Consider the following 115,343-nt stretch of genomic DNA (forward strand, 5'->3'; position numbering starts at 1 on the left):
GGTAACGAGGAAATGCGCCTGACCAGCGAAATCGGACTGGACGAAAAAAAGGCAGAGATCTATAAAAGAATCAGCAATCAGAAACTGAACAAAAAGTTCTACAAATATATCAACAGTGACAGTCTCGTAGGTTTCATGAGTTATGCTTTCAATACAGAAGCTTATATGAATGAGCTTCCTGGCCTCTTTACCGGGATGTATGGCAAGTATGACGAAGAAATGAGCATTGCCGGCGAACTGCTGTCCATCGCCCTGGATGAAAAGGCGATAGCAAAGGTTGTAAAGGGAGATGGTTTATTCCTGTTATCCGGCGTGAGTAAGAAGCAGGTGACCTACAGCTCATATGTCTACGACAGCGAGACGTTTGAGTACAAGGATACGGTGAAAACGAAAACAGAAACACTGCCTGATTTCCTGTGCATGTTCTCTTCCGATGATCCCCGTATCATCGAAAAAATGTTGCAGTATGGTGTAAAAAAGGAGAAGATGACGTTTAAGGATGGTATCTACAGTGTAGAGGAGACCAGGAAAATGCCGCTTAACCTGCACATCCTCTTTAAAGACGGTATCGTATTCCTGGGCACTTCCTACAAGGAAATCCGCAGTATACAGGCCGGAACATTCAAAGGTAATCTGAGTAAAGAACAGAAGGCATTGCTTACCAAAAGCAACTATGCTATGTTCTTCAATCCAAAGAATCTGCGTGGCGTACTGCCATCCGGAGAACCAGGCGACACCGCCGATAAATTGCGTAAACTGCTGGATGGTACAGGTAACGTGTATGTTACCTCTACCAGTATCAAGAACGGGTATGTGGGCTTTGATATGATAGCCGATGTACCAAAAGACAAACCAAATGCACTGGTCTATTTCCTTGACCTGATAGAGGAAATGACCCAATTAAACTAGTTGTGTCTTTTAATGGTTTTATACGATACCCCCGCTGCCAGTCCTGGCGCGGGGGTTGTTCATTTATGGAACGAACATCACTGTGGATGATGCTATACGGCGGTCAGCCAAGCAACACCAGCTGGCAACAATGAGACATTGCCAAAGGCGAATGCCTTCCCGGCAAGGGATACAGGCTGATAAATTAGCGTACATCGAACTGTGAACGAAGGTCTGTTAGATACTGTGCATCAGCCGACGCATGCATGCCGGAAGTCCTTTAACTACCCTGTGTATTCCGTTGAATAATCAGCAATGGCGGCAGCCAGATGACTATCAGGATTGTCTTAAATTTATGATTCATCAACAGCAATACAATGGCAATACAAACATCCGTTATCACATTCAGCGGCCGGTTAGGAGATCTGATCGGTTACTACCGCAATCGAAAGGCCTGTCTGCGGACGCGGCCTGCTAGTATCAGACAGACACAGGCGACTAAACAGTCTGCCTATCGTTTCGGCATAGCCAGTAAAAATGCGGCGCTTATCCGCTACAGCTGCTACCCGGAACTGGATGTGCGCAGTGACAGTACCCATATCAACCGGTTAAACAAAGCGCTGATAGCCGCAGGCAGATACAACCTGGCGGCCATTACCGGCTTCAGGTTTAATCAGCAGTGCAGTACCACACAGTTTTTCACAGTGCAACCTGTAGTTTCAGAGGAGGGTGTAGTAGAGATACCGGCACAATTATTCCCCCGGCTGAAGCACGTACAGGCAATAGAAGTAAAGGTGATTGCCACCCGGATCAGCTTTGGCCTCCAACGTACTATACATACAACAGCAGACGCCATCCTGATCGATACCAGTCTTCCTTTCAGCGGTGCCACGCTTAACGCAACAGCACCCGGGGCCGGAACGCTGGTAGTCATATTGCAGGTCAGGGCCATTAACAACGGCATACCCTCTATGCAAGCCAGTAACAATGCTGCAGACATTATCGCTGTGGTGCCTCCTGCCATCAGCACCGTTGCAAGTACGACTGTTGATAAACAGCCGAACTATTATAAGCGCTTACCCCCTATTCAACCGACAGCTACTACGACAGCCGTTCACCCGCGCATACAGCAACGGGAATAGCCCTGTTATTGCCTGAAAGCTGCCTGATGACACTGAGTCTATCCTGATGAAAATAATGCGCTAAAATACCCTGAAAAACGCCCTTTCTGGATTGTTAACCGTCAACGTAAGATGAGGGCAGGCTTCCTGCTACCTGTATGTTAACCGCCGATCATTTCTCAGCCCCTGCACCGATTATATACCAGTTCTCCTGACAACTACCACATTCCCACATCAAGTCCACGTTGACAACTAACCTGCTATACCCTTAGCAGGCATCTTCTGCGGGTACGCCGTACCTGTAAGCCTTTATTACAAGTTGTTTCCTGACACGAATAAACCGATATAAATACACCGCGCCTCAGCGCTACCGCTTCAGTGCCTGGGCCAATTCAGCTTCGAGACTTTCCCGCCTACGGAAGGTATTAAGAATGAATTTAACCCTTCTTTAATAGCAACAGGCTCCGAACAACTATTTTTAATTTAATTATCAATCAGACTAAATAAAAGCGAAACAAACGGTCACTTATAAGTATAAGCTGTAACATCGCGGCGGAATACAATCAGGAGAACTGCTATACACTTTGTATTTCCGCAAATCATAAAGGTGGTCATGTGAATGAAAAAGGCGGATCTGAAAAGATCCGCCTTTTAGTCTAACCAAACTTGCTGTCAAGGTAGTCTCTGTTATGAGTACTTTCTTGCGTAACTGTCCATTGTTCTATATTCATCTATCGTGATGATGCCATACTGTTGATGATATCTTATAATGCCTCCGGATGTAGCACATCGAGGATAGGATGGTCCAGTCCTTTCAGTGTTTCCGTGGCGGGCTTTATCAGTTCCATAATTGCAATCTCATTCTTTCCAGTCTTCAGCCATTCGGCAGGAACATAAATCGTTTGCTGTGGACCCACCTGCCAGTATCTTCCGAGATGATGCCCGTTAATCCACACAGCGCCTTTGCCCCAGTTGCTCAGATCCAGCCAGGTGTCGCCGGTTTGGGCAAGGGTGAATTGACCTGTTTTGAATACCGGTACATTCGCGGCTGCGTTCAGCGGAGTCGCCTTCACAGCAGGCAGCTTATTGAACGGAAGTCCGTATTGCTGCCACCCTTTTACCTCTTTGTTATCAAACAATACTTTTTCTGTAATACCCTTCCTATTTGACAACAGGTAAGGACCAAAGTTGATACGGCCGAGGTTTTCCACGAGCAGGTCCAGCTTCACTTTCCCCGCAGGTAATTGCAGTTGTATACTATCACGTTTGGATCTTCTGTCGAGCACACCTACCCTTTTTCCGTTGACCATTACGATACAATAGTCCCGCAGTTCTTTCAGCTGTAGCAGGCCCTTTCGGTTACCTTCCAGGGTGGTGCTGTACATTACCCAGCCATATGCCTGACCAAGGTCTTCAAAGGTACGCGGCGTGGCACTACTGACAGCCTTTGGCAGCAAACCATATACGCTGGTAGCGGTGGTGAAGCGGATATCAGGAATGGTAATCACCGGTCTCTTTGCAGGCACTTCCGGCAATACGGTACCGGCAGGCAGGTATTTGGCAATGACATTGCGGAACTGCATAAACTTCTCTGTTGCGTTTCCGGCTTCATCCAGTGGCGCATCATAGTCATAACTGCTGATCTGCGGCTCATATGGATCTTTATCATTGGCGTTGGCCCCATTCATGAAGCCTCGCGTAGTACCTCCGTGAAACATATACATGTTGATGGAGATGCCCGCGGCCAATACGCTGTCCAGTTTGCCCAGGTACTGCTGATAAGGTACGGTGTGATGTTTTGTACCCCACCAGTCAAACCAGGCCGGATACCATTCAGCAATGTAGTAGGGTCCTTTGCCTCCATGGTTTTCGTTGATCAGTTGCTTGACCGTAGCGGGATCATCCACTCCATTGATAGCTGCCAGCAGGCCAGGCAGGTGTCCATTTTTGATAGCCGCTTTCGGATCGCAGGTATACAGTAATCCGTCAAAGCCCGCTTCAATGAACATCTTCCTGTTCAAATCGAGATAATCTTTATCATCGGAATAAGAACCGTATTCATTTTCTATCTGCACCATCAGGATGTTACCACCATGGGTCACCAGCAGCGGAGATAATTGTTTACCGACTGCCCTGATGTAATTCCGGTAAGCATCGAGGTACTGCGGTTCCTTACTACGTACTTTCAGTCCTTTGATTTCCTGCAGCCAGTAAGGATATCCGCCAAATTCCCATTCGGCGCAGACATAAGGGCTGGGTCGTAGTACAACCCATAATCCTTCTTCTTTTGCCATCTGGACGAATGCGGCAATGTCGTTATTACCGGAGAAATCATATTGTCCTCTTTCCGGCTCGTGCACATTCCAGAACACGTAGGTACCTATGGTGTTCAGTCCCATCGCTTTCGCCATTTTCATGCGGTCGCGCCAGCATTCTTTGGGCACTCTTGGATAATGTATCTCTCCTGAGATCATCAGGAACGGTTTTCCATCCAGCAGAAAAGCCGTATCCCCCAGGGCGAAGGTATGCTGCTGTGCTATTGAAAACAGATGGGAAAAAACAATGAGTAACGTAATAAAGCCAGTCTTTTTCATGCCTGATCTTTTATGGTTTGATACTGCCGGTCACTGTTACAACAGCGCGTGCAGGTATAATGATATGATCTTTTACCGGTAAGGGTTGCAGGCTACCGGCGTCTGAAGTTACATAAGTGCGCATCCGGCTGATACTGCCGTCAGATGTATGTGCAACGAGCTGTTTTTCCTGCTGAGAATTGTTGACGATCACCATGCAGATACTTTTGTCTGCATTTTTATACGCAGACACCAGCAAGGTTGAATCTCCCTGTAGCTGCGCTGCTATCCTTTGTGCGCCTGGCCTGATAAAGCGGCTGTAGTTGCCCATAGCCCAGAGCATCTTACTGTCATGGTAGGCACCGTCGGATTTTTTTCTGTCAATATAGATCAGTCCATCTTTGTAATCGTATGGAGAGATGGCCAGCCAATACTGCCACGCACGTGCATTGGCGATAGCAAGGTCGCGGTGAATGACGGTAGCCAGATACAATGCAGCCTCCATCCCATAGTCTCGTTTGTTCCCGTTTATTTCACCGGCGTTATCACCCAATATACAATACTCTGATTGCCAGAAACCTAGTCCCGGCACGGCTGCAACTGACTTAGCCACTGCCTCACGGGTGCTGACAGCTACGGATGCAGGTGATGTGGTAAAATAACTGTGCCCGGCAATAGTACGGCTGACATTAGGCAGATTACCGACGTACAAAGCGGAAGAAGGATCAAAAAAAGCTGAGACCTGTTTGCCTTTTGCGGGTTTATCAGCAGCACTGTACAGATAGTCCAGTTTTCCTGCTTCCCCGATTAATATTTTTGTATTGATCTTCTTAGCGCGCAGTGTACGGCTGAGGCTTTTTGTCACACCGCTGATCTGTTCATTGTCATACGGGCAACCTTCCTGTTTACCATCGCTCCAGTCCCATTGCGGTTCATTAATAGGACTGATATAATCGAAGTGTATACCAGTCTTTTTGCGGATACCGGTAAGAGCGTTGGCGATGTAGGTAGCCAGTGCGTCGTATTTCTCAGGGCTGATGTTGCTGATACCGTTATAAGCGAAGGCTTTGCCGTTGAGCGTCAGGTTTACCGGCGGACTATTCAGGAATGCCAGGAACTGGTTTACTTTCCGTTTACGGGCTGCTTCCAGGAACCATAGTTGCCCGGACTGCCGTTGCCACTCATTGGCGCGTCTCCATTCATCACGGATAGCGCTGCTATCACCCTGTTCAGCGCTGCCTGCACCGATATTGAAGCGCCACATAGATAGTCCGATTCCGATAGGATTACCGGTAGCGCTGGTGTCTGTGCTGAATAGCCAATCGGCCATCGCATTTCTTTTCTGCTCTGGCCAGTTGCCAACAAACTGCACAGACCAGGCATCAGACGCGCTGAAATTGTCAATCGTCTGGTAAGTCGTTCCCGGGTCGAGGCATACATGAACTGCGGTGGTCTGACCCACCGCAGTTTTCATGTATGCAAATACCATCAACACCGGCATAATCAGTCTTCTCATGCTTAGTATCCGGAGGTTTGTTCCAATTTGTTGTTAGTAGCCAGTATTTCTGTTCTCGGTATTGGCAGGAAGTAGTTCTTCTCGGTGAACAGCCGTCCGCTCAGGGCTTCCTTTCTTGTATATACCGGTCTACCATTCACCAGGGTAACGTCCACACCATATGCAGGTATGTTTTCAGTCTGCATAGCAATCTTCCAGCGGCGTACGTCATAGAAGCGGTGCTCTTCGAATGCCAGTTCTACCTGACGTTCTCTTCTGATCACTTCCCGCATCTGCTCCTGCGTCAGACCAGCAGGTAATGCCGGCTGCTGTACGCTGGTACGTTGCCTGATCTGGTTGATAGCGTTGTACACGGTACCATCAGGACCTACCGCTTCGTTCTGTGCTTCTGCATAGTTCAGCAGTACTTCTGCGTAGCGCATATAGATCCAGGGTTGCAAACCAGCCACTTCCCATGGGTTGTCAATCGGGTTCCTGTCGTCCATAAATTTACGCAGGTAGTAGCCTGTTTTGGAGGTATTCCAGTTGGAAGGACCGTCTTTACTGTCTTTACCACCTGGCGTATAGATCTGTACGGTGGAGTTTCTGTAAGAAGCGCCGTTGTAGAGGATGCTGGCATAGAAGCGCGCATCTCTGTTAGCATACGGATTAGCTGCGTCATAACCGGAGGTAGCATCTGTGATAGGCTTACCGCTCTTCATTTCATAAGCGTCTACAAGGTTCTGCAACGGAGTATTACCTGCCCAGCCATTGTAACCATTTGCGCCGTTCGCTATTTCCAGGCATACGTGACGTGCGCCGATCGCGTACTGACGACAGAAAATGATCTCATTGCTGGAAGCATCGAGGAATAATTTTGCATAATCAGGAGCAATGGAATATTGTCCGAGATCTATGACAGCTTTTGCAGCAGCGGCAGCCGCAGCCCAGGTACCTGCGTCATATAAAGGGCTGGCAGCATACAGCAGCAGGCGCGCCTTCAATGCCATGGCAGCTCCTTTGGTTGCGCGACCCAGTCCCCAGTTGCTTTCGTTTGTAGCCGGCAGATATTGGATAGCGGAATCCAGTTCAGCCACCGCGTAGTCAATACCCTCTTTGATAGAAGAGCGGGTATAGTCTGCTTCGGCCATGTTATCATTCAGGTTGTAGACCTTATCTCCTACCAGTACTACCTTTCCATAGTTTCTTACCAGGTCATGGTAACGGAAGCCACGGATGAAATGCAGCTCGCCTCTCAGGCGGTTACGCAGTGTTTCACTCATTTGTACCTGCATAATATTATTCAGGCCGTAGTTGCACTCACGGATGCTGCGGTAGCTTCTGCCCCAGATAGTGCCGGCGATACCGGTGTTCTCTGGTGCCAGCAGGCCTCTTTGAATCAGCCAGGTATTGTCGTCATTGTTGTACATGGATTCGTCTGTTACCGAACTCCACATAGCATATTCAAATCCTCTGCCGAAGCCCGGATTGGTGCCTTCCCCTTCTTTGTCCTGGAGTTTGATACTCATGTAACGGTTAATTACATAGTTCTGGAAGAGGGAAGAGTCAGATAAGATAGTCACGTCAGCCACCCTGTCTGTCGGTACAACGTCCAGGTATTCTTTCTTACAGGAAGCTAAAGTGGTGCCAGCAAGGGCTATAATCGAGTAAATAATGTGCTTAGTTTTCATCGATGGAATTTTTACGTATTAAAATTTAACGTTCACGCCTGCATTCACGATACGCTGCTGCGGATAGAATTGTCCGCTGCCGCTGCTACCTTCCGGATCGTAATCTTTCACTTGTGTGATGGTGAACAGGTTAAATGCGTTGGCGTAAATCCGTACACCGGCTAATTTCAGTCTGGATAACAGGTTCTGATTCAGGTTATAACCCAGTTCCACGTTCTTCAGACGCAGGAAAGAAGCGTCGTTCAGCCAGAAGTTGTTCTGGTAAAGGCCACCATTCACAGAAGAAGAAGCTCTTTCATCTACCCTTGGGAAGGTACCTCCCGGGTTGTTGGGGCTCCAGCGGTTGTCGGCCCAGCTGCTGTAGAAGTTACCGATGGTACCGGATTCAGGTAAAACATACTGGCTCACGCGTGATTGTCCGGCAAATACGATAGACAGATCTATACCTTTGTAGTCTATACCCATTACGACACCATAAGTGATCTCCGGGATGTTGCCATACTTGGTTCTGGTCGCATCGTCTGCATTGATCTTACCGTCATTATTGTAATCTTCGTAAATCAGATCTCCCAGTTTCGCACCAGTCAGGTGAGGATATTTATTCAGCTCGTCTTCTGTTCTGAAGATACCCGTTGCGTTATAGAGCAGGTACGTGTTAAGTGGTCTGCCGGTAATACGCTGGTAAGCCAGGGTACCTGGTGCTTCATCCAGGAAGATGATCTTGCTCTTGGCGTAAGTAAAGTTGGCGTTGATATGGTAGTTGATACCACTGTTCGTCTTGTTGTTATAGCCAAGAGAGGCCTCAATACCATTGCTGTTTACCCGTCCGAGGTTTTCTGAAGGCACCAGTGGCTGGCCACCATTCGGATTTACGATACCGGACATCTGTGGGATAGAAGCATTTCTGAGGGCGAGGATATCAGAACGTTTCTGCTGGAAGTAAATAAATTCCATGCTGAAATGGTTCAGGAACTGTGCATTGATACCAACGTCCAGTTTCTTTGCTCTTTCCCAGGTAATGTTAGGGTTACCCAGCTTGATCAGGTCAATACCCGGCTGGATAGCGGAACCTATCACGTACTGGTTATTGAAAGAGTAGTTATCGTAGTATTGGAACAGTCCGACGTTATCATTACCCAGGGTACCATAGGAGCCTCTCAGCTTCAGGTCATTGATGAAGTGTACTGATTTAAACCATTCTTCCTGGGATACGCGCCATCCGGCAGATACGGAAGGGAAGAAACCGAACTGGTTACCTTTAGGGAAGGTAGAAGACCCATCTATACGCGCCTGGGCTTCCAGCAGGTATTTCTCCTGGTAGTTATAGGCAAGGCGGCCGAAGTAACTTTTCCTGGTAAAGTTGTAGCTGTTACCGGAGTTGTTTTTATCCGTTGCAGCAGCGCCACCCTGAGACAGTTCCGGCGTAGCCGAAGTCGGGAAGTTCATCCTGTAGGCACCCATACTGTCCTGAGAGGTCTTGCTCTGCTCATACGCAACGAAAGCAGCGATATCGTGCTTGCCAAATTTGCGTGCGTAGTTCAGTTTGATGTTGGAAGTGACCAGGGAGCGGTTCAGTTGTCCCTGAGACAGGGTTGCAGCACCAGCAGAACCGCCTACGATGGTTTTATTATAGGTATCAGCATTTTTGTCATACAGGTATACGGAATACGGTTTGCTGAAGGATTTTGAGAAGCTCCAGGATTTGTCGATAGACAGGAAACCGTCAAGCGACAGTCCTTCTACGCCGGGGATGGTGTAACCGCCTTTCAGGATACCGTTGAATACCTGCGTAGGGTTTCTGTTGGTACCACCGATATCAGTTACCTGCAATACCGGGTTATTGTTTTCGATACCGGAAGTAGGCAAACCGTTAGGATAACGGGCAGCTACCGTAGGATATGCGCGGTATATGGAGCGGAAGATATCGCCCGCTCCCGTTTGCGGATACATACGTTCTTCCTGACGACCTGACAGGTAGATACCTACCTTGAGCCGCTTGGTAACGTCTGCATCGATATTTGAGCGGAAGTTGTACTGGTTATAGTCAGTCACCCCTTTTCTATAGATACCATCCTGTTTGATCATACCCAGTGAAGCGTAGTACCTTACATTGTCGGTACCGCCGCTTACGGACAGGTTATGCTGGTTCTGGAGTGCGACACTTTTCAGTGCTTCCTTCTGCCAGTTGGTATTTGGGTAGTTAAGCGGATCGGAACCGTCTCCGAACTTGCGGATGTCTTCATCGGAATACAGCTGATTCATACCACCTGCGGGGTTGCCATAATAGCGGATCTCATTGACCAGTTGCGCGTAGGTAGCAGCATCCGCCATTTTAGGCAGTCTGGTCGGAGAAGAGAAACCCTGGTTGAAGCTGTAACTGATAGCAGGTTTACCTGTTTTACCACGTTTGGTAGTTACCAGGATCACACCGTTGGCGGCACGGCTACCATATACTGCCGCAGATGCGTCTTTCAATACGCTGATGCTCTCGATGTCGTTAGGATCGAGCCTGTCCAGACCACCGATCTGTCCGGGCACCCCGTCTACCACTATCAGCACGTCGTTGCTACCGGGAGTAGCGAGACCGCGGATGGTGATGTTGGATCCGTCGTAACCTGGTTCGCCGGATCTGTTGTTGGTGATTACACCAGAAAAGCGGCCAGCCAGCGCATTGGAGACGTTGGGCTGCGGACTTTTCACGATGTCAGCGCCTTTCACCACAGAAATGGACCCGGTGAGGGTGGCCTTTTTCTGTGTACCATAACCTACTACGACTACGTCGTTAAGATTCTGACTGTTAGTAGAGAGACTGACATTAAGAGCTGCCCCGCTCTTCACGATAACTTCCTGTGATGTATAACCCATGTGATGGAAGATCAGGGTATCTCCCACAGCCGCGGACAGTGTAAAGCGGCCTTGTTCATTTGTAAGTGTCCCCTGGTTTGTCCCTTTAACCCGGACACTTACCCCTGGCAACGCATCCTTCCCCTCGTTCACTGTTCCCGCGATACTTAATTTCTGAGCGAACAGCTCAGGCATAAATGATAGCGAAAAGAGAAGGATAAGGAGCCATTTCCGTAGTGAAGCTGATGTCACTACCATAGATAAGCATTTTTTCATAACGTACTTTCCTTTAAAATTGACAGATAGTTGGTTGTACTGTGTTTACGTGGTATTTGTAAGCGTAAATTAGGGGGATAAAAGTGACTGATTGAGGGGGTAAATCACTTAAAAAAGGGGGTATATTCATATTTTACCCCCTTTTTTCAACCCTCGGATCTGATGATGGTCAGGTCCTCGTTAAAGGAGTGCCGGTATTTCCTGACATACTCTGACGGGTTCATACCAAACAGCTTAAAAAACTGTTCCCGGAAGTATTTAATATCCCCAATTCCCACCTGGAAGGCGGCCTGATTGACGGTATAATTCTCTTTGAGCATTAAAACCGCTGCTTTTCTCAGCCGGATGGAGCGGATAAAGGCGTTGATGGTCTGGCCGGAGATAGATTTTACTTTTTTATACAGGCTGGAGTGGCTCATACCGATGGCCTGCGTGAAGGTTTTGATAGAGAAATCGTCGTTTCCCAGGTTGGCTTCTACTATTTCAATACATTTCTTCAGAAAGTCCTGGTATTCGGCAGGAACTTTCAGGTCGCTCCGTTTCAGCGTGATCCTTTCCAGAAAGTATTCCCTGAGCAGGTTGCGGTTTTTGATAATCGTCTGCACCTTTACCAATAGCAGTTCGTTATCGAATGGTTTGGTAATATAGTCGTCGGCTCCTCCTTCAATACCTTCCAGTCTTGCAGCAGGAGAAGAAGCGGAGGTAAGGAGGATAACCGGGATATGGCCAAAGGCTTCGGTTTCTTTGATCTTACGGCACAGGGTCAGTCCGTCCATACCTTCCATATGTACGTCGCTGATCACCAGGTCAGGGCTGTATTTTTCCACCGCCGCATAACCGTCATTCCCGTTTTCGGCTTCATATACGATATATTTGCCGGTAAACAGCTGCCGCAGGTATTCCCTGATCTCGGCATTGTCATCGATGAGCAGGACGGTCTTCTTTTCGGTGATCATTTCCTCATTAGCCGCAGGCTTCACCGGTTTATTATATACTTCTTCTATCAGCTCGTCCAGGATAGCCGATTTCTTTAGAGTTTCTTCCAGTAACTGACCAGGGTCAAAATGAGCGTTGCCGGTTAGCAGGTGAATAGAAAAGGTGGTACCCTTTCCTATTGTACTCTGGAAGGATACCGTTCCTTGATGATTTTCTACAAACTGTCTGACCAGGTAAAGACCGATCCCGAAGCCGGCCTGTTTACTATCGCCCTGCTGGAATTTGTCGAAGATCTTGCCTTGTTGTTCCGCAGGAATACCCGCGCCGGTATCTGTGACGGTCACCTTCACTTCGGCGGCTGAGCAGCTTACTTCGCAGGAAATAGCTCCGCCGTCCGGCGTAAACTTGAAGGCGTTGGACAGCAGGTTGAATAGCGCAATCTCGATCTGTTCGTAGTTGGCGTAGATATCTGCCGCAGGAGCAGCGGTAAGAAACTGGTACCGGATATTCCTGGCGGCTGCCTGTTGGGTGAAGCAGAGGAAGACCTCATTACATAGGGCTATTATATCCAGCCGGCCAACTTTCAGTTCCTCGTTGCCGGCCTTGCGGAAGAGCAGTAACTGGTCTACAAGACTGAGCAAGCGGCGGGCATTACGGTATACAACACCTAGTTTCTCATTATCTTTCAGTTCTTTTAAAGGGTTGATAATCAGTGTCAGCGGCGTTCTGAACTCATGAGAGATATTGGTAAAGAATGAAAGCTTCCGTTCGTTCAGTTCTTTCTCTTTCTCGCTTTCCAGGTGAGCCAGCTTAATTTCATACTTCAGTCTTTCCTGCCTGGATTTATACCTGATATACGCATATATCAGCAGGGAGATGAGCAGCGTAAAGGCAAGATAGGCCCAGGGCGTGCGGTACCAGGGAGGTAACACGATCACTTTCAGCAATTGTATATCATTGCCCCATTTACCATCCGCATTGGTGACCCGCACCCGGAAGGTGTAGTTTCCTTCCTGCAGACGGGTATAGTTAGCTGTCCGGGCAGCGCCGGCATCATTCCAGTTTTTATCCCATCCTTCGAGTAGGTAGGCATAGCTGATTTTATCAGGGGAAGTATACTCCAGGGACACGAAATCTAGGGAGATGGCCGCTTTGTTATATGGAATGGTAACAGCTTCAATATTTTCCAGCGTACGTTCGGAGACCAGGTCGGGTTGCTGCTCTACCGGGCTGTTATTAATCCGGATACCTGTCAGGAATACCGGGGCGAAGCTGCTGCGTTCAAAGATGCTATCAGGATGGAAGACATTGAAACCTTTGATGCCGCCGAAGAGAAATTCACCGGAGCGCAGCTTCATGGCCGCGTTGTATGCAAACTGGTTACTCTGCAGGCCGTCGGACTGGGAGAAATTACGGGAAGTATGCTGTTGGGGATCAAACTGTGCCAATCCATTGAAGGTACTCATCCAGAGGTAGCCTTTATCATCTTCAAGCAGGCGAAGGATGGTGTTGCTGGGTAGTCCGTTTGCCTCGGTGAAGCGGGTAAAGGTACCAGTAGCCCCATTCACCAGCAGCAACCCGCCGCCCTCCGTTCCTACCCAGAGGTTTCCCCGTTTATCTTCATGGATGGCCCTTACGGTGTAGCCCACAGGGATGACTTTGTGCCGGCGATGGTCGCGGTCTATCCGGATGAGCGAGGAATAGTTGCCTCCCCACATGTTTCCTTTGGAATCTTCAGCAAGGCACTGCATATTGATCAGGCTCTGATCAAAGAGCTCGAAGGAGTTAGTAGTCCGGTCAAACAGGTATAGCGTACCGTTGTTGGTGGTGCTGGCCCACAGTTGTTTGCGGCGGTCTTCGTAGATGATCCATACATTGTTCTCCTCAGCGTGCGTGAGGGGATTGATACAGTTGAAATGCTCGAAAGCATCGCGCTGCCGGTTGTACCTGTTCAGGCCTCCGAACCAGGTAGCAATCCATAGGTCGCCCTGTGCATCCTGCACCATGCTGGTTATAAAATTACTGCTGATAGCGCCGGGAGTAGCCGGATTATACTTGTAGATACGGAAGATATTTTTGTCCCGGTCCCAGTGTTTCAATCCACCCCCGTCAGTGCCTATCCATACACTACGGTCTTTTCCTTCGCAGAAGGACAGGATGAAGTTATCGACAGTACCGGTGAATGCCTGGTGCTCAAAAAGGTGGCGGCGGTTGTCAATAATATTTACACCGCCTCTGAGCGTACCGATCCATTTACGGCCCTGCCGGTCTTCGCAGATAGAGTATACCGCGTTGCTGGTCAGCGCCTGCTGGCTATGTGCCGCTTTTCCATCCCTGGCAATAAAGATACCATGTCCATCAGAACCTGCCCATATTGCGCCTTGCTGGTCAGCGCAGAGATTAACTATTTTACTGTTCTCTTCCAGGTAATTGGCAGACCATGCGCCGTTATAGCTGAAAAGCCCCTGGTCTGTTCCCAGCCAGAGCATACCTTTTTTATCAAAGCGGAGGCAGTTGCCCTGTGTCCGTTCTCTGCTGATAACGGTCAGCGTACCTTTGCTGCAATCGTAGCGGCAAAGACCTACATGCTGGACAAAAACGAAGGCGGCTGTTTTGTCGGGAGTGAAATCGATAGCAGTTACTTCGTAGCTGGTGCTGTTGTTCAGTGGTATTTGTTTACCGGTATTCAGCTGCCCCTGAAAGCGAAGCAATCCGCTGTTTTCGGAACCGACCAGTACGAGTCCGCTGTTGCCAGCTTTGATAATATGGATGTTGCCACGCACAGGAGCTCCATTGGCAAATGTTGCCATGGAGAAGTGTTCATTAACAGGATTGAATACGCTGATACCTTTCCGGCCACCGATCCACAGGCGGTGGTCGGTATCTCCGTCAACCGAGTAGATTCCATTATCGATCAGGGATGTGGAATCACCTATCTTGTTTCTGTAGATCTTAAATTTATAGCCATCATAACGGTTAAGGCCATCATAGGTACCAAACCACATGAAGCCCTTATAATCCTGGTAAACATTCAATACAGCGTTGTTGGAAAGGCCGTTCTCTATACTGATATTCTTCAGTGGTTCACCGGCAGCAAACAGCGCGCTTACTGCAAGGCAAAGCCATAACATCATTGTCCACCGCATTATACTGCATTCTTTTGCCGTTAAAATAAGGATTTTTTCTATTCAGCAAACCTTTTTTCTCTTAGGCAAAATATGTAGTAGGTGGCGTGGGAACTGAGTTTAAGTTATAATAAGTGTCTTAACTACGCTTATGATTGTACACTTCCTGCAGGAATCTGACAGCAATAGGATCGGTGAAGACACGGTTTACCAGCAGGGTGGCCCCATACGGAGTGACATGGTGCTCATCAAACATATATGGCACATTAGCGGGCGACACGGCAGGTACGCTGTCTTTATTAAAGACGTCTACATAGAGCGACGGCAGACTGGATTTCAGGAAGGTATTGATCTGTTCTGACTGTGGCGTGCGGAATTTCCTGGTGAGCGGTCTTTCCAGTTCACTTTCCCAGGCAGCGATATAAGGATAGCTCATAGTGTAGGTCTCATTCTGTCCTATCAGCATCACGTTGAGGTGATGTTCTTTGAGGAACTGCAGGGTACTTTGCAGATCTTTCATCAGCGCCTGGCTATTGTTCACTTCATTTACCCAGTTGGCTGTGATAATTACGCCGTCTATTTCCGCGGCATGCTGCGCTATATAGTCTTTGTAAACGTAATTGATCACATCATCACAATGACCAGGAACGTTCTTTCTGATAACAGGTACACAGCTACTGCCGGTAGCCTGACTTAACAGGATACCGCGGTGACGCAGATTGTCTGACAAGGCACCCCAAAGCTGGGCAGCGTGGCTGTCTCCTATCAGCAAGACGTTCTTTACCGTATCGCTCAGGCAAAGGCAGTGTTCCTTGTTATACTTTTTCCCACTACCGATCATGATAAAGCAGGTATCCTGCCTGAACATCGCGCCTTTCTCATCTTCATGCAGCTGCTCGTAGGCAGCCAGTTCCTGGCTTTTCTCTTTAAACAGAAAACTATTGGCGTCGGTCATCATACATACCAGAATGATAGCCGACATTGCCGCGGTAGCAAACAGGATACGCTTGTTCTGCTTATAATGAAGCGTTTCAATGAATCTATAGGAAAGGTAAGCCAGTCCTATAGCAATAGCGACAAAGATCAGCAGGGTAGTTTTGTTTCTGACAATACCGAAGTAGGTAGCAAACACAATCACCGGCCAGTGCCACAGGTACAATGAATAGGATATTCTTCCAAAGAACTGGATAATGCCCATCCTCACAGGCTTCAGCTCATTCCAGTCAGCGATCAGCACCATGAATGTACCTATGACCGGCAGCAGGGTTAATACACCCGGCCAGGCAGTTCCTTTCTTGATGAATAGGATCGAGTACAGGATGATGGCATACCCTATAAGGGCAAGCGGTATCCGTTTCTTCCGATCTTGGATACGGCCTTCCAGGTAGAAGGCAATTCCCCCTATCATCATTTCCCAGGCGCGGGAAGGCAGTAAATAGAATGACGCGGTAGCATCATATTGTGTAAAAAGAAAGGAGCCGACTGTGAGTAAGGCAGTCAGTCCGACGAACACCAGCAGGTACTTTTTGCTGTCGGTAACTACTTTATGCAGCCACCGGAGTATAATAGGATAAATCAGGTAGAACTGCCATTCTACAGAGAGTGACCAGGTATGCAACAGGATGTTGGTATCAGAAGCTGGGGCAAAGTAGTTGGAGTTTCTCCAGTATACTATATTGGAGATAAATAGCAGGCTGCTCACGCTATTCTTTGCCGTCTCGCGGTAATCAACAGGAAAAGTAATGAAAAACGTAAGCACAGTCAGTATGCCCACCAGTACCAGTAAGGCCGGGATGATCCTTTTGATACGCTTTCCGTAAAAGTCGGTTAAGGTGAAGGTATGTTGTTGCAATGATCCGCTGATAATGCGGGTCATCAGGTATCCAGAGATCACAAAGAACACATCCACTCCGGAGAATCCACCCTCAAATCTGCTGACACCGAAGTGAAAAAAGAGCACAGACAATACAGCTATCGCCCGGAGGGCATTAATGTCGTAACGGAACTTCATATAAACTATTTCAGGTAATACCCTATTCAGGTAAGGTGACTTATACTAATACTTGGTTGATAATCAATATCTCAGAAACACACACATCGCCAAATGATTGCAAATCATTCTGCAGCAGCACAATCGGGCCTACCCTCACTACAACTATCGTTCCTAACTGAATGGTAACAGTCCTGGAAGGGTAAATATCCTGGATAAGGTACACAATATCATCTGTAACATTGAACAGTAGAATATTTATCTTTAAGACAAACCCAGATATTATGAACAACGGAGCAATTAAAAAGGAGGACATCAAACAGGAGGTGTTCGACCTGTATGATGACTACGCGCATAGCAGGGTAAGCAGACGCGAATTTATGGAAAAGCTGTCTGTATATGCGGTTGGCAGCATGACGCTACCTGCGCTAATGAGTTTCCTGATGCCGGATTATAACAATGCTGTTCAGATAAAGGCCAACGATCCCAGGCTGGATTCGTCTTATGTTAATTATAACTCACCCAAAGGCGGCGGTAATATCAAAGCGCTATTGTCCAGGCCTGCCGATGCGAAAGGCAAAATGGGAGGGATAATTGTTGTGCATGAGAACAGGGGTTTAAATCCGCATATAGAAGATGTAGCCAGAAGAGCAGCACTTGCCGGATTTATTTCTATTGCACCGGATGCCCTGACACCGCTGGGGGGCTACCCCGGTACGGACGATCAGGGCAGGGAGCTACAGAGTAAAAGAGACCGGAATGAAATGCTGGAAGACTTTATAGCCGCCTATACTTACCTGAAGGAGCATAAAGACTGTAACGGTAAAATCGGAGTCGTGGGTTTCTGTTTCGGTGGATGGATTGCCAATATGATGGCCGTGCGTGTACCCGAACTGGCTGCCGCAGTACCGTTCTATGGCGGTCAGCCGGCCAAAGAGGATGTACCAGCTATCAAAGCGCCTCTACAGCTGCATTATGCAGAACTGGATACACGGGTAAACGAAGGCTGGCCCGCATATGAAAGTGCGCTGAAGGAACATCATAAGGCATACACCGCGTACATGTACCCGGGTGTCAACCACGGCTTTCATAATGATACCACCCCCAGGTACGATAAGGCAGCGGCCGAACTGGCCTGGCAGCGTACAGTTGACTTCTTCAGGGAGAAACTCGGCTGACGAGCAGCTGATAACAGATAAAGAAGGCCTGTAGATTATATGTCCAGGCCTTCTTCTTTTAACCGCCAGGTATTAAATACCCGGCAGCTATACCGTTCAACGCCTATCACCACCATAGGCCCAGTGACGCTTGGATATATTAAAAAGGATGACTATTTTTCAAGCTTCACGCTTAAATATTGTCATGCAAACAGGCGCTATCGCAGAAACAGGTCATCAACAACAACAATTATTACAGACAAAACAACATTTTGAAGTACTCGACGGACTCAGAGGCATTGCGGCCATTGTAGTCGTTTTTTTCCATTTTATGGAAATCGTTTATACAGACTTTAGTAAGAACTTCGCTGCTCATGGCTTCCTTGCAGTAGACTTTTTCTTCTGTCTGAGCGGTTTTGTTATCGCTTATGCGTATGACAACCGGATAGAGAAAATGGGATTCCGGGAGTTCTTTATCTCAAGAGTTATCAGGCTGCACCCACTCGTAGTATTGGGTACGGTACTGGGGTTGCTTGCCTTCCTTTTTGACCCTTTTACGGGTTTTCCTACCGGTTATAGTGCTGGTAAGCTGGCATTGGTAATACTTACCTCCCTGCTTATGGTTCCTTTTCCGGTAATGAGCGAGCGGGCCTTCAATCTTTTCGGACTTAATGCCCCGGGTTGGTCGTTGTTCTGGGAATATGTAGCGAGTATTGTTTACGGAGCAATCCTCTGGCGACTTAACAAAAGAATACTATTGGTATTGGCGGTTATCTCAGCGGTATGGCTCAGCTATATCGGGTATACTGCCGGCAATTTGCTGGGGGGATGGAGCAAAGACAACTGGTGGCATGGAGGCGCACGCCTATCGTACTCTTTCCTGGCAGGAATGCTGGTATACCGGTATAAATTAATCATTACCAATAAACTAGGCTTTGCGGGTACTACCCTACTGCTGCTCTGTGCGCTTTTGATGCCCTGGACAAATATGGCCTGGCTCACAGAACTGATTATCGTGATTGCCTGGTTTCCCTTCCTGATCGCATTAGGCGCAGGTACACCAGCCGGCAGCGGTATTCAGTCTATATGCAGCTTTGCAGGCAAGATATCCTACCCCTTATATATGACACATTATGCAGTAATGTGGGCCTTTGGCGGGTATTATGCGAAGTATCAACCTGGTACCGGACAGGTAACATTGATCATCATTGGCGGAGTAATCCTCCTCATCGGATTGGCCTACCTGGCTATGGCAGCATATGATACCCCTGTCCGGAGATATCTGACAGCCAGAAGGAAGCTGAACAGCCAGCGGTAGCATACGGGGAGTCCGTATCTTCATATTCAACATATTATTTGCCTGAAATGAGCAGAAAAAACCTTATTCCTGTAGTGCTGGCGGCGGCCTTAAGCTTTTCCTGCCTGACAGCTGCCGCCCAGCGGAAAGGCCAGTCAGCCAGCGCAGCATCTACAGCCAACCCGGCTGACATTGCCAATATCCGGGCCGCATTTAAGCAGATTAACGCCATGCAGCTACGCAAGGAGGAATTTACATATGAAGCAGCAGCGTGTGCTGACGGAGGAGTGGTACAATACTTCTTTAAAGGAAAGGAGATCGTTAAAATAATAGAATCAGGTAGTGTCGGCGATGGCAGCTGGAAGAAGGAGTTCTATTACCAGTCAGGCAAGTTCATATTCAGCTACGATTTGATCGAGGGCGAGTCTGCAGATGGTCATGCCTCAAAAATCGAACATCGCTTGTATGTGAAAGATGGAAAGGTGATCCGTTACCTGGAAGACCAGCAGGATATTCCGGAAGATGGTACCGCCACAAGAGATATAGACATCGCCGGCAAACTATTGGAAGCGTATAAGACCAGACAATTCGCAAATGCACTGTGTGAGTAATGTAACGCTCTTAATTAGATCATTGGCTAATCAGCCTAAAATATAAAACCGGGAGGTAGACACCTCCCGGTAATTCACAGAATCACGATAATCCTTCTAAAGACCCTCTTTTGTCTCTATTGTAGGATAAATTCAGCTGTCTGTATTTATCCCGTACTATATCATTGTTATTTTTTTACTTCTTTCCGGTACGCCCAGTAGAATAACTGTGGCAGCAACGTGACGGACAACAGCATACAGATGATCAATCCACCGACAATCATAATAGCCAATGGTTTCTGTACCTCTGATCCCATACCATTAGACAATGCGGCTGGCAGCAGTCCCAGGGATCCCATTAAGGCAATCATTACAATCGGCCGGATCCTGGAGTAAACACCAGACGATATTGCTTCCCGTAGCGGCATCCGCTTGCGTAGGTTGTCCCGCATCACTCCTATCAGCACTATACCATCAATGGTGGCCACACCAAACAGGATGATGAATCCGATACCTGCGGAGATACCAAAAGTGGTATTGGTGACCCACAGGGAAATAAAACCGCCGATAAATGCAAACGGCAGTGTCACGGACGATATGAGCATATCTTTCATATTACCCTGGAAGTTGACATACAGCAGGAACATGATCAGCAGTAATGACACCGGCACGATAACCAGCAGCTGCCGGGTAGCCCTTTCCTTGCTTTCAAATTCTCCGGCCCACTCCACTTTGTTATAAGCAGGTAATTTGATCTCTTTCGCAACGACTGATTGTGCTTCAGCAATTGTACTACCCAGGTCGCGGCCTTCTACCGCAAAACCTACGGCTATGTAGCGACTACCACCTTCCCGGTAGATAAATGCCGGTCCGGTAACGTAGGAAATGGTTGCAATATCCCGCAGCGGTACCTGATCCTGCCTGTTCTTGGAAGGAATCAGGATGTCTCCTATCTTCTTCTCGTCGTCGCGGTAAGCCTTGGCAAACCGCAGCCTTACATCGAACATGCGTTCACTTTCATAGAAGGTAGTAGCTGAACGACCACCGATAGCCATCTCAATTACTGCCTGCGCATCAGCAATATCAACCCCATACCTGGCCATATCATGGTCATGCAGTTTTATACGAAGTTCAGGCAGGCCCATATTCTTAAACACATTAACATCCTCGATACCATCTACCTTCTTTATCACATCGGCTACCTGTCCCGCATACTGTTCCAGCTCTACCAGGTCGTCGCCGAATATCTTAATGACAGAAGCGCTTTTGACACCGGCCACATATTCCTCTACGTTATCCTGTATTGGCTGACTAAAGGCAAATACTACCCCTGGATAAGCCTCCAGCATCTTCCTCAGTTGACCGATCAGTTCATCTTTGGAGATATGATGTTTCCATTCCTTTTCAGGATGTAACTGGATATGAAACTCAATATTAAAGAAGCCAGTTGGTTCCGTACCATCGCTGGGCCGTCCTACCTGGTTGAGTACAAATTTCACTTCCTCAAATGCGCTGATCTTCTTTCTGATTTCGGTAGCCAGCCGGGATGTTTCATTGAGATTGACACTATTCGGGAAGGTAGCCCGCACATAAATTGAACCTTCATTCAGCTTTGGCAGGAACTCAGAGCCATAGAAGCAGAACCGGCCGATACAAACAGCCAATACGAGCAAGAATATGGCAAGGGTCAGCTTCTTGTATTTAGTACTGACAGTGTACAAGTTGAAGAGATGCTTCCGGAAGAAGGCAGATATTTTATTTTCCCGCTCCTCAATGTTCTTAACCAGCAGCACTTTACACATGGCTGGTACGTAAGTCAGGCTGAGTATAAGAGATCCCAGTAACGCGTAGCCCAATGTAAAGGCCAATGGGGAGAACATCTTGCCCTCTACCTTCTGGAAAGAGAAGATAGGCAGCAATGCCGTGATCAGTATCAGCAGGGCAAAGAATATATAGGTAGCCACTGCACTGGCGCTCTTCCTGATCAGCCCCAGTTTACTCATCTTGTTAAATCGCTCTGTACCAATAGTGTGTGACAGGGTGGCCATTGCTACAAATACGGTTTCCACTATCACCAGTGTGCCCTCAAGTAGCAGACCGAAGTCCAGCGAACCCATTGAGATCAGGTTGGCCGGCAGTCCTTGTATCCGGAGCATAATCAGTGCAAACAGGAAGGACAGCGGAATGACGGATGAAACAATGATAGTCGTGCGCCAGTCGTACAGGAAGATGAACACAATCAGTGATACCAGCAACACCCCTTCTATCAGGTTTTTGGTAACCGTCTTGACGGTAGTATTTACCAGTTCCGAACGGTCAATAAACGGCACCATTCTGACATCCTCCGGCAGTATTCTGCCATTGAGGTCGGCGATCTTTGTTTTCAGGTTCTCTATCACCTCGCTGGGGTTTTCGCCCCTTAACATAACTACAATGCCCTGTACCAGGTCGTCGTCTTCCTGAAGGCCTACCTTCCCGAGTCTCGGTTTGGCAGCAACTTCCACCTGTGCCACGTGTTTAACAAGGACAGGCACATTGTCTTTCACCTCTATGAGGATATTCTCAATATCTTCTATCTTTTCCAGCAGGCCAACCCCTCGTACCACGTATGCCTGGTCGCCCTTTTCAATTACATCTCCGCCGACGTTCACATTACTCTTACCCACCGCTTCAAATACGTCCAGTGGTGACAGGCCGAAGTTGGCCAGCTCGGACGGGTTGATCCTGATCTCATAGATCTTCTCTTCTCCACCGAAAGTAATTACATCCGCTACGCCAGGTACAGCGAGCAGTTCACGCTCAATGGTCCATTCCTGGATAGCAGTCAGTTCTTTAATAGGTCTCTTGCTTTTGATCACATACCGGAAAATTTCGCCGGTAGCACCATAGGGAGGCTCAATTTCTGCCGAAGCACCCTCGGGCAGCTCTACCTTGTTGATCCTGTTGGAAGCGTACTGCTGGGCGTAAAAGTCCGTTACCTGATCTTCAAAGGTCACGGTCACGACCGATAGGCCGAACAGCGAGATAGACCTTACTGACTGTTTCTGCGGGATAGTATTCATTTCCCGCATCACGGGGAGGGTGACAAATTTCTCTATTTCCTCGGCGCTCCGTCCTGGCCATTGGGTAATAATCCTGGCCCTGGTATTGGTAACGTCAGGAAAAGCTTCGATAGGTGTATGGAGATAACTGATGATACCACCCGCAAGGATGACAGCAGTTAAGAAGAATATGACAAGCGAGTTCCTCAGCGAAAAGGAAACAATCTTTCCGACAATTTTATGCATCTCTGTTGTTGTATTGAATAACATCTGCAACTGCAGACCGGAAGTATCTTCCTGCCTAGTTGCTCAGTTGATTAAAAAGAAGAAGCTGGTTCCTGGACACGATCACCTCACCTTCCTGTAAACCTTCCCCTACAAATGCAGTATCATGATTACGTGACGCAATTGCTATCTTCCGGATCTCCGCCTCACAATTCCCTTTATATATGACCACATAGTTCTCGTTTTCTGAAAAGACGATAGACGATACTGGTACTTCCACCGCTGTCCTGCCGGCCGATTTCAACACGGTAATATCTGCCAGCATGCCCGGGTTAAGTTTAAGCCCGGTATTGCGTAATACAATCCTTGCCTTGAACACCTTTGTATCCTCATCCAGCATCTTGGAAACAGTCGCTATCTCACCATGGAATACCTCGTCCGGTCTTGCCGTAATACGGATCTCTACCGGTGTACCCTGCTCCACATGCCTGATATCAGAAGAGTATACATTGGCCATCACCCATACCTCGTCAATATCAGAGATCGTGAATAGCGGCGCGTCACTTTCCTGGGTAATCTGCATGCCGCCGGTAATAAGTTTGGAAGTGACATAACCACTGGCCGGCGCTTTCAGCTGAAATACATCTTTGGAGGCACTTGCGCTGAACAACTGCTGATTACTCCTGATCTTCTGTTTTTCTGCATTCAGCACATCATACTCGCTCTGCGCTTCACTCAGATCTTTCTGCGACGCGATATGATCTTTGAACATAGCCTGTACGGCCTTTAGTTTGGTCTGGGCTACTTCCATCCTCGACTCCACACTGCGCAGGTCCGCATTCAGTGCGCTGAACTCAGTACTGCGTACTTCCGCCAGCAGCTGTCCTTTCTTTACATAATCTCCCAGGGAAAAGAATGTTTTTACCACAATTCCGCTGAACAGGCTCTTAAAAGCGACTACATTGTCCGGATTAGCCTGTACTCTGCCCGTCAGATGGATACTTTCTGTAATAGGCCTGGTCCGTGCAGTATCAAACCGCAGGTCACCTTTAATACTGTCGGGACAAAAGGTATGTTGGGCAGTTTCCGGATGTTGCCCCTTGCCGGCACAGGCGGCGAGCCCTGTAAATACGCCCAGTGATATCCAGCGACTTAATTTATTCATAGTATATATTTAAAGCTCCTCTCCTGTCAGGTAGTTCAGCTCTGCTTTTTTATTGATAATGTTTCTGATTGCCTGATAATACTGCTGCTTGCTTTCCCGGAAGGATTCATAGTAGTCCAGGAACTCCAGCAGACTGATATTATGTTGTGCAAAATTCTTACTGATAGCAAATGTGATGGTATCTATCCTGCTGATGTAATGCTTATCGATCTTCTCATACAGGTTGGTGAACAGTCGCAGGTCATTCCACGCCCTGGCTATAGCATTCTGCACTTCCGAGCGCTTATTTTTCTCCAGCAGGTGACTTTGGGACACTGCATATTGGGCTGCCCTTATATTACCCTTATTGCGGTCGAAGAAAGGCAGATCCATAGATACACCTACGCCTACGAAGTCGCGCATCACACTACCGTTTCTGTCGTAACTGGCAATCAGTGAAATATTAGGTACTGCATTGGCTTTCTCAACCGCCAGCTGTGACTCGCTTACCTTTAACTGAGACTGGGTAATTTTTAACTGGGAGTTTTGTTCTGACAGCTTCAGCAGGTCTGCCAGTGAATGGTGTGCCACTATAGCCGCGGGTTTGTTGACAGCAAGTGTATCAGTTACGACCAGGTGGCTGGTAGGCGGGATAAACAGGAGATTTCTGAGACTATTCTGTTTTTCAGACATCTCTTCCTCTAATTCGATAATGCTGCTGTGTAATGATACTTCTAATGCTTTCAGCCTGAGTAATTCCGCTTCCGATATATACCCTGTGCTATACTGACTCTGATGAGCGCGAACCAGCTTTCCAATCTCTTCGAGCTGCACGTACCAGCTATCACGTACCTGCTGGATATAGAACACATCCGCTACGGTTTGTCTTAATTCAGTCTTCAGCGTCAGTAACAGGTCTTTCAGCACTGTTTCTGCCATTTCCTTGCTATCAGCGGCCAGGGTGATATTCTTCCTGCGCTTGCGTGCGGTGAAGATCAGCTGTTCGAGCTGGGCCGCCACGTTACGGTCTCTCCAGAAGTTGCCAAACAACGGAGGAATCTGATCAGTAGTGCTATTTTTATAGACCTGTATCTCATCCAGTGTGAAAGTAGGATTCGGCCAGGCACCGGCTTGTATTACCCGGGCCTGCGCCTGATCTACATTCAGCTTTTCAGCCAGGAGCAGGAGATTATTTTCAAGGAAAACCTTCTCAATGTGATCGCTGGTGTAATAAAGTGTATCCTGTGGTGTGGCTGCAAGACAGCTGAAGGACAACCCGGATAAGATAATAATGACAATAAATCTTCGCATAAGCAATTCAGTCACTTCACTGATTTTTATGCGAAAGTATCCCAGGCAGATTAATGGCCTTTTTAAGGCAGATTAAAATTCGATTAAAGCGGTCACGGAAAGCGGAGTGTAAATACTGTGCCTTTGCCAGGTTCACTATCCAGCTTGATGGCAATATTGCTCAGTAAAAGGATCTGTTTTGTGAGATAGAGGCCGATACCGTGACCAGGTATACGACGGCTTTCCGGCACGCGGTAAAACATGTCAAATATCGCTTCAAACTGGTCCTGCGGGATACCCATACCATGATCGATGATACGGATATTCAACGGTGCCGTTGTAGCGTCTATTTTGATATCTACGGGCGCATCAGAGTATTTAAGGGCATTGTCTACAATATTATTAATGGCTATGAAGATCAGGTCCCTGTTGCCCTTTACTGACAATAGGTCTTCGTTTGAGTCTAGTCCGGCGTCAAATGCTACATTAATCTTCCGGTCCCGGTACTCGATCATTTTCTTTTCCACCACCTGCCAGATGATTTCGTCTATACGAAACACCGTGATCAGTTCCGCGGATGTCACTTCGATATGAGACAGCGTCATCAGGCTATTCAGGATAGACCTGAGATGTAATGCATTTCTTTTAAGGGAATCCAGGAGAGACACATATTCTTCATTGGTACGGCTGCTTTGAAGCGCCACTTCGATATCACCAATGATTATAGCCAGCGGGGTCTTGATTTCATGCGTGGCATTCTTCAGAAAGTTGCGCTGTACTTTTACACTGGACTCAATACGGCTGAGCAGATAGTTAAATTCATTGATCAGCGCCTTGATCTCATCTTCATTTCCGGAGGGATAGTTGAGCCGCACATGCAGGTCATTCTCCCGGATTGACCTGACCTGCTCTATCAGGTGATAAAAAGGCCTGAACGTGCGCCGGGCAAGAACCACAGATAGTACCACGTGTACCGTCATTCCGGCGAGGCCGGCCAATAGCAGCATCTTCTGCAGTAGTAACATCTGCTCCTGACCAGGCTTATTCAAGCCGGATACCATAATCACGAAGTCGCCCTCGTTATCTTTATAGAGCAGGGACAGGAAGTAGCGCTTCCCTACTTTGAAGAAGACTTTCCCATTGGCAATAGTCTCAGCAATGACCTCGTCAGGCGCTTTGAACCTGATAGAATCATCTATGTATATGGTGCTGTCGGTACGATATAACCGGATGGCCTCATCAGAGATCTTTTTGAACTCTTTCTCGATGGACTTATGAATAACTTCATTCACCTCGTCCTTTTCCAGGTAGAAGTGCGCAGACAACATGGCAATACCTAACAGCTTCTGCCGGTAAGCCTGCTCGATGGCATACCGGAAAAGCTGGTAGGTACCAACTGTAATGATCAGCGTAGTGAGGAAAAACAGTAAGCCGGACCTAAGAGAAAGTTTTCTTCTGAGACTCATTTACATTTGTTTGAACATGTAACCTGTCCCTTTTACCGTATGAATCAAAGGTTCACTGAAACCTTTGTCAATCTTCTTACGCAGGAAGTTAATATACACATCTACAATATTCGTATTGGATTCAAAGTCCATATTCCAGACCGATTGCGCAATACGTATCCTGGCAAGCGCTTTCTCGCGGTTGCGCATCAGGTACAGTAGTAATTTGTACTCAAGTGGAGACAGCTCCAGTTTGATGCCGTCCCTGAAAGCCGTCTTCTCGTCTGTATTAATAGTAACACCCCCATAGGAATGGAGGTTGGTAATGCCTTTTACAAAGTCCACACGCCTGAGCTGTGCTTCTATCCTTGCAAGCAGTTCCTCAAACAGGAAAGGTTTGCTAAGATAGTCATCCGCACCAGCCTTTAGACCTTCTACTTTCTCCAGCGAGCTATCCAGGGCGCTAAGGATGATAATCGGTGATATATTCTTCCGCTGACGCAGCAACTGACACACCTGCAAACCAGAAATATCCGGTAGCATAATATCAAGAATAATAATATCATAGGGAGCAGACATCGCTTCTTCAATGCCATCGTAGCCTTTGCTGGCAGCGGTAACATTAAAGGAATGTTCATTAAGCCCTTTTTTGATAAAGGCGATTACCTGCGGATCATCTTCAACTAATAGAACACTTGCCATCTATAATACGCTTTTAATCAACAATCCTGATCCCTTCCTTCCGGAAGACAGCAAAAAGCAAAAATAGGCTTCCTGGATTAAAATCTGATTAAAACAACGGTAGATAAGATCAGCAGAAATAAATTTGCGAAAACAAACGGTTGCATATATATTTGCAACCAACCGGTTTCTTAAAGCATAGCTAACATGAGAAGAGATATATTCCAAGCCATAGCAGACCCTACCAGGAGAGCTATTATCGCATTACTTGCCATGCAGGCTATGACCCCCAACGGTATAGCCGAGCATTTTGATACGACCCGGCAAGCCATCTCCAAACACCTGCGCATCCTGACGGAATGTGAGCTATTGAAACAGGAACACCAGGGAAGAGAGATCTTTTATCACCTTGAAATCCAGAAGATGAAGGAAATTGACAAATGGCTGGAGCAGTTCCGGAAGCTGTGGGAAACCCGGTTTGATCAACTTGACGATGTATTATCGAACCTCCAAAAAAATAAGAAATGAACAAAGCAATCCTTTTTGATTTTGTTGTAGACAAAGTCAATAACAAAATCAAAGTAGACCGTTCTTTCAATGCACCCGTTGACCTGGTTTGGGCAGCCTGGACAGAAGCAGAGATTCTTGACCAATGGTGGGCACCAAAGCCTTACAGGGCAGAAACCAAATCTCTTGACTTCAGAGAAGGAGGCAGATGGCTGTACGCAATGATTGGCCCCGAGGGAGATAAACATTGGGCTGTATTTGATTACGCATCCGTCCATCCTGAGAAAAGCTTCGCTGGAATTGACGCCTTCTGCAATGAAAACGGAGAGATCAATGACAGTAAACCCCGCGTTCAGTGGGAAAACAAATTCAATAGTCATGCGGATGAAAGCACTGTCGTAAATGTCGAATTACAGTTCAACGAACTGGCAGACCTTGAATCGCTACTCACAATGGGCTTTAAAGAAGGATTTACTGCCGGACTTGAAAATCTCGACGCCTACATTAAGTCACAGTTTTATCTGAGAAAGCAGAAGAAACCCAATAATAAAGCAAGAACGTCATTCTACGTCAACTTCCCCGGTAATACAGAGGAAGCCCTGAGCTTCTACAAATCTGTATTCAATACCACATTTGTTAACGGCATCCAGCGTTTTGGCGACATACCGGCTGAAGCAGGTAATCCGCCGGTAGCAGAGAATATCAAACATATGGTCCTTCACGCTGAACTACCTTTAATAGGCGGCGTAATACTTATGGCCACCGACGCTCCGAAGGAAATGGGCTTTACACTTACACCAGGGAACAATATGCATATCAACCTCGAACCTGCAACCAGGGAAGAAACCAAGCGTATTTTTGATGCTCTTTCAGAAGGGGGCAACATCACCATGCCGCTGCAAGACATGTTCTTTGGCGCTTACTATGGCTCGTTTACAGATAAATTCGGTATCAACTGGATGGTGAATTTCCAAACCGTTAATTAACCTCTCATCAACTACATAGAAAGGGTGTATCAAAACTTTGATACACCCTTTCCTTATTTAGCTATTTTCGAATCCTATAAAAGCCTTACGCATGAACTTTCACAAAAACCTGTTATCACTTACCATGATAGCTACCCTCGCTGCTGGTATATCACAGCAGACGGTCGCACAGCAACTAAGACCACTACCCTATGTTAACAAAGAATGGTCGAAAGATTACCCGCCCTTCCGCATAGCAGGTAACCTGTATTTCGTCGGCACCTATGATCTGGGCATCTATCTCATCACTACCCCGCAGGGGCATATACTTATCAATACCGGTACTGCCGATTCTGAACCCCTTATCAAAGCCCATGTAAAGAAACTGGGCTTTCAGTTTAAAGATATCCGTGTACTGCTGACAACGCACGCGCATTATGACCATGTTGGGGCGATGGCTGCTATCAAAAGGCAGACAAACGCGCGCATGCTGATCAATGCCAAAGATGCTGCTGTGCTGGCAGATGGCGGCAACTCCGACTATGTCATGGGCGGCAAAGGCAGCACATTCCTGCCTGTCAAAGCAGACCGACTGCTACAAGATAAAGACACCATCCAGCTTGGTGGTATGATTATCACCATGCTGCATCATCCCGGCCATACACCCGGTGCCAGCAGCTTCCTGTTTGATGTGAAAGACTCCACACGCACCTACAAAGTGCTGATCGCCAATATGCCTTCAATTCTCGATGAAACTAATCTGGCGGGTATGCCCAGGTATCCGGAAGTAGGTAAAGATTATGCGTATACACTACAGGCTATGAAAGGGCTGCAATTTGACCTGTGGCTTTCTTCTCATGCCAGCCAATTTGATTTCCACAAAAAACATCGTCCGGGCGCGCCATATAATCCCGCTGCTTTCAAAGACCGCACGGGCTACGATGCTGCACTGAAGGAACTACAGGCCAGATATCAGCAGAAACTCAAAACGGCACGTTAAGGCTGCTCCCAGGCTACAAATGATCCATCCTGCGCACGCAGTGATCAATAAAACTGACTATTTATAGCAGCTCCCCCGCACTATAGCTGGGGAGCTTTATTTTAATACTCGGCTACCTCCGCTCAAGGCGGTAAGTGATCAATTCATCTGTAGTGGCTCCACGTATAAAACCTGCGCGACACAACAGCCTTTGTGCGGGGTGGTTGTGCTCATAGGTGCGTGCGGTGATGACTTCTACCCTCGGATCTGTAAAGGCCCATGTTACCATAGCCTTCAGCGCCTCCGCAGCATATCCATGCCCATGACAAGCTGCATCAAGCATAAAGCCGGTTTCTACAGCCCCGTTTTCGTCGGCCTCTCCGGCAAAACCGATACCGCCAATTGATATATTCCGGGCTCTCAGCACTATTTCCCAGTTGGTATACCAGGCATAATCTACCGGATGTGCCGCTGTCTGTGGCAGCCAGAAATTATTCAGTGCATCCTGAATTTCGGCAACATACTCCGGCGTTATCTCCATAGCAGAGACGTACAGTCCCAGCGCTGTTTCCATCGTTGCGCGGTCCTCCTGCCAGCATTGAAGCAGGTCTTGGGATAAAGGGATCAGCATCAGCCGGTCCGTTTCTAATCTGAACATTTGGTAATTGTTGAATTGTATGAGGTAATAACAACCTGATCGCCCTAGCAAAGGCGATCTTAAGAGGGCGTTATATGCCGCCCGTTATCATACAATTCCAGGCCATGTAAGGAGCCTGATATGAGCCATTAAGCGCAGAGGCGTTAGTTTTGTTACCGTAAATTAACGATTCCGGCTGAAAAAGTCCATTATTTTATTGGATAGTGGTATGGCATGCGGCTCACTAACAACGGACTGCGTCAGATTCATAGCACCGCTAACGCTTAACTACGCTTCCCATCCTCATAATGCTGGTGTTCCTGCCCGGCGGTCGTAAAGCCTCCTATAAAATTCGGGCTATCATGCTCCGGCTTCTTCGGCTCGAAAAGTCCTCCGGCTATTGCCCAATCATATATGCCGGTATCCAGCGGATAGGCGGTCAATAGACCTGTAAGCCGATGCTTTGCAATCCAATCCTCTGCCAACGGCAGAGTCGTAAAAATGCCGCCCGAAAACCGGCTATTCATTCCATGAAATACCCAGACTATCTCTTGATTCATTCTACATCCTGATTATTTATTTTGGCCTATCAACACTGATGTTTCCCTGGCAGTAAGTGGCCGACCACCTCCCGAAAGTAAAATAAAATGACTATTTTTCCCGCCGGCTATCGCCATCCATATTATTCATTCACACACCTCTCCAATGCCAGACTATAAATTAGATGCAGCAACAGCTGCTGCAACAATGATCATCGCAGGACAAACCATTGGCCTCGGCGGCGGACAAACCATCGCTTATCTGGCCGAAGCTCTGGCCGCGTCTCCGGAAATGATGGACGCGCTGACGGTTACATCTTCTTCCTTTGATACTACTGTACTGCTATACAAAAAAGGCTTCCGGGTAGTTGCTCCGGCGCTTATCAGCCGGCTGGACCTGTACTTTGACGGGTGCGACGTATTTGACAAACAACTGAATGCCCTCAAAAGCGGCGGCGGCATACATGTAACGGAAAAGATCCTGGCCGGAGCTGCCAACAGATTTGTCCTGCTGGGCGATGCCAGCAAATACCAACATGTGCTTGACCCGAAATATCCTATCGCTTTGGAAATACTGCCGCAGGCGCTGGAGATCGTCAGGAGACAGCTACAGATACGCTACCCCGACGCCAGGTTTGTACAAAGGGTCAGCACTTCCAAGACCGGCGCTGTTGTATCTGACAACGGTAACCTGCTGGCAGACCTTCACTTTGACGCGTTTCCCGCGCTGCCAGAACTGGATATACAGCTTAATATGATACCCGGTATTGCTGGTCACTCCCTGTTTTATAACATGGCTCACCAGGCGATAATAGCCGGAGAAAGTGGTGTACAATATATAGACCCGGCTTAAGGTGAGGAATGAGCACCGGCTGACAGGTTCTCCCGGTAGTAATTATCGTCGAAAGTAGAATACACGCTGGCCGTATCCCTCAGTGTAATACGGTAATACTCCCGCTGGGATGATGAGAAAATAAACCAGTGAGGGGTGTAGGTAAGATCAATGTTAAAATCACAGACTACCTTAACCAGGGTCTTGTCTTGTGAATACCAGTTCCCGCCACTCTTGCGCCGATATTCGTAAACTCCTTTGCTACCCAGGTATTCCGTATAACAGATATCGTTGCGGTACATCAGATCTATGCCCAGACTATTCAAACCATAGACTGAATGATAGCCTGTGGTAAAACGTGTAGTATCCACCTTGTCAAACAATATCCACTCTTTCTCCTCGTAAGTCTTCTTACTAAAGTAATTGTCTTTCAGCCAGGTGTGTATAGAATCCCGGATCTCAGGGGTATCAAACGCTGCCCCGAAGTATTTTCTGTTGGCGGCAGCAATAGCCTTGGTGACCGTATCTGCATTCAGATGGGCAAACTCCATAAATGCAAAATCTTCATGAAAACATTTCCCTAAAGGTACAGTGGCAGCATCCTTCAGATAGTTGCGCTTGTTTTCAGGGATGCCCTGACGCTTGTTGTAACAGGAGATCAGCAGTACAGCAATAAGCAATAACGTGAAAAAACGCATGGTGTGAAAAGGGATAAGTTAAGTTGATATTAATACGATGAACAGGGATATTTCCACCAAAATAGGCAAATTACAACGTGGGGAACCGAAAATCCGGGGTTAATGAGGGTCAGTACTCATCGCCACCGTTACGCCATTCAATTGCCTGCCGGCCTTTACAGGAGTAAAGCCGATCTTTACTCAATCCGCCATACCTTTGCGCCGGCGCAACACACCAATCATCATCAAGCTGCCTGCCGGCCTTTACAGGAGTAAAGCCGATCTTTACCCAATCCGCCATACCTTTGCGCCGGCGCAACACACCAATCATCATCAAGCTGGCATTATGAACGATAACGATACTTCCCGGCTCTCCCGGCTTACCGCAATACTTACCCGCCTGCAAACCAAGCGGCTGTTAACGGCATCCGAACTGGCTGCCAAATTCTCCGTCAGTGTCCGGACCATCTACCGGGATATTAAAGCACTTGAGCAGGCAGGAGTACCTATCCTTACAGAAGAAGGTAAAGGTTATACGCTGATGGAAGGTTACCGTATTCCGCCGGTCATGTTCACTGAACAGCAGGCAAATGCCCTGATTCTGGCGGAACAGCTGGTGCTGAACAATAAAGATGCGTCCTTCGTGAAAGATTACTCAGAAGCTATCGAAAAGATCAAGGCGGTACTGGGACATAGTGTGAAAGACAAAGCTAATCTGCTGGCCGACCGTACAAGGTTCTCACAGAATATCAACAAGGAAAGAAACAGCAACAACCTGTCAGACCTGCAATATGCACTGACCAACTTCCGCCTGGCTAAGATCAGCTATACCAACGAACAGCAACAGACCTCTACCCGCCTGATTGAACCCTTTGCTCTTCTGAGCACACAGGAAAACTGGCTGCTGGTAGCCTGGTGCCGGTTAAGAAAGTCCTTCCGGTATTTCCGCCTCGACAGGATACAACAGGTCTATATACAGGAGGAGCAGTTCACTCCCCACTCCATGACGCTGCAGGAGTTCTTTGATCAACCCCGGTAAAATAATTTTCAGACCCCTGACACAGGGCTGTCACAAGGCGGTTATAGTTTTGCTGTAGCAACATTAAATATGCTATTCTATGGTCAATCAACTGGCAAACTTTAACTGGATCAGTGTATCCATCGCTTTTATTGTTTATTTCGTACTGGGGGCACTATGGTTCACCGTTTTCTTTCCCAAACCTTACAGGAAATCCCTGGGTAAAGAGCACGAGACATTACCTAATAAGCCTATCTTTATTGCCGGCCCGGCATTGTGTGCGCTCGTCATCACTATCGCAAGTGCATGGCTGATCTATGCACTGAATATATCATCAGTTATGGAGGCTGTACAATTCTCTCTGTTAGTAGGAATCGGGTATCTGTTTGCCAATACGGTTAACATCGCCATCAATCCCAATATCCCCCGCCCCATTCTATATGGTATCATCAGTGGGGTATATCACCTGACGGGGATCCTGATAGTAAGTATGATCATTATCATCATGAAATAAAACCTCACACCATGGAAACAAAAGGCATCGAAACGTTTTATCCGGCTAACCGGGAACAGTGGAGGCAATGGCTGGAAAAAAATCATGACACCCAACAATCTGTCTACCTGATCCTGTACCGTAAAAACACCGGTATTGCTACCATCAGCCGCAGCGATACCGTCGATGAAGCCCTTTGTTTCGGCTGGATCGACAGTACGTCCAGGCCCCTGGATGACCAGAAATTCCTGCAACTCATGACGCGCCGGAAACCTACCAGCGTATGGTCCAAAATCAATAAGGCCAAAGTAGCCCAATTGATAGCAGACAACCTGATGACTACTGCCGGATATACCAGTATTGAAATCGCTAAAAAGAATGGCTCCTGGAACATATTAGACGAGGTGGAAGAGCTGATCATCCCTCCGGACCTGGAAAAAGCATTCAGATTACACAAAGGTGCAAAGGCCTTCTTCGCAGGATTAAGCAAAAGCACCAAAAAGGCAATGCTGCAATGGCTGGTCCTGGCTAAACGGCCAGAGACCAGGCAGCAACGCATCACAGAGATCGCTTCCAAGGCGGGGCAACAATTGAAACCCAAGCAGTTCTGAACATCATCTAACCTCCCATCATCTCTACCTGAGCGGACGACTGGCTTTTATAAAATTTATTTCTAATTTGCGCAGCCACACTATCCCTGCACAAAAACTCGAGATATGTTTAATACACTTGCCAACCTGATCGGACTCAGGATTGATGATGAAAGGATCAAGGACTTTATCGACACCAACGGGTTCAAATACCCTAAGAAGCCCAATATATCCAACCGCTCCAGTGATCTGTCTTATTGGGTGGAAAATAAGAAACTGGGGTTCAATCTCCTCTTCAGAATAGATACTTACCTCACAGGCTACCCTCCTATTCCCGGAGACAAAAAGGGCATCTTCGTGCCCGTACTGGCAGAGGTCAGGTGGCATAATAATAAGTCCAAAACTGTCTTCCCGCAGGGCATAGATTTCAACCATGACTTTGATACCCTCGTATCGAAGCTGGGAGCGCCCGGCCTTAAAAGCAGCGACATATCCCCTACCTGGCTGAATGACGATGGCAGCGAAAGCTTTTACCGGTGGAAAATAATGCTGGATGAAGCCAGATCTATCGCCTGGAGAATCGAATATGGTGATGATCAAAGCGTCAATGATATATCGCTGTCGTTATCTTTCGACATGCCTCTCTTCCATATGTACTACGAACACCTGTACGGTACGTTCGATACCTTCTTGAAGACCCATAACCACTATAAGACGGAAGAACTGATGTTCCTCCACTGGGCTATCGATAATGACCTGGTCAAAGCCAACGAAACTACCGCCCAGGTCCTGCGTGATATCAAAGCAGGAACGCAACCTATTACAGAATGGATCCGTGCTTTGGGAAGAGGGTATATCAACAAAGGCGATTTTGCTGCCGAATACCCATTTGTACATGCCTACATCAATAATCTCAGCAGCTTCGATGTGATATATGCACGGGACTTCGCTTTTACCATGCTTACTGATCAACAGGATAAAGACAGGTACTTCAGTCAGGAGGTGACCGATAAGCTCAACCAAATTGAATACACCACCGACAATTATGAAAAGATCAAAGCGATGCTTGACCGGAGACGGGCAGAATACCGTGAACATAAATTCAGCAAGAGCATAAAAGCACTATAAATCATTCATATCAGGTAATATCTTATTCGACGGGATAGTTTCTATTCCGTCCTGTCCTCTTTTTTCCGTTTCCTGCAACCTTTTCAGCTACCCAGCGTCTATTATGAGGAACGGCGGCTTGCTGGATCATATTGCGGTGACGCTACTTACTCTGGCAGACCAGCACAATCCTCCCAGTTAGCCGCTGGCTGACCAAGACCCGCAGCTTGTTATACACTTCTTCTTTCCGGGCATACCTGGTAAAGTACTGAAGGGGATTTAATCATCAGCTTATTTACAGCGTTGCCAAAACCAGTTGTCATTACATACTAAACAATCAACCATGTCAATCCCGGCCCCAAAAGGAATCTGCCTGTATTTGCTGTTTATGCTGTTCAGCATACCCGTATTCGCCCATAATGGCAGCATTGCCTATGCTTACCCGATGAAGACAATTAAGATTGACGGCGATCTGGCCGACTGGCCTTCAACAGCCGTCAGGTATAACATTGCACTATCGCCATCAGACACGAAACCCCGCAATGACGCCGACTATTCCGGCTTCTTTCAGCTGGGGTATGATCTCGCCAGTCAGTCATTGTATATGGCGTTCACCATCACTGATGATGATTTTATGCAGGACTCCAGCCAAGCAGTACGCTGGAACACACAGGACGGGCTGGAACTGAGTATAGATACACGTCACCTGATGAAAGGGTCTGGCGTTGCCTCTTTCCTGTACACGCAGCACCTGAAAAATATCAGTAAATCTTTCTATGATCCTGTGGCCAGCGCAGCTACCTGGGATATGATGGAGGTAGCCATGGTACAGCGTGGCAGCACCCGGTATTATGAATGGCGGATCCGTCTGGGTAATGAGCTGCAAGTGGGAAAGACAATCGGTGTTGACGTATATGTCTTTGACATGGATAGGGACAGCAGCTTTTCCTGGTCCGGCTGGGGAAAAGGGATTAATAAGTATGCTAATGCTGCCAGTCTGGGAGATGTCATCTTCCTGCCGGCACAGGCAAAAATGGCTGACATATCCGGAAGATTGAAATGGAATGGTACAGAACAGCAGCGTATCCCCGGCCTTGTACGGTTACAGTCAAAGACAAGACCGGGCTGTTGGCTCACGACAGCGGTCGATTCCCTGGGAAAATACCAGGTTGCCCTCCCCGAGGGTACCTATGAACTTTCTCTTCCGGATACCTTTTTCAGTAACAATGACCAGCGATATTCCGCCACACAGCAATCGCCGGTAATGGTGAAAGCCCGGTCCGGAAAACAGACTACCGCACCCGATCTGACACTAGCCTATGCCCCTATGCCTGATCTGATTGGCGATAAAGGGTTATTACTGGCTGATTTCACACCTGCCAGCGCCACAGCTGTAGACAACTTCATTGAGACTTACCGGCAATATTACGGCATCCCCGGAGTGTCCCTGGCATTGATTAAAGACGGTAAGCTGATCTACCACCATACCTATGGCGTATCTAATGCCATGACGGGTGAGCAGGTAAATGACAATACCCTATTTGAAGCCGCATCTGTAACAAAACCAGTATTCGCCTTTGCAGTGGAACGCCTGGCGGAACGCGGCATCATTAACCTGGATAAGCCACTGTATGAATACCTGCCTTACAAAGACATTGCCCATGATGAACGTTATAAACTAATCACAGCGAGGCATGTATTAACACATCGTACCGGCTTCCCGAACTGGCGCTGGATGAACCCTGACGGCAAACTGAACCTGCGGTTTACACCGGGTACTGCCTTTAATTACTCAGGCGAAGGGTTTGAATACCTGAAACTGGTCGTTGAAAAAATCACAGGTAAGCAGGTAGAGCAGGTGTTACAGGAAGAGGTCATTGCGCCCATTGGCCTCTATCATACATTCTTTTCCAGGAATGACTCCCTGCAACGGGTGGTGGCGTACGGTCATCTGGACAAACTGCCTAATAAAAACGATCTGCCGGAAGCGCCGGGCATGGCCTGGAGTATGCATACCGAAGCAAAGATCTTCACCAGGTTTATGTTATACCTGCTGGAGGAAAAAGGACTCTCTCATGCTATGTATGATACCATTTTTTCCAGGCACTCGGAGTATAACTTTGACGAACATCCAAAGAAGCCAACTGTCCCAACGTATATGGGTATGAGCCTCCAGATAAGAGAAACGCCGTTTGGAAAAACTTTCGGACATGGAGGCAACAATGGTGACTTTAAATGCATCTTTGAGATGTACAAAGACCTGAAATCAGGGTACGTGGTATTTACAAACTCCAATACCTCAGACGATCTGCTGGAGAATCTGCGCAAGTTCCTTGTAGAAGGCAAGCAGGCTGCTCCGCCAACCGCCATGCATTAGCTGGCAGTTGGCGGTAGCCGCCCTTTACTGATCTCCTTCTTTCTTCGTGCCTTTAAAGAGTGCAAACAAAGCCATAGCATGTCCATGACCAAGATCAAAGTCATCTTTGAGCCACTGCACGATCTGGCCTGCTTTTACACCATCGCCTAATTTCCCCTTTACGAGAAAGCCTTTCGCTTCTGCAAGTTGTTTAAAATCCGCCGGACTCTTACCTGTTTTTGCCTGGATATTGTCGAGATAAGCCTGAAATGACATAGTGCCTTTTTTTACTGCCAAAGATACCAGGTGGAAGGCATTTCTATAATAGGCAGACAGGACATTTAAGCGGGGTATTTATGACATCCGCAGTCATGGCGGGACGATGCCACACCGGGCAACCCCCTTTTTCAGGCGAGATACTATCCCGATGGCGAACACGTCGTTATTCCTGGCGAATGATGCCTTCTGGCCTGCCTGATCAGGACTGATATTCGATATTTTAGCCATGCTAAGAGGTCACTTCAAGGGCACTTCAATATCCCGGGGATATTGAAGTGCCCTTGAAGTGACCTCTTAGTGATGGGTAAGCATAAAGACAAAGACCTAAGAGAGTCGTATCCTGGCCACTACCATTTCGACGGCCGGTTTATATGACTGTGTATGTACCACGAAATGGATCAAGGCACCCGTAGAATATAAAATATTGTCTTACAGTAGATTAGAAGAATTTAGCCGATAAGGGGAGATATTTGGTCAGCCGGCAGGTGTAGCCAATAAAAAGGCTGCCGGCTATCCTGCTATAACCTTGAAGCGTTTCCGGTTCAGGATATCAGCAGATAACGGGCAGCCTTATGGCAGACAGTCAGTTAGCCTGAAAATTAACCCAGTACGTGTTGTGCCAGTAATTTCTGGACTTCGTATACGTCTACCGACTTGTTGAATTGCTTGCGGATACTAGGCTGTATTTCGCTTGAGACCCAGATTTTCAGTTCTGCGTCCAGGTCGAAGGTGCCTGCGGTTTCGATACTGAACCTTGAAATGCTTTTGTAAGTGACGCTGAGGTATTCAACTTTACTACCGGTGATACCTTGTTTGTCTACAAGGATGATCCGTTTGTTAGTAAAAATAAATGTGTCCCTGATCAGTTTGAAACCCAGTTCGATAGTTTCTGTAGGGGTCAAAAGTTTGCTATAATCCTTCATGAGCTGCGCCTGATCTACTGCGCCAGCATTCCCCAGTAAGCCTGAAAAAAGTCCCATTGTAGTGGTTTAATAGTGTATAGGTAAATGGTATAATTACCCAAGATAGTAATTTATACAAAACAGGCAATATGGGAGTTATTTAAATTCTGATGGCGTCATGCCGGTATGGGCCTTAAAGAATTTGGAGAAATTAGCATGATCGTAAAAGCCGAGATCAAATACGATTTCCTTCACGGTCATACGCGAGGCTTTCAGCAGTCTTTTTGCTTCCAGCAATACCCTGTCCTGGATCAGGGAAGAGGCAGCAACGTGCAGTTCTTTTTTGCAGATCATGTTCAGGTAATTGGCCGAGATGCCTATTGCAGCCGCATAGAATGCAACGGAACGCTGTTCGCGGAAATGCTGGTCTATCAGGTTCACAAACCTGGACAGGACAGGATTCGCGCTATATATATCTGTATCCTGAAAGAGCGCTGCGGCCACCCTGCTTATCAGCAGGCCAATCACGCCCAGCCGGGCACTGATCATCTGTGTGAAGGGCTTGTCTGCATGCAGTTCCTGCTGTATAGATTTAAATTCATACAGCAGGTGGCCGAATGTACTACCCGGAATATCCATCACTGGATGCCGGTGATAAAATGCGGCTGCGAAACGCAGATTAGTCAGGAAAACATCCAGGAGTTCCTGTCCTATCATCAGCTGGTAACCGACCGTGTCGTGTTGTATATTCCAGGCATGTACCTGTCCTGGAAATAGCAGGTGCAGCTGATTACTTTGTATCGGATGGGCAACGAAATCGATAGTATGAGTGCCTGCTCCCCTTTCAAATAGTATTGCGATAAGAAAGTCGTGTTTATGCGCCTCTTCAATAGCGCGTTCACCGTGTAGTTCATGAAACAGGACCGTACAGTCGGAAGATGGATTCTGACTGAATGCCTGTATACGCAATACCGGGAAATGATCTTTCTGATGCACCCGGCGAAATTACTCAAAAATACTATAGCACAACAACGTCTGGCGGACAGTCAGTATCTGCACAATGCCGGTATAGCCAGCCTCCTTAGCATGCTGCAATGGTGAAATGCTGTCTTTATCTATGGTCCAGCAGCTTAATGTCAACACTGTAAGTTATCAGCAGCTGCGACATGTACTAACTAGCTGCGTGTAGTGTTTTGATCATCATGGCAGTCTGTGTTTAACTAGAAAACAAGTGTACCCTGATGGATGAGTGACTTCACAGGAGAGACTCTGGAAACGGCTTCTGCGGAGCAGCTGGCATCGATCAATACCGCACTGGCTACATCCCCTTTAGCCGGCCATTGCCTGTTACCTTTGTCATCCAGTGGAAGCACATCGCAGGTGGCCAGTCGCAGGCTGCGCGATAACAGCAATTCTGTAGAATAGCCATATAACTGTGCCATCAGGTTTGCCTTTTGTAATACACTGCCTGAACCCCAGGTGTTCCAGTGATCAATGATACTGTCATTGCCCGTTGCTACTTTAACACCATACTTGTATAATGTGGGAATGGGCATAATCAGGCCGCCGAAAGGAATAGTAGACATAATACCGATCTGCGCCTGTGCAAGTTTGTCGGCTATCTCTTCCTGCCTGGATGGCGGCAGTTTACCTAGTACAAAACAGTGACTGAGGAATGTCTTTCCTTTTAGTACAGGATTTTCATTGACGCGGTCTATCAGGTACTCGACAGTTTTCAGGCCCGATTCTCCGGCTTCGTGCAGGTGGATATCGACCCCTTTGTTGTTATCAAGCGCCAGTTGTATGATGAAGTCCATCGGCTTAGCAATCTCGCCATCGAGAGAATACGGATCTACACCACCGATAAAGTCGATGTTCATCTTTGCGGCTTCCTTCATATATGGCTTCGCATCTGTGTAATATAGTCCGTGTTGCGGAAAGGCGACCAGTTCTGCACTAAATGTGTCCTTCTTATTTTCCAGGGCTTTCTGCAGATGTTTAAGAGAATCAAGCTTAGAGGTAGGTTCAATATTCACATGACTTCTGGCAAAGTCTGAGCCGCAGGATTGTAACAATTCAATGAGGCGTTCAGCATGTGCAGTGGAGGTTTTCAGCATCTGGGGAAGGATCTGCTGTTCGAGTGCAATCATACCTTTGACACCACCCTGTCTTTTTCTGGCAGCCTGCCATGGACCACCGTAGAAGGTTTTGTCGAGGTGAATATGCATATCCCTGAATGCAGGCAGTAGCAGTAAGCCTTTTGCATCAATAGCCCTGGCTTTGGGATCGTTGGGTAATATAGCAGTAAATTTACCATCATTGATCTCTATGCAAAACAGGTCTGTGGTGGTAGCAATCACTTCTTCCCCTTCATATTCAAACCCGGTTTCCAGTCTTACATTCTTTAATTTCATGGTGTTGCCTGCCATAGCGGGGGCATTGTCTGCAATAGCTTCCTCTGTTGCCGCATTGGCCATCAGGGCTGGGGTAAGTCCAGCACCAAAGGCAGCAAGGGCTGAGTTTCTGATAAAATCCTTCCTGGTAATATGAGTCGGTCGCATGGTGACAGGTGTTTCCATCAAAGATAGATGCGCCCGGACTGGGATATGAGTAAGTTTTATAACATTTCCTGTAAAATTTATAAATAAGTAGAGTTGGAAAAGGCTTTGCCACTGTGACCATATATCCTTATATTTATTCAGCAAAAAAAGACCGGCAATGAGACGCAGGCATATTGTACAGATAGAAGGCTGTATTTCTGTGTGCAGGCAGATAATTAACCTGTAGCGGAAAGGAGGTAGTTGCCTGTAGAGAGGTATATTACTGATGATGCTGTTTATTTCGTGTAGCAGGAGCGGTAGAATAGATTGTTTGATACACCACATTAGTTATTTCACCAGCAAGCCTCATAGATTTAAACTATGTGATTATAAATTTAATTGTTTTTGTTTATTTCCTCAAAGTCCTGACTTTAGCATTCTGATATATAAATAACCAGACGCAAGTTTGTTATACATTTCAATTCCATAAACTCGAAACAATGGGAACAGATCCAAACGACATCAGTAAATGCCCGTACTTAAATGGCACTATGCAACATAACGTTGGTGGCGGTGGCACCAGGAACCGTGATTGGTGGCCGCACCAGCTGAAATTAGGCATCCTTCGTCAGCATACACCGGCTTCCAATCCGATGGGAGACGCGTTCAATTATGCGGAAGCCTTCAGTAAGCTTGATCTTGAGGCAGTGAAGAAAGACCTTCATGCACTCATGACAGATTCACAGGACTGGTGGCCGGCAGATTTTGGTCACTACGGTCCGCTGTTTGTCAGGATGGCCTGGCATAGCGCCGGTACCTACCGTGTATTTGATGGTCGTGGCGGCGCAGGTTCAGGACAACAACGTTTCGCACCGCTGAACAGCTGGCCGGACAATGTAAGCCTGGATAAAGCACGCAGATTATTATGGCCGATCAAGCAGAAATATGGCCGTAATTTATCATGGGCTGACCTGCTGATACTGACAGGTAATGTGGCATTGGAATCTATGGGCTTTAAGACATTTGGCTTTGCCGGAGGACGTGAAGATAAGTGGGAAGCAGATGAAGATGTATACTGGGGCTCTGAAAACACCTGGCTGGGAGGCGATATGCGTTATTCGCACGGCTCTCCCGGAGTAGTGGAAGATCATGGGGTGGTTTCTTCTGATGATGATGCAGATGGAGATATCCATACACGCGACCTGGAAAAACCACTGGCAGCAGTGCAGATGGGATTGATCTATGTGAATCCCGAAGGACCGGATGGTAACCCGGATCCGATTGCAGCAGCCAAAGATATCAGGGATACCTTCGGCAGAATGGCCATGAATGATGAAGAGACAGTGGCCCTGATTGCAGGCGGACATAGCTTTGGTAAGACCCATGGTGCAGCTCCGGCTACCCATGTAGGTAAAGAACCGGAAGCAGCTGACCTGGAACTGCAGGGACTTGGTTGGTCTAATAGTTATGGTTCCGGTAAAGGAGCAGACACTATCACCAGTGGTCTGGAAGTAACCTGGACAACAACACCGACACAGTGGAGCAATAACTTCTTTGAGAACCTCTTCGGTTTTGAATGGGAGCTGACCAAAAGTCCTGCAGGTGCACACCAGTGGGTAGCTAAGAATGCAGACGATATTATACCTGATGCATATGATAACAATAAGAAGCACAGACCGACCATGCTGACTACAGATCTGTCTTTGCGCTTCGATCCGGAATATGAAAAAATATCCCGCCGCTTCCTGGAAGATGCAGATGCATTTGCTGATGCATTTGCACGTGCATGGTTTAAACTGACGCACCGTGATATGGGTCCGAAGGTACGTTATCTCGGCCCTGAAGTACCGGCAGAAGACCTGCTCTGGCAGGATCCACTTCCGGCTGTTGATCACCCGTTAGTTGATGACAATGACCTGAATACACTGAAAGCTAAAGTACTGGAATCAGGCCTGAGCGTGTCAGAGCTGGTATCAACAGCATGGGCTTCCATTTCTACCTTCCGTGGCTCTGATAAGCGTGGCGGAGGTAATGGTGCACGTATCCGCCTCGCTCCTCAGCGCGACTGGGCGGCGAATAACCCGGCTCAATTGCAGAAGGTACTGGGCGTACTGGAAAATATTCAGAAAGACTTCAATGGCGCACAAAGCGGTGGTAAGAAAGTATCACTGGCAGATCTGATCGTACTGGCAGGTAATGCAGGTATAGAGAAAGCAGCCAAAGATGCCGGCCAGGAAGTGGAGGTGCCGTTTACCGGAGGCCGTACCGATGCCTCTCAGGAACAGACTGACGTAGAATCAGTAAGTTACCTGGAGCCGATTGCAGATGGTTTCCGTAACTATCGCAAACCAAAATATCCGGTAGCAACAGAAGAATTGCTGATAGACAAGGCGAACCTGCTGACACTGACAGCCCCTGAATTAACAGTCTTAATAGGTGGTCTGCGTGTACTGAATATCAATTACGACGGCTCCACTCATGGTGTGTTCACCACCCGTCCGGGTCAGCTGACTACAGATTTCTTCGTCAACCTGCTGGACATGAGCACAGCCTGGAAGGCGGCCTCCGACGACAGAGAGCTGTACGAGGGCAATGACCGGAAAACAGGCGAGAAGAAATGGACCGCTACCCGTGCAGATCTGGTATTTGGTTCTCATGCCGAACTGAGAGCCATCGCCGAAGTCTATGGCAGCGGCGATGCACAGGAGAAATTTGTAAAAGACTTCGTAGCCGCCTGGACGAAGGTGACTAACCTCGACAGATTCGACATCGCTTAATATAACAATTGCAGTAAAATTATATGATAGCCTCCCTACAGCGGAGGCTATCTTTTTTGTAGGTAATTGTATACCTTTGCTGTCACAACCAGCAGTTACCTCCAATACCTATGAACCAGCATATCTCAGTAGGAAAAGCGATATCCCGCGGACACCTCATACTTACATTTCCCTTTATAGTAATACTATCTGCCTCGGCCGGAGGATGTATATACCTCAATAGACAAGGCCTTATACCCACCTGGATGCTGATCACGGGCATCGTACTGTCAATTGTACTGGCCTGCCTGTACTGGAGCTTTTTTGTCATCAAATGGCGGTTGTGGGCGTTTGAGCACGTACGGGATGTACATGAGTTAAAGCAGACCGCTATCGAGCAAGGACTGATCTGGCCGGACGATAGCCTGTTTACCCGTACAGAGATCCGCAGCACTGCTGACAAGGTAAGGTGGATGGCCCTGCAGGGAAGGTTTTATGAGCAGGAAAGTATTGAAGACGATCTGACAATTCCTTCGGAGATAGTGATCCCCTATTCTGCTTCAGGCATATATGTGGAAATAGGGACAATTTTCCTTTGTCTGCCCTGCGCCATCCTCTTTCTAAGGAGGCAGGAACTGCGTATAGCAGGTATAATACTGTTGGTGGCAATAGGGCTGATGACAGTGCTGAAGCTATGGAACAGTAAAAAGAAGAAGCCACCGATCATTATCAGTAACAAAGGTATTCAGGCGGGTAATGCTGTATTCAGCGAGTGGAGAAATGTCAGAAACCCTTCAGTAGTAAAGCAGGGGTCAGCTAATACTGCCAGGTGGTTCCTGCATTATACCTATCCCGGCGGACAAGTACATATTGATATCAACGATTATAACACCTCGGTACTGCAACTGAAATATCTGTTGAAACTATACCGGGCCAGAAATCAGCAAAGGACCGTATGATACGGTCCTTTGCTGTACTTATCTTCAACGCGATTCATAAACAATAGCCTCAACAGCGCCGGTAGCAGAGTTAATCACCCCCTGCCCTGTTTGCCTGGAGGACATGCGCACCCATACCCCTCCATAGTTATTACCGTAGCCAAAGGCGCCCCATATCAGCTTATGCGGCACCCATTGATTGGCAGCAGCCGGCGCAAGGAAGTCGAGAGATTCGCTCAGTTCCTGCAGGATAAAGCCTCCGTTATCAAGGGCGAGGACGAGTGCCTGGTTCCATTCTTCTGTAGTCAGGAACTTGCCTACAAACACATTTTTTCCCTGGAAACCATTGGCTGCTTTGATCACCAACTGGTCTTTTTCCCGCTGTATCAGTTCGCGGAGGTCGTACGTTTGTCCGTGGAAAGTCACCTGGCCTTCTTCCACCGGAACCGTCCAGGGGATATGTTTGAGTACCAGCGCCTTGTCAGCAGGATCTAACAGGTCTTTCTCTGCAATAGCCCGGAGCAGGGAGAGGTTCCTTTTATCCCCCAGCATAGGCGTACCCAGGTGATCGGGCAAATAGATCTTCCCTAATAGGAAAGACCGGAATACATCCGGCGTAACAACTTCTGTAAGTGGATTGAAGATCAATACACTATGAATAGGAACATCTCCCAGGTACAGATCACCGTTCAGTTTTATCTTTAGCGAGGCAATCTCTCCCAGCAAGGTACGCCCTTTCAGCCGGGCATCTGCCAGTTCTTTCTGTAACAGCTCGTCAAAGAATGCACGGATGTTCTCATTATCTTCCGCACTCAGGTCATTCCCGATAGCAATAAATACATTCATGGTACCCTGCAATGCGGGCAGCTGTTTCATGATATTGCTGACGAGGAAGCGGATATATATACGTTGTGTATTCGGAGCAGTGAATGCAGCAGCAGTGGTATCCTTGACCAGTGGCGCATGCAGACTTCTGATAACAGATTCGAAGCTCTGTACCTGCCACCCTCCGATAGACGTACCCATATTAATCTCCAGCACCCTGAAGCCGTCGTTGGTCAGTGTAAGATCAAGCCGGCATCCGACCTCGATATTCTTGTTATGGCATAGCAACCCTATTTGTCCGAGCATTTCATCTCCTTTGAAATAGTAGTCGGCCAGTCTTTTAATATCGTTATTAAAATACAGTGAAGGCACTAAACGCAGTAACTGTGGCAGCCTGGTAGTGAGGTGGTTCAGTTCTTCAGCAGTAGCGCTGTCGATCACAACGGGCCAGGAACTGACGGGGTATTCATAATTTCTGAGAATAGAGGGAACATCATAATGATCAGGATTAATACATAGTGGAAGTTCTCCGGAAACGTCGGTGGTAAAATCATCATACTTCCCGAATAAGATACTGTTCATACTTTTCTGTTTAAGTATTTAATGTTAAAGCACGCCCCAATAAAGCAGGTAAATAGCAAATAGGCTGTTGGAGAAAATAACAGAGAAAAGAATACTTCTGTTACTGATCTTTTTGATACGGAGGAAGAAGTATATATAGGTGAGTAAAAGCAGCACTATGAAGCAATAGATGAGCGTAAAGATCCAGCTGAAGGCAGCAGGCAGGCCGAAAGCCATTACTACAAATCCTTTAGCAGCGGTTTGGGTCAGCGCGTATACTAGTCCGCCCATGGCAACAAGTGCCACCAGTGATAGTATACAGGCCATGATACGCAGGATGCTGTCTGGTAAGGTATAATATTTCTTTCTCAGTAATCTGAAGCTGTAAATACATACAAATGCCAACATCAGCACAAAAGCCAGCGTCAGGGGAGCCAGAAATATGGGGTCGAGACGGTTTAAGCTGGTACCCATTTTCACAATTCCTCCGTTGATAGCAACGTCTTTTACCAGCGTAACCTGGGTAGCGCGTTTAAAGGCAGCACTATCCGGCGTACTACCGGGATGCCCTACAAAAGCAGTCAGCACTTCCCCTCCGATTTTTGAGAAGCTGGGTACATGGCCGAAGGTGGGCGCTTTCACCAGATGGGCATCAGGGAACCTCGTAACTACTGCTTCTCCGTTGGCAGCAGGTGTGATGGGGTCATATCCACCTGAAAATACCAATACCGGATATGTAGCGGCAGACAAGGCCGAAAGATCATGATGGAGGCCGGCGCCTTTCCACTGCCGGCATACGTTAAAGTCAGACTGATAGAAGGATAGTCCGCCGTTCAACGCCGGGAATGCAGCCGCATCCTGCTGGTAAGCCGTATACGAGTTATTGGGTAACACTTCATTACAGCTTACGCAATAGTATACTCCATAGTCCATGCCTAGCAGATTAGAGAAGGTCGATACCAAGTTACTAAGGGGGCCTTCGCTCCTGTTATGAAACTGGTATATCAGCAAAGGGATCACTTCGACCAGCTGTTTATGGTATAGGGCCTGCTGGATAGCCAGCTTGAAATCGGCAGCATTGTAGGTGAAGTATTGTGCAGGCAATACGCTTTTGTCCACCTTTACCGTAATAGGCGCTTTCTCCAGCGCGTCAATTGTTTCATAATATACACGTTCCAGATCAGGATATTGCCTGTTGGTAGCCGGATCATTTTTGCATAGCTGGAATACCTTATTCAGGCTACGCATATAGTTACCGGTATTCTTTACATAATACTGGTCAACGTCTGCAACCGGCGAATCCAGTATCAGGGAGGTAAGATCGGCGGGGTACAGGCTGGCATACACCATAGCCATATATGTACCATAAGACACCCCGTAGACATTCCATGAAGTGTATTTCAGATAAGTCTTTAGTGCATGCAGGTCTTTGGCCACCGACTGACTATGATAGGCGTTAACGTCAATACCTTTGGCCAGCATTTCCTGTTTGCAGGACAGTACCGCTTTGACCTTCTGGGCTTCGTCGGCGGCGGCAGATTCGTTGCTGGCATAGATATTCAGCATAGCTTTTCCCAGATCAGGGCAAAGCCGGGGCTGTGAAAAGCCCGTTCCCCGGATATCCAGTAGTATGATGTCGTTCTTTTCGCGGAGTGGATTGGTGAGCCAGCTAAAGATGTTCTGGATACTGCCTGCTCCGGGGCCGCCTTGCAGGAACACGACCGCCTCCGGGTTTGCAATACCTGCTTTGTTCTTCAGTATAGCTACCGCCATCTTTATCTGTTTACTGCCCGCCACGTCCCAGTTCTCAGGTACGGAGAAGTAACCATAGGTAACAGGGTCCTTCTTCAGAGTTTCGGCATGGGGGTAAAAAGAGGCGGCAGGCGTAAACTGCTGTGCGGTTATATCGAGGAAAGCACAAAGTAAAAAAGTGATGATCAAGAGTCTTCTCATAACAGGGGGGCTTAAAAATCGAAATCAATGTCAATAGTCTCTTCTTTCTCAAAGGCCAGTGCGATATCGAGACTGTCAATCGTAACTGTCATATCTGCTATTACAGTTGTAAGCAGCTGCTGATACCGGCCAAACAGCATCTCTATGGTAGTACTATCATACCTGCCGGTATCATAGCTAACTACACAACGGAGGCCGTCGGCAGCTTCAATACAATTGATCAGCAACGGCATACGGCTGAAGCGTGGAGGCATATGCTGCAACGCTAACTCTACTCCTTCAGCCGGACTGAAGTTGTCATAGTTGAAAGCAGGCGGCTGCAACACAAACAGGATGTCGGGCGTGTTAAGATGGGAAGGAATATCCTGATGAGTATCCAGTTCCAGCATGTCAGTATGTATCGCCTCTATTAATGATGCACATGTTTGTCCTGGTAAGATGCGGCAGCGTAAGGGTAGTGTCCTGACAAACATGCCCGGCTGGTCGTGTAGCGCTGCAACGGCCCGGCCGGAATTGACAGTACCGATGCAGATATCGTTGTGCTTATAGCCCTTATTCAGCAGCATAATAAAGGTACTTACCAGCATTGTATGGACCGATTGCCGGTGCAGGCTGGCAGTTTCCTTTAGCGCTTTATAGCAGTCACTGCTCCAGCTGAAAAGGTAATCTGCGTTATACCCCTCCTGGGCGACCAGACCGGCAGTTACCGGTAGCAGCGGGCTCCAGTGGTATTCATGCAGGTAGGAAGACCAGAAACGTTCGTTCTTTTCCGCCGGATATTGCTGCTGCCAGTATACATAATCCTTGTACTGCAGTGCAGGGAGTTCTGATGCCGGGGCCACCGCCTGGTACAACCGGCTTATCTCTCTGACCAGTAAGCCCATTGACCAACCATCGAGTATAATATGGTGTGAACAGAATGCCAGGTAAGCACCTTCAGGGGAATCAGTTACTGCAACACGTATAAGCAGGTCATTATCAAGATCAAAAGGCTGGTTCAAGAAGGCAGCGATATCAGAGGTGGTGGTTATACGGAAGTATATCTCATCCCTTTCTTTTACCTGCTGACGAGGCTCGCCTTCCTGCTCGAAGAAATTGGTACGTAGTATCTCATATTTTGAGATTAGGCAGTTAAAAGCCTGCTCTAGCTGTGGTATGCTCAGGTCGCCCTTGACCTGGTATACAACCGATACATTGTAGGCAGCTGACATTTCAGGTCCGTGTTGCGCAGCCAGCCATATGGCATATTGTGCAGGCGCGAGCGGATAGTTTGGCAGCACCGGCGCAGGAGTAATGCCCTTTGCGGAGTGTTTACCCGCCTGTTGTACACGAATAGCCAGTTGCTGCACGGCGGGTGCCTCGAAAAGGTCTTTCAATGTGATCCTGGACGACAGCTGCTGCTGCACGAGGTTAACGACCTTTACAGCGTTCAGCGAATGCCCTCCCAAGGAAAAGAAGCTGTCTCTTATACTTACCTGCCCTTCCCAGTCCAGGGCCTCTTTGAATATCTGGCAGAGCGATTTTTCTGTTAAGGTGGCGGGAGCCTGGTACGTATGTTCAACAACAGTAGATTCCAGCTCCAGCGATGCCAGCGCCTTACGGTCTACTTTGTTATTGGGCGTTAGCGGGAATGCTGTGACCGGAATAACAAATGCCGGTATCATATATTCAGGCAGCTCTTCGCGTAGCGCAGCAAGTACCTGCCCGGCATCGAATGTATCAGCAGCAGGAATGATGTAGGCTGCCAGACAGGCTTCCTTCTTCCGTGCAATGACGACAGAAGCGCTGATAGCAGGTAGTTGGTTCAGGCGCGCTTCTATTTCTCCTAATTCAATACGATATCCCCGGATCTTTACCTGGTGGTCATTTCTACCCAGGAAGATTACCTCGCCCTTTCTGTTCCAGTATCCCAGATCACCGGTTTCATACATCCTGCCGCCAGGCACAAAAGGATCGTCAATAAAGCGTTGCGCGGTCAGTTCTTTATTGCCTGCATATCCTTTCGCCAGTCCATCCCCACCGATATATAACGCACCGGGACAATGGGCAGGCAGTGGCTGTAGATGTTCATCCAGGATGTAAAACCGGGTATTATTGATAGGAGAACCGATATTACAGGCATCCTCCGGAGATAGTATATGTTTCACCCCGGACCAGATCGTCGTCTCAGTAGGGCCATACATATTCCACACTTCCCGGCAGCTGGTTAATAGCTTTTCTGCCAGTGCAGCACTCAACAGGTCACCTCCGCATAGTACCTTCAGATGATTGCTACCTTTCCATCCAGCATCAAACAGAAACTGGTAGAAGCTGGGAGTAGCCTGTATGATACGGGGGTTTACCTGCTGTAGCTCATTTAGCAGCAGTTGCGGGTCAGCCAGTAATTGCCGGTCGGCCACATATACGTGAGCGCCGGTAACCAGTGGTGCGAAAAACTCCAGTATGGAAATATCGAAAGACTGTGTTGTGACAGAAAAAAGGGTGTCGCCGGCAGACAATCCCGGACGTTGCGCCATACTTAGGAGGAAGTTAAGCAACGATCTATGCCCGATCTCCACCCCTTTGGGGTTACCCGTAGACCCGGAGGTATAGATGATATAGGCCGTAGCATCCGCAGGTACTTCCGGCAGGCCGGTGATAACCTCATCACCTGTCTCAATGTCTTCTATACAGCGGACGTTACTATGAGAAATAATATAATCCAGCCTGGCCTGCGGGAACTCCGGATCCAGGGGAATGAATGCATTGCCCGCTTTCAATACTCCAAGCAGTACGGCAACCAGCCTGGCAGAACGAGGCATCAGTACCGCCACAGGGCATTCCTTCCCTATACGGGAAGATGTACGCAGGCGCATTGCCATCCGGTCTGATAAGGTATCCAGTTCCTTATAAGTCCAGGCCGTAGTACTGTCAGACACCGCCGGCGCATCCGGCCTTTCTTTCACCTGACGGGCGAAGAGGGACAACAGGGTAGCGTCAGCAGGATAAGGGATGGCCGTATGATTGTTTTCAATCAACAGTTGCTGCTTCTCGGCCGGAGTCAGGTATTCATAGGATAATAACTGCTTACCGGGATCCTGGCATACCTGCTGTAATAACTGTTCAAAATGACCGACAACATCCCTGATATCAGCCTCAGTAAAATAGTTGGTATGGTAGTCAAAATCGATCTTCACATCTTCTGCAGCATCAAACTCCCGGATGTATAAGGCAAGTGCTACCCGCTCAGCACCGTGGGTCAGCGGTACTACACGGGTTTCCGTACCAGCGAAATGATCAGCGTAGTTCTGCTTTTCATAGGACAGCGTCATATTGAATAACCTGTCTTTTGAGGTGAAAGCGTCCAGCTCCTTGATCAGCTTACCTAACGGAAAGCGTTGGTGGCGGTAGTCCTGTCTGAGCTGCTGTTTGATAGCTGAAACGAGGCTTGTAAATGTATCATGAGGCGAAAACTGTATTCTCAGGGCAGAGACCCCCATGAACAATCCGACCGTCTTTTTGAAGGCAGACTTACCTCTGTTGAGTACAGGTAGTCCGACAGCGAAATCATATTGCTGATGTTTCCTCCCGAAATACATGTACAGTACTGCCAGCACAACATGGAAGGTAGTAGCCTTCTGCTGTTGCGCCAGTGCCTCCAGCTGATTATACAACGGGCGTGGCACGATGAGTTCGCGGCGGCTGCTATTATTGACAAATACATTTGGCGCTATTTTGGTAAACAGCCTTTCCGGCAATGCGCGAAATCTGCTGGTCCAATATGTCTTATCTGCTTCAAAGTCTGCAGATACCTGGTACACATCATCATCCTGTCCGAAGTCTGCATAAGTATATACTTCACATGGCTGTTGTTTGGCTAAGGCGAGTAGTTCGTTATAGTTCTTTACCAGCCGCTGAAACAGCAGAGAAGTCCCCCATCCATCGGTAATAATATGGTGGTACATAGAGAAGAGGTAATGCACCTCCTCTGCTACTTTGATGAGCATAAATTTGTGCAGGAACTGTTTATCTTCAAAACTGAAGACTTTCCTGAACCGGGTTTGCATAAAGTCATTTGCTTTCAGGTCAGCGTCTGGCATACGTGAAAAGTCCACGTATTCCAATACCGTATCATGACTATCGAGTACCTGCATATGTACCTCGTCACCTTGTTGTACGATGATGCTGCGATAGGTATCATGCTGATCAATAAGCGCAATGTAGGCCCTGTTCATTATTTCAGGAACTATTTTACCCCTGATAAGGATTTTAGCGCCAATATTGTAAATGGGTTCATCAGGGTATAACAACTGTTCGAAGTAAACGTCTTGCTGGGGAAGTGTCAGTTTCATAATGTTTGTTTTTAATCAAACCCACATACTTTCTACCTGTTCGGGTTCTTTGCTGACGTGGATATCTTTAACAATGGTTCCATATTCAAATTTGACAACGCGATCGGCATATTGAAAGTAGGCGTCGTCATGGGTAACGGCAATGATAGTTTTGCCTTCTTCTTTCAGTTTGGGGATCATTACCTCATAGAAGAATTTTCTGAAATGAGGATCCTGATCGGCAGCCCATTCGTCGAGAATCAGTACGGGTTTCTTTTCAAGCAGCGCAAAGATCAACGACATACGTTTGCTCTGCCCTTTAGAGAATTTACGTCTGGCAGCTGCATCGTCGTCTGCAGCTACTATCTTATCCAGCTGCATGGTAGCGAGTAGTCTGTTGTATTCTTCATTATTGACAGTCTCATAATTCTCATAGTTGTGAGAAAAGATGTGGTTGTCTGTGAACACCGCAGCTATCATTTGCTGAAGACGGTCCTGGTTAGCCGGATCCGCTTTACCATTTAATAAGAGTTCTCCACTGGTGGGTGCATACAAGCCTGTCAGCACGTTTATAAAGGTACTCTTACCAGAGCCATTGCCTCCGATGATGAAAACCACCTCTCCTTTCTTAACCTCCAGATTTACAGGTCCGAGTGCAAATACCGAATCATTGGTATCATTGCGGTAAGCAAAACGTAGTCCCTGGTATCGCAGGGACTCGAAGGACGTAGCTGCTGACAGTGTCTGCTTCTCTCCTTTCTGATCTATATCAAAGTCAGTCATGAACTTTTTGATCCTGCCATTAGCGACCATAAAACGGGCATACATCTGTTGCAGGTTAATCAGGTTGTTGATAGGGCCTGAGATAAATAATATCACCACTACATAAGAGATGACATCGGCCCTTTCCAGGATACCTGCAGCAGGAAGCAGGAATAACACGACTCCCACGACAAAGTATAGCCCGTATTGACTGATAAGATTAATAGACAGGAATACATAGTTGATCCGGAAGTCCATTTCCCTTGCTGTGTCCCTGTTAGGAACCAGGAATTTGTTCATGAGATTCTCTCTGCGGAAAAAGCCCAGCTTCAGTTCTTTGAAGCCTTTGATCACATCATCGACGTACCTGAAGTAGTTCTCATTGTAGCCCCGGAGTATGCTCACCTGCTTAGCCATGGATCTCATCACAGTGAGATAGCAACCCGCCACCATCAGAATCATACCGACTACGATCAGTGCAGATATTACTGAGAGGGTGAACATATAAACCAGGCACAATAGCAGCATCAACAATGAATTGACGGTGTGTGTAACTGTATAAGGCAGGAACGAGAAGGTACGCAGATCTTCTACAGCCGTAAAGAAACGCTGTGAGCCAAACTTCTCCAGTTTGATCAGCGGAGCGGATAAGATCCTGTCAAATATCCGTTTCTCATTTTCATACAGCATCGTGTACGAAAACTTATTCAGTTGCTTTTGAAACACCACATTAAGTAAGTAGGTGTAGACTATGAGAGAAAGAAATACGATCCCCATGTAGTCTTTCAGGAACGCTTCATTTCCTCCTAATACGTTGTTAATGATATATACGATGGAAAAGCTGAGCAGTGTGTTGGGCAGTGCATAAGCTACGAGGAACAGGATGTTTTTGGGTTTCAGCTGGAACATCTTACAATGGAATTTGGTGAGCTGTATTTCATACAGCACTGTTTAATGATAGCGGCAATAGCTGCCGCATGCTGGTGAATAAAGAAGTGGTTGCCGGGTAGTACCTGTTTATCAAAATGGCCAAGTGTAAAATTCTTCCAGTTGTCAATACGGTCAGCCAATTTCTCTTCATCGCCCATTATGGCATAGATAGGTGCCTGAATTTTCGTGCCGGCCTCAAAATCTTCATCTTTCTCCAGTGTCTCGAAGTCTGCCCGCAGAATCGGCGCAAAATGCTCATATAACTCAGCACTTTCCAGGAACTCCTGCGGCACACCCCCCAGTTTAACCAGTTCCTGCAAAAAGTCTTCATCATTCATGAGATACCTCTTAGGCCCTTCATGGTACTTAAGGCCGGGACCGGCATTGCCGGATACAATCAGCGCTATCGGCGGATCTCCCAGGACTTCCAGTTCCTTTACAACAGAAAGGCCGAGCGTAGCGCCCATACTATGACCATATATCAGGTAGGCCTCTTTGTTTCTTTGCCTGCGGATCGCCGCCACATAGTCTTTAATAGCAGACGGCTTGTCTGCCAGCAGCGACTCTCTGTATCGCTTTCCCCGGCCAGGAAGTTCGAGGGGTAAGAATTTCATGTCTTTGTCCATCTGTTTACGCAGGAAATCAAAAGAGTAGCAGTTTCCGCCCGCGAAATGAAGTAAAAAAATCTGCATGGTAATCGACTTTTGTGTATAACCGGATTAGTTGGCTCTGTTATTCTCAGACTGTCCAGTAGCCTTGCTTCTATAGTTTGATTTCTTCAGTCTGCCAAAGCTGTAGGTAGCAATGAATCTGAAGTAGTTGGTATTATAAGTTCTGTCATAGAATATTTCGGTTTGTCCTACGCCATAGGTACCGGATGCATTGGTATCATGAAAGATATCATTGGCGAGTATCCGCAATTTCAATGTATTCTTAAAGAAATCCTTTTCAATACCTACTGTTACAGTAGACCGGCTTTTATCGTAGTAGAGCCCATAGTATTTATCGCCGAGGTACCAGGCCAGCACCTGCAGTTTAAACAGATCGTGTACATTGAATGTATTGTTTGTATACAGGTAGATCTGCGGGCGTGGCCTTACAAATACGAAGTTGTATTTATTATCGATGAGTTTATTGTAGCTCAGGTTGACAGTATTGGTGGAGGTCCAGCCTTTTACTGTTATTGTTTTGGCCAGGGAAGCAAAGTAGGTATGGCCTTTGTCCAGATTAATGGCTTTCAGCACATAGCTATTAGGACTACTTCCCCTCAAGGCTGCAGCATCAATTGGGTCAATGGAATAGTTATAGCCAATCCTGAAATCAAACTTTCTGAAGTTGGCTCCCAGCTCAAAGGCGTGCACTTTTTCAGGAATCAGGGTTGGATTTCCTTCAATGGTTGTGAAGGGGTCCTGATATACTACGAATGGATTCAGTGCCTGATAACGTGGCCTGGTGATCCTGGAGGCGTATGACGCCCTTAATCTGAAGGACTTGCCAGCGGTAGTAGTCAGCAGCAGGTTGGGAAACAGGTTGAAGTAATTGTCTGATATCAGTTGTCCGCCGCTTACGCTGGTGTTCAGTTCATAGTTAGTCCATTCGCCTCTCAACCCCGCAGAGAAGTCTACTTTGGAAGAGATAGCGCCGTTAAAATTGATATAGGCTGCGGGTATCTTCTCTATATACCTGAAATTATTGGACAATTCCTCATCCCGCTTGTATTCACCGCCATTGTCAGATATCACGAATGTGGTACCGGATGATGTGTTTACATAGCTGAATTTTGCCCCGAGATCCAACCTGTTTTTGGTATTAAATACCTTTGAATAGTCTGTCTGTGTACTTGAAATAGTGATTTTATGATCTACATTGTTCCGCAGATATCTGAACGACGCCGCAGTATTCACCACCCTGTTTTCATCGATGAAGTCATCGATATCTGAATTATAGTAAGAATACTGGCTCCCGATAAACAGTGTGGAGCCAAGGGTATCGATAGTACGGTTATAGTTTAAGGTAACAGAGTTATTGTGTTTGACGTCCTTTTTATCTATATCACTGGTGTAGAAGCTGTTATCCGCTTTAGTGAGGATGGTGTTTTTACTATCCTGTGAACCGCCCAGATCTTCCAGATAACCATTGTATTCCAGGGAAATATTGTTCCGCTGATCGATATTATACTGCACTCCCAGGCCGTAATTGGAGAAGTTCTTAAATCGGCGGTTCCAGTCCGTCTGCAGGTCTGAACTGAGGTAATCGTCTGTAGCAGGTCTGGTTCTGGTAGTATGTAGTACTTCCCGGCTTTTTCCAAGTAGCAGTCCATAGTTGCCAATAAAGGCGAACTTACCCTTTGTATATGTCAGGTCAAGAAATGTGTTGGTATTGCTACCAGCAAATTCGGAGGTTGTGACATACTGACTTACTGTACCCATGATGCCCTGAGTCGTGTTAGGCTTTGTAACGATATTGATCACAGCTTTACCCTCTGCATCATACCTTGAAGAAGGGTTGGAAATGATTTCAATCTTCGCTATCTGGGATGCAGGTATAGCTGACATGCGTTCAGGCGTTATCTGTTTACCATTGAGGTAGATAATAGCCTCTCCTTTACCAAAAACGGAAATGCGGCCATCATTCACGACAATATTAGGAGACCTCGATAGTATCTCATTAACGGAGCTGCTGGTAGCTAATACTGTATTAGCTACATTGACGTCTATATTGCCATTGGGATTGTATTTAATCAGGGCTGCCTGGCTTTTTACCTGTACCTCGTTTAACTGGAACCGGCCATGCTTAAGTTCAATGGTACCGAGATCCACCAGTTCCTGACCATTGTAGCTTACACGGATAATGGTATCTGAGAATAAGAGAGAGGTCAGTTTCAAGAGGAACTCACTTCTGTTAATGTCTTTTACCTCGAAGACGCCATTCATGAAAGCCCCTCCTTTGATTAGTGAGGAATCAGTATTCAGCAGGATGACATTTCCCATCAATGGTTCATTGCTGGCATTGATCACCTTTCCGGAAACAGCACGGATTTGTTGTGCATTAGCTATGGAGGATAAACAAAACAGGATTAATACGCTGGTTAATCTGATAATGGAAAAGTTCATACGTTCATTTGTTTAATAGGTCGCTTGTTTACCTAGCGGACAGGCTGGGCTAGTGGCTGCAGAAAACCTTCTTCTATACAGTGGTGGACAATATTTTTCAGGTAAACTGCTCGGTCATAAGTGGTATCTGATGTTATTTTGTGTAAGGTTAACCGGGTCGCGTCTGCAACTACTTTATAGTTGCTCTCTTTTCTTGTTTTGTCGTAGGCCCCGTGCTTCATAAGGCTGTTCGCATGGTCTTTAGAAGTACGCTGCCACTCTTCCAGGTAGGCTGAAAACGCACTATCTTCCATCTTTGATATATGCAGACCATTTGCTTCACAAGCATTGATAATCTCTTCAATACTGAAGCCTTTTTCATATATGAGGTGGAATGTCTGCAGCAGTTCATGCTGATAGACAGACAAGTCGCAGATTGACTTTGCCAGGACGTCAACAGGAACGACTCTCATATTCAGATTATAATGAAGGAACTCATCCGAATAATGCCCTACTTTGGTAACCATCTGCAGTTTCAGGTACATGAGGTTCTTGCTCATGTCAAAGCGGGAGTAGCCGTCATTGAACCTGCCACCAATATTGGGTATGCGGAAAATATTAACGTTCATACGGGATAACTGATGGGTTCTCATATATGCTTCAGCACGCAGTTTGGTTGCGGAATGTATGAAGTTCGTGGTATCCTGGCCCAGGTCCAGATCAGTTTCATAAAAGGCTTCAATATGACCTGGCATCTTATTACCCACGACACCAATGGTTGAAATATAGTTAAAATATTCCACATTGTTAGACACTGCCCAGTCAAAAATATGCTTTGTACCCACATAGTTAATATGTTCTTCAACAGGGACATTCCCTACGAAGGCCGGAGAGCCCGCAGCATGGTAGACGGCATTTACGTTTTTAAGCAGACGAAGGTCGCTTACACCCTCCATGAATATCGCCGGATCATATAGATCGCCTGTTATCACTTTGATATTGTCTGCCGGTACGGTACCAAAATATTCATTATAGATATGACTGAACCGGGCGGCAGCCTGAATCTGATCTTCTCCTCTAACCAGGCACCAGATTGTGCCGTCGGTGGTCTCTTCCATTTTCCTGACAAGGAACGCGCCTAGCAGACCCGTAGCGCCTGTTACCAATATATCTTTGATCACGGCTTTTGGTGGAACAGGTCGCTGCTCTAGGTTGTCAACTAGCTTTCTGTAGTTGCGTTCTCTGTCGTCCGCCGATACTATTGCTGTTTGCTCCGGTTCCTGCTTAACAGATCCACCCATGCGCTGTTGCAGGGTGTCTGACAGTTGTTCCAATGTAGCAACAGCAAACATCTCCTCGTAAGTAACATAACTACCATTAAAAGCCTTATCAAGCGCTTCCAGCATATCAAGTCCGGAAAGCGAATCGCCCCCCAGTTCAAAGAAGTTATCTGTCAAAGCTATATCTTCCTCCGTCTCCAGCACCTGCTGCCATATGATCTTAATGCGCTGCCTGATTTCTTCCAGACTTAGCAGCGGAGGCTCACCTGATTCGATAACCGGGGTTGGTGTCTGCGAAGCGGGAACAAGACTCCGTACATTCTCAGGCCATATCCTGCTGAGGTCAAACATAGGGATAGGTAACCCATGATACAAGACAGGAACATTCTGGACTTTGAGCGGATTGTAGCCAGCTGACAGTAATTCACGGTAAAGTTGGTACCGGTCATATGCAGACAGTTGTCCGGAGATACTGCCTTGGAACTCCTCTTTTCCTGCAAAGCTGATGATGATCACTTTCTTCTCCTGCCGGATTTTGGAGAGATATGCCTCAAATGCCGTCTTATTGAAAACGTTATTATTTTCTTTTATAAGTGTTGGATTATGAATAATATCCGCAGGCTGGATCCGGTTATGTAACAGATCCTGGAGCACCCCTTCCCCTTGCCTTGCTACTACCTGCACCTTGAAAGTGAGTAGGTATTTATAGATTGTATATTGGAAAAGTACGTTGAGCAGCTTTTTACGCTGGAAATCTGCGGGAGCATACTTGTTTCTGGTTACATCGGCCCAGCAGCTTCTGATGAGAAGGTTTTCTTCCAGGATCTCTTCGATGAGCGCAAGATCATAATCTATCAGGTCCAGATCCATCAGCAGGAACAATGTTTCATTCGTCGCTGCCGCAGCTGGTTCCTGTAACAAGTCCATCAGCTCTTTCTTTTCCGAAAAGATCAATCCTTCATTCACCTTACCTGCATGGTAAAGTCTGTTGACTTTTCGGCTGAATAGACGAAGATCAGTATCATCTGCCAGACTGCCGGCGAGTTGTTGCTTAAGCTGGGCTAAGCGCGCCGGAGAACGTTCTCCGATCTGCAAAAAATGTACGGGCTTATCAACAGGTTCTTCCAGCTGCTCACCGTGTGCAATAATCATATGCACATTTGTACCGGTCAGGCCAAAACTACTGACGCCTCCACGGCGCAAACCGTTAATAGTAGGCCATGGTTCAGCAGTACGTTGCACCCTGACAGGACTACCTTGTTCGTCAATGTGTTCATTAATCGTCTGAAAGTTTGCCTGAGGGGGCATTATGCCGGTATGCTGTGCAGCTAACAGACGAAGTACCCCTGCAAGTCCGCTGAGCGTGTCCAGGTGGCCTATCTGCCCTTTAAAGGAGCTGATACCGCATACAGTACCTGCTACCCCTCTTTCGCGGAACGCACTGGTAATAGCGCTAAATTCAATAGGATCGCCAAGAATAGTACCCGTACCATGGGCCTCTATAAACCCGATCTCAGCCGGGTTGACACGCGCGTGTTCCCAGGCTTTAAGGATTACCTCCTTCTGAGCATCTGCACTAGGCGCAGTAAGACTGGAAATTCTGGCACCTCCGTGATTAACCGCACTGCCTTCAATGACGCCATATATGGGATCTTTATCTCTCCGGGCGTCCTCCAGCCGTTTCAGGATGACACAAATGACTCCCTCCCCATTCATCATACCATCTGCCGCGGCATCGAAGGGCCGGCATTGTTCAGTTTTTGACATGACTACAGTGTTCTTCAATGTATCCTTTGTCGTAGCACTGAATTTTACGCCCGCAGCCATAGCCATGTCGCATTCCTTCAGGTGCAGACTCTGACAAGCGTTATGTAAAGCAACCAATGAGGAAGAACAGGTTGTATGTACAGAAATTACTGGTCCTCGCGTATCAAGAAAGTTAGCAACTCTGGTTCCCTCTATACCAGTAAGATTGTCAAAATCACTTCCAGCATCATCCAGGAAGCGGTTATAGGCAGAGGTAGCCGCTGTATAAAAGATGCCGGTATTGGAACCCTTCAGGACTTCAGGAGTATACCCTGCATCGTAGAAAGCGCGGATAGCATGAAGCAGGAAATACCGATGCTCAGGAAACATCCTGATGGCTTCTCTACGAGTGATATCAAAAAAAGCCGGGTCAAACAGGTCGATCCTGTCCAGATATCCTCCACTTGCCATTGGCACATCGCCAAAGCGGTCAGTGATGTCTTTCATTCTATTGTCAGACAGTGGCCGAATAAACGTATTATTATTGCTAAGTGAGCCTATCAGTTCTTTCCAGGAACTGATCTCTGGCAGTTCAAATGAGAGGCCTATGATTGCAATGGATTCATTCATAAAATAATCATTGTTAATTGGGTAACAGCAAACTAAAATTTCAGCACCTCAGACATGGTATTGTCTGCAATTTCCTCCAAGCCTCCCGGCCGGATAAAAGCAGCAAAGTCTCTGATTGTATTATGGGTAAACAGATCAACAATATTTACTGCGATGCCCATTTCCTGTTCTATGCGTTGCCGCAGTTTGAGAACCGTAATGGACGTACCGCCTAATTCAAAGAAATTGTTACGGACACCTATTACTTCAAGGTGTAAGACCTCTTTCCAGATGGCCGCCAGTTGTTGTTCTTCAGGACCTTCAGGCAGCTCAAATTCAACCGCCTGTGTTTGTACATCTATAGGCCATGGTAATGCCTTTTTATCTGTTTTGCCGTTCAGGGTCTGTGGCAGCGCCTCCATTTCTACAAAAAGCGCCGGAACCATATATTCTGGCAGTAGTTTTTTCATGTGTGCAAGCAGCGCTTCTTTGACATATGCTTCGCCAGGCACTATGTATGCCACCAGCTGTCTGCTTTCGTCATTAGCCCCTTTTGCCAATACAGTGGCATCCTTTATTCCTTCAGCCCGAAGTAATACGGCCTCTACTTCGCCAGGTTCTATACGGTAACCACGGATCTTTACCTGATCATCTTTCCTACCAAAAAATTCTATACTTCCATCAGGCAGCCATCTTCCAAGATCACCGGTTCTGAACATCTGCTGTCCTGCGTGAAAAGGATCCGCCACAAACTTTTCAGCCGTCAGAGCCGGTCTGTTCAAATATCCGGCTGAAACACCTGCTCCTGAAATGCATATTTCACCTATTGCTCCAACAGGAGTCAGTTGCACCGTCTCAGGATACAGCAGATAAACCGATCTGTTAGCGATTGGTTTTCCAATAGGCAGTATGTGGTCAATTGCTGCCACTTTATGGTAGGTGGCACAAACAGTAGTCTCTGTCGGGCCATAAGTGTTGTAAATGGCTACCTTCTCCCACAAGTTGCTGATATAAGTTGGTTTCAGCACATCTCCCCCGCTGATAAGCGCTCTGAAAGCAAATGAGTACTTGTCGTACACACTGTTCAGATGCTGAAGCACAAATGGATTTGTACTTAATATGGATATCCTGTAGTCTTCACACAATTGGAATAACTGATCGATATCGTTTTGTCCGTTATAGATGACTACTGCACCGCCGCTTATAAGCATTGGAAATATTTCTTCCATTGAAGTGTCGAATGCAATACTCGCCTGTTGTACAATACTGTCTTCTGCCGTCAATTGAAAATAAGCCCTGAACGTAAAAGCATAGTCTGCCAGCGACGCATGTCTTATCAAGACGCCCTTTGGTTGTCCCGTAGACCCTGAAGTGTAGATTACATAAGCCAGATCTTCACCGGTGACTTCTGAAGTAAAACTTTTTCCATACGTTTCCTTTACCGCAACAAATGCACCCACAAAATTGTCATTGATAACAAGAGAGGCATTACAATCGTTGTAAATGAAACCTTTATGTGCATCAGGGTATTGTGGATTGACGGGTACATGCACTGCGCCTGCCTTCATTACACCCAGCATTGCGATAATCATCCAGGCGCAACGTTCCATCTCTACAACAACAAAATCACCCTTTTGTATATGATGATGTTGCTGCAGATAATCCGCGAACTGATTACTGTATTCTTCCAGTTCGGCGTAACTAATTTCCTTTTCCCTATCTACCAGAGCGGCCTTTTGCGCATGCCTGGCTACCTGCTTACGTAATAGTTCCGGAATGGTTGCGGCAACTTTGTACGGCGTCTCGCTTACACTGAACAAAGAGAGTATTTTTTCCTTTTCAGTGGTTGAGATCAATTCTGTATTCCCGGTCGCCTGATCAGGATGTTGCAGAAAAGCTGATAGTACCTGGTCCATATACTCCTGGAATTGCTCCAGGCTAATGTCCGGCCTTAACATATTTCTCAGACTATAAGTAAGTCTGACAGTATCTCTGGACACTATCACATCGATATCAAAGTCTGTATTTGTGGCTTCGTATGACGTTACATTTAATCTTTTTTCACTAAACGACTTACCTGCAGCACCGCTAACAGTCCCGAGGTTGTTATAGATATGGAAGTCTGCATAATTAAATAGAATATCGAAGAATGGAGCGCCCACGCTCGATTTTTCATTAGTTACACGGGCAATCTCATACAATGTCAGCCGCTCTTTGGAACGTAGATCACTGAGTTGTTGTTCTATGTTTTTAAAGTATTCAATCCATGATAAATGGTGAGAGTTCTGAAGGCGGTTTCTAACAGGTATGGTGTTCAGGAAACAGCCCAGTATTTTGTCGCCGTCTTCTATCACAGGTCGGTTGTTCGTCACCATACCCAGCACAAAATCTTCTTCGCAACTTAATACTTTGAGCACATAAGTCAACGCACCATAAAACACTGTTTTAAGAGATATACCTTCAGTACGACATTTCTTTTTTAGCTTGTAGATAAATTCTGTATCATATTGCTTAGTATACCCCTTAACCGTTCCGATATTCCTGAAAATATTCAGTCGTTTATAGTCTGATAGTTCCTGCTTCCAGAAACCGATAGTATCAGCATTATGCTTCTCGTACAACTCTTCAATTACAGCGTCTCGATAGGTAGACTTTAACGGTTCAATTGGCAAAGCAAGTTGTTGCTCTATCTGTTGATAAGTTTGTATCAGTTCGGTATTAAGGGAAGCTACACTCCATCCATCCAGAATAGCATGATGAAACTGTAGCACTAGCATATCCATTTCCTGCGACAGTCGAAATACATCAGCTCTCCACATATTAGTACTGGTGTTAAATGGGCGCTGACGCTCGCTGACCATAAACTCTCTGATATGCTGTTCCTGTGCTGATGACTCGTGATTACGCAGATCATGGTATTCAATGTCAAAACTGATCGATTCATCCACTATCTGAACTTCCTCACCATAGGTCGTTAAGTCAAAATGTGTACGCAGCGTTGCATGCCTCGATACTAGTCGCGAGAACGCCTCCCGGAATAATACAGGGTCTGATGCCGGCATGTGAAATACGAACTGGTCATGGTATACTCCTGCCTGCGGGTTCAGCGTAGAGAGTATCACCATCCCTTTCTGAATATCGCTCATCGGGTATACATCTGCTGCACCTGGTATCTGTGGAAGTATACGCTCTCGCAAACTGTCTACACGGGCAGTAATCTCTTCTTTGATCCGGCTACGGCTTGCATGCGCCAACAGCTGATCTTCCAGCAATACGCTTAATTGTGCGATGGTGCCGGCTTCATATAACTGACCAATCGTCAGTGTAACGTTAAATACTTTGTTAACCCTGCTGATCAAACGGATCGATAAAATGGAGTCGCCGCCTATCCGGAAGAAGTTATCGTGTATACCTACCTGTGTGATGCCTAATACCTTCATCCAGATCTCTGCCAGCCGCTGCTCATTGTCTGTGCGAGGCGCGACATAACTATCTGAACTATTCAATACTGGCTCCGGCAATGCCTTGCGGTCCAGCTTTCCACTGACTGTCAGCGGGAAGCTCTCCATCGTTGTAATTACCCCCGGTACCATGTACTCCGGCAACCGCGCGGATAGGTATGCATACAATTCATCCTGATCATAACCTTCGGCAGGTATCACATAGGCGGCCAGGTATCGGTGCGCGCCCTCTCCCTTCACTACTACAACACCTTGTTCTACGTATGGACTCTCCTCCAGCTTTGTCTCTATCTCTCCTAGTTCTATACGGTTACCACGGATCTTCACCTGGTGATCTATCCTACCCAGGTAGGCAATCTCTCCATCCGGTAACCATTTAGCCAGATCTCCGGTACGGTATATCCGTTCGCCAGCACGGAACGGACTAGGAATGAATCGCTCGGCACTAAGTGCAGGCTTATTCAGATAACCTGCTGCCACCTGCACGCCTTCTATCAGCAGTTCACCAGGTACACCTATAGGCTGCTGTTGCAGTTGCTCGTCCACAATGTAAATACGGGTATTTGCAACCGGCTTTCCTATCGTTACGTTTACTGCATTTGTCAGTTCTACAAAGGTCACATCAATAGCTGCCTCCGTCGGACCATAAAGATTGTACAACCTAACACCTGGCAACCGCCGCTTGAAGTCTGCCACCATTGATGCAGGTAAGGCTTCCCCACTGCATACCACATGTTGCAGGCTATCGCACTTACCTGGCTCCAGCTGTTCCAGGAAGATGCCCAGCATTGACGGAACAAAGTGTAATACCGTAATCTGTTTATTATAAATCAACTCCTGCAGATATGCAGGATCTTTATGTCCTTCCGGTTTGGCAAATACCAGCTCACTACCCGTGATCCCTGGCAACAACAATTCCCACACCGATACGTCAAATGTATAAGGCGTCTTTTGCAGGATAATATCGTCTGCTGTGATACCGAGTTCATCGCGCATCCATAACAGGCGATTGTATAAACCGGCATGGCTGTTCAGCACTCCTTTAGGTTCGCCGGTAGAACCGGAAGTATAGATGGCATAAGCATAAGTGCCATCAATACGATATTGGCTGTCATAGTTAGCCCGTACCTGTACAAACCTCTCCATAAACGCAGCATCTATGCAAACCTTATAACGGCTGTCTGCCTGTATATAACTGATCCTTTCTTCTGGATAATGCATATCTACTGGGACATAGGCAGCCCCTGCCTTCAGGATACCGAGTATAGCTACCAGCATGTCGGTACTGCGATCCAGGCGGATGCCCACCAATTCTTCTGCTCCTATTGTATACTGCTGATGTAGGTAGTCTGCCAGCTGTCCGGTCATTTCATTCAGCATACCGTAGCTAAGCTGCGCATTCCCATCAGATACTGCAATGCGTTCCGGCGCTGTGGATACTTGCTCTTCAAACAAGTCCAACACCACTTTGTCCGCATATGCTGTGTCGGTAGCATTGAAATTATTTATCTGATCCTGATCATCGGCAGACAGGAATTTTGTCATATTTATTTTCGCATCTGGTGTACTTAAGTACACAGACAACACCTCTTCAAGATACCCTTGTATCTTTTCCAGGGTAATACCTGGAGTAAGCACTCTGGTAGACTTATAATGTAGTTCTATCGAATCGTCTGTACCGTCGATCAGGTTAATATCAAGATAAGTATTAGTTGCCTCGTAAGACCGTAGTTTGATATTCTTCTGCTTCTTCAGATGTTTTGCCTCAGTAGAAGATAGTGACAGCTCTTTGTAGATATTATAGAAATCAATGTAGTTGAAAAGAATATCGAAAAACGGATTCTCTGCTCCCATTTTCTTTCCGGAAATGCGGGATATCTCATAAAGAGTGGAACGGTCCTTTGTCTTAAGTACCGTCATATCAGCTTCAATTGCCCGGAAGTATTCCAGCCAGGTAAGGTCTTTGTAGTTACCAAAAGCTAGACGCATAGGCAATGTATTCAGGAAGCAGCCTAATACCTTGTCACCATCTTTTATCACCGGTCTTGTATTCGAGACAATACCGCAAACGAAGTCGTCTTCTCTTGCAAGCACTTTCAGTACGTAAGTAAATGCTCCGTAAATGACATTCTTGTAAGATACCCCGTCCTTTACCACCTGCTCTTTCAATTGCCGGGTCATTTCACGGGAAAGATGCTTCCTGTATTCATCAAATACTGGTACCGACGTGAAAATATTGAGTTTATTATAGTCTTCCAGTTTCTCTTTCCAGAACTCTATGGTCTTCACGTTATTACGTTCGGCTATCTCTTCTACAATGGCATCTTTGACCGATGCCTGTAAAGGTGCCGGCCGATAATCACTATCGCTTTGCAGCGCTGCATAGATGTTGAACAATTGCGTGTTAAATGATGCCATGCTCCAGCCATCCAGTATAGCATGGTGGAATTGTATCAAGTAAAGGCTATTAATATCATCCAGGTCAAAGAGGTTAATCCTCCAGAGTGGGGCTTGTTTAAAGTCATATGGCTTATAGCGGTCTTCCAGCATGAAATCACGTATATATGCTTCCTGTTCTTCTTCATCCAGGCTGCGGATATCTTCAAAAGCGCAGGAGGGGGCTATATCTTTATACACAATTTGCACCTGCTGACTGTAATTCTCCAGGTCAAACCCTGTTCTGAGAATAGGGTGAATATCCATCATCAGGCGCAATGCTTTTGTAAAACGTTCCTGATCGTCTATTCTTGGAACATAGTAAACGAACTGATCATGGTATACTGCTGCATGAGGGTTCTTTAATGTCAGAAAGACCATTCCTTTCTGGATGTCACTCATAGGATATACATCTTCGATATGTATACTGGCTGTCTTCATAACTAATTATTTAAATAACCTGGATTTAAAAGTCGTTCATGATCTCCGCTCTCAGACTGTCCAGAGACATCCTGATATCATCGCGGACTTTCTGGCTTTCTTCGGCGGATGCGGCATTGGTTTCTAACTGCTCACATAGACCTGCGATTGTCGGAGATTCGTATAACTGTGCGATCGTCAGCACAACATTAAATGCCTTGTTAATACGGCTGATCAACCGTATCGACATAATGGAGTCGCCGCCAATGCGGAAGAAATTGTCGTGTACACCCACCTGTTCCAGGTTCAGTACCTCTGACCAGATTTCTGCCACACTAATTTCTGTAGCTGTGCGGGGCGCTACGTAGCTGTCTGACTTGATAATAGCAGGCTCCGGCAAAGCCTTGCGATTCAGCTTTCCACTGACTGTCAGCGGGAAGCTTTCCATCGTTGTAATTACGCCCGGTACCATGTAATCCGGCAACCGCGCGGATAGGTACGCATACAACTCATCCTGGTCATAACCTTCAGCAGGTATTACATAGGCGGCCAGATACCGGTGCGCGCCCTCTCCCTTCACTACTGCAACACCTTGTTCTACGTATGGACTCTCCTCCAGCTTTGTTTCTATCTCTCCTAGTTCTATCCGGTTACCACGGATCTTCACCTGGTGATCTATCCTACCCAGGTAAGCAATCTCTCCATCTGGCAACCACTTAGCCAGATCTCCCGTACGGTATATCCGGTCACCAACACGGAACGGACTAGGTATGAATCGCTCCGCGCTAAGTGCAGGCTTATTCAGATAACCTGCTGCTACCTGTACGCCTTCTATCAGCAGTTCACCAGGTACACCTATAGGCTGCTGTTGCAATTGTTCGTCGACAATGTAAATACGGGTATTTGCAACCGGTTTTCCTATCGTTACGGTTGCTGCGTTTGTCAGTTCCACGAAGGTCACGTCAATAGCTGCCTCCGTCGGACCATACAGATTGTACAACCTAACACCTGGCAACAGCCGCTTGAAGTCTGCCACCATTGATGCAGGTAAGGCTTCCCCACTGCATACTACATGTTGCAAGCTATCGCACTTACCTGGCTCCAGCTGTTCCAGGAAGATGTCCAGCATTGACGGAACAAAGTGTAATACCGTAATCTGTTTATTGTAAATCAACTCCTGCAGATATGCAGGGTCTTTATGTCCTTCCGGTTTGGCAAATACCAGCTCACTACCTGTGATCACTGGTAACAATAATTCCCACACCGATACGTCAAATGTATAAGGCGTCTTTTGTAGGATAATATCGTCTGCTGTGATACCCAGTTCATCGCGCATCCATAACAGGCGATTGTATAAACCGGCGTGGCTGTTCAGCACTCCTTTAGGCTCGCCGGTAGAACCGGAGGTATAGATGGCATAAGCATAAGTGCCGTCAATACGATATTGGCTGTCATAGTTAGTGCGTACCTGTGCAAACCTCTCCATAAACGCAGCATCTATGCAAACCTTATAACGGCTGTCTGCCTGTATATAACTGATCCTTTCTTCCGGATAATGCATATCTACCGGGACATAGGCAGCCCCTGCCTTCAGGATACCTAGTATAGCTACCAGCATGTCAGTACTGCGATCCAGGCGGATGCCCACCAATTCTTCTGCACCTATTGCATATTGCTGATGCAGGTAGTCTGCCAGCTGTCCGGTCATTTCATTCAGCACCCTGTAGCTAAGTTGCGTACCCAAGTCAGATACTGCGATACGCTCCGGTGCTGTTGCTACTTTTTCTTTAAATAAATCTAATATTGCTTTATCGGCATACCCTATATCCGTAGCATTGAATCGCGCAAGCTGGGCCCTATCATCGTCCGACAGAAAGCTTGTCTTGCTTATTGTAAGATCCGGACTTGTAAGATAGATGGTCAGCACCTTATTGAAATATGCATGCAGCTGATCCAGGCTTACACCAGAAAGCAGCTCCCTTCTTAGCTTATATTCGACTACCAGCTCTTTTCCCGAGAGATTCACATTAAAATCAAAAGCTGTATTGGTCGTTTCATAAGAATTTACATTTAATAGCTGCTGACTGTCACGTATCTCATTAACTGCATTCAACTCGTCATAAATGTAGAAGTCTACGTAGTTAAACAACACATCGAAGAAAGGAGAGCCTGCAGAGGCCTTTTCATTTGTGATGCGGCTGATTTCATACAAGGTCAGGCGCTCCTGCTGCTTCAACTGTATCAATTGCTTCTCCAACTGCAGAAAATACTGCTTCCATGACAAACTTGCGACTCCTTCCATGCGATTTCGCACAGGAATGGTGTTCAGGAAACAGCCTAATATATTATCTCCATCTTCGATTACCGGACGGTTATTACTTACCATTCCGGTTACAAAATCCTGCTCCCGGCCAAGCATATGCAACACATACACAAAAGCGCCATAAAGCAAGGTCTTAACAGTTATACCGTCCTTTCTACACCTTTTTTCCAGTTCATACTTAAAAGAGAAGTCATATGCCTTTACCAGATTGTGATTGCAGAATCCACTCTCAAATATCCCTAACCTGTTATAGTCAGCCAGCTCCTCCTGCCAGAACGCAATGGTAGCCTGGTTATGCTTTTCGCATAGTTCTTCTATTACGGCATCCTTGAGAGTAGCCTTCAATGGATGTAATTGTGCAGACGGATCGTTATAGATACTAAACAATTCAGTATTGAGCGACGCTATACTCCAGCCATCCAGAATGGCATGATGGAATTGAAAGAGGAACAGGTCAGTGGTGGGTGTTACGCGGAATACATCTGCTCTCCACATAAATGTATCCGGACTAAAGGGTCTGCCACGCTCACTGACCATAAACTCTCTGATATGCTGTTCCTGTGCTGATGACTCCTGATTACGCAGATCATGGTATTCAATGTCAAAACTGATCGATTCATCCACTATCTGTACTTCCTCACCATAAGTCGTTAAGTCAAAATGTGTACGCAGCGTTGCATGCCTCGATACTAGTCGCAAGAACGCCTCCCGGAATAATACAGGATCTGATGCTGGCATGTGAAATACGAATTGGTCATGGTATACGCCCGCCTGCGGGTTCAGCGTAGAGAGTATCACCATCCCTTTCTGAATATCGCTCATTGGGTATACATCTGCTGCACCTGGTATCTGTGGAAGTATACGCTCTCGCAAACTGTCTACACGGGCAGTAATCTCTTCTTTGATCCGGCTACGGCTTGCATGCGCCAACAACTGATCTTCCAGCAATACACTTAACTGGGCGATGGTGCCGGCTTCATATAACTGACCAATCGTCAGTGTAGCGTTAAATACTTTGTTAACCCTGCTGATCAAACGGATTGATAAAATGGAGTCGCCGCCTATCCGGAAGAAGTTGTCATGTATACCTACCTGTGTGATGCCCAATACCTTCATCCAGATCTCTGCCAGCCGCTGCTCACTGTCTGTGCGAGGAGCGACATAACTATCTGAACTATTCAATACTGGCTCCGGCAAAGCCTTGCGATTCAGCTTTCCACTGACTGTCAGCGGGAAGCTCTCCATCGTTGTAATTACCCCCGGTACCATGTACTCCGGCAACCGCGCGGATAGGTATGCATACAACTCATCCTGATCATAACCTTCGGCAGGTATCACATAGGCGGCCAGATACCGGTGCGCGCCCTCTCCCTTCACTACTACAACTCCTTGTTCTACGTATGGACTCTCCTCCAGCTTTGTCTCTATTTCTCCTAGTTCTATCCGGTTACCACGGATCTTCACCTGGTGATCTATCCTACCCAGGTAGGCAATCTGTCCATCCGGTAACCATTTAGCCAGATCTCCGGTACGGTATATCCGTTCGCCAGCACGGAACGGACTAGGAATGAATCGCTCAGCGCTAAGTGCAGGCTTATTCAGATAACCTGCTGCCACCTGCACACCTTCTATCAGTAGTTCACCAGGTACACCTATAGGCTGCTGTTGCATTTGTTCGTCCACAATGTAAATACGGGTATTTGCAACCGGTTTTCCTATCGTTACGGTTGCTGCGTTTGTCAGTTCTACAAAGGTCACGTCAATAGCTGCCTCCGTCGGACCATACAGATTATACAACCTAACACCTGGCAATAGCCGCTTAAAATCTGCCACCATTGATGCAGGTAAGGCTTCCCCACTGCATACCACATGTTGCAGGCTATCGCACTTACCTGGCTCCAGCTGTTCCAGGAAGATGCCCAGCATTGACGGAACAAAGTGTAATACCGTAATCTGTTTATTGTAAATCAACTCCTGCAGATATGCAGGATCTTTATGTCCTTCCGGTTTGGCAAATACCAGCTCACTACCCGTGATCCCTGGCAACAACAACTCCCACACCGATACGTCAAACGTATAAGGCGTCTTTTGAAGGATAATATCGTCTGCTGTGATACCCAGTTCATCCCGCATCCATAACAGGCGATTGTATAAACCGGCATGGCTGTTCAGCACTCCTTTAGGTTCGCCGGTAGAACCGGAGGTATAGATGGCATAAGCATAAGTGCCGTCAATACGATATTGGCTGTCATAGTTAGCTCGTACCTGTACAAACCTCTCCATAAACGCAGCATCTATGCAAACCTTATAACGGCTGTCTGCCTGTATATAGCTGATCCTTTCTTCCGGATAATGCATATCTACTGGTACATAGGCAGCGCCTGCCTTCAGGATACCTAGTATAGCCACCAGCATGTCAGTACTGCGATCCAGGCGGATGCCCACCAATTCTTCTGCACCTATTGTATATTGGTGATGCAGGTAGTCTGCCAGCTGTCCGGTCATTTCATTCAGCATCCCGTAGCTAAGCTGCGTACCCAAGTCAGATACTGCAATGCGTTCCTGCGCTGTCGCTACCTGCTCTTCAAACAAGTCCAATACCACTTTGTCCGCATATATCGTATCTGTCGCATTGAAACCGGCAATTTCTACATCTGCAGCAAGAGAAAGCTGATTTAACTGAATGTCTCGGGTGACAAACTGTTGTAACAGTGTATGGAAATGACCGGTTAGTCTGTCGATTGCTGCAATATCATATTTGTTTGCATTGAATCGAAAATCCACCTGTAAGGCATTCTCTCCTGGCAGCACCAGAATATTGAAATCGTAATTGGTTTGCTCAAAGACGTTAACTGCCTCTACAGATAATTTTTGATCTGACTCAGCCACATTGCCCTTCACCGCTTCCTTTACAGGGAAGTTTTCAAACACCATGATATGATTGACCAATTCCTGTGCCTTGATCGTTGCCAGGTTAAGATAGTGATGCGCAGTACTGTCAATTCCTTGTTGTTGTACTGCCACCAGCAGTTCTGAAATGGTCTCGCTACCGTTATACCGGATACGTACAGGTATTGTGTTGATGAATAGCCCAACCATTCTCTCAATATCCTGCATATCTGCAGGCCGGCCGGATACAACTGCACCAAACACTACATCTTTTGTATTGTTATACCTGGACAATAATACTCCCCATACTGTCTGTAAGAAAGTACTCTGGGTAATGGACAATTCATTACATAGCTGTCTGACACGTTCAAACAATGCGCCATCTATAGTTACTGACATCACTTCATCTTCATAGCCGTCTTCTATAGTATTTTTTGTAAAAGGCACCGTAGATACTGTATCAAAATCTGCCAGATAATGTTTCCAATAATCGTATGAGGTATTATTATCTCTCTCCTTCAGCCAATGGATATAGTCCGCATAAGGTTTTATTGCAGGCAAGGTTTTTTCCGCCAGCAAATTATTAAAATCCTGGATCAGGATATTCATACACCAACCATCCATCAGAATATGATGATGACTCCACACAAATTCATACCTGTTATTGCCAAGGTCCAGTAATTTCAGACGCATCAGAGAGTCTGCTGTAAGGTCAAAGCCTTGCTCCCTGTCTTGCCGCTTAAACTGTTCAACATAGGCGTCAATATCCTCCTCCGGCAAAGACGCAGGCAGCTGCGCATGGTAAAATGCTGCTGTCACATCTTTACGCACAATCTGCAACGGCACATCCGACAGGCTATTGACAAAGCTCGTTCTCAATACTCCATACCGGTCTATCAGCTGCTGGAATGCATCCCTAATGGCCTCAGGCTGCATAATGTCTGTGTTTATACGATAGGATATCTGCTCAAAATACTGCGCACTGGATGTCTCGGTCAACCAATGATAATATATACCTTGCTGCAAGGGAGAAAGTTCATATATATCTTCCACCCTACGATCCGCATTAATTGTGTTCACTTCAGCAATAGACAACCCTTTATAGGACAAATCAGATGGCGTTTTAAAAGTATTATACTCGCTTGCTACATTTTCTATCAGGCGAATAAGCGCCAGTTTATAAGCAGCTGACAGGCGCTGGATTGTTGCCTGCGTATACAGCTGGCTGGAATAATTGATGCTGAGGAACAGCTGTTCCGCAACGATGGAACCCGATATATTGAGTACAACATTTTCTGCATTCTCTTCAGCAATGTTATTACCTGCTGGTTCGGCTGCATAGCTGAACCCTGTCTTATTGTCCGCACCAAAAGAGTTATCAAAATTGCCGAGATAGTTGAATAAAACAGAAGGTGTGTAGCTCAATGCCTGATAGTCCTCTCTCAGATATTTTAACATCCCGAAACCGATTCCCTTACCTGGTATTCTCCGCAGGTCTTCCTTCACAGCAACCAGGCTATCTTCATTCGGTATATGCAACACAAAGGGATACATTGTTGTAAACCAGCCGATAGTCCTGCTGATGTCTACATTTCTAATGATCTCTTCTCTGCCATGCCCCTCCATTTTAATAATAACTTTGTCCTGTCCGAATACCTCAAGGATAGCACTGCCCAACGCCGTTAGAAGCACATCATTGATTTCCGTATTATATACCCTGTGTACTCTTGTCTGTAACAGGTTAGTGATATGTTGATCTAACACAAAGCTTTCCTGATCCTGTAGAAAAACCGGTGTATTGAAAGGAAAATCAGTTTTAAGACGTGGTACCTGCTGAGCAACAAGCTCCTGCCAGTATGCAGCTTCTGCCAGCAATTTTCCACTATTGGCATACTCCTGTTGGAGCTGCGCCCACCGTCGGAAGGAATCTGTTTTTTCTGGCAGGCGGGCATTAACTTGGGTATAGAGTAACTGAAGGTCCTCAATAAATATTCTCCACGACACTGCATCTATTACAAGGTGGTGTGCAATTATAAGAAGACGGTCGCCATCCGCCCTGGTAAAATGTGCTACTTTCAGCAACGGACCATTTGTCAGGTCGAATGACGCCTGTAAAACATTCCCAACTTCCTGCATATCCGCTGCCCCATAGGACGTCAGGGTATAACTCTTTACTGTGGACGGATTATTAGATGCCTGCCATTCACCCTCCTGCTGCTGAAATACTAACCTAAGTGCGTCGTGGTGTTGCACAATGGTGGCCAGACATTTATCAAGCAGTCCCATATCAATCGGGCGTTCACTCTTCAATACCAGTGACTGATTGAAGTGTTGCGGCACAGGGAAGTTATCAAATAAGTAACGCTGAACTGGTGTAAGCAATACATCTCCAACTATGGCAGATTGATCTGCGCCAGTTGACTGACGTACCAGCAGCTTGGCAAGTGATGACAATACAGGCGCTTTAAGCACTTCTTCTACCCGCAGGGAGTAACCGGATTGCCTCAGCCGCGATACGATCTGGATGGCTTTAATGGAATCTCCGCCGAGGTTGTAAAAACTTTCGCTCATGCTGATCTTCTCCTTTCCCAATACCGCTGTACAAACGTCTGCTAGTACCTGTTCCTGCTCATTGCTTGGAGCAACATAGGCGACGCTATCTGACAAGCTACCTTGTTTCATAGCCAGCAGTTTCTTTCTATCCGCCTTGCCGCTGGCGTTCAGCGGCATGGTATCAATCTGAATAAAATGGGCCGGTACCATATAATAAGGTAGCTTCCCTGCGAGATAATCTCTCAAATCTGCAACACTTTGCTTTTCTGCTGCTACAATATAAGCTACCAGGTCGTGCTGTCCGGTGGTTACTTCCTTGGCCAATACCACCGCGTCTGCAATCGTCTCCTTTGTTCGCAGATGGTATTCAATTTCGCCCAGCTCTATTCTGAACCCCCTCACTTTGACCTGGTCGTCTACCCTTCCCAGGAAATGGATGTTACCATCGGGTAGCCAGACTGCCAGGTCGCCGGTATCATACAGTTTCTCACCATCGTTGAAAGGATTAGCAATAAATCGCTCGGCGGTCAGCTCCGGGTTATTTACATATCCTCTCGCTAATCCTTTACCTGCAATGTATAACCTGCCTTTTACGCCTATAGGCACCAACCTCCGTTGCTTATCCAGCACATACATCTGTATATTCGATATCGGCTTACCTATCGGAATAATATTATCTGCTCTTTCGGCAGTACAGTCATACCAGGTTACATCAATGCTTGCCTCGGTCGGACCATACAGGTTCATGAGTGATACGCCCGGTAAACCTTCTACGAATAGGTCCCTATGGTTTTTTGATAATGCTTCCCCACTTGTGAATACCTGTCGAAGGGTATGCAATTTTACCTTCTCCTCCGGGAACTGTTTCAGATATTGGAGGAATGTAGACAACATTGATGGTACAAAGTGCATCACTGTTACTTCACCGTTATCAATTGCATCTACAATAGCGGCAGGATTCTTTTCTCCCTGCGGCTCCAGCAGATGTACACTGGCTCCATACAGACTCCACCAGACCAATTCCCATACGGATACATCGAAAGAATAAGTCGTCTTCTGAAGTATTACATCTGATGCCTGCAGTCTGTAAGCTTGCTGCATCCATACCAGCCGGTTCACCAGTGAATGATGCTCAATCATCACTCCTTTCGGATTACCCGTTGAACCCGAAGTATAAATAACATAAGCCAGCGATGCAGGAGTATTTATTTTCTCCGGATTTTGCACTGGCAACACATTTGCTGCCTGTGCGAAGCCTTCCATAAATGCACTGTCAATAACACATTTACACCCAGCATTTTTCGCAATATAGGCCTTGCGCTCCTCCGGATTTTCAGGGTCTATCGGTACATAGGCTGCACCTGCCTTTAATACGCCATAGATTGCGGTTAACAAACGTTCTTCTCTTGGCAACTGTATGCCTACGAGGTCATCAGCGCCTACATTAAACTGATTTCTCAGATAATGCCCCATCCGATTGGCGGCGATATTCAATTCGTTATACGTCAGACTACCTCCAGCACTGGTAACTGCTATGTCGTCCGGATGTAATGCTACCTGCTGCTCAAATAGTTCCGTAATCGTACGATCTTCGCCCCACTCTTCCTTTGTATCATTGAACGCATATAGTAACTTGTTCTTTTCCGACTCGGACAGGAAGTCATAGTCCGCAATGCTCTTCTCCGGATCTGCTGTTACTGCTACGCATAATGCCTGAAAATGCATCAGCAGATTCGTCACTATATCCTGTGTATAAATATCTGTATTATAGTTCGCCGTCAGTTGAAGCTGCTGCCCCACCACTACTACGTTAATTTCTATGTCAAATTTGGCATTCCGTCTGCCCTTGTAGCGTACATCTGTCTTAAAGGCCCCTGCCTGCGCAGGACTATTCCCATCCAATAATGTCAGCATCACATCAAATAACGGATTTCTGCTACTGTCCCTTGTTAGCTGTAATTCTTCTACTAACTGATCAAAAGGGAAGGTCTCATGGGAAAAAGCATCCAATGCATTTTCCCTGACCCGCTGGTAAAGACTACTAAATGCTTCCTCTGCTGAGACCCTATTCCTTAATGCAAGCGTGTTGACATAAAATCCTATCTGGTCTTCCAAGTATGCATGGTTTCTACCAGCTACGGCAGTACCAATGATGATATCCTGCTGTTCGCTGTATCTGTAGAAAAGTGTATTCCAGATACTCAGAAGTGTAACAAACAAACTGCCTCCCTGCTGCTGAGTCAACGTCCTCAAGGCCGTTGTGGCTTCCTCCGATAAATATGTTTCCAGTATAGCGCCGTTGTTAGTCCTGACTTGCGGCCTTGTTCTGCCAGCACTGATATCAAGCGCCGGGATATCGTCGGCAAACTGCTCTATCCAGTATGTGCGATCCGCACTGTCATTGCCCGTATTCACGTGTACAGACTGCCAGTTCGCATAATCCTTGTACTGAATCTTTAAAGGCTGTATTGTATGTGCCGTATTGTTCCTGTAAGCATTGTAGTATGACAGTACGTCATTAATCAACACTCCCAGCGACCACCCATCGCTGATAATGTGATGCATAATATAATAAAACCTGTACCGGCTGCCAGGAAGACGGATCAATGCTGCTCTGAACAAAGGTCCATTCTCCAGATCAAAAGCTTTAAATCCGTCGGCCTCTATATATGCGGCTGCTGCTTCATCACCATCCGCATCTATTATTGCTATTTGAAAATGCAGGTCTTCCGGAGCCTGTATCCACTGCCTTATCTCTCCCTGCTGATCTTCCCGGAAAACAGTTCGCAATATCTCATGGCGGGCAATTACGGCATCCACTGCCTTACTGAATAGGTGAAGGTCTGTATCTGCCGGCAGGTCAACCTGATTCGGCATGATATAAGCCATTGACATTTCGGGAAACTGGCTTAATATCCATAGTCTGCGTTGGGTGACAGAAAGCGGATAACTGTCCTGTACAGGTGCAGGCAGAATTTCCGTAAATTTCTCCTGACCGGCATACTTCTTCAAATATGCTACTAGCGCAGGCTTATTAATCTTTATCTGTTCAATCAGTACTTCAGGTATATCTTCTCCGTCAAAGTTCAGCAGCAGGTCGTTTCCCTCCAGTTCTACCGATATCTCATGACTTTGCAGCGCCAACAACAATTGGTTAACATTCATATCTGCTAGATTTTTATGATCCTACTTTCTTTTTTACTCTTTTGTACTCTGATCAGGGCAGCGATGTCAATCTCTTCTGCCATCAGTTTCACTGTGGGTTTCGCGTAAAAGTCTTTCAGGGTTAGCTGCACATCGTATTGCTGCTGGATTCTTTTAAGTATAGTCATTGCTTTAAGTGAATTGCCGCCCATCTCAAAAAAGCCATCTTCTACTCCGGCTTTATCTCTACCAAGGAAAGATTGCCAGAGTTCACACAGGAAGATCTCTGTGCTTGTCTGCGGAGCAACATAACCGGCAGTAACAATATCATGTCCGGCAACTGCCTGCGCACTTTGCGCGGCCGGCTTTTTCTTTTTGGGGTCCATACCTTCATAGGCTACAGTCAGTTGCTTCCAGCTGCCACCGGCAGACAGCTCAAAAACACCGGCCACTTCTTTCTCAAATGATCCGGCATTATGCAAGTCGTCCACGTTGACTACCGTCCAGCGGGGTAATTCTTTGGTATGCTGCTCTATTAACAGACGGGCATACGTATCGGCAAAAATATTTTCATTGATAAACGCTAATTCGGATGACAAACGGCCTGCTATCCATACAAAGTCCAATGCGGTGTCCTTGAAAAGTGTATATAGATTGTCGATTGCCCGCAGCTTATCTGCCTGTGCAGCCATCAATTTATCCAGATCTGACACATCGGCTATTGCCTGCTCTGTGGCAGTATAGATCATACCTGCAATTTCACCGTGCACACTCCTGATCTGCTGCAACACGTCGTCAAAGGCGCTGACATCCGAGACGTCCACGGGATAATAAGATATTCCTCCAACAGTTGCCGGCGGTGCCATTCCTGCTATAATCAGATTAACATCATATTGGGACTGTAAGTAAGCTGTTATTGCATGTCCGGTAGCGCCAGCTCCGTTTATAATGAGATAGTTGGCATTGGGCTTTACCACGTCGTTACTGAAAGACGGCTCTATACGTACCTGTTCATGGAAGCCCGTCCAACGGTTACCATACCTGTAAGCTACTCGTTTATCAGCCAGGTCACCTGTCAATTCTAGTTGTAAAGACCCTACATCCATTGATTCACTGCCAGTATCCAAATAATGGTATACAGCGGTTGAATTATTGACAATAATCATTTCAGCTGTCTTTCCTGCCAGCTGCTGTGGTATGTTGATTGTCTCATTGCCGACTACCTTATACCCGAAGTCTGCCAGGAAAGTAAGTTTTCTCAGGTTCTGTGCCTGGTTAACAATCAATTGCTGACAAAGCAATATCAGCGGTAGTGAAGGTCGTAATACGTCGTTATCTGCCGGGATCTGCCAGTTATAAACTACCTGCTCGATCTGCACCCCTTGCTGCTCCAGACTTCGGAAAAGGCTTTCATAGTCTGCTTGCTCAAAAGGATTAATCACATACCCTTTTGCATTTTGTGCATATGTAGCTCCACGGGTTATAAGAATGTCCTTGTCAGACAAACGCCATCCCTCTTCTGCAAAAACGAGGCAAGTACCAGCAAATACGGTAGAATTAGCATTCACCAGTAAAGATTGTTTCCAGTTGGCATTGTACAGCGAATCATGCAGGCCGCTCTTACCAGGTAGTAAATTCCCCCCTGCCACCATTTGCCTGAAAGGATCTACTCTTACCTTCAATGCTGTCTTGTCAAAAACATATCCTGGTGCCGGAATCTTACGGAATTGTTGTCCATTATGAAACGCTGCCCAGTCAATGGCGACATTGCGTTGCCATAAGCGGCCTATGACTTTCAGATAGTATACATAATCGTCTACCTCTTCCTTAGGGTGCCGCAGGATGTTAATTGCCAGACTATCCTGGCTGAATAAAGTATGTTGTTTCAGGAAAGAAGTTAATATACCGCCGGAGCCTATTTCGATGTAATTAGAGATGCCTTTCTCTAGCAGGCAACCTATACCGCTGACAAAATTGACTGTCTGCCGCAGATGCCTCACCCAATATGCGGGAGAAGTGGCTTCCTCCGCCGTTATCTCCTGACCGGTAAGGTTGGATATAAAAGGGATCTGCGGTGCAGCAAGCTGCACTCCATCGAATACCTGCAGGAAGTCATCAAGGATGGCGTCGAACATAGACGAATGCGCCGCAATAGATATCTTCAGTTCAGTAAAGCTAATGCCTGCTGCTGTCAGCGCTGCTGTGAATGGCCGAAGCGCTTCCTTCGGACCTGCAATCACACAAGACTCCGGAGCATTAATAGCCGCTACAGACAGTGCCGCTGTGAGATAAGGCCGAATCTGGACGGCAGACGCTTCCACACCTATCATTCCTCCTTCAGGCACACGTGTCGTTAGTTCGGCACGCTTTACTATAATATCCAACCCGTCTTCAAATGAAAACACGCCGCTGATACATGCTGCTACATATTCTCCAAGACTATGACCTATCATGTAATCCGGCTTTACGCCGTTCTTTATGAGCAGTTGGGCTACCGCATATTCTACGAGGAATAATACCGGTAGCATATAGCGGATATCATTGATCCTGGTGTTATCGCCACCTGCGGTATAACCGGTGATCAGGCGATAGTCCACCCCAGTTTTTCGCTCCAGCACTGCAAACCCTTTATCCATCCAATCCCGGAAATAAGGTTCCTGCACATATAGCTGTTCCGCCATCTTATAATACTGGCTGCCGCCGCCGGAAAACATAAATGCGGTACGCTGTCCTTGCTGTGCTGAAATACTTAAACCGGTATCGCTGGTCGGGGCATCGCCCTCGTATACAAGGAAGTCCCTGTATTTGAAATGTTTTCTACCTGTCTGCAAGGTATAAGACAGCTGCACCGGATCTACGGTTGTATGGTCCTGTAAGAAGCTGACCAGCGACTCGCGGTAATTACTCAGTGCCGCAGGAGTCTTGGCAGAGAACACCAGTAATGCTGGCTGCTTGCTGCCTTTACCCGATTCCATCTCCGGTGCTTCCTCCATGACCGCATGCGCATTCGTGCCACCAATGCCAAAGCTGCTGACGCCCGCCCGTAATGGCTGCCCATTAACAGCCAACCAGGGCTGTAACCTGTTGTTGACATAAAACGGCCCGGCGCTAAAGTTAATTTCTGGATTAGGCGCTGTATAGTTGATAGATGGAGGTAGTTGCCTGTACTTTAAGGATAGTGCTGTCTTGATAACTCCCACTACCCCTGAAACGGCATCCAGATGCCCCAAATTTGACTTCACGGAGCCTATGGCACACTTATGTGCTTTATTATATTGAAATGCCTTATTTAAAGCTTCTATTTCGATAGGATCACCTAATGTGGTACCGGTACCATGCGCTTCGATGTAACTGACGGTATCCGGTGCTATACCGGCTACCTTGTGTGCCAGTGAGATACATTCTGCCTGTCCGGAGACGCTCGGTGCCGTATACCCCACCTTCCGCCGTCCATCGTTATTTACTGCTGTAGCTCTGATCACTGCATAAACATGGTCGCCGTCATTCACTGCATCTTCAAATCTCTTTAGTACAACCACTGCTACGCCTTCCCCGAAAAAGGTGCCGCTGGCATCTTTATCGAACGCCCTGCAATGACCGTCTTTGGAAAACACCATACCGTCTTCATACCAGTACCCCTTATCTTCCGTTGTGATGATGCTGGAGGCGCCAGCCAGGGCAACACTGCATTCTTTCATCAACAGGCTGCGGCAGGCAAAGTGGATGGCTGTCAGCGAACTGGAACAGGCGGTATCTGTATAGTAGCTCGGTCCTTTCAGATCCAGGTTGTAAGACACAATCGTGCTGATAAATGATTTGTCTGCCAACCGCGTTGCCATAAAGGAACTGATCTGGTCATCGGGATTCAGTATAGTATGCGCCCGCCAGTTCAGGTTGTCAGATGCCGACAGGTATAACCCTATCTTCCCTTTATATTCATCCGGATTACAACCGGCATCTTCCAGCGCCAGCCATGCCTGTTCATGCATCAGCCTTGTCTGCGGATCCATAATTGCTGCTTCATTTCTGGTATAACCAAAAAACGCATAATCAAAGCTTTCAGGGTCATCCAGCAGTGAGCTGGCCCAGATATAATTGGGGTTGCCGATTAGTTTTTCATCAGCACCCATGGCGCGGAGCTCACGCTCTTCATATGTACGTACCAGCTCTTTGCCGGCAATGAGGTTATTCCAGAAGGCCTGGAGATTTTCAGACCGGGGAAATCTGCCGGACATACCAATGATGGCAATGTCCTTTTTTCTTTCGGGTTTCAATAAGTCGGTATGCTTCATCAACGGGGCTTTTGAATTTAGTCTTCCATGAGGTCTATAATACTGTCCATGTCTTCTGATATAGAAACGGCGGCTTCATCTTCCACCTCCGTCATTTGCTGAAAGACATTACTAACGAGGTCACTGATAGTGGTATACTGAAACATATACAGGGGCCTGATCTCTATGCCAAACTCCTGCCTGATCTCATGTACAATCTTCAGCAGCTTGATAGAGTTAGCACCCAGGTCAAAGTAATTGTCATGAGTGCCGATCTGTGAGGGTTCACGACCCAGCTCCGCGGCAAAAATGTGGATCAGGCGCTCCTCTGTCGCTGTACGGGGGGCAACGTATACTGTGCTTCCTGACGGTGCCTTTGCTTCCGGATCTGGTAATGCTTTCTCATCCAGTTTGCCATTGGCGGTGAGTGGAAATGCCTCCAGTTGTACAAACGCGGCCGGCGTCATATAGTCAGGCACTTTAGTACGCAGGTAACTGCGTAGTGCTGCTGCGTCCTGGCCTGTATCTCCTATCAGATAGGCGACCAGGTCCTGGTTCCTGACACGTACTATCGCATCCTTTATCTCCGGATGCGATAACAGTGCTGCTGTCACTTCACCCAGCTCTATCCGGTTGCCCCGGATCTTCACCTGCCCATCTCTGCGCCCAAAATAGGTGATACTTCCGTCAGTGTTCCAACTGGCGATGTCGCCGGTGCGGTATACCCGTCCATCTTCACGGAATGGATCGCTGATAAACTTCTCTGCTGTCAGCGTAGGTTTATTCAGATAACCTGCAGCTACCTGCACCCCTCCGATCAACAATTCACCCGGTACACCTACTGGTTGTAGCTGCTGATGGTCATTGACAATATAAATATGGGTATTGGCAACCGGATATCCGATGTTGACCAATTCCCTATCTGTCAGATCGATCGCCGTTACGTCTATCGCTGCTTCTGTCGGGCCATACAAATTATGTATCCTGACGGGCAATTTTTCCTGGCAGGCATGTAGCGTTGCATCCGGAAGGGCTTCTCCACTGCATACGATATGTTGCAAGGCAGAAGGTGCAAATGTATCTGCACTACTCAGGTATATCTTCAGCATGGAGGGTACAAAATGTACAATAGTTACCTGCTTATCCCGGATAGTCTGCTCCAGGTAATATGGGTCCTTGTGTCCTTCTGGTAATGCAAATACCAGTTTTGCGCCTGTTATAACCGGCAACAACAGTTCCCATACAGACACGTCAAAGGTATATGGGGTCTTCTGTAGAATCACAGAGCTGTTATCGATCTTCAGGTAATCGCGCATCCATAACAACCGGTTCAGCAGTCCGGCATGATAATTCAGTACGCCTTTTGGCTGCCCTGTAGAACCGGAGGTATAGATGGCATATGCATAGTCGCCAGGTATTACGGACACTTTCTCATGTGCTGGTCCGGTAGCTCTGAACTGATCCAGCAACGCATCATCAATACAAACGCGGTAGCCACTGTCTGTGCTGATATATGCCAGTCTTTCTGCCGGATAATCAGGATCTGCGGGTACATATGCTGCGCCGGCCTTTAAGGTGGCCAGGATCGCAATGATCATCCATTCACTTCTGTACAGTTGTATACCTACCAGATCTCCGGGCTTTACTGCATACCTGCTGACCAGGTAATATGCCAGCTGCTCCGAACGGTCATCCAGTTCCCGATAGGTCAGCCGCACATCTTCAAACTCTACTGCTATACTTTGCGGTACGCGCCTCACTTGTTCCCTGAACAGATCTACCACCGTTCCTGGGGTGTTATAGCTGATGGCGGTCTGGTTAAAGCCATGTAGGACCTGTTGCTTCTCAACATCACTGATAAAGCTAACCGCCCCAATCTGCAATGCTGGTTGCGCGATCAAGGCTGCGGCAAGCTGTTTATAATGCTGTACCAACCTCTTTATCAAAGCGGCAGGATAGATAGCGGTATTGTAGTTGATACTGAGCGATAGATAATCCCCTACTTCAGCAAAGGCCACCTCCAGGTCCATCTTGGACAATTGCAGACCTCTGTCATATATCGGTTCCGAATCTATCTGTACATCTGTTTCCAGTTTCTTACCAGTATTCTGCAATACCAGCATAATATCAAAGATGGGATTCCTGTTCATTGAACGTCCCGGGTTCAGCTCATCTACCAGCCGGTCAAACGGATACTCCTGGTGCGCATATGCCTCCAATGCTGCATCCTTTATACGGGCATACATAGCGGCAAATGACTCCCGGCCATCTACCTGGTGACGGAAGATTACAGTATTGACAAAACAACCGATCTGGTTTTCCAGGTCAGTATGTGTTCTTCCTGCTACTGGAGAACCAGTGATGATATCTGATTGTCCGGTATAACGATATACCAGCACTTCCCATATGGCCAGCAGCGTAATAAACAAACTGCCTTCATTAGCTCTTGAGAAGGCCTTCAACTGACCTGTCAGTGCTGCCGAAAGATAACTTTCCATAGTACGTCCTTCCTGTATCCTGATAGACGGACGCGGATGCGTAGCGGGAAAGTCTGTCACTGGCAATTCCCCCGATAATAAGGACATCCAGTACTGTTTATGTGCGTTAGCTGCTGCGCCCTGCAACCTGGCCGTATGCCAGGCTGCATAATCCTTATACTGTATCTTCAATGGCTGTAAACGCGCTTTGCTATAGTAGGCCATCACATCATTGGCCAATACGCCCATAGACCATCCGTCTGCAATGATATGGTGCAGATTGTAGTGGAAAACATAATTATCCGGCCCTGTCTGCAATAATGCAGCCCGCAACAGCGGACCATGCTCCAGGTCAAAGGTTGCTACTGCGTCCTTCGTCAAGTAAGCCTGCAGTTCCTCATCGCTTTCCACCAGGATCGTGTCAATTGTGAAATCTAGTGCCTTCATATCCAGCACCCACTGCCTGATCTCTCCCGCACTATTCTTTCTGAATACTGTTCTTAGTATTTCATGCCTTGCTACCACGCTGTATACCGCTTCCCGGAACAAAGTCAGATCGTAATCCCCCGTCAATGCTACCTGGTGGGTAATATTATATGCTGCCAGTCCGTCGCCCAGCTGATGCAATACCCAAAGTCGCTGCTGTGCTGCAGAAAGGATATACCCTTCTGCAGACGGTGTCAGTGCCGGGATTACATCGACAGTGCCGGCAACCACTGCATTCTTTTTCAGGTACTCAATGAGACTGCCTTTATGCTGCCGGATCCTGTCCACCAGTTCCTGAGGCAATTCGGCCTGGTTGAACTTCAGCTTCAGCTGTTCTCCTTCCAGCGATATAAACACGTCATTCTCCCGCAATTCCCTTAAAAGGTCTTTTGTCTCCATAGTTAGATAATTAGTTCGTTCACTTGATTTTTTGCTTCGCTCAGCCACTTCTTCTCACTGACGAGCGAAGCAAGATCATAGGCGGTTTTATTGGAAAACAATTCGGCAATACTGATGGTAACGCCCTGTTCTTTCTTTATCCGGTTTACTAACACCACTGCTTTAAGGGAATCGCCGCCAAGTTCAAAGAAGTCATCCGCTGTACCAATACCGGTTACGCCAAACAGCTCTTCAAACCACCCTACTACCTTCTCCTCCGTTTCATTGACCGGCGCTTTAAAGTTCACATTGAGTGTATTCCGGTCCATGGCGATCAGCGTCTTTTTGGTGGTTTCCTCCCGCACCTCCAGCTGGTCGGGGTCCCGCCTGGTCACAATCAGTTGTGGCACATCCTCGTACAGGAATGAGGTATAGAAGATGTCAATCAATTCCTGTTCATGAATCCATTGCGCCTCTGCATGTACCCGGTCCAGGTTAATGACGGTCCACCTGGTTTCCGTACGGGCAGTATGTAAAGCGGTATAGTCCATCAGCGCGGCGGCAGCGGCATAAGCACCATATGATATACCTCCGGCGAAAGAGGACAAGCTGGAAATAACTGTAATGAAATCAACGTCCTTACCTTCCAGCATCTTGTCAATATTAGCCAGTCCACGCACACGCACTGCACAGTGCTTTTCCAGTATCTCCGTTGTCAGGTCAGACACAAACACCGTGTCTGCCGCGTCAGTATGCTTAGCCGTGTGTATCACGCCATTAATGGTACCGAGGCGCTCAATTTCCCGCCTGCATGCTGCTTCATCTGCAATGTCCACGGGCACGATTGTTACGCCAGGCAGCTCTTTTCTGGAGCTTACAGGACTGAATAATATCACCCGTGCTGCATAGTCATTTACCAGATGTGTGGCAAAGACCTGTACTACTTCATCGGGCATACCTGTCAGCAGATAAGTACCTCCTTGCCTGATGATAACAGGCTTTTCCTCTCTTACAGGCAGCGGTTCATAATTCGCTACCCAGCGCTTACCTGCATTCAGCGTTATTTGGGTATAGCGCTCATGCCGGTATATTTCATGGTAAAGATGACGGATGTCGCCTATGGTAAAACGGGTGGCATCAACATTGACTACTGCGGCCGATATACCAATATTCTCCTGGGTTAACACCTGCAGGAGAATAGGCAGGTGTGGCGTTACTGAGGTATCCGTTGGTGTTCCGTTTATACTATAACTGGTTTTATTCAGGTATATAACTCTTACATCTTCCAGGTCTCGCACCTGGGTAACGACATCCATTACCGGGTCGTTCCAGGCATACACAATGGTATCATATGCAGCCAGATCTGCCACGTCTCCCTGCCGCAGAACAGTAACCTGTCCCTCCCGTTGATGAATAAAGTCTGCCAGTGCATCACATAATGCTCCACCATCATGTAATATCAGGCACTGATGGGCGGTACTGACAACAGGCGCTATTGCCGGCGACTGCTTCCAGGAAGGTATATAATAGCTGCCTGACAGTCTCCTTCCGGTGTTCGTCACCTTCTCGAAAAATGCCCGGTTTATTTTAGCTTTTGCAGGCACTTTATACGGCTCAAATGCATACGTCGGGGCCTGTACCTTCGACGGCATACGCTCCCCATAATATGCGCTCCAGTTAATGTCAAAACCGTTCACCCAAAGCTGACCAAGGAAGTTTATGAAAAATACATTATCGTCTGTCACCTCACCCGGATGTCGCACTGTCGTCACCACGGCATTATCCGCCTGTGGACGCTGGCATTTATGGAAGAAAGCGGCCAGCGTACGGCCAGGACCTACTTCTATGAACAACGTATGTTGCTGTTGCATCAGGCGTTCAATGCCCGCCTTAAACTGTACTGTACCCAGCAGGTGGTCTACCCAATACTGCACAGAGGTGGCTTGCTCAGGGGTAATAAATGCGGCAGTCAAGTTGGAGATAAATGGTATAACAGGAGGCTGTAGGCTGACCTTTTCCAGCTCCCGCACAAAGTCGGCTGTTATCTCCTCCATCATCGGCGAATGAAACGCGTGGGAAGTCTTCAGTTCTGTAAACACAATTCCTGCTGCCTTCAGCTTATCCTTCACTACTGCAATAGCCGCTTTAGTGCCTGACAATACAAATGCGTCGGGCCCATTAACTGCCGCCAGTGCTACTTCCTCCATAATACCGGCAGGCACGCTTTCAAGCGCTGTTCCAACACTGATCATATCTCCTTCAGGAACACCTGCCATCAGTTCCGCTCTTTTACTTACCATCCGCAGGGCGTCTTCCAGTGAGAATACTCCGCTGATTGTCGCTGCCACATACTCGCCCAGGCTATGCCCGATCATATAGTCTGGCTTGATATCCATACTCATCAACAAGCGGGCTAGCGCATATTCAAATAGAAACAATATTGGCTGGGTATAGTACGTATCATTAATCTGCCTGCCCGGTTGATCGCTGAACAAAACAGCTTTGTAGTTCACGCCTTTCAGTTCATATAACCTGGCGAACCCTTCATCCAGCACTTTTTCAAATACGGCATACTGCTCATATAACTGCTTGCCCATATTGACATACTGGCTGCCCTGACCGGAAAACATAAAAGCGATATGCCGTTTTGGCTTTACCAGATGTGTTTTGATCTTACCTGCCTTCAGCGTCTGCAACAGTTCCTGCTGATCTGCGGCAACAATAAACCGTGCATAATCTGCCGTCTTACGACCAGTCTGCAACGTATACGCCAGATCGGTCAACTGCACTTCCTGTTGCAGGAAGTCTGTCAGGCGAGCCTCATACCTGTCTAAGGCAGCTTCTCCCGCCGCTGAATACCTGATCAGCTTATGACGGACATGAACGGGTTGTTTCTCTATAGCCGGCGCTTCCTGCACTACCATATGTACATTGGTACCACCAATGCCAAATGAGCTGACACCAGCTGTCAGCATACCACCATTCTTCCGTTGCCAGGGGGTAGATGTATGATTTACATAGAAAGGACCATCTGCAAATCTGATCGTTGGATTTGGGTCTTTATAGTGCAGGCTTGCCGGAATAACTGCATGCTTCACTGCCATTGCCGTTTTAATTAATCCTGCTACACCGGCTGCTTCATCAGCATGGCCCATATTTGACTTGATAGCTCCAATGGCGCATTGATGGGTAGTATCTCCATTGAATGCCCGGTTCAAAGCCTCAATCTCAATAGGATCTCCAATGCGTGTTCCGGTTCCGTGCGTTTCCACATAAGTCACATCCTGCGGAGTGATGCCCGCTATCTTATGGGCCAGCCGGATGCATTCTGCCTGTCCCTCCACACCCGGCATGGTATAACCTGCCTTTGCGCTACCGTCGTTGTTCAACGCAGAACCTTTGATTACGGCATATATCTGGTCATTATCCCTGATAGCTTCTTCGAGCTTCTTCAGTACGACCACCCCTGCTCCGTCGCTACCAATAGTACCGGTCGCGGCGCTGTCAAAAGTGCGGTTATGCCCATCCTTCGACATGATTGACCCTTCCTGGTATACATACCCTGCTTCTTCCTCTGAAAGGAGCCGGATGCCTCCTGCGACGGCTGTACCACACTCATTCAACAGCAAGCTTCTGCATGCCAGATGCACGGTACTCAGCGAGGTGGAACAGGCGGTATCCAGGAAGTAGCAAGGCCCTCTGAAGTTAAGTTTGTAAGAGATGAGGGAAGCCATATAGTTAGGATTCAACAGCTTGTTCTTCATCATCTCGTCCAGATTCTCGGTACTGGTCAGCGACGCATAAAAGCTCCAGTTAAGGTCTTTGTTAGCGCCCAGAAAGATACCGATCTTCCTATCGTAACTCTCCACGTTACAGCCTGCATCTTCCAGTGCCTCCCAGACAATCTGATGCATCATCCGGGTCTGCGGATTCATAACGTGGGCTTCTTCCGCTGTATATTTAAAGAAAGGATAGTCAAAGGTATCCGTGCCTTCAATGAAAGAAGCTGCTTTTACGTAATTCGCCTGTGCAATTTCTTTCGTGCCGAAACCTTTTTCTTTTAGTTCCTCATCTGTAAAAAAGTGAATCAGTTCTTTTTCATCTACCAGATTTTTCCAGAACTGTCTAATATTTTCTGAACCGGGAAACTTACCGGCTATTCCTATAATTGCTATATCTTTTTTCATGCTACCTGGCTTTACATCATACGTTATTCATGAAATCAATCAGGTCATCCACATCCTCCATTTCATTCTCTTTGACCAGTACTTCCTTCCTGTTATGCTGCTTTTCACTCAAACTGGCGGCCAGCATACGTACAGTAGGATACTGGAAGAAAGCAATGATTTCCAGGTCTGTATCCATTGCGGTATTGATAACTGACAATAGCTGAAATGCTTTCATGGAATTACCTCCGATTTCAAAGAAGTTGTCCTCTACGCTAAGTGTATCCAGCTGCAGGAAATCGGTCCAGATGGCGGCCAGCTTCTCCTCTGTCTCATTGGCCGGTGGTACTACTTTTCTTATAGCTATCTGTCTGCCTTCAGGAGACGGTAGCTGCTGATGGTCCACTTTACCATTCGGAGTATACGGAAAGCTGTCCAGCACCATGATATGTGTCGGTATCATATAGGCTGGCAGGCGTAAACGCAGAAATGCCCGTACTGCTGATTCATCTACTTCTGTTGCTACTTTCAGATAAGCTACCAGCACTCTTTGCGTACCCACTTCTTTCGCCGCTACCACTGCCTGTAATACGTCTGTATACGCCAGTAATACGGTTTCTATCTCTTCCAGCTCTATGCGGTATCCGTTGATCTTCACTTGCCTGTCCAGTCTACCCAGGCATTCCAGTTCCCCACCGGGTAACCAGCGTGCCAGATCCCCGGTTTTATACAGCCGTTGCCCGGCCATAAAAGGATCAGGGATAAACGCGCCGGCTGTGAGCTGTTCATTGTGCAGGTACCCTTGTGTCACGCCATCTCCGCCGATGCACAATTCTCCTGCAACACCTACCGGACATAACTGCCTGAACTGATCCAGTACATAAATCGTGGTATTGGCGATGGGTTTGCCGATATTTACTGCGGCACCTGGCACGATAGTTTGCACAGAAGACCAGATGGTTGTCTCTGTCGGACCATACATATTATACACCGGCTTATTCCGCAAGGCTGTCAGTTTGCTTGCCAGGGTCTGTTTTAGGGCTTCTCCGCCTACCAACAGGGTATCAATCTGTTTTAACGCCTCCCTGCCCTGTTCTTCCTGCAGCAACTCTTCATAAAAGGACGGTGTTGCCTGCATATGTGTTACTTGGTACTTATCAATCAGATATGCGGTCTGCTGATCTCCCTTCAGTTGCTGTAGCCGCTCCACAATAAACCGGTGCTGGAGCTTCGCCCTTCTCACCAATTCCTTCAGGGTAAACAGATGTGGTAAACTACCCAGTACCAGATCTTCGTCTACTCCGAAGTCAATAAGGCACCCTATTTCATTTACCCCTGCTGCATATATTTCATTGATCACGCTCAGGCAGGACTCCGGTGTTCCAAACAGGCTGCTTGTATTGTAATATCTGCGGAAGCCCATTTCCAGCAGTGTTTCTTCATCCTGTTCCAGGTCAAGGTGCTGTTCTTCTGCTATAGGCTTCAACAGGTTCAGAGAGTTTTTCAGATAGTTCTTAAATGGGCGCTCTACAATCTCGCGTACTTCAGTTGCATTGTCGCTGACGAACGTGTGCACCATCAGCGCTACCTTGCCCTGCTGCGGATCAAACCCGTGTGACTGTAACGTTTCCCGGTAAACCTTGATCTTACCTGCCAGGTCGTCAATACTCTGCCCCAATAAGTGTGTCAGTATGTTGGCTCCGATTGTACCGGCATACCTGAACGTATCTACACTACCGCCGGCGGTGATCCACAATGGTACCTCCTGTTGTATAGGTTTCGGATGAATTGTAAAAGAAAACGCTTTGCCAATGCCATTCGTTCTGCTCATTGACGCGCCGGACCAGAGCTGCTTCAACTCTGTGATCTTACTCCGCATAGCCTGATAACGATCATTATACACAGCAGGAGCAAGTACGAAGTCATTGGGATGCCAGCCGGAGGCAATACTCAATTCCACCCTTCCGCCTGACAGGTTATCTACCATTGACCATTCCTCTGCTACTCTAACGGTATCATGCAGGGGTAGTACAACACTCCCGGAACGTATCCTGATATGTTTAGTAATAGTTGCTACGGCTGCTGCTGCTACGGAAGGATTAGGGAACTGGTCTCCGAAATCATGAAAGTGCCGTTCTGGCACCCATATAGCTTTGAAACCATGCTGGTCGGCAAACTTCGCTCCTTCCAGCAGCAGGCGGTATTTATTACTGACGCTCTGTGTGCCTGTCGGGAAATAGAACAGGCTGAAGTCTACCTCCGCCTGTGCCTGCACGGGTACAGGCCTTTCCAGGTGCAGTACTACTTTATCTCCCCGGGTAATCGTCCAGAGTAACTCCAGGATAGAAATATCAAAGCTGATACTTGTCATGGCCAGCCATACGTCTCCTGAAGCTGCCTTCTTGGCGAAGTGCTGGTCCATACCCAGGATGAAATTTGTAAGATTGTTATGAGAGACCTTTACGCCTTTGGGCTTGCCTGTAGAACCGGAGGTATAGATCACATAGGCCAGTGCCTGACTATCTGCCGCCGGTAGCACGTTCAATGGCTTTACATCCCAGTGTTCATCATCCTCCAGGTTGATGGCGGTAAATCTGGCAGACATAATATCCTGTGTACCACTATCGGTCAGGATAAACTCAGCCCCGCTGTGCGCTGCGATATAATCAATACGGTCAAGCGGATAAAATGGATCAATCGGTAAATAAGCAGCGCCCGTCTTCAAAATTGCCAGTATTCCCTGTAACATCTTCACAGACCGGCCCATGCAAACACCTGTAATAGCCCCGGGACCTACTCCCAGACTCCGCAGATACAACGCCAGCCGGGTAGACTGCTCGTCCAGCTGCCGGTAAGTGATGGCTATATCCTCACATACAACAGCCGTACGGTCTGGCGTCAGTTTGGCCTGTGCTGCGAATAACTCGATAACTGTCGCGGCAGTGTCATACGGTACCCGGGTATCGTTAAACGTCCGCTGTAGTTGCTGCACCTGCCATTCCTCCAGGAAAGGCACAGCACTGATCTGCTGCTCAGGCGCTTTTACTGCCTGCCGGATAAACCCTTCCAGGTTCCCTGCCAGGTCCCGCACAAATGCATAGTCGAAAATGTCGGTATTGTACTCAATCGATAGCGCCAGGTCGGTGTCATCTTCAAAGAAGGTAAATGTCAGGTCATACTTGCTGACCGTACTGCTGAAATTACTATAGAAGCTGCTAGTCAGTCCTGCAAAGCCCGAACCATCGCTGTTAACCCCTGCTATTTTACGCTGATGGGTCACCAACACGTCAAACAGTGGACTGCGACTAAGATCTCTGTTCAGATTCAGCTGGCCTACCAGGTCGCCAAAAGCATACCCGGCATGGGCATATGCACCTTCGAGCGCAGCCTTCTGCAACTCAAACAAATCGGTAAATGACTGCTGCGGGTCAAATTGCATTCTGATAGGCAGCGTATTGATAAACAAGCCTATCTGCCCCTGCAGATCGGGATGATTCCTTCCCGATATCGGTGTTCCCAGAATGATATCTGTCTGACTCGTGTATCTGTACAGCAACCCGTTCAGGGCTGCCATTAAAGTCATAAAGGTCGTGCCTTTGTTCCTGTTGGAGAACGCCCGTACCTCTTTTAGCATATCCTGATCATAGGTAACGGAATAATAAGCGCCGTTGTAAGTCTTCAACGCCGGACGCCCTTTTAGTGCCGGTAGGTTAATCACAGGTATGTCCCCTGCCAGCTGCTGCAGCCAGTAAGTTTCCTCCCGCTTTATCTGCTCCTTGTCGGCCGACCAGGCTACATAGTCTTTAAACTGTATTTTCAGCGGACTTAGTGCTACTCCGGTGCCTTCCACAATACTATTGTAGAAAAACATTAATTCCTGCAACAGTATCTCCAGGGATCCGCCATCGGCAATGATATGATGTATGTTGATGCACAGTATATGGTCTGTTTCCTGCTGACGGATCAGCAGCACTTTAAACAGCGCAGCCGCCTCCAGCACAAACGGCGTACGCACAAATGCGGACAGTGTCTCACTCGTCTCCTTGTCGCCGGCACTATCTCTGGTGATGATCTCATAACTGAAATCAGCCGGTTCCAGTATACGTTGTCCGATCAGGTCTCCTGCCTGTACGAAATGCGTACGCAGGATCTCATGCCGCGTTATCAGTCTGTCAATTGCCTGCCTGAGCGCTGCTGTGTCAAGCGTTCCTTTCAGTCGCAGGGTAACAGGCAGGTTGTAGGCAATATTCACAGCCTCCATCTGACAAAGCACCCAGAACCTCGTCTGTGAAGAAGAAGCAGGATATACCTCCTGTTCAGCTGCTTTGGGAATAGCAGTAGTATGGTCATTGTCGGCAATAGCCCTCAGATAAGATAAGAGCTCCTGCTTATGCGCTCTCACCTGGTCAATTACTGTCTCCGGCACATGCTCGTCCCGGAAAAAGACGTCCAGGTTGTCACCTGCCAGGGAGACTTCAACGCCCTGTTCTCTGAGGTATTTTAATAAAGATGCGGTTTTCATATCAGACGGTAATTTTCCTTTGTTGGGTAACCTCGGCAGCCATTTTTTTCATGGACTGCAAATTTTCTATATGTAATGCGACAGCTGAGATCAATGGTTGCATCAGGAACAATTCCAGCCTGATCTCTGTCTGGAACTCAGACTTAACAGTATTGAGCATCCTGATCATATTCAGACTATGCCCGCCCAGCTCGAAGAAGTTGTCATGGATGCCGACTCTTTCTACGCCCAGTAACTCTTGCCAGATGGCGACCAGCCTCTTTTCCAGCTCAGTCTCCGGTGCTACGTAGCTGGACTGTACAAACGTCTGGTCTGCAATATCTGGCAGTGCGCGTTTATCTATCTTTCCGTTGGAGGTCAACGGAATATTGTCCAATACTGTAATAGCAGCCGGTATCATATATTCAGGCAGTACGGTGCTCAGTCTGCGTCGCAGCTCCGGCATATCTGTTTCACCGCTGGCGGCAATGTATGCTACAATTACCTGCTCGTCATTCCTCTTCACGATGTCTACATATGCCTGCGTAACGCCTTCCTGTGCCAGCAACACGTTCTTTATCTCTCCCAGCTCTATCCTGTAGCCGCGTATCTTTACCTGGTCGTCTTTCCGTCCCTGGTAAATGATATTCCCGCTAAAATCTACATAGGCGAAATCACCGGTTTTATATAGCTTCTCTTCAGGCTTGAACGGATTGGTAATAAACCGTTCTGCTGTAAGCTCAGGCAGATTCACATACCCCTTCGCCAGGTTCTCTCCTCCTACATAGATCTCTCCGGTCACCTGTGCGGGCACAGGTTGCAGCTGTGCATCCAGCAGGTAGATGGTGGTGTTATATACCGGCTTACCAACAGGCACGTAAGTGACCATATCTTCCAGGGTATAGCTGGTCACCACATGTGTCTCGGAAGGGCCATAATGGTTATGCAGTTTTACCCCGGGATTAGTAAGCAGGAAATCTTCCAGGGTCTTGTTCACCGTCAGCTGTTCGCCCGATGAAATAATATGTTTTACCTGATGCTGGCTGATAAAGGTGGCCGGCAATTCATTGAAGAAGTTCGTGAGCGCAGAAAACGGAAAACAGAGGATTTCAATGCAATTGCTGATGATATAATCTGACAACATAGCAAAGTCTGTCTTCAGTGGCTCTGGTGTAATATACAACGTCCCTCCGCTGCCGAGTATAAACCAGCAATCCTGCAGAGACACATCAAAACTGAAAGACGTATACTGTAATTGCTTCAGTCCCTTATCTATTCCGGAAGCCTCCCGCTGCCAGTGCATCAGGTTGTTCAGCATACGGTGCGTTTGTATAACGCCTTTCGGTTTGCCGGTTGATCCCGAGGTGTAAATAACAAATGCGGCATCGTCCGGATGATTAACAGGTACTGGATGATCTTCTGGCCATACACTACCTTCAAAGGTATCTGCATAGATTACCTGCCTGCTGCCGGCAACTTCCGACTGCAGCAGTCCCTGTGCCGTGATCACTATATCAATGCCCGCATCTTCCAGTATATAGCTGATACGTTCTGTGGTATACTGCCTGTCAATCGGCACATAACATGCGCCTGATTTGATGACGGCAAACATCACCAGTACATTCAGTTCAGACCTGCCTAACAGGATGCCAACGCGTGTTTCACGAATAACTTTATATTGATCCCGCAGGCAGTGCGCCAGCTGATTCACCTTTGTGCTCACCTCACTGTACGTCAGCGAACGGTCCTCATACTGCACGGCAATATGGTCTGGCGTCAGCGCTACCTGCGCTTCAAACCAGGAAATAAATCCTGTTCCTGGTATTGCCGGGTGTACATCCTGTAATATGCCCTCGCCTGCACCCAGGTAGTTGATGCTGCTGATCGGCGCGCCCGGCTGCTGCAACAGATGACCGATCAACTGTACATAGTGCCCCATAAACTGGCGGATCAGTGCTGCATCATAGAGGTCTGTATTATATTCTAATTTTAGTTGCAGGGTATCTGTTTTCTCTTCGACGAACAGCAGCAGGTCAAACTTGCTGGTGGTACCGCTATCCGCTGCATCTGCGGCCTGATGGCCTTCCGACTCAGGCAGTACGACCAGCATTACATCAAACACCGGATTACGGGAAGCGTCCTTCTTCACCTGCAGGTCTTTCACCAACTGCTCAAATGGATACTGCTGATGCCCATAGGCGGCCAGCACCGACTCCTTGTTCTTCTGAAAGAAACTATCAAATGTATCGCTGCTGTCCAGCACTGTTCTCAGGGCCAGGGTATTGGTATAAAAACCTACCTGATTCTTCAGGTCAATATGTTCTCTTGCTGCGAACGGACTACCTACTATCACGTCTGCTGCCCCGGTATAACGGCTTAGAATAATCCGCCAGGTGGCTAACATTACCATAAACAGCGATCCTTTCTCCTTCGCCACATAGTTCCTCAGTTGGGAGGTGGTGTGCCGGTCAATAGTACTGCGTAGCGTAGCGCCGTTATACGTCTTTACTGGCGGCCTGGTATTGCGGGAAGGGAAGTCCAGCACCGGCAACTCACCACTGAGCTGTTGCAGCCAGTATTGCTGCTGCTTTTGCAGCTTGCCGGACCGCAATGCCTCCTGATGCCAGGCGGCATAATCTTTATACTGAATCCTTAATGGTGGTAATACGGGTTGCTTGCCTTCACTGATCATTACATAGGCGGCAATGATCTCCTGTTTCAGCACCGGTATAGACCAGGCATCGCAGATAATATGATGCATACAACAATAGAAGATATAAGCGCCTTCTCCGTATTTCAGTATAGCGCCTCTCATCAGCGGACCATCAGCCAGGTCAAAAGGCTGTTTCAGGTCATTACTGATGTAGGCTCTTGCTGCGGCCCTGTCGTTACCAAAATCGCGCGCTGCAATACGGGCAGGTTCCGGTAAAATATACTGCCGCAGTTCCTGCTGTGCATCCATTCTGAATACCGTACGCAATATCTCATGCCGCTGTGTTACATAAGTTACGGCAGCTACCAGGCTCACAATATCATAACTACCATCCAGCTCCATTTCAAAAGGTATATGATAAGCCAGCGAGGCTTCTGCCGATTGTGACTCCAGCCATATACGCAGCTGCGCGTTAGAGACCGGATAAGAAGGGGCTTGGGGGATAACGGGAATTTCTTCAAACTGGTTACCCGATACCGCCGAAAGATAGGCAATCACTTCCTGCTTATGCTTCCGCAGCAGATCCAGCGATCCTTCATCAACGGTGTCGTCGCGCAGAGAGACTTCAAGCTGCCCATCTACCAGTTTCACCATCACGCCTCTCTCCCGTAGACTCTTAATGAAATAGACGATTTCCATTACTCAGATAATTAATTTTTTTACACTATAGTTTGTATCAGTTTCTGCCAGCAGCCATCTTGCATTTTCTATATTATCTGCCAGCACCTGTATCGTGGGGCATTGAAACAATACCTGTATGTCGAGCGAAACGCCATATTGCTTATGTATAATGGCAAGCAGTGAAGTAGCCTTCAGACTATGCCCGCCCAGGTCAAAAAAGTCGTCTGTTACGCCGATATCAGTCTTTCCCAATACCTGCTCCCATATTTCTACCAGCTCCCGCTCCAGTGCGGTAACCGGTGCAGTATATTCCCGGGCTGCGGTAGCTGCTATTTCCAGCTGCAACAACGCCTTTCTGTCTGTCTTGCCATTAGGCGTCAATGGTAACTGTTCCAGTACCACATATGCTGCCGGCAGCATATACTTGGGTAACCGGCCTGCCAGCAGACTTTTTAAACGTTCTAAATGGATGTCCGCGCCTGCTATATATGCAATGACTGCCGGCTCGGCGGCCGCTGTATTAACCAGTACGGCTGCGTCAACGACTGCGGGATCCAGTTTCAGGGTATATTCAATCTCTCCTAACTCAATCCGGTGCCCCCTGATCTTTACCTGGTCATCCTTACGGCCGGCGAATACAATGTTGCCATCCGGCAGACTATACCCCAGATCTCCAGTACGGTACATCTGCTGACCGGGCCAGTATGGGTTGGGAACAAATTTCTCCGCCGTCAGTTCCGGCCGGTGCAGGTAACCAGCGGATAACTTCACACCCGAGATGCAGATCTCACCTGTTACATAGTGAGGCTGTTGCTTCAGCGCCGGCGACAGTATGTAGAACGCTGTATTGCTCACCGGCTTGCCAATAGGTACGTTATGCGCCTGCGGCATCGCAATACGGTAACAACTGCTATAGGTAGTATCTTCTGAGGGACCATACAGGTTCCTGACTTTGCTAGTATATGGCAGCAGCGCATTGGCCAGGGCTACCGGCAATGGCTCTCCTGCCATATTGATGGCGGCAGCATTTGCGAAAGACAGCCCGTTATGCAGCAGTTCATTGATAACAGAAGGTACAGTATTGATCAGCACCTTTGTGTCAACAGGGAGGTGCTGCGCAATGTCAAGGCCATGTTGCAGTACCCGTACCCTCCTCCCTATGCTCAGCGGATAGAATATTTCAAATACAGACAGGTCAAAACAATGGGACGTTACTGCATAGGCAATGTCAAAGTCATCGGACGCAAATTCCGTCTTACTCCAGTCCAGCAGGGCTACTGCATTCCGGTGCGTCAGCAGCACGCCTTTCGGCCTGCCGGTAGAACCGGAAGTATAAATCACATAAGCAGCTTGTTCCGGGGTGATGTTAACGGACGGTAATGTTGCCGGACAACCTTCCCAGTCTGCCGACAGGATCAGGTCATCGGTAACCACTACCGCACACCGGCTATCCTCTTCAATGAAACGGATCCGTTCTTCAGGATAGTTCAGATCTACCGGCACATAGGCAGCGCCTGTTTTCAGTACTGCCAGCAGGGAGATGACCAGCCATTCACTGCGCGATACTTTAACCCCCGCCAGGTCTCCTGATTTGATGGCATAATGCTGAAGCAGATAATGAGCCAGCTGACTGGAACGTTCCTGCAATTGCCGGTAGGTCAATGTAACGCCATTGTATACCACTGCGGTGGCATCAGGCGTGCGGGCGGCCTGTTGCTCAAATATCTCTACCAGGTGTGACTCATTAACCGGCGTTAATACGGGTATTGTATACCGCTCTTCGGGCGTCAGGTATTCCAGCAGGTTTATAGCCTGCTCAGGATTGGCAAGCGCCGACAATATAAACCCTTCCAGGTGTTGTACCAGCGCGTGTATAAATGGCTCATTATAGAGGTCAGTATTATATTCCACCTGGAGCTGTAATGCACCTGCATCTTCTATAAAAGAAAAGGTAATATCGAACTGGCTGCTGCGTTTCTTACGCTCACAAACGGTTATGGTAATGTCTTCCAGCACATGGGCGGTACGCGGTTGATTCTGTAACACAACCATTACGTCAAACAACGCAGACCGGGATACATCCCTCCTGGCCGACAAACTATCCAGCAGCAGGTCAAACGGATAGTCCTGATGCTTATATGCTGCCAGCAGGGTGTTCTTCTGAATATCCAGTAAGGCTGCAAAGCTGGATTCTCCGGGGAATGTGGTGCGGATCGCCAATGTGTTCAGGTACAGGCCGATCTGCTGCTCCAGCACTGGTTGCGTTCTTCCTGCCACCGGCGTACCCAGTATAATGTCTGACTGACCGGTATACCGGAAAAACAAACCATTGATACCTGCCATCAGGCCCATAAACAGGGTAGCGCCCCGGCTCCGGGTGTAGCTGGTCAGCTGCTGACTGAAACCCGTTGAGAAAGTATGTTGTAAGGATGCGCCGTTATAGGTTTTGACCAGCGGACGTTTATATACCACCGGCAGTTCCAGTACGGGTAACTCGCCCGACAGTTGCTCCTGCCAGTAAGCGGCGGCTGGTTGCAGCTGTTGCTGACTGGCGTCGTTTGTCATCCAGACTGCATAGTCCTTGAATTGTATGGGTAGTACTGGCAACACCGGTGTCTGTCTGCCCTTCAGTGCCTGATACATGGCTATCAGCTCCCGATTAAACACCTCCATTGACCACCCGTCGCTAATGATATGATGCAGCGTTAACACCAGTACGTGCTGATCCTGGTGCTCCTGTAACAGTCGGGCATGGATCAGGGGGGCAACGCTCAGGTCAAATACGTGCGCGTAACAATCCTGCACCAGCTCCTCCCGTAAGGAAGGAGTTACTGCTGTTACTGTCAGCTGTAGCTGTGCAGCCGCTGCCGGTAGTATGTATTGCTGTAAACCATCGTCCGCCGTTTCCCGGAAGCAGGTACGCAGACTTTCATGCCTCGCTATCAGCAGATTAAGAGCCTGTTCCAGCGCCCACACATCCAGCTGGCCGCTTAATGCCAGCTCATTGACGATGTTGTAAGCGGTATTAGCACCTTTGAATTTGCTTAATACCCACAGCCGGCGCTGAGAGGATGTGGCCGGGTAACTGATAGCTTCAGCAGCCTGCGGAATGCTGGTCGCTGAAGACATGATATGAAGCAACTGTGTTTTATGTTGTCTGATCTCTTCCAGGAGAGCGGGTGTCAATACGCCTTTCGGTGCACTGATCTTCAGATCTCCGTTTACGACCTTCAATATGATGCCGAGTGAGAGCAGTTTATCGGTTAACGCGTGTTTCACAAAAGAAAACTTTTAGGGGCTGACTAAATAGTGACTTCATCATAGTCCTGCGCTTCCTCTACAGCCATGTTCTGCTGCTGCAAAGAAAACTCCAGGAGATTAGCCAGTGATCTGATAGTTAAAGTGTCATACAGACTGCTGATGGTAAATGAGGTGTGGAATGCTTTATTGATCCGGTTCACCAGTATCACGGCCTGCAGACTGTCTCCTCCGGCTTCAAAGAAATTAGTTTCTGTACTGATACTGTCTGCCGCTGCTTCCAGTACGCTGCCCCAGATTCCTGCCAGCATATATTCTGTATCTGTTGCAGGTGCTACGTATGGCTTTGCCGGTCCTATGTCCGACAGACCCGGCGCAGGTAGTGCGCCCCTGTCTATCTTACCTGTCCTGGTTAATGGAAATACTTCCAACGGCACATATACAGATGGTACCATGTACTGTGGTAGCCGTGTTTTCAGCGCAGCCTTCACTTCCTCTGCCTGTATCGGACTACTACGGCGGATATAAGCTGTAAGGAAAGGCTGCTGATTAATTTCTTTTAGTAATACTACTGCCTCTGCTATGCCCTCGACCTGTATCAGTTGATGTTCTATTTCTGCCAGCTCAATACGCATACCGTTTAGTTTTACCTGCGAATCTCTTCTTTGCAGGAAGACTATCTCCCCGTCGGGCAGCAGTTTGCCAATATCGCCTGATTTATAGATCCTTTTGCCAGGATGAAGCGGATCTTCAATGAATGCTTTTGCTGTCAGCTCCGGCCTGTTGAGATACCCTAAAGACAGATAGTCACTGCTGAAAGCTATTTCCCCCTCCTGGTAAATGCCCAGTCTGCGGTTGTGCTGATCCAGCAGGAAAATCTCTGTTTCCGTTACCTGGGTGCCCAGCGGAATGTTATGTTGTGTCAGTACGGTCTGATGGGAAAGGAACTTCTGGGAAATGATGGTCGCCTCGGTAGGTCCGTAGTCATTGACCAGGAAAGCGCCATTCAGAAAATGCTGCTGAAAGAAGATCAGGTCCTGCCGTACACATGGCTCTCCGCCAAGATCGACCAGTCTGACAGTTTCCAGTATTTCGTCCTGGCCCAGGCTTTTCATGAAATGCCGGTAAATAGTTGGCACCATATGGATGATACTCACTTCCTGCTGGCGTAACCACGCTCCCAGTTCAGACAGGCCCTGCTCCCTGATATCGTAGATGCTAACACAGCCTCCATTCAGGATAGCGCCATAAATATCCTTAACGGATGCATCAAATGTATAGGTTGAAAACAGGCTGAGGTTATCTCTTTTACTGATATGTACATTATTTGTATAGACCCTGATATAGTGCAATACATTGCGCTGGATCTGAATAACGCCTTTGGGCTCACCGGTGGAGCCGGAAGTGTATAACACATAAGCCTCCGACATCGGATTAATCGCTGCCGGCATATCGGGTGCCGCCGCTGCGGATATATCCAGGGATAACTGCACTATCGTCAGACCAGGCAATACTGCCTTTACTTCTGCCGCCTTTTCTGCTGTGGCTACACTGCAGACGAGTACCGCTGCTCCTGAATCCTCCACGATGTACTTAATCCTGCTCACCGGATTGGCAATATCTATCGGCACGTAGGCATATCCTGCTTTCAGGGTACCCAGCATACCTGCTACACAGATAGCTGCATGCTCCAGCAGCAATGCAATCCTTGGCTGTTTTCCGCCCGTTACAGCCCTTAACTGCTGCGCCAGGTGATTGGCAATGTTATTCAGCTCCGTGTAACTGAGCGCCTTATTATGGCTGAATACAGCGGTTCGCTCCGGGTACATGGCTACCTGCTGCTCAAATCGCTGCGGGATTGTCTGATTAATAGCGGTTGCTTCAAATGGGAGGAACGGGTTATCGGGACGCTGTTCCTCGGATCGTCTCAGGGGTACAGCAAACATCTCCACTTGTTCCTGCCCGCCGGTCAGCTGCTGCAACACTGATACATACTCGTGTAACCAGTACGCAATTGTATCCTGCCTGAATAGCTCTCCGTCATATACACAATGCAGCGATATACCATTTGCCAGGGTTTTGATATAACATTCCAGGTCAAACTTGGGGGAAGAAGGCAATGTTCCTGCTACCGGCGTAAAATCAGCAATGTGCGCTGTACTGCCGGCTTCAAAGTCTACCAGGTTCAGGAATACTGAGCTCAGGGGAAAACGATGCAGGTCTCTGGGGATATCCAGCACTTCTATCAGCCGCTCAAAAGGATAGTTCTGGTTGACCTGTGCATCGATCAGCTGCTGATGCACCTGCTGCAGCAGTACAGGAAAGGGTTGCCCCTGCTCTACTTTGCTGCGTATCATCAAAGTATTGATAAACGACCCTACCACTTCTTTCAGCTGGTAATGATTCCTGTTGGCTGCCGGAATACCCACAATGATATCTTCCAGCCCTGTTAACCGTTGCAGTATCAGTTTAAAGGCGGCCATGAACAGCGCAAATACGCCTGCATTGTGCCTGGCGGCCAATGCGCTGATCTGCTGCTTTAACTCATTGTCCAGGAAGAGGGTGTAGTAAGAAGATCCACTGGCTTTTACCGGCTTCCTGTTATAATCTGCCGGTAATTGCAGATATGCCAGTTCACCACTGAACACGCCTTTCCAGTATTGCTCCTGCACAGCCATCACCGGCTTGTATAGCAGGCGGTTCTGCCAGTAAGCGTAGTCTTTGTACTGTATGGACAATGCCGGTAGCTTACGACCATGATACAGATCCATCAGGTCGCGGGCAATGATACCCATTGACCATCCGTCACTGATGATATGATGAACGTTAAAGATCAGTACATTATTGACAATCCCTACTCTGAAAAGCGGGAATGTATCCAGGGCAAACTCATGTCCGAATATCTCACGTTGAGCTACTTCTGCTGATTCGTAATACGGGATGCTCACCGGCTGGCACGCCAGTACCTTTTGCACAGGCTTATCATCCTGCTCTACGAAGATGGTGCGCAGTATCTCATGCCGCTCTATCAGGCTGTTAAATGCGCTTTCAAACGCCTCTTTGTCCGGCGCTTCCAGCAAAGGAAACTCATTGTAGATGTTAAACTCTTTCGATCTGCCATGAATCTTGTATATCAGCCAGTAGCGCAGCTGTGTAGGAGACAGTTCGTAATAGTCTGCCGCAGGCAGGCGGTCTATATCTTCACGGGATGTCGTTCCGGCCTGACTGATCATCAGCGCGTGCTGCGACAATACTGGCGCGGCATATAACTCTTTCAGATCCAGGCGTACGTTAAACGTATGCTGGTACTCATTCAATAGTTTCGTCAATAACAAGCTATGACCGCCCAATTCAAAGAAATCATCTGTTATACTCACTGACTCCTGTGCCAGTAAATGCTGCCAGATGGCTGCAACCTTCGCTTCCGTTTCATTGGCGGCTGCTGCAAACTCTTTCCGGATAATATCTCTGGGCGACACTGCCGGCAGCTTCCTCCGGTCAATCTTGCCATTGGTGGTCAGCGGAATTTCATCCAGCGCCACATAGTAGTTAGGTACCATGTAATGCGGAAGTCTATCCTGCAGATAACTGCGCAATGCTGGCTTATCGATGTCTGTGGTAGATGTATAGTATGCCACCAGTACCTTTTCACGCCCTACTTCCCTCACCTCTACCAGTACATGATTAAAGACAGGCTGCCAGTTACGGATACAATGTTCTATCTCACCCGGTTCTACCCTGTTCCCCCTGATCTTGACCTGCAGGTCTTTTCTGCCTATAAACTCCAGGTTCCCGTCAGGCAGCCAGCGGGCAAGGTCGCCCGTTCTGTATATGCGGTCTCCGGCTTTAAAAGCACTGTCCTGGAACTTTTCCTGTGTCAATTCTTCCCGGTTCAGGTAACCGCGTGCAATGCCAGGACCGGCTACACACAATTCGCCAATGGCCCCGTAAGGTTGCAGCACCTGGGTATCTTCGTGCAGGATGTAGATCTCATAATTAGGCAATGGCAGCCCTATCGGGATGTTCGCAGTGGTTACCTTTTCAGGGTCTCCTACTATGTATACGCTTGAGACAATAGACGCTTCCGTCGGGCCATAAGCATTCAGCATGGTCACACCATTGTCGTAATACCATTTTACAGCAGCTGGCTTGATCCCTTCCACGCCAAACAGTATCCTTTTCAGGTACACTTTGTCATAGGTAGCCAGTTGCGTCGCAATCTGTTCCAGGTGCATCGGATGCATATAACAGTTGCTGATCTTATGCTCATACAGGAAAGCTGCATATGCTTCGGGTACCATCACGGTATCTTCATGCGGTATTACCAGTGTATTACCAGAGGTCACGGCAGAGAAGATCTCCATCACAGAAGCATCAAATACATAGTTAGCGGTAAGCGCTGTGCGATGGCCGCTCTCATTGTAATAACCCAGGAAGTTCAACAGGTTGGCATGTGTCAGCAATACTCCTTTCGGCGTACCGGTAGAACCGGATGTATAAATGGTATATGCAAGATCACTACTGCGAATGGCGACAGCAGGTAAGGTAACCGGCAAGCCCTCTGTAGCCAGCGCTTTGTTCAGCAACGTGGCATTCAATACCAGTTTCGCCTGTGTATCATCCAGTATATATTGCACCCTGCTATCAGGGTATTTAGGATCTACCGGCACGTATACGGCACCTGCTTTCATAATAGCCAGCAGCGCTACAATCATCCACTCACTTCTTTCCAGTTGCACAGGCAGGAACTCCTGCGCCTGTATACCTGCATATTGTATCAGGTAATGGGCAAGCTGATTGGACAATTGGTCCAGCTGTGCATAGCTGAGTGTTTTATCTTCAAATATAACGGCGGCATGACCCGCATGAGCGGCTGCCTGCTGTACAAATTTATTTACGACATTGACATCATCCGGGTAAGGATGTTTGTTGTCTTTCAACAGTACCGCTTTCTCTGCGGCGGTCAGGATGTCAAATGATTTAAGCTGTTTGTCTGCGTCTGCCTTCGCAGCAGTGATCAGTTGCTCAAAGTGAGCAAAGATGCCAGCGGCGAATGACGGTTCGTAAATATCTGTGTTGTAGGCTATCTCCAACGAGAAGCAGCCCCCGGCCTCTGTAAACGTAAACGTCAGATCGAAGTGCGAGGTATCTCTCCCTACGGTGTAATCTGTGATCTGCAGCGCGCTGCTGATATCATTGTGCCGGAACGAGGCCAGTTGCTGCTGGTTCTGTAATACCACCATCACGTCAAAGAGCGGCGAACGTGACAAATCCCTGTCCTGCTCCAGGAGCTCCACCAGCTTATCAAAAGGCAGTCCCTGATGCGTGAATGCATTCAGCAATTGTACCTGCTCTTTTCCCACTGCCTGCCGGAAGGTATCCTGTGCATTGAACACCGTTCTTACAGCCAGCGTATTCAGATAAGGTCCTACCTGATTTTCCAGGTCCGGATGCTCACGGCCTGCTACTGGTGTACCCACAGTAATATCATACTGATTACTGTACCGGGATAACAATAGCTTCACTCCCGCCATCAGCAGCGTAAAAACTGTTACCTCCAGTTCCCTGGCCAATGACTTCAGCTGTTGGGAGAAATCGGCAGAAAAGGAATGATGCAGCAGTTTACCATTAAATGTCTTAACCGGTGGTCTGGATTTAAAAGATGGCAGCTGCAGTACGGGTACTTCATCGCTGAACTGCGCTTTCCAGTAGGCCATATCTTCCACATGATCCCGGGTACTTTCCAATACGGCATAGTCTTTAAACTGTACAGGAAGTGCCGGCAGCGACAAAGGCTGTTGCTGCTGCAACTGCTCATAGCAGGTCAGTATTTCGCGTGTCAGCACCTCCAGCGACCAGCCATCTGCAAGAATATGGTGCAGGGATAAAAAGAACACATGTTTCTCTTCCGATTCTCTGATCAGCGCCGCGCGGAACAGTGGTAGCTGCGACAGGTCAAACAGGTCGTTTTCCATCGCCTGGATGTACTCCTCCGGCGAGGTGTTAATAACACTGCAATGGCACTCCTGTGCAGGGTGAATATACTGTTTCAGCTCTCCCTGATCGTCGAGCCTGAAGTAAGTGCGTAATATCTCATGACGGGTAACTACATATGCAAAAGCCTGCTGAAAATCACTTACATCCAGGCGACCGTGTAGTTGGCGTGCCCCGAAGATGCGGTAAGCCTCTCCGCCACCGGTCAGCTGACTTAACAACCATAGCCTGCGCTGAAAAGCTGTAGCCGGGTAAGCATCCTGGTGTGTGGCTACAGGAACCGGCGTATAACTGCCAGTCAGCAATACACGCGCCAGCGAAGCAATAGTAGGGTTCTGGTAGAATAACCGGAAAGAAACACCTTTGCCCATCTGACGATACATCCTGTTGATGATCTGCCCGATCATCAGGCTGTTGCCGCCTAACTCAAAAAAGGTCTCGTTAATACCGATTTTGTCCAGCTGCAATACTTCCTGCCAGATAGCAGTCAGTTGCGTTTCATCTGCATTACGTGGCGCTGCATAAGCGCTTCTGCTGGCCTGCCAGGCCGGTAGTGCGGTGCGGTCCGTTTTTCCGTTGGCAGATAACGGCACGCTATTGATGGCCATAAAGTGTACCGGCGTCATATAAGCGGGTAGCCGGGATAAGAGGAAACTCCGCAGGGCAGTTTCGTCTATCGGCTTATCCGCCACATAGTATCCGATCAACACATCCTTTAGCGCCACAACGGCCTGCCGGATCCCGCCATCAAACTGTTGCATCACATATTCTATCTCTCCTAATTCAATACGGTAACCATGCATCTTGACCTGGTGGTCTTTACGACCCAGGAACGCTATATGTCCGTCACTACGCCATTTGGCGAGGTCGCCGGTGTCATACATACGCTCTCCGGGATAAAATGGATCCGGAATGAACTTATCACTGGTCAGCTCAGGGCGGTTATAGTATCCTTTTGACAAACCTGTACCCGAAAGGTAGAGTTTACCGGTTACGCCGGCAGGTAACAACTGGCCGTGATCATCCAGGATGTAAGCCCTGGTATTGGGAATTGGCCTGCCAATAGGAATAGTGGTATAAGTTTGATCTGTCAGGCGGTAACAGGTGCTGTAAGTAGTGTCTTCAGAGGGACCATACAGGTTTCTGATTTCCAGCTGATAGACCTGTAATTGCGCTGCAATATCCACCGGAAATACTTCTCCGGCAAGATTCACCATCGTGACATTACGCAGGTCATATGCAGCTTCCAGTATACTTCTCATTGCCGAGGGTACCGTATTCAACATAATACAATTGTGCAGCGCCAGATCAGGCCCTATTGCGGCTGCATTCTCCAGTACACGGATAGTCTTCCCGACTGACAATGTATAGAACATTTCAAACGCTGAAAGATCAAAGCAATGTGAAGTAGCCGCAAACATCACTTCAAAACGTGCGGTGTCAAATTCTTCCTGTGCCCATGCCAGCAGTTCCACCACATTATTATCGGTGATCATCACCCCCTTGGGCTTTCCGGTAGTACCGGATGTATAGATCAGGTAAGCCAGGCTATCCGGCGTTCTCAATGGCAGCAGGTCATCCGCAGAAAACTGCCCGTCGTCTGCGGTAAACGCTTCTAGCAACGATGCATCCACCACCAGGGAACATTGACTATCGCGTTCAATATAAGCGATCCTTTCGGCGGGGTAGTCAATATCCACCGGTACATATGCTGCGCCGGATTTTAGAATGCCGAGTATGGCCATCAGCAGGTTTTCATCTCTGCGGATCTTCACACCTACTCTGTCACCCGGACCAATATGATGTACCCGGTTGAGATAACGGGCAAACTGGTTGGACGTATCATGCAGCGCTTTATAGGTCAGCGAAGTGTTGCCACATACTACTGCGATATGTGCAGGTGTAGCTGCAACCTGTCTCCCCAGCAAGTCCGTCAGCGATAGCGGCACACGTACAACAGGTGTAAACTGTTCCAGCAGCAACTGTTTTTCCTTTTCGCTGATCAAGGGCACAGCTACAGCATTGGTATCAATGTATGTTTGCAGATTGACCAGCCATCTTTTCAGTGTAGCCAGGAAATGTTCCGCGACTGCGGTTTCCACTAGTTCTTCTCTGAAATACAGAGAGATGCACAGGTCTGTCTGTTGTGTTACTTTCAGTACAAAGGGAAGAGAAAGCGACGTATCATTACCGTAGGATAAACCGTACCTGGTATAGCTTTCAAATGGTGTGGGCAAAGCTTCGTAATCAGCATATTTCAGCACCTGTTTTACTTCTTCTTTGACTACCTGTAAATGCGCTTTTATGCTGTTGTTATCATTTGCATGAGGCGCAAACAATAGTGGACCTTGATCTCCGGTGGCGAGTATCAACGGACGCTCATCAAAGTAACGATGCAGTAAGATACTGTACAACGTCAGTACAACAGTAAATGCTGCTGTCTGATTACCGGCAGTCAGTTTATTGAAATAGGCCAGCTCTTCTTCTGTAAGAAAAAGGCGGGTGCTGGATGTATGGGGGGAATGATGGAGATTAACAACAGTGGTGTTATTCAGTTTTTCTCGCCAGTAGTTACCGGCAATTGTCCGTCTTGAAATGTCCATGACTTCGGGTTTCTAATATAACAAATGAAAACAGTTATTCAGCTGGCAAAGCATGACATCGCCTGAGCACCTTCCGGTACCTGTGGGTAGTCATATCAAAAGTGATAGTGCTAAATGTTGTGTGAAAGCATTTGGAATGACATAAAATTGACTCTGGTGGATGTGAGCCTTTATGTCTTTCGATTGGCGGGTATTAACGACTACTGTTTACGCCATTATATTCTCTGCCATTAATTCGGCAACACATTCCAGGGGCACATCTGTTATAATGGATCTTTGCAGAATATTTACACGTACCAGCAGTTTGTGCTGGCCTTTGTAATCTATCAGCTCACAGGATAACCCGCTTAGAGGGCCCTGTTGTATCATATACCGCATACCTTTTTTCAAACGTTCATAAGAGACTTCAAGGTCTGCTTCGAGTGAAGAAAGCAAGCGTATGTTTTCTATCTCCTGATCGCTGATCTTAGCGATCTGATTGTCAAACTTTACGTAATGACAAACACCTTCGAGCTGGAGACTATTGGTATATTGAGCAACACTGGACAACTGGACAAAAACATAAGAGGGAAACATAGGTTCATCCAATACCTTCATCCGATCCTTCCATTTACGACGCTCTCGTTTAAGCGGCAAAAAGCAGTTGATATTATTTTTGCTCAATAATCCTGCTACTTTCTTTTCCTGCTTTGATCTGGTATAGATTAAATACCAAACGGGAGAAAATTCATGCATAGCATCATCATTTAGTTGCCTGTATGAGGGTTTAGGCTGATTAAATCTTAAGTTCGCACATTGATGATATAGCTATCGCTACTTTTAGCTACATCTTGTAGTAGAAGCAAATAAGAAAAAGTATATCGGACAGGATCTTCCCGGTAACAAACTTCATCTAAAAGGTCAACGAATAGCGTCTTTCAAAACGTTGTTATCTGTAAGGGAATACAACAATATTTCTGTTTACTACATTCTAAATATTGCAGGGACGAATTTATGCTTTTTTTTTAATTGGCCAAATTAGTTTACGATTCTTAGCATTTCTTTAAACTGCACGCGGGTTACAGTGATGTTTTTGTAATATCCGCGTTCGTCATCATCTCCTGTCAACCCTATGCAGATCCTCCCGAGTCGTAATCCACCAGCACTCTGCCTGTTACGTATAGATTTTATCATTTTCTGTAGTCACACCGACGATACGCTGCGCGGGAATACGTGTATATATTCAACAGCAAAACGGTGCATAAAAATACCCGGAACCAGGTATATCCGACTACCTGCTTACCGGTAGATTACCGAGGTTTCCCGGTGTGTTTTCTTCCCGGTGATCAGACGTTGATCCCACGTTTTTTACAAAAATTTTTCACACAGTAACAGGTAATAAAACGAAGCCGCACACCAGTGATCCTGCATGCCTGTCACCAGTAATAACTACCCTATTACATCATTGACCGGCTGCGCTGTTGAAACTCCTGGGTGGCCACTGACCGATACAGGGCCTCATTACTGCAATTGCAAAGGTGAGCAAGGCGCACAGACCTCTTGGCCTGACAATTGTATTCGTTTACAGAAGATTTATACTATGGCAACAAATATTCTCTCCCGGCATAATCGCATATATATCCCACTGTCTCTTGCATTTCTGGCAATAGCCTGCTCCTCTCCCAGCAGAGGACTATTCACCAAAAAGACAGCGCATGAACAATATGCCAGCCGGTTGGCAGATGCAGGACTGGCAGAAACGGAACTAGGCACACGCTGGCTCACAGCGGCACAGAAAGCCATTACCCAACCCGTAAGTATCACTTTACCTTATAAAGAGGCTGGCTACTTCGCTGCAGATAAACCTACTGCCAGCGGCTTCCTTTTTCCGGTACGCCGGGGAGAAAAAGTACTGGTACAACTACAATTACAACCTGCCGGCGCTTTCCGCCTGTTTGCCGATCTCTGGAAACCCGGCAATACACCTGGTAAACCTGATCTGCTGGCTACTGCCGATACCACCAGCTGGAACCTGGAATATGAAGTGGAAGCCGACGGACAATTCCTGCTGCGCCTGCAACCTGAACTGCTACGCGGCGGCCGATATGAGGTAGCCATTACTACAGGCCCATCTATTGCCTTCCCGGTATCCGGCAGCACACCGTCACGCATCGGTAGCTTCTGGGGCGACAACCGGGATGGCGGTAAACGCAGTCATGAAGGCATCGACATCTTCGGCAAATTCAGAACGCCTGTCGTAGCTGCCGCTGATGGTTACATCACCAGCACACGCGAAAACAACCTGGGAGGAAAAGTAGTATTTCTTCGCCCGAAAGGCAAATCGTACACCCTGTACTACGCTCACCTGGATGAACAACTGGTGCGCGACAACCAGGAAGTACGTATTGGCGATACTGTCGGACTAATGGGTAATACCGGCAACGCCAAACATACGCCTACACACCTGCATTTCGGCATCTATACTTCTTCGGGCGCAGTAGATCCGATGCCGTTCGTATTACGCGAAAGAAAACCTCCCGTACCGGTTACGGCCCCTACTGACCTATTACAGCAAACAGTGCGTAACACCGCAGGCGTACCATTATACGCTTCTCCTGCACGCAGCGCCGCGACTTTAGAAAAACTACCTGCCAATCGCGTAATGGCTGTTGCAGCTGCTACCGGCAACTGGTACCGGGTAGTGATGCACGATGGTAAGGAAGGCTTCATTGAAAGTAAATCTGTCTCCGCTGCGCCCTACCGGAAGCAGTCATTGAAAGCTGCTGCCAACCTGCTGGATCAGCCGGATACTACCGCTGCTGTGAAGCTGAATATTCCCGCTGGAAAAGATGTACAATTGCTGGGGCAACAGGGTGACTTCCATATGGTACTGTTTGAAGGAGAAAGCGGCTGGGTACAATTGGGAAAATAAACAGTATGTATAATGTATGCTGTGACATGCTCTCTAATAGGAACACAGCACGCTGGTATCCGTACCTGTTACAATCTGCCTGGCAGTTATATAGTAAAGAAGCGTTGCTGATGGATGGCTTTGATGCGGTGAAATGAAAAAAGATAGTCGTTTTACCAGAACCGCTCGAGCGACTGCCAGTATTTATCTTTGAAGATATCCCATTCAACTGGTAGTTGTGCGGCATACTTTTCCGTCATGGCTTCACTTACTTTGGCAGGTATACGGAAGTCCTGACTGGCAATATACAAATACCGGTTGTTCTCATAAGTTTCCCGGCCCAGGTAGATATGTCCGTTGCTTACGGGCAGCTGCGCCAGAAAATCTGCTTCTATCACATCCATCAATTGATTGGTCTCCGCATCAGGCAGCGCTGATTGCTCATCTCCTTCATAAGTAATGGCTACCTGTAGTATCCAGGGATGGGAAGCAGAGCCATGCCATTCCAGCGCCCCGGAATTAACGAGTATCAGTACCGGGCTATCAGACTGCGTACTTGCCTGCATACCAGTAAAATTGTCATTGGCAGTGTCATAATACACGTCTTCATACTTTTCGATGAACTCCTTCTGCCGCCATTCCAGGTAGGCCTTTAATTTCACTACGGGTATCAGTTCCAGTTCCGCCTGATCCGGCCCGATCACCTCCACAGAATCTATCATGGTAATAGATTTCACTTCGCCAAGCAGGTTATCCAGGAAGATGTATACGCCTGGAATGATCTTGCCCTTTTCTGCTTCGTCATAGCTATCATGTACAATTGTGATATTGATTTTGTCAGGATGCTGTGCATCCTCCTTAGCATAGAAGAATAGGTTTTCCAGGCTGAAAATGAAGTCGTGTATATGAATAGTGGTATAGTCGATATCAGATTCCGGCTTATCGGCAATAAACCGCCAGTTGGCTAGTACCGGGGCCAACGCTACCAGCTCCTCCACAAAAACAATATTTTTCACCTCCCCGTCTGCCGTGATGATTAGTTCGGCAGTGTCTTCGTTTAAGCCTGTAAGGAAGAAATATCCTTCCCTGATCGCATTCAGCCGCTCCATCAGCGGTTCAAAGAATTGTTTGTCAATCGTATCGCGGTCCGCAGTTATAACAACATCGTAGAATTTCTTTTCATGTGCTGTGAACCAGGTCCAGAAAGCAGCGTATTGATCAGTCATTGGGGGTTGGTTGTATAGGGAAGGTAAGGCAAAAAGTGTTAGGAACGCGGAAATGGCACACAGGAATGGGTGGACTAGAGCTACCTGTGATCAAGGCAATGTCCTCAGTTGTGGCTATCAGGGCGCTAGCACATGCAGCAGAACATTTCGCCACCACGGCTGAAAAGTCTGCATTTCAGACAGCATATATCTGTGACAAAGTAATACAGATCACTGCTATAATAGCCAGCACTATACCTACATAGTTGTAGCGGTTCAGCTTCTCTTTGAACATGATAGTACCTACCAGGGTTCCGAGGATAATAACACCAAGATTCATAGCGGCAAATACCGTAGAAGGATTCTTATGCAGCAGCTTGTGTGCCTTCATATAAAACAGTATGTTGCCAAAGTTAAATATCCCCAGGATTACGCCACAAAGGAGGTTTACAGCAGTTACTTTTACTTTCCTGACCACTACCTGGGTCAGGGAAATGATCAACGCGACAATAAATGATAGGATAAAGATCAATGATAAAGAGGTAGTGTATGGTACACTTTT

General features: G+C 47.4%; 56 protein-coding genes (2 of these 56 running past the window's edge). 18 read left to right on the plus strand and 38 right to left on the minus strand.

Going from position 1 to position 115,343, the window contains the following annotated elements; genetic code table 11:
- Positions 1 to 909, plus strand: the 3' portion of a protein-coding gene (locus tag K1Y79_RS22550) for a hypothetical protein (RefSeq protein ID WP_220252458.1). It extends 990 nt beyond the left edge of the window; only the last 909 of its 1,899 coding nucleotides appear in the window; the start codon falls outside the window, past its left edge; it ends in the stop codon at positions 907 to 909.
- A gap of 356 nt (positions 910 to 1,265) precedes the next feature.
- Positions 1,266 to 2,030 (plus strand): hypothetical protein, encoded by a 765-nt coding sequence (locus tag K1Y79_RS22555; RefSeq protein ID WP_220252459.1) that lies wholly within the window; start codon positions 1,266 to 1,268, stop codon positions 2,028 to 2,030.
- Positions 2,031 to 2,773: 743 nt separating this feature from the next.
- On the opposite strand, the gene K1Y79_RS22560 is transcribed toward K1Y79_RS22555, so the two are convergent.
- The 6 genes from K1Y79_RS22560 to K1Y79_RS22585 form a co-directional block, all read right to left on the minus strand.
- A complete protein-coding gene (locus K1Y79_RS22560; RefSeq protein WP_220252460.1) occupies positions 2,774 to 4,603 on the minus strand; it encodes a glycoside hydrolase family 35 protein in 1,830 nt (609 codons plus the stop codon).
- 10 nt (positions 4,604 to 4,613) lie between these two features.
- Positions 4,614 to 6,098, minus strand: a complete 1,485-nt coding sequence (locus tag K1Y79_RS22565; RefSeq protein WP_220252461.1) for a glycoside hydrolase family 30 protein — start codon at positions 6,096 to 6,098, stop codon at positions 4,614 to 4,616.
- Positions 6,099 to 6,100: 2 nt separating this feature from the next.
- On the minus strand, positions 6,101 to 7,768 hold the full coding sequence (locus K1Y79_RS22570) for a RagB/SusD family nutrient uptake outer membrane protein (protein ID WP_220252462.1): 1,668 nt from the start codon (positions 7,766 to 7,768) through the stop codon (positions 6,101 to 6,103).
- Between the two features lie 18 nt (positions 7,769 to 7,786).
- Positions 7,787 to 10,888, minus strand: coding sequence for a SusC/RagA family TonB-linked outer membrane protein (locus K1Y79_RS22575; protein ID WP_220252463.1), 3,102 nt, complete (start codon positions 10,886 to 10,888; stop codon positions 7,787 to 7,789).
- A 146-nt stretch (positions 10,889 to 11,034) separates the two neighbouring features.
- Positions 11,035 to 14,958, minus strand: coding sequence for a hybrid sensor histidine kinase/response regulator transcription factor (locus tag K1Y79_RS22580; protein ID WP_236059777.1), 3,924 nt, complete (start codon positions 14,956 to 14,958; stop codon positions 11,035 to 11,037).
- A gap of 130 nt (positions 14,959 to 15,088) precedes the next feature.
- Positions 15,089 to 16,960, minus strand: a complete 1,872-nt coding sequence (locus tag K1Y79_RS22585; protein WP_220252465.1) for an acyltransferase family protein — start codon at positions 16,958 to 16,960, stop codon at positions 15,089 to 15,091.
- 263 nt (positions 16,961 to 17,223) lie between these two features.
- Here K1Y79_RS22585 and K1Y79_RS22590 point away from each other — a divergent pair, with 263 nt between their 5' ends.
- From K1Y79_RS22590 to K1Y79_RS22600, 3 genes are all read left to right on the plus strand, one after another.
- Entirely contained in the window at positions 17,224 to 18,117 is an 894-nt protein-coding gene (locus tag K1Y79_RS22590) for a dienelactone hydrolase family protein (protein ID WP_220252466.1), read from the plus strand.
- 148 nt (positions 18,118 to 18,265) lie between these two features.
- Positions 18,266 to 19,414, plus strand: a complete 1,149-nt coding sequence (locus tag K1Y79_RS22595; RefSeq protein WP_236059778.1) for an acyltransferase family protein — start codon at positions 18,266 to 18,268, stop codon at positions 19,412 to 19,414.
- Between the two features lie 47 nt (positions 19,415 to 19,461).
- Positions 19,462 to 20,004 (plus strand): hypothetical protein, encoded by a 543-nt coding sequence (locus K1Y79_RS22600; RefSeq protein WP_220252467.1) that lies wholly within the window; start codon positions 19,462 to 19,464, stop codon positions 20,002 to 20,004.
- Between the two features lie 167 nt (positions 20,005 to 20,171).
- On the opposite strand, the gene K1Y79_RS22605 is transcribed toward K1Y79_RS22600, so the two are convergent.
- From K1Y79_RS22605 to K1Y79_RS22625, 5 genes are all read right to left on the minus strand, one after another.
- Positions 20,172 to 23,270: an efflux RND transporter permease subunit gene (locus tag K1Y79_RS22605; RefSeq protein WP_220252468.1), complete on the minus strand. Its 3,099-nt coding sequence runs from the start codon at positions 23,268 to 23,270 to the stop codon at positions 20,172 to 20,174.
- Positions 23,271 to 23,325: 55 nt separating this feature from the next.
- Complete coding sequence (locus K1Y79_RS22610; RefSeq protein WP_220252469.1) at positions 23,326 to 24,414, minus strand: efflux RND transporter periplasmic adaptor subunit; 1,089 nt, start codon at positions 24,412 to 24,414, stop codon at positions 23,326 to 23,328.
- A 9-nt stretch (positions 24,415 to 24,423) separates the two neighbouring features.
- Positions 24,424 to 25,704 carry a TolC family protein gene (locus K1Y79_RS22615; protein WP_220252470.1) on the minus strand — a complete coding sequence of 427 codons (1,281 nt, stop codon included), beginning with the start codon at positions 25,702 to 25,704 and terminating at the stop codon, positions 24,424 to 24,426.
- 92 nt (positions 25,705 to 25,796) lie between these two features.
- Positions 25,797 to 27,149, minus strand: coding sequence for a sensor histidine kinase (locus tag K1Y79_RS22620; protein WP_220252471.1), 1,353 nt, complete (start codon positions 27,147 to 27,149; stop codon positions 25,797 to 25,799).
- Entirely contained in the window at positions 27,150 to 27,830 is a 681-nt protein-coding gene (locus K1Y79_RS22625; RefSeq protein ID WP_220252472.1) for a response regulator transcription factor, read from the minus strand.
- 186 nt (positions 27,831 to 28,016) lie between these two features.
- Here K1Y79_RS22625 and K1Y79_RS22630 point away from each other — a divergent pair, with 186 nt between their 5' ends.
- The 3 genes from K1Y79_RS22630 (at position 28,017) to bla (ending at position 30,281) form a co-directional block, all read left to right on the plus strand.
- Entirely contained in the window at positions 28,017 to 28,337 is a 321-nt protein-coding gene (locus K1Y79_RS22630) for an ArsR/SmtB family transcription factor (RefSeq protein WP_220252473.1), read from the plus strand.
- The gene (locus K1Y79_RS22635; RefSeq protein ID WP_220252474.1) at positions 28,334 to 29,302 is read left to right on the plus strand and encodes an SRPBCC domain-containing protein; all 969 of its coding nucleotides are present in this window, start codon (positions 28,334 to 28,336) and stop codon (positions 29,300 to 29,302) included. The genes K1Y79_RS22630 and K1Y79_RS22635 overlap by 4 nt, the downstream gene beginning before the upstream one ends.
- A 124-nt stretch (positions 29,303 to 29,426) precedes the next feature.
- Positions 29,427 to 30,281 carry a subclass B3 metallo-beta-lactamase gene (gene bla, locus K1Y79_RS22640; RefSeq protein ID WP_394370782.1) on the plus strand — a complete coding sequence of 285 codons (855 nt, stop codon included), beginning with the start codon at positions 29,427 to 29,429 and terminating at the stop codon, positions 30,279 to 30,281.
- Positions 30,282 to 30,393: 112 nt separating this feature from the next.
- Here bla and K1Y79_RS22645 read toward each other — a convergent pair whose 3' ends face one another.
- Both K1Y79_RS22645 and K1Y79_RS22650 read right to left on the minus strand, forming a co-directional pair.
- The gene (locus K1Y79_RS22645) at positions 30,394 to 30,918 is read right to left on the minus strand and encodes a GNAT family N-acetyltransferase (RefSeq protein ID WP_220252476.1); all 525 of its coding nucleotides are present in this window, start codon (positions 30,916 to 30,918) and stop codon (positions 30,394 to 30,396) included.
- Between the two features lie 263 nt (positions 30,919 to 31,181).
- Positions 31,182 to 31,457 (minus strand): DUF7710 domain-containing protein, encoded by a 276-nt coding sequence (locus K1Y79_RS22650; protein ID WP_220252477.1) that lies wholly within the window; start codon positions 31,455 to 31,457, stop codon positions 31,182 to 31,184.
- Positions 31,458 to 31,602: 145 nt separating this feature from the next.
- On the opposite strand from K1Y79_RS22650, the gene rpiA reads away from it, so the two are divergent.
- The gene (gene rpiA / locus K1Y79_RS22655; RefSeq protein ID WP_220252478.1) at positions 31,603 to 32,289 is read left to right on the plus strand and encodes a ribose 5-phosphate isomerase A; all 687 of its coding nucleotides are present in this window, start codon (positions 31,603 to 31,605) and stop codon (positions 32,287 to 32,289) included.
- On the opposite strand, the gene K1Y79_RS22660 is transcribed toward rpiA, so the two are convergent.
- Positions 32,286 to 32,966, minus strand: a complete 681-nt coding sequence (locus K1Y79_RS22660) for a hypothetical protein (RefSeq protein ID WP_220252479.1) — start codon at positions 32,964 to 32,966, stop codon at positions 32,286 to 32,288. The genes rpiA and K1Y79_RS22660 overlap by 4 nt on opposite strands.
- Before the next feature lie 109 nt (positions 32,967 to 33,075).
- Positions 33,076 to 33,279, minus strand: coding sequence for a hypothetical protein (locus tag K1Y79_RS22665; RefSeq protein ID WP_220252480.1), 204 nt, complete (start codon positions 33,277 to 33,279; stop codon positions 33,076 to 33,078).
- A gap of 12 nt (positions 33,280 to 33,291) precedes the next feature.
- Here K1Y79_RS22665 and K1Y79_RS22670 point away from each other — a divergent pair, with 12 nt between their 5' ends.
- The 5 genes from K1Y79_RS22670 (at position 33,292) to K1Y79_RS22690 (ending at position 38,530) form a co-directional block, all read left to right on the plus strand.
- Positions 33,292 to 33,984, plus strand: coding sequence for a helix-turn-helix transcriptional regulator (locus K1Y79_RS22670; protein WP_220252481.1), 693 nt, complete (start codon positions 33,292 to 33,294; stop codon positions 33,982 to 33,984).
- Between the two features lie 79 nt (positions 33,985 to 34,063).
- The gene (locus K1Y79_RS22675) at positions 34,064 to 34,477 is read left to right on the plus strand and encodes a DUF1761 domain-containing protein (protein WP_220252482.1); all 414 of its coding nucleotides are present in this window, start codon (positions 34,064 to 34,066) and stop codon (positions 34,475 to 34,477) included.
- Between the two features lie 11 nt (positions 34,478 to 34,488).
- Complete coding sequence (locus K1Y79_RS22680) at positions 34,489 to 35,067, plus strand: YdeI/OmpD-associated family protein (RefSeq protein WP_220252483.1); 579 nt, start codon at positions 34,489 to 34,491, stop codon at positions 35,065 to 35,067.
- Positions 35,068 to 35,172: 105 nt separating this feature from the next.
- Positions 35,173 to 36,174 (plus strand): hypothetical protein, encoded by a 1,002-nt coding sequence (locus K1Y79_RS22685; RefSeq protein WP_220252484.1) that lies wholly within the window; start codon positions 35,173 to 35,175, stop codon positions 36,172 to 36,174.
- 322 nt (positions 36,175 to 36,496) lie between these two features.
- Positions 36,497 to 38,530, plus strand: a complete 2,034-nt coding sequence (locus K1Y79_RS22690; RefSeq protein WP_220252485.1) for a serine hydrolase — start codon at positions 36,497 to 36,499, stop codon at positions 38,528 to 38,530.
- 24 nt (positions 38,531 to 38,554) lie between these two features.
- Here the strand turns inward: K1Y79_RS22690 and K1Y79_RS22695 are convergent, their stop codons facing one another.
- The 4 genes from K1Y79_RS22695 to K1Y79_RS22710 all read right to left on the minus strand — a co-directional run bounded on the left by K1Y79_RS22695 (position 38,555) and on the right by K1Y79_RS22710 (position 42,251).
- Positions 38,555 to 38,785 (minus strand): DUF4287 domain-containing protein, encoded by a 231-nt coding sequence (locus K1Y79_RS22695; RefSeq protein WP_220252486.1) that lies wholly within the window; start codon positions 38,783 to 38,785, stop codon positions 38,555 to 38,557.
- A gap of 602 nt (positions 38,786 to 39,387) precedes the next feature.
- On the minus strand, positions 39,388 to 39,768 hold the full coding sequence (locus K1Y79_RS22700; protein ID WP_220252487.1) for a PH domain-containing protein: 381 nt from the start codon (positions 39,766 to 39,768) through the stop codon (positions 39,388 to 39,390).
- Between the two features lie 78 nt (positions 39,769 to 39,846).
- Positions 39,847 to 40,686: a helix-turn-helix domain-containing protein gene (locus tag K1Y79_RS22705; protein WP_220252488.1), complete on the minus strand. Its 840-nt coding sequence runs from the start codon at positions 40,684 to 40,686 to the stop codon at positions 39,847 to 39,849.
- A gap of 224 nt (positions 40,687 to 40,910) precedes the next feature.
- The gene (locus K1Y79_RS22710; RefSeq protein WP_220252489.1) at positions 40,911 to 42,251 is read right to left on the minus strand and encodes an amidohydrolase family protein; all 1,341 of its coding nucleotides are present in this window, start codon (positions 42,249 to 42,251) and stop codon (positions 40,911 to 40,913) included.
- 479 nt (positions 42,252 to 42,730) lie between these two features.
- Between K1Y79_RS22710 and katG the strand changes: the two genes are divergently transcribed.
- The gene (gene katG / locus K1Y79_RS22715) at positions 42,731 to 45,007 is read left to right on the plus strand and encodes a catalase/peroxidase HPI (RefSeq protein WP_220252490.1); all 2,277 of its coding nucleotides are present in this window, start codon (positions 42,731 to 42,733) and stop codon (positions 45,005 to 45,007) included.
- Between the two features lie 110 nt (positions 45,008 to 45,117).
- Entirely contained in the window at positions 45,118 to 45,945 is an 828-nt protein-coding gene (locus K1Y79_RS22720; RefSeq protein WP_220252491.1) for a hypothetical protein, read from the plus strand.
- 24 nt (positions 45,946 to 45,969) lie between these two features.
- On the opposite strand, the gene K1Y79_RS22725 is transcribed toward K1Y79_RS22720, so the two are convergent.
- From K1Y79_RS22725 to K1Y79_RS22805, 17 genes are all read right to left on the minus strand, one after another.
- Entirely contained in the window at positions 45,970 to 47,331 is a 1,362-nt protein-coding gene (locus K1Y79_RS22725) for a hypothetical protein (protein WP_220252492.1), read from the minus strand.
- Positions 47,332 to 47,355: 24 nt separating this feature from the next.
- On the minus strand, positions 47,356 to 49,263 hold the full coding sequence (locus K1Y79_RS22730; RefSeq protein ID WP_220252493.1) for an alpha/beta fold hydrolase: 1,908 nt from the start codon (positions 49,261 to 49,263) through the stop codon (positions 47,356 to 47,358).
- 11 nt (positions 49,264 to 49,274) lie between these two features.
- The gene (locus tag K1Y79_RS22735) at positions 49,275 to 53,594 is read right to left on the minus strand and encodes a non-ribosomal peptide synthetase (RefSeq protein WP_220252494.1); all 4,320 of its coding nucleotides are present in this window, start codon (positions 53,592 to 53,594) and stop codon (positions 49,275 to 49,277) included.
- A 15-nt stretch (positions 53,595 to 53,609) separates the two neighbouring features.
- Positions 53,610 to 55,244, minus strand: a complete 1,635-nt coding sequence (locus K1Y79_RS22740) for a cyclic peptide export ABC transporter (protein WP_220252495.1) — start codon at positions 55,242 to 55,244, stop codon at positions 53,610 to 53,612.
- Positions 55,232 to 55,957 (minus strand): thioesterase II family protein, encoded by a 726-nt coding sequence (locus K1Y79_RS22745; RefSeq protein WP_220252496.1) that lies wholly within the window; start codon positions 55,955 to 55,957, stop codon positions 55,232 to 55,234. The genes K1Y79_RS22740 and K1Y79_RS22745 overlap by 13 nt, the downstream gene beginning before the upstream one ends.
- Positions 55,958 to 55,984: 27 nt before the next feature.
- Positions 55,985 to 58,378, minus strand: coding sequence for an outer membrane beta-barrel family protein (locus K1Y79_RS22750; protein WP_220252497.1), 2,394 nt, complete (start codon positions 58,376 to 58,378; stop codon positions 55,985 to 55,987).
- Positions 58,379 to 58,410: 32 nt separating this feature from the next.
- The gene (locus K1Y79_RS22755; protein WP_220252498.1) at positions 58,411 to 62,013 is read right to left on the minus strand and encodes a beta-ketoacyl synthase N-terminal-like domain-containing protein; all 3,603 of its coding nucleotides are present in this window, start codon (positions 62,011 to 62,013) and stop codon (positions 58,411 to 58,413) included.
- A gap of 32 nt (positions 62,014 to 62,045) precedes the next feature.
- Entirely contained in the window at positions 62,046 to 68,330 is a 6,285-nt protein-coding gene (locus K1Y79_RS22760) for a non-ribosomal peptide synthetase (RefSeq protein WP_220252499.1), read from the minus strand.
- A 25-nt stretch (positions 68,331 to 68,355) separates the two neighbouring features.
- The gene (locus K1Y79_RS22765; protein WP_220252500.1) at positions 68,356 to 79,239 is read right to left on the minus strand and encodes a non-ribosomal peptide synthetase; all 10,884 of its coding nucleotides are present in this window, start codon (positions 79,237 to 79,239) and stop codon (positions 68,356 to 68,358) included.
- 5 nt (positions 79,240 to 79,244) lie between these two features.
- Positions 79,245 to 83,510: a type I polyketide synthase gene (locus K1Y79_RS22770; RefSeq protein WP_220252501.1), complete on the minus strand. Its 4,266-nt coding sequence runs from the start codon at positions 83,508 to 83,510 to the stop codon at positions 79,245 to 79,247.
- A 17-nt stretch (positions 83,511 to 83,527) separates the two neighbouring features.
- Positions 83,528 to 86,851 carry a non-ribosomal peptide synthetase gene (locus K1Y79_RS22775; protein ID WP_220252502.1) on the minus strand — a complete coding sequence of 1,108 codons (3,324 nt, stop codon included), beginning with the start codon at positions 86,849 to 86,851 and terminating at the stop codon, positions 83,528 to 83,530.
- 2 nt (positions 86,852 to 86,853) lie between these two features.
- Positions 86,854 to 91,017, minus strand: a complete 4,164-nt coding sequence (locus K1Y79_RS22780; protein ID WP_220252503.1) for a type I polyketide synthase — start codon at positions 91,015 to 91,017, stop codon at positions 86,854 to 86,856.
- Between the two features lie 16 nt (positions 91,018 to 91,033).
- Complete coding sequence (locus K1Y79_RS22785; protein WP_220252504.1) at positions 91,034 to 95,518, minus strand: MupA/Atu3671 family FMN-dependent luciferase-like monooxygenase; 4,485 nt, start codon at positions 95,516 to 95,518, stop codon at positions 91,034 to 91,036.
- A gap of 1 nt (position 95,519) precedes the next feature.
- A complete protein-coding gene (locus K1Y79_RS22790; protein ID WP_220252505.1) occupies positions 95,520 to 98,849 on the minus strand; it encodes a non-ribosomal peptide synthetase in 3,330 nt (1,109 codons plus the stop codon).
- Positions 98,850 to 98,852: 3 nt separating this feature from the next.
- Entirely contained in the window at positions 98,853 to 102,110 is a 3,258-nt protein-coding gene (locus tag K1Y79_RS22795; protein ID WP_220252506.1) for a non-ribosomal peptide synthetase, read from the minus strand.
- A gap of 23 nt (positions 102,111 to 102,133) precedes the next feature.
- Positions 102,134 to 110,686, minus strand: a complete 8,553-nt coding sequence (locus K1Y79_RS22800; RefSeq protein ID WP_220252507.1) for a non-ribosomal peptide synthetase — start codon at positions 110,684 to 110,686, stop codon at positions 102,134 to 102,136.
- Positions 110,687 to 110,893: 207 nt separating this feature from the next.
- Positions 110,894 to 111,421: a UpxY family transcription antiterminator gene (locus K1Y79_RS22805; protein WP_220252508.1), complete on the minus strand. Its 528-nt coding sequence runs from the start codon at positions 111,419 to 111,421 to the stop codon at positions 110,894 to 110,896.
- Between the two features lie 844 nt (positions 111,422 to 112,265).
- Here K1Y79_RS22805 and K1Y79_RS22810 point away from each other — a divergent pair.
- Positions 112,266 to 113,597: a M23 family metallopeptidase gene (locus K1Y79_RS22810; protein WP_220252509.1), complete on the plus strand. Its 1,332-nt coding sequence runs from the start codon at positions 112,266 to 112,268 to the stop codon at positions 113,595 to 113,597.
- 5 nt (positions 113,598 to 113,602) lie between these two features.
- The gene (locus tag K1Y79_RS29330) at positions 113,603 to 113,734 is read left to right on the plus strand and encodes a hypothetical protein (RefSeq protein ID WP_262903184.1); all 132 of its coding nucleotides are present in this window, start codon (positions 113,603 to 113,605) and stop codon (positions 113,732 to 113,734) included.
- A gap of 15 nt (positions 113,735 to 113,749) precedes the next feature.
- On the opposite strand, the gene K1Y79_RS22815 is transcribed toward K1Y79_RS29330, so the two are convergent.
- Complete coding sequence (locus K1Y79_RS22815) at positions 113,750 to 114,802, minus strand: DUF695 domain-containing protein (RefSeq protein ID WP_220252510.1); 1,053 nt, start codon at positions 114,800 to 114,802, stop codon at positions 113,750 to 113,752.
- A 175-nt stretch (positions 114,803 to 114,977) separates the two neighbouring features.
- Positions 114,978 to 115,343, minus strand: the 3' portion of a protein-coding gene (locus tag K1Y79_RS22820) for a DMT family transporter (protein ID WP_220252511.1). It continues 501 nt past the right edge of the window; only the last 366 of its 867 coding nucleotides appear in the window; the start codon falls outside the window, past its right edge; it ends in the stop codon at positions 114,978 to 114,980.

It is taken from the genome of Chitinophaga rhizophila (assembly GCF_019492185.1).
GTDB lineage: Bacteria > Bacteroidota > Bacteroidia > Chitinophagales > Chitinophagaceae > Chitinophaga > Chitinophaga rhizophila.

What these genes read in the sequence shown, in the direction of transcription:
- K1Y79_RS22590 (WP_220252466.1), top strand. Translation starts at nt 17,224, where the DNA reads ATGAACAACGGAGCAATTAAAAAGGAGGACATCAAACAGGAGGTGTTC.
- K1Y79_RS22570 (WP_220252462.1), bottom strand. Translation starts at nt 7,768, where the DNA reads ATGAAAACTAAGCACATTATTTACTCGATTATAGCCCTTGCTGGCACC.
- K1Y79_RS22800 (WP_220252507.1), bottom strand. Translation starts at nt 110,686, where the DNA reads ATGGACATTTCAAGACGGACAATTGCCGGTAACTACTGGCGAGAAAAA.
- K1Y79_RS22750 (WP_220252497.1), bottom strand. Translation starts at nt 58,378, where the DNA reads ATGAACTTTTCCATTATCAGATTAACCAGCGTATTAATCCTGTTTTGT.
- K1Y79_RS22610 (WP_220252469.1), bottom strand. Translation starts at nt 24,414, where the DNA reads ATGAATAAATTAAGTCGCTGGATATCACTGGGCGTATTTACAGGGCTC.
- K1Y79_RS22735 (WP_220252494.1), bottom strand. Translation starts at nt 53,594, where the DNA reads ATGAAACTGACACTTCCCCAGCAAGACGTTTACTTCGAACAGTTGTTA.
- bla (WP_394370782.1), top strand. Translation starts at nt 29,427, where the DNA reads ATGATAGCTACCCTCGCTGCTGGTATATCACAGCAGACGGTCGCACAG.
- K1Y79_RS22650 (WP_220252477.1), bottom strand. Translation starts at nt 31,457, where the DNA reads ATGAATCAAGAGATAGTCTGGGTATTTCATGGAATGAATAGCCGGTTT.
- K1Y79_RS22785 (WP_220252504.1), bottom strand. Translation starts at nt 95,518, where the DNA reads ATGAAAACCGCATCTTTATTAAAATACCTCAGAGAACAGGGCGTTGAA.
- K1Y79_RS22730 (WP_220252493.1), bottom strand. Translation starts at nt 49,263, where the DNA reads ATGAGAAGACTCTTGATCATCACTTTTTTACTTTGTGCTTTCCTCGAT.
- rpiA (WP_220252478.1), top strand. Translation starts at nt 31,603, where the DNA reads ATGCCAGACTATAAATTAGATGCAGCAACAGCTGCTGCAACAATGATC.
- K1Y79_RS22695 (WP_220252486.1), bottom strand. Translation starts at nt 38,785, where the DNA reads ATGTCATTTCAGGCTTATCTCGACAATATCCAGGCAAAAACAGGTAAG.
- K1Y79_RS22595 (WP_236059778.1), top strand. Translation starts at nt 18,266, where the DNA reads ATGACTATTTTTCAAGCTTCACGCTTAAATATTGTCATGCAAACAGGC.
- K1Y79_RS22670 (WP_220252481.1), top strand. Translation starts at nt 33,292, where the DNA reads ATGAACGATAACGATACTTCCCGGCTCTCCCGGCTTACCGCAATACTT.
- K1Y79_RS22810 (WP_220252509.1), top strand. Translation starts at nt 112,266, where the DNA reads ATGGCAACAAATATTCTCTCCCGGCATAATCGCATATATATCCCACTG.
- katG (WP_220252490.1), top strand. Translation starts at nt 42,731, where the DNA reads ATGGGAACAGATCCAAACGACATCAGTAAATGCCCGTACTTAAATGGC.
- K1Y79_RS22765 (WP_220252500.1), bottom strand. Translation starts at nt 79,239, where the DNA reads ATGAATGTTAACCAATTGTTGTTGGCGCTGCAAAGTCATGAGATATCG.
- K1Y79_RS22805 (WP_220252508.1), bottom strand. Translation starts at nt 111,421, where the DNA reads ATGCATGAATTTTCTCCCGTTTGGTATTTAATCTATACCAGATCAAAG.
- K1Y79_RS22720 (WP_220252491.1), top strand. Translation starts at nt 45,118, where the DNA reads ATGAACCAGCATATCTCAGTAGGAAAAGCGATATCCCGCGGACACCTC.
- K1Y79_RS22700 (WP_220252487.1), bottom strand. Translation starts at nt 39,768, where the DNA reads ATGGGACTTTTTTCAGGCTTACTGGGGAATGCTGGCGCAGTAGATCAG.
- K1Y79_RS22690 (WP_220252485.1), top strand. Translation starts at nt 36,497, where the DNA reads ATGTCAATCCCGGCCCCAAAAGGAATCTGCCTGTATTTGCTGTTTATG.
- K1Y79_RS22775 (WP_220252502.1), bottom strand. Translation starts at nt 86,851, where the DNA reads ATGGAGACAAAAGACCTTTTAAGGGAATTGCGGGAGAATGACGTGTTT.
- K1Y79_RS22605 (WP_220252468.1), bottom strand. Translation starts at nt 23,270, where the DNA reads ATGCATAAAATTGTCGGAAAGATTGTTTCCTTTTCGCTGAGGAACTCG.
- K1Y79_RS22580 (WP_236059777.1), bottom strand. Translation starts at nt 14,958, where the DNA reads ATGATGTTATGGCTTTGCCTTGCAGTAAGCGCGCTGTTTGCTGCCGGT.
- K1Y79_RS22665 (WP_220252480.1), bottom strand. Translation starts at nt 33,279, where the DNA reads ATGATGATTGGTGTGTTGCGCCGGCGCAAAGGTATGGCGGATTGGGTA.
- K1Y79_RS22790 (WP_220252505.1), bottom strand. Translation starts at nt 98,849, where the DNA reads ATGGAAATCGTCTATTTCATTAAGAGTCTACGGGAGAGAGGCGTGATG.
- K1Y79_RS22555 (WP_220252459.1), top strand. Translation starts at nt 1,266, where the DNA reads ATGGCAATACAAACATCCGTTATCACATTCAGCGGCCGGTTAGGAGAT.
- K1Y79_RS22755 (WP_220252498.1), bottom strand. Translation starts at nt 62,013, where the DNA reads ATGAATGAATCCATTGCAATCATAGGCCTCTCATTTGAACTGCCAGAG.
- K1Y79_RS22725 (WP_220252492.1), bottom strand. Translation starts at nt 47,331, where the DNA reads ATGAACAGTATCTTATTCGGGAAGTATGATGATTTTACCACCGACGTT.
- K1Y79_RS22560 (WP_220252460.1), bottom strand. Translation starts at nt 4,603, where the DNA reads ATGAAAAAGACTGGCTTTATTACGTTACTCATTGTTTTTTCCCATCTG.
- K1Y79_RS22615 (WP_220252470.1), bottom strand. Translation starts at nt 25,704, where the DNA reads ATGCGAAGATTTATTGTCATTATTATCTTATCCGGGTTGTCCTTCAGC.
- K1Y79_RS22585 (WP_220252465.1), bottom strand. Translation starts at nt 16,960, where the DNA reads ATGAAGTTCCGTTACGACATTAATGCCCTCCGGGCGATAGCTGTATTG.
- K1Y79_RS22625 (WP_220252472.1), bottom strand. Translation starts at nt 27,830, where the DNA reads ATGGCAAGTGTTCTATTAGTTGAAGATGATCCGCAGGTAATCGCCTTT.
- K1Y79_RS29330 (WP_262903184.1), top strand. Translation starts at nt 113,603, where the DNA reads ATGTATAATGTATGCTGTGACATGCTCTCTAATAGGAACACAGCACGC.
- K1Y79_RS22635 (WP_220252474.1), top strand. Translation starts at nt 28,334, where the DNA reads ATGAACAAAGCAATCCTTTTTGATTTTGTTGTAGACAAAGTCAATAAC.
- K1Y79_RS22745 (WP_220252496.1), bottom strand. Translation starts at nt 55,957, where the DNA reads ATGCAGATTTTTTTACTTCATTTCGCGGGCGGAAACTGCTACTCTTTT.
- K1Y79_RS22680 (WP_220252483.1), top strand. Translation starts at nt 34,489, where the DNA reads ATGGAAACAAAAGGCATCGAAACGTTTTATCCGGCTAACCGGGAACAG.
- K1Y79_RS22760 (WP_220252499.1), bottom strand. Translation starts at nt 68,330, where the DNA reads ATGAAGACAGCCAGTATACATATCGAAGATGTATATCCTATGAGTGAC.
- K1Y79_RS22770 (WP_220252501.1), bottom strand. Translation starts at nt 83,510, where the DNA reads ATGAAGCATACCGACTTATTGAAACCCGAAAGAAAAAAGGACATTGCC.
- K1Y79_RS22815 (WP_220252510.1), bottom strand. Translation starts at nt 114,802, where the DNA reads ATGACTGATCAATACGCTGCTTTCTGGACCTGGTTCACAGCACATGAA.
- K1Y79_RS22620 (WP_220252471.1), bottom strand. Translation starts at nt 27,149, where the DNA reads ATGAGTCTCAGAAGAAAACTTTCTCTTAGGTCCGGCTTACTGTTTTTC.
- K1Y79_RS22600 (WP_220252467.1), top strand. Translation starts at nt 19,462, where the DNA reads ATGAGCAGAAAAAACCTTATTCCTGTAGTGCTGGCGGCGGCCTTAAGC.
- K1Y79_RS22740 (WP_220252495.1), bottom strand. Translation starts at nt 55,244, where the DNA reads ATGTTCCAGCTGAAACCCAAAAACATCCTGTTCCTCGTAGCTTATGCA.
- K1Y79_RS22660 (WP_220252479.1), bottom strand. Translation starts at nt 32,966, where the DNA reads ATGCGTTTTTTCACGTTATTGCTTATTGCTGTACTGCTGATCTCCTGT.
- K1Y79_RS22575 (WP_220252463.1), bottom strand. Translation starts at nt 10,888, where the DNA reads ATGAAAAAATGCTTATCTATGGTAGTGACATCAGCTTCACTACGGAAA.
- K1Y79_RS22565 (WP_220252461.1), bottom strand. Translation starts at nt 6,098, where the DNA reads ATGAGAAGACTGATTATGCCGGTGTTGATGGTATTTGCATACATGAAA.
- K1Y79_RS22710 (WP_220252489.1), bottom strand. Translation starts at nt 42,251, where the DNA reads ATGCGACCGACTCATATTACCAGGAAGGATTTTATCAGAAACTCAGCC.
- K1Y79_RS22675 (WP_220252482.1), top strand. Translation starts at nt 34,064, where the DNA reads ATGGTCAATCAACTGGCAAACTTTAACTGGATCAGTGTATCCATCGCT.
- K1Y79_RS22630 (WP_220252473.1), top strand. Translation starts at nt 28,017, where the DNA reads ATGAGAAGAGATATATTCCAAGCCATAGCAGACCCTACCAGGAGAGCT.
- K1Y79_RS22645 (WP_220252476.1), bottom strand. Translation starts at nt 30,918, where the DNA reads ATGTTCAGATTAGAAACGGACCGGCTGATGCTGATCCCTTTATCCCAA.
- K1Y79_RS22685 (WP_220252484.1), top strand. Translation starts at nt 35,173, where the DNA reads ATGTTTAATACACTTGCCAACCTGATCGGACTCAGGATTGATGATGAA.
- K1Y79_RS22780 (WP_220252503.1), bottom strand. Translation starts at nt 91,017, where the DNA reads ATGAAAAAAGATATAGCAATTATAGGAATAGCCGGTAAGTTTCCCGGT.